A 112345-nucleotide genomic window follows, 5' to 3' on the forward strand; every position below is an offset into this window, starting at 1 on the left:
TCTCAGCGAGCACACGCTCGCTCGGCAGCCGCTCCCCGGTCTCCAGTGATGAGAGATGCTGCACCATGCGACGCAGCAGATCGTCGGAGAACGGAATCTCCCAGCCTCCATCGCGCTGCGGCGCCTCGTCATCCGTCATGCCGACTCCCCCTCGTGATGCCCTGCGTCGCCCGACAACTCATGCCACGGCATAGCCGGTGAAGAGCTCAGCTTCGTTCATCAGGCTACCGAACAGCTCCTCGTCGGTCGGGATGACGGGATCGATGATCGGCCGCGCGACCCACGTCGTGTTGATGTAGTGCTTCCACGTGATGTTCTCGGCGGCGATGTTGCCGCCCCACGTTCCGCACCCGAGGTTGATCGTGAGCGGCATGCCCGACGTCCAGCCACCGGCGTTCGACTTCGTGGTCGCCTGACCGACAGCCACGCGCACGGTGTTCGTCTGCTCCGCGAACTGCATGATGCGCGCCTCATTCGTGGAGTGGATGCCGCACGAGTGCCCCGCTCCGCTGTAGGCGTGGATGCCGTTGACGATGCCCACCGCGTGATCGAAGTCGTCGGCACGGTAGAGCGTGACGACGACCGACAGCTTCTCGCCCGAGAACGGATACTCGCGCCCAAAGCCCGACTCCTCGACGATGAACCAGTCGGCCCCATCGGCGAGCTCGATCCCCGCGGCCGCCGCGATCGTGGCGGCCGGCTTGCAGATGACATCGGCGTTGAGGTGTCCGTCGACGAAGAGGGCGGCCTGCAGCCGCTCCTTCTCCTCCGGCGTGCACACGTGCGCGCCACCTCGCTGGAACGCAGCAACCGCGTCGTCGTAGACCTCGCCGAGGACGACCGCAGCGTTCTCGGTCGAGCATCCGATGGCCTGATCGCTGCGCTGGGAGGAGGCGATCTCTCCGGCGACGTAGTCGAGGTCGGCCGTCTCATCGACGACGACAACGGCGTTGCCGGCCCCGACACCGTACGCGGGTGTGCCCGACGAGTACGCCGCACGCACCATGGGCGCCCCACCGGTCGCGACGACCAGGTCGGCCGCGCGCATGAGCTCATCCGTCTTCGCGATGCTCGGCGCCTCGACGCACAGCAGCAAGTCTTCGGGGGCATCCAGCCGGCGCAGCAGCTCACGCAGCTCGTCGACGATGCGAGCCGTGCTGTGCTTCGCACGCGGATGCGGCGAGAACACCGTCGCATTGCGACCCATGATGGCGTTCATCGCCCCGATGAAGACGACGCCCTCCGGCACGGTCGTCGGCACGAGCGAGGCGACGACGCCGACCGGCTTGCCGATCTTGACGATGTTGCGCTCGGCATCCTCTTCGATCACGCCGACAGTTCGGGCCGTCTGGTAATCGCGCATGAGTACTCGGGCGCGCGTCGACGTCCTCGTCTCCTTGCTCGCTGTGTCGCCCATGCCGGTCTCGGCGAAGACGAGATCGGCCCACGCGGATGCCCGCTGAATTGCCAGCCACCCGATCGCACCCGCGATCCGGCGGACCTGCTCCTGGTCGTAAGTAGCGGCGACGGCCTGCGCCGACTTGGCCCGCTCGATCAGCGAGGGGATCTCCGTGTGCTCTTCGTTCATGGTGTTCACTTCCTGATTCATGAGTGGATGCTGTTTCAGTTCTGCGCGGCGAGAATGCGGCGCGCACGGGCGACGACCGGTGCGTCGACCATCTGCCCATCGACCGCGACCGCACCCTTGCCCTCGCGTGCGGCCCGCACCGCCACCGCGACGACACGGTGGGCCCAGACGATCTCGGCCGGGTCGGGCCGGAACGCTGCCTCGACGACAGGCACCTGGGCGGGATGGATGCACGTCTTCGCCGTCATCCCGCACGAACGAGCGATCGCGATATCCGCGCGCAGCGCGTCGTCGTCACCGATCGTGAGATTCGGGGTGTCGATCGCCATGAGACCGTGCGCGTGAGCGGCGAGCGCGAGCTGGTGCCGCGCGAAACGGATCTCCTCACCCCCGGCCGTGCGCTCCACACCGAGCTCGGCGGTCAGGTCTTCCGCACCGAGCTGCAGGCCTGTCAAGCGACTGCTCGCCCGGCAGAGAGCGGCGATTTCGAGCAGTCCCCTCGCCGTCTCGACGAGGGCGATGACCGGCACGTTCGCGCCTTCTGCGCCGGTGTTGTCCAGGAAACGATCGAGCGCGGCGACCGATTCGGGATCGGCCTTGGGCAGCAGGATTCCGTCCGGCGATGCCGGGAGGACGGCCCTCAGGTCATCGAGGTGCTCGGCGCTGTCTACCGGATTGATGCGCACCCAGCGGATCATCGGCGATTCGCGTCGCAGCTCTTCCGCCACACGGGCACGAGCGGATTCCTTCTCTCCGGCGCTGACCGCATCCTCAAGATCGAAGATGATCACATCGACGTCGAGCGTGCGCGACTTCTCGATCATGCGAGGCGAGCTGCCCGGCACGTACAGCGCGGTCCTCATGCCAGGCTCAGCTGCGGATCGATGATCGCTCGTGCCACCTGCTTGTTCGCGGCACGCTCGAGAGCAAGCTGGGTCTCATCGAGCGTGTAGTGACGGTCGGTGAGCGATTCGAACGGGAACCGGTGCCCCTCGCGGGCGAGCAGGTGCAGCGCCTTGGCGAGGTACCACGGCTGGTAGCGCAGCGTGCCGCGCACCGTGAGGCACTTGCGGGTGATGAGCCCTGGCAGGATGGATGCCGACTGCTCCTCCGCCACACTGACATTGCCGACTTCGACGACCTGCCCACCGGGCCTGACCAGTCGGATCGCCTCGTCGAGCGCGGCGGGAACACCGGCCGCCTCCACGACGACATCCGGTGCGCGACCGGTCAGCTCGACGATCCGCGCATTGCGGGAATCGACAGAGGTGAACTCGGTCATGTCGACGACATGTTCGGCGCCGAAACGCTTCGCATCCTCGAGGCGGGTGCCGACAGCATCCACTACCACGACCTCCGCTCCCATGAGCGAAGCGATCGCCGTCGCGAACAGCCCGACGCCGCCGGCCCCCTGCACGACGACCGTCCGGTCGACGAGCGACCCGCACTGGTCGAGCACGTAGAGCATCTGCGTGAAGCCGCAGTTCGCGCCTGCGGCCACCGCGTCGGGAACGGCATCCGGCACCTTGAAGAAGTACTGCTGCGCCTGCACGACGTAATGCGTCGCGAAGCCGCCGGTGAAGTGCGGAGCGCGATCGGCCGGCGCGCCCTGATAGTCGCTGCCCCGCTCGCAGATGTTGAACAGCCCCTGTCGGCAGTTCGCGCAGTGCAGGCACGTCTGGTAGTACACCGGCACGATCCGGTCGCCCACGGCGATTGGCGCGCCACCGGAGTCTGTCGTGCGACCTTCGCCGATCGATTCGACGACGCCCGTCATCTCGTGGCCCATCACATGGTCACGAAAAAGGTGCTTGCCCTCCCACATGTGCAGGTCGGAGCCGCAGACGTTCGCCTTCGTCACCCGCATCAGCACCTGTCCGGCGCCGGGCTCCGGCAGGTCGTACTCACGGATCTCGGTGGTGCGTATGCCGCTCATCGCGGCAAGACGGCCTTTCGCCATCGTCGTCTCCTTTACTTCCACCAGAGCGTGAGCTCTGGCACGAACGTGATGATCATCAGCACCGCGACGGCGGCGAGAAGGAATGGCCAGATGTGTCGCATGACCTGCGGCAGGTTCGTCTTCGTGACCTTGAGCGCGACGAAGATGTTCGCCGCCAGTGGCGGGGTGATCAGGCCGAGCTCGATGTTGGTGACGAGGATGATACCGAAATGCACGGGGTCGATCCCGAACTCCATCGCGGCGGGGAACAGCAGAGGAGCCATGAGCAGCACCGCCGCGTTCGTCTCCATGAACATGCCCACGACGAACAGCAGCAGGTTCACGCAGAGCAGGAACACCACCGGGTTGTCGGTGAGCGCCACGGTGAACTCCGCGACGTCCTGCGGCACCCGCATCAGCGTCAGCACCTTGTTGAAGATGCTGGTGAAGGCGATCACGACGAGGATCGCGCCGCTGACGATGGCCGCTTGATAGAACGCCTTCGGAATCTGCTTCACCGGAAGCAGCCGTCCGATCACGATCACCAGCAGGGCGTAGAGACCGGCGATCGCCGCCGCCTCTGTGGCCGTCGTTATGCCGGAGTAGATGCATCCGAGGATGATGACCGGCATCACGAGCGCAGGGAGCGAGCGGAGCACTCGCCGGCCGAGACCCTTGAACGCATCCGTCGAGAAGCCGCCACGGACCTCGCTCATCCCGTTCACGCCGGGCGTGAGAACGTGGCGGACGCGGATCGCGTGCACGATCATGAACGCGATCGTCATGAGGATGCCGGGAACCAGAGTCGCGAGGAACAGCTCGGCGACCGAGACTCCGACGGTCGCGCCGTAGACGATGAGCGGAATCGACGGCGGGATGAGCACGCCGAGCAGTCCGCTGCTGGCGACGAGCGCACCGACGTAGCCGCGGTTGTATCCCGCACGCACCATCCGGTCGCCGACGCTGCTGCCGACCGCGGCGACTGTCGCGACGGAGGAACCGGTCATCGCGCCGAGGAAGGCGCTCGACACGATGGTGACGTGTCCGAGCCGGCCTCGTAGCCAGCTGAGGAGACTGTCGGCGAGGTCGACCAGACGGTCGATCAGCTTGCCGCGGTTCATCAGCTCGCCGGCGAGGATGAAGAACGGGATGGCGAGCAGCGGGATGGCGGCGACCGCGAAGTACGGTGCGCCGGCGATCGCGCTCGCGGGGAGTCCTGCCGCTGCCGCACCTGCGCTGCCGGCCAGTGCGAATCCGAAGCCGATCGGCACGCCGACCAACAGCAGGATGAGAAGTGTTCCGATGATGATGAGCAGCTTCATGCGCGGTCGCCTCCTTCGGTGTCTTCGACGGCTTCCGCAGCTGCCTCGGACGGAGCATCCACCGACGAGGGGAACGCGCCGTTCGGGTCGCGCAGGATGCGGATGTCTCGCATCACGTTCATCAGCGTGTGGAACGCGGCGAGAACGAGGCCGACGACCAGCGCCGTCATCGGTATGGCGAGCGGGATGTGCAGCGCGATCGACGATTCGCCCGAGCGCAGTGCCGAGCCGAGCAGCGTGTATGCCTGCACGCCGAACACACCGACGAACAGCAGGATGCCGATGTTTGTGAGCTGCCGGATGACGAACTTCGCACGACGAGGACGCACCAGGTCGGCGACCTCGATCGCGATGTGACCGCCGGTGCGCACCAGCAGTCCGATGCACAGGAAAGCGAGCGTGGCGATCGCAGCGATGCTGACCTCGCCGAGGTCGGGAATCGGGAGATCGAAGTAGCGAACAGGCACCATGACGACGAGGCAGACGAAGGCGATCGCCATGAGCAGCGCCACCAGCACCTTCTGCGTCGCGACGAGCGCGTTCTCGATGGAGGTCACAGGGCTTACTTCATATCTGCGACGGCGTCGACTTCTTCGCGGAGGGCGGCGATGCGGTCGGCGCCGTAGACGTCAGCCATCTCGTCCCACACAGCACGGCCTGCGTCCTGGAACTCCTTCAGCTCAGCGTCGTCGAGTTCGGTGACCTCGACGCCTTCGTCCTGCATGAGCTGCGTGTACTCGTCGGTCGCCTCACGTTCCGCGGCGATCTCCCATTCCTGCGTCTCAGTCGCTGCGTCCTCGATCCAGCCGGCCTCCTCTTCGGAGAGGGTGCCCCAGACCGACTCGCTGGCGGCAATGGTGCCCGACGCGTAGACGTGACGTGTGAGCGTGTAGTGGTCGTTGATCTCGAAGAAGCGGTTGTCGTACGTGATGAGCAGTCCGTTGTCCTGTCCGTCGACCGTCCGCTGCTGGAGCGCCGAGTAGAGCTCGGGGAACGGGATCGTCACCGGCTGCGCGCCGACCTCTTCGAAGAATCCGCTGATCGCGGCCGAACCAGGCACGCGGACCTTCTGGCCGTTCATATCGTCGACGCTCTCGACGGGTCCCTTCGAGGTCGAGAGGCCGCGGAACTCGAGTTCGTACCAGCCGAGGGCACGGATGTCGTGCTTCGCGAGGGTCTCCGTCATCGTCTGGGGGATGATGCCCTCGCCGTAGTAGAGCTCGTCGGCCTGCGCGTAGTTCGTGACGATGTACGGCAGGTAATGGAAGTCGAGCAGCGGGTCCATGCCCGCCATGGAGCCTTGGTTGAGGAAGGCGAAGTCGAGCGCGCCCGACGAGAGGTCCTGGCCTAGCGACTCATCGCTGCCGATCTGTCCGGCGGGGAACACCTGGATCTCGAGCGAGCCATCGGATGCCTTGTCGACGGCTTCTGCGAAGTGCTCTGCCGCTTCGTGCTGGACGCTGCCTTCCGCCGCGACCATGCCTAGACGCAGGGTTCGCTGCTCTGCACCTCCTGCGTCGGCTTCTGAGCATCCGGCGAGCGCGAGCGCTGCAACCGCGAGTGTGATGGTTCCTGCAGCAGTCTTGCGAAGCTTCATGTCGCATACCCTTCTGTGACGTCGTAGTCACTGTGAGTGCTCATCACTGAGCGATTGGTATTACCGATTCACGTAACGGTACTACCACTCATGGGACATGTCCAGCACGGCGCCATTCGGGTTGCCCGATGAGTACGTCGCACGCATCATGGGCGGATCTTCACCCCGCGAGCTCCTCCCGCACCCACGCCCGCAACGTCGTCGGAGTGGTCGTCACCACCGACCTCTCCTGCTCAGGCGTGAAGTCATCGCGCAGTCCGGTCGACATCCCCAGCACGGCATCCGCCATCGCCGTCGGCATCCCCGCGTCGATGTACTGCTGCCGCATCTCCTCATCCGCGACCCGCTCGACGGTCACATCTCGCCCGAGCTCCTGCGTCAGGATCCCGGCGACCTGCGACCAGCTCAGGTCTTCAGGTCCGTGCACAGCCTGCACGCGATGTCCCGTCCATTCACGACTGAGCAGCGTCAGCGCCGCCACCTCAGCGATGTCGCGGGGCGCCACCCAGGCCATCGGGGCATCGATCGGCAGTACCGTCTGCAGTCTGCCGGACGTCAACGACTCGACGTCGAGCAGCAGGTTGGTGAAGAAGTAGCCGCACCGCAGATGGGTGACGTCGGCGTCGAGACCGTCCAGCGCGACCTCGGTCGCCGCGAGTCCGTCGATCTCGCCGGCACCGTGGCGCTTCTCGGCGCCGACGCTGCTCTGGAACACGACGCGACCGATGCCGTTCTCGGCAACCGCACGCACGAGAGCTTCCGTAGCGCGGGCGTAATCCGCGAGCGGATCCTCCGACATGACCGACGGATCGACCCAGTAGATGGCGTTCACGCCGCGAGCAGCCTCCACGACCTCATCGGCATTCTGCGAGTCCGCGCGCGCCACATCGACGTAGGGGATCAGCTCCGGAGATATCTGCTCAGGGTGGCGGGTGAGCAGCAACGGCCGGATGCCTGCGCGCACCAGCATCCGCGTGAGGTGGCGGCCGACATTGCCGTTGGGTGTGGTGACAGCGATTCGCATGGCGAGTCCTTTCGTGTGTGACTGGCCACACTAGAACCAGATGCGGCCGATTTTTGACCGCATCTTCGGGGATCATGGAAGCGTGGACTCGCCATCGAATCGCACCCTGCACCTGCTGTCACTGCTCCAGGCCGGCGGCGACTGGAGCGTTGCTGCGCTCGCTGAGCGACTGGAAGTGAGCCAGCGAACCGTGCGGCGAGACACGCAACGACTGCGGGAACTCGGGTACGACGTGCAGTCCCGACCGGGTCCAGGTGCCGGATATCAACTGCGTCCAGGAACGAAGATCCCCCCGCTGCTCCTCAGCGCTGATGAAGTCGCCACGATCGTCACGAGTCTGCTCGTACTCGAGACGTGGGCCCCCGATGACCCGACGGCGTCCCTCGCCCGCTCGAAGCTCGAGCAGACGCTGCCGCCCGCCCTGCGCCGACGGGCGGCCGCCACCGCGATCTCGACCCAGATCCTGCATGAGCCGCCCGCGCCCGTGGACTGGGCGCTCGTCGGCATCCTGTCCGATGCGGTCGCCCAGGGCGCACGCGTCGGCTTCGACTACACCGATCAGTCCGGGCGCCAGTCCGCGCGCGTGGTGGAGCCGCACCGCCACTTCCTACGCAACCGGCAGTGGTACGTCGTCGGCTTTGACATCGACCGGGGAGATTGGCGCCTGTTCCGACTGGACCGGATGCAGTCGACCAGCATCCTTCCGGGCGCGCACTCGTCCCGGGAGTTCCCGTTCGCATCGATCGAGAGCTGGTTGGCCAGCGACTTCGGCCGGGTCGGCTCACCACGTCCGCCGACATAGGCTGACCGAGATCACCTCGCCCTATCCCGGATGCGCGTCGCTTTCAACCCCGTTCCCACGAATGCATAGAGCGCGCATCGTTGACTGCGACAGATGGAACAGAAGAGAAAGGTGAACCACATGGCTGACTCCACGGACGATCGCACGAAGGTCGCAGAACTTGTCAAGAAGTTCCGATTCGCGATGTTCGTCACTCGCCACACCGACGGCACGCTCGTCGCGCACCCGCTCACGGTGCAGGAGGCGGAGTTCGACGGCGACCTGTGGTTCCTCGTCTCGAAGAACTCGTCGCCGATCAGAGATCTCGCCGCCGACTCGCACGCCAACGTCTCGCTCAGTTCGAACGACGCCTGGGTCTCGCTTTCGGGCACGGCACGACTCGTCGAGGACCGCGAGAAGCTCGACGAGCTGTGGAACCCCATGGTCGAGGCCTGGTTCCCCGATGGTCCGGACGACCCCGCTGTCGGCGTGCTCAAGTTCAGCGCCGACTCGGCCGAGTATTGGGACACCCCGGGCGGAAAGATCGCCACAGCGTTCAGCTTCGTGAAGTCGAAGATCACCGGCGAGCGCTACGACGGCGGCGAATCCGGCAAGGTGGATCTCTGAGCCTGACGCAGACGTAGTCGGGTCACCAGCATCCGGGCTACGAAACCGACCGCGCCGATGACGAGCGCGACCACCGCAGGCTGCCACAGCACGGCGGCAGCCTGCGGGAAGAGTTGCGTCGCAGCCTCGGCCATCACTCCCAGTTCGCCCTGGAACACCCGCGACCCGAGTGCGTACATGATCGCCGTGAACAGCGTCGGCAGTATCCATACGGCGAGCGCCCCGACGACCCACACGACCAGCCGCACCAGCGGACGCACACCGCACCATGCGAGCGCCACGCCCACGATGACCGCGGGCAGCCAGCGCAGCGCCTCAGAGATGAACTGCGGGTAGCCCATGTACGTGGTGAACGCGGTGATCGCGGTGCTGATCCAGTTGGCGAAGGGCACCGCAGCGAGCACGATTCCCAACGCGACCGGCGTGACCGACGTGCGTGACGTGAGCCACAGCCCGAGTTGTGCGAGCAGGATGCCGGCGATCACTCCGCCCAGCATCCCGGCGAAGTACAGCACCTCGCGAGCGCCGGCTGAGCCGTCCCAGATGCCGTGCCCGGCACCGAGGACGGCGAATGCCTGCACTGCGACGACCAGGTGCACGAGCAGCACTCCGAGCGCGGCAGCACCGGCGCGCAGCATCCGATTCCCTCTGACGACGCGCACGACCAGACCCGCGACCACTCCGCCCAGCAGCAGCATGACGAAGATGTTGATTGCGTAGTACTGACTCAGCGGCAGTAGGGCGAACGGCATGTCCTCCGGCATCGTCTGCGCGTGCCACAGGTTCTGCAGCGGCAGGCGGCCGCCGCCCACCCACGACGGGAACAGCATGACGGTGGCGGATGCGGCGCCGATCAGCAGTGACGGCCATGCCGGAGTACGTTCGTTCGTTTTCTCTGCGTGCACCCCTCGAGAGTGGCAGACAGGCGACTGGATGCCGGCGCACGCCGCGCCCTGGAAGGTCGCGATTGGTCGCCCTTGCAGAATCGGAGGCAGCGCCTAGCCGCAGATCGGCATACGCTGTGATCGTCGCAGAACGAAGGAGCCGCCGTGAACTCCCACAACGACCAGTCACACCGGGAGCACATCCCCGGCCCGAGCGAGGCCACCGTGCCGGAGATCGAGCTCGACGAGAACATCGCGCCCCGCCCGGAGGAAGAAGTCGCTGACCTGCTCCGGGCAGAACCCGACGTCGAGGATCACAGCCAGCATCCCGAGTGACCCCGCGCCGGGGCTGGTCTCTCTGTGCTTGTCGCTCATCGCTACGCTGTCCCCCGTGAAGAGTTTCTCGAAACGGGACCTGCGCGAAGCGCTGGAGCTCGTCGAACCAGATCTTGCGAGGCGACTCACCGCCGACGAGATCAGCGAGTTGTACCGCGCGGCACATGCGATGCACGTCGACGGCATCACGGTCAGTCATGAACTCCCGTCTTCGCGCCGTAGCCCCGGCGACCCGAGCGTGTCAGAGCTGCTCACCCCGGACGAGCGATGGCATATCAACACCACCAAGTTGCGAGAGGACGCGCTCTGGCAACTGCTGGTCGGGTTCATCTCCCTGGCGACGGGTCAGGCCTTCCTTTCGGTCGGAGCCGGGATCGCGCAGATCCGCGGCATTGCAGAAACGATCACCCGTTTGGGCCCCGATGAGGGAGACGTCGCCGGGACTCTCGTGCGACTGATGCAGGAGTTTGGCGGCCCAGTGGCGCGCGAGCGTTTGGAAGCGGCGTACCGTCATGATCCCGATCGTGACGGACCCATGATGGATGGTTCGGCACCCATCGACGCTCCTGCGGTCATCAACCGACTGATCGACAAGAAGGTCATCGTCGTCGCGGCTGACGGCAGCCTGACGATCCCGTTCTGACCGTATGCCTCGTAATACGACCGCCCGAGCGTCCCAACGGGACCACACTGGTAACGTTCCCTCGTGGCGCTCCTTACGCTTCACAAGCGAGCGCACACCGAAGGGCAGAGCTATGGCTGAGAAGCCGCACCGTCCGACCGTCAAAGAGGTCGCACAGCGCGCGGGTGTGAGCCCGATGACGGTGTCTCGCACGCTCTCCGGAGGCGTGAACGTCAAGCCCGACGTGCAGCAGCGCGTGATGGATGCCGTCGCCGAACTCGGCTATCACCGCAACGAGAACGCGCGCAGCATCCGGCCGGGACACTCGAGCGGACTCATCGGCGTGGCCATCACGAACATCGCCAACCCGTATTACAGCACCTTCGCGCTCGGCGTCGAGGAGGAGGCCGCCCTCACCGGTAGGCGCATCCTGCTCGGCAACACCTCAGAGGATCCGGCCCGCGAAGCGGAGCTCGTCGGCGACTTCCTCGGACGACGCGTCGACGGTCTCATCGTCGTGCCGGCCAGCTCCACCTCGCTGCACCTCGCGCACTCGCAGAGTCAGGGCGTACCTGTCGTGCTCGCCTCCCGACGCGTCGACGGACTCGACGCCGACAGCGTCGTGCTCGCCGACGATGACGGCGCCTACCGCGGCACCATCGCACTCATCGAAGCCGGCCACACTCGCATCGGATACCTCGGCAACACCCTCTCGATCTTCACCGGTGAGCGTCGGCACGCGGGCTTCATCCGTGCCCTCGAGGATCGCGGCATCACGATCGAACCGCCCCTCATCGCCGCCGGGCAACAAACTGTCGACCAGGCTCGTGACGCCACCCGTGCACTTCTCGGAATGAAGAACCCGCCCACCGCGATCTTCTGCGCCAACAACCGCAACGCGATCGGCGCCGTCAAGGAAATCAGCCAGCAACTGAACGCTGGCCTCAAGACGCCCGACCAGTTTCCTGAACTCATGAGCTTCGACGACTTCGAACTGGCCGAGCTATCGCCAGTGCCGATCAGCGTCATCGATCATGACCCGCGCGAGCTGGGGCGGACGGCTGCGCGGATGTTGTTGGACCGGCTCGAGTCGCCCGATGAATTGGCGCCTCGTGAGATCGAACTGCCGGTGCGCCTGAAGCTGCGGCTGCGCTGAATCGGTCAGGTCATTGTGCACGCCTGTCGGTGTGCCAAAAGGGTTTCCGGCGATACACGTTACGTACAGCCCGTGATTCGTAGGTAATACGCTCGGCCTATGGTCGACACGAAACAGACTAAAACGATAGGCGAGCACCACACGGCAGCTGAACTCGCACGCAGGGGTTGGGCGCCGGCGCTCACGCGCGATGGGTTGGAGCGCACCGATATCCTCGCCGTTCATGCCGATGGTCTCGCCCGACGTATGGTCGAGGTTCAGGTGAAGACCGCCCGGTCAAGCCACGAGGCATCCGTCAACTGGCCGCTCGGATCGAAATCTCAAGCTCGAAGCGCGCACGAACACGAATACTTCGTCATGATCGCTGCGCCCACCGATCTCGCCCTCGCGCTTCGATGCTTCGTCATTCCACGCGCGCACGTCGCCGCGGCCGCCTGGATCGCACACATGGACTGGCTCACTGAGGAGGGCGTTCCAGTCGGTCAGCGCAACGCCCCGGTAGAACGCTCCCGCGTCTACCTCTCAACCTTTGCCAAGTACGAAGCTCGTTGGGACCTGTTGTTCGTCGACGAGTCAGAAGCGCCGGTTCTTCTGCCCCCGAGATATCGAGAACTCGCTTCAAGCCCTCGTGTCGGGCTCCCTCCTGACCACAAGTGGAGACAGTCACTCCCCGAATGGTGACGCAAAGCCGCGAAGACCCGCGAGGTCAGGTCAAGGCACCTGCGGCATCCAGAACTTTCAGCGTCGCTAGGACAGCGTTGTCCCGATACTGCTTCGACCGCGCGACCTTCCGCACGACTTCCACGACCTCGCTAGCACCGACGACAGTGATGGGACCTGCTCCGACCAATTGCTCGGCACACCATGCACGGACTTCACCTTCAGCGCCGCCACCAGCGAACTTTCCGACGTATAGACGGAGTTCAACTTTCTCGATCGCGAAACCGAATCGCTCCGCTGCGCCGGCCACGACGGTGTTCCGAATCTGCGGGTCGTTGAGCAGTGCGTAGAGTGCGTTCATCCTGCGCTCTGAGCCCTCGCCGCGGACGTGGCTAGCGACGACTCCCCTTGAGCCGAAGAACGACTTCACTGTCGCAAGCACGAGCTTGTCTGACCGCGCCGCGACAAGGTCGACTTCGAAACCATGCGTCTGCCATTCTTCGTACGCCTGCTTGCGTGTTTGCCGCTTCACCGGGAACTTAAGAGCGCTCGAAACCACAAGCCCCTCGGACTCCAGCGCCAGCGCTACGAACTGCTCAAATGCCTCCATCCGAGTGAGCATACGCGGCGGTACAAGACGCGCCAATCGACTGTTGACACCTCAGGCCAACGTTGGTAACGTTACCAATCAATCGGCAGACGAGGAGGCCTGATGGAGCTGTGCATTGACTTCGGTGGTACCGAGATCAAGCTCGCCGTCATCGACGAAGGGCGCGCCCTCGGCATCGACAGCCTCCCCGTACGTGGCGATGAGAGCGACCTCACGGCAGCGGCCTCGGCATCCCGTGCACTGATCGCGCAGACCGGCACAGCCCCGACCGCGGTCGGCATCGCCGTTCCGGGTGTCGTGTCGCCGGCATCCGGGCGGATGCTGCACGCCAACGACAAGTACGACTTCCTGCGCGACTTCGACCTCCACTCCTGGGCAAAGGGCGAACTCGGCCTGCCTGCTGTCGTCGAGAACGACGCGCGCGCGGCACTCATCGGCGAGACGTCCACGGGTTTCGCCCGCGGCGAGCGCGACGCCGTGCTCGTCACCCTCGGCACTGGCATCGGCACCGCCGCGATGATCGACGGAGTTCCGCTACGCGGAGTCACCGGGCACGCCGGGATTCTCGGCGGGCACGCCACCGTCGACATCAACGGGCCGACCTGCCCCTGCGGCAATGTCGGGTGCGGGGAAGCGCTGGCGAGTGCGTGGGCCTTGCGCGAGCGAAGCGACGGACTCAGCGTCAAGAAGCTCTTCGAGAGCGACGACAACACCGACGTCCGCGACAGCTTCCTGCACGTGTGGGGCGCGACCGTCGTCACCTTGATCCACATGTACGACCCGTCGGTCGTGATCCTCTCGGGCGGCATCATGCGCGCGGGTGACGCCGTCAGCGCACCCATCGAGAGGTACGTGCGCGAGCACCTCTGGCCGTCCATGACCGCGCCGCGATTCATCGTGCCGCCGGAACCCGAATACTCCGTCGCCCGCGGGCTGAGCACGCTCGCCCGCCAGGCGCATCCACACACCGAGCAAGACCAGGAGAACAAGTGAGCACGCCGATCAGCGACATGCACGAGGGCCACACCGAACGCGGCCGCTACGACACCCAGCCCACCGTGGCGCTGCCCAAGGGCGAGAAGATCCTCCGTGGATCCGCCGCCTGGCATGCCATCGCCGAGACCGCGACAGCCCGGAAGGGCGCGCTCCTCGTCGACACCTACCCCGGCGTCGACGTCCCCGCCCTGACCGCGCAGATCCGCGAGGCTCTCCCCGACTGGAACATCGTCGACGTCGAAGACGCCGCCCGTCCCGTCGCCGAGGTCGAGCAGCTCATCGCCCCGAACCTCACCGACGACCGCGTGTTCGGCATCATGAGCCACTTCACCCTCACCGACTTCTACGACGATGCCGCGCTCTCCGAGATGGCATCCAGCATCACCGAGAAGACCGTCGTGATCGGCTGGGGCGCAGCCCTGCTGGCCGACAAGACCGAGAACACCACGACCGTCCTCGTCGACATGGCCCGCTGGGAGATCCAGCTGCGCCAGCGCGCCGGCGCCACCAACTGGCGTGCGAACAACCCCACCGAAGACAACCTGCGCAAGTACAAGCGCGGCTTCTTCGTCGAGTGGCGCGTCGCCGACCGCCACAAGCGCTCCCTCTTCGACACGATCGACTTCGTCGTCGACGGCAACGCCATCGCCCCGGCCCAGCCGCACCCCGACTCACCGGATGCCGGCATGATCACCGGCGACGCGTTCCGCGCCGCGCTCGAGGATGCGGCATCCCGCCCCTTTCGCGTCGTGCCGTTCTTCGACCCAGGAGTGTGGGGCGGGCAGTGGATGAAGAACCTCATCGGCCTCGACCCCTCGAAGGACAACTACGCCTGGTGCTTCGACTGCGTCCCCGAAGAGAACTCGCTGCTGCTCGAGGGCGACGGCGGCGTCCTCGAGCTCCCCTCGCTCGACCTCGTGTTCGCGCAACCCACAGAACTCCTCGGAGCCAAGACGTTCTCGCGCTTCGGCGCGGAGTTCCCGATCCGCTTCGACTTCCTCGACACCATGGACGGCGGCAACCTCAGCCTGCAGGTGCACCCTCTCACCGACTACATCAAGAACACGTTCGGGATGCCGTACACCCAGGACGAGAGCTACTACTTGCTCGACGTCGGCGACGACGCGGTGGTCTACCTGGGCACGAAGAACGGCATCGACCAGGACGCCATGGTGCGCGACCTCGTCACCGCCCAGAACGGGGACCAACCGTTCCCCGCCGAGAAGTACATCAACTCGTACCCGGCCAAGAAGCACGACCACTTCGCGATCCCCGCCGGCACCATCCACTGCTCCGGCGCCAACTCGATGGTGCTCGAGATCTCGGCCACCCCGTTCATCTTCACGTTCAAGCTGTGGGACTGGGGTCGGGTCGGACTCGACGGCATCCCGCGCCCTGTGCACCTCGATCACGGCGCCCGAAACATCCAATGGGACCGCGACACCGACTGGGTGGACGAGAACCTCCTCGACCAGGTCGACACGATCCGCACCGAAGGCGACGTGGTGGAAGAGCGCACCGGCCTTCACGAGCTCGAGTTCATCGAGACCCGGCGCCACTGGTTCACGCAGGGCGCCGACCACGACACCGATGGGACCGTCAACGTCATCAACCTCGTCGAGGGCGATGAAGCGCGCGTCGTCAGCCCGACCGGATCGTTCGAGCCGTTCGTCATCCACTACGCCGAGACCTTCATCGTCCCGGCGTCCGTCGGCCCCTACCGGATCGAACGGACCGAGCACTCGCAGAGCACTCGGTTCGCCACTTTGAAGGCCTACGTGCGGGGATCCCGCATGAGCGACAACTGAACACACAGCACACACCCGACAGCAGCACCCAAGAACAAAGGAGTTCCAAATGATCTCGCGACGCAAGATCGCCATCGCCATCACCGGCGTGGTCCTCGCCGGAGTGGCCCTCGCAGGCTGCTCCGGCGGTTCCGGCGGAGGAGGCGGTGACGGTGAGACCACCGGCACGCTCAACTTCTACACGGACAAGGCGGCATGGAAGCCCGACTTCGAGTCGCTCAACGAGACGAGCGGCGCCGACGTCGACATCACCCTGAAGACGACGGGCTACTCGGACGCCAACCAGTACGACGCCTTCATCAAGCAGTCGTTCCGCACCAACAAGTCGCCTGGTCTGTTCACCTGGCACACCGGGCAGTCGCTGAAGGAGCTCGTCGACGAAGGCCTGATCGCCGAGACCACCGACATCTGGAAGAAGGCGATCGACGAGGGCTGGGTGAGCGAAGACCTCGCCGAGAGCTACACCTTCGACGACAAGCAGTACTGCGTGCCGATGAACATCGCCTACTGGATCATGTTCTACAACAAGGCCGCATTCGCCGACAACGGCGTCGAGGTTCCCTCCACCTGGGACGAGCTCAACACGGCCGCCGAGACGCTCAAGGCCGCCGGCGTCACGCCGTACTACCAGACCAGCACGCTGTTCACCTTCCAGTGGTTCCAGCACCTCGTCGCCTCGACCGACCCCGAGCTCTACGAGGGCCTGACCACCGGCGAGGTCAAGTACACCGATCCCGAGATCGTCGACGTCATGAACATCTGGCTCGAAGAGCACGAGAACGGCTGGTTCAGCGACGCCGGAAGCACGACCGACCCCGCCGTCGCTCTCAAGCAGGGCGACTTCGCGATGATCAACTTCGGCACCTTCTACGCAGGCAACCTCGACGGTGCCGGCATGAGCGCCGACGACTACGGCATGTTCGCGATCCCGGCGGTTAACCCCGACCTCGAGAAGACCCCTGTCGCCGTCGAATCAGGTCCGATCTGCGTCGCGGAGAGCTCCTCGCAGAAGGATCTCGGCCTCGCCTACTCCGAGTGGTGGATGTCTGACGGCGCGCAGACCGCCTGGAACGCCGCCCACGGTGACGTCGCCTTCAACCCGAAGGCCGAGGTCGCAGACCCCGCCCTCGCCGAGATCGGCACGGCCATCGCCGGCGACGACTACCAGCTGTACGACCGCTTCTTCGAGGCGATGCCGACCGAGATCGTGACCACCGCGATCGAGCAGTTCGGCGCGTTCAACGCCAACCCCGGCGACCCGATGCCGTTCCTGGAGAAGATCCAGGCCACGGCTGACAAGTACTGGGCAGAGCAGGAGTAACGCCCCGCATGGCGCATAAGAAGACGCCGTATCAGTGGTCCGCCCGGGGCTTCATCGCCCCGGGCGTGCTGCTCATCGCGGTACTGCTCTACCTGCCGCTGCTGTGGACCGTGTTCCTCAGCTTCACCGACTACAACGGCCTCGGCAGTCCCGACTGGATCGGCTTCGACAATTACGTCGAGATGTTCACCGACGGCGACTTCGTCACCTCGGTGCTGAACACGCTGCTGTGGGTCGTCGGAACACTGGTCATCCCGGTCGGCATCGGCCTCGCCGTCGCCCTGCTCACCTGGAACCTCGGCGGTGGACTCTGGCTGCGCCTGCCCTTCCTCATCCCGTATGCCCTGTCGGGTATAGGTGTCGGCGTGGTCTGGTCGTTCATCCTCTCGTCCGGCGGTGCGCTGGATCAGGCACTCGCGGTGTTCGGGATCATGGATCCCCCTCGGTGGCTTCTGGATGCTCCGCTCAACACGATCGTCATGATCATCGCCGCCTCGTGGCAGGGAGTGGGCGTGAACGCCCTGCTGTTCACGATCGGCCTGCAGGCCATCCCCAAAGAGCCGCTCGAAGCGGCACGCATCGACGGCGCCAACGGCATCCGCCTGTTCTCCAGCATGCTGTGGCCGATGCTGCGCCCGCTCACCGCTGTCGTCGTCGGGCTCTCCATCGTCGCCAGTCTGAAGACCTTCGACATCGTCTGGGGTATGACGAAAGGCGGTCCAGGCACCGTCTCCGAGACGCTCGCACTGACGATGTACAAAGAGACGTTCGTCAACAGCGACTACGGTCTCGGCTCTGCGATCGCCGTGTTCCTCACGGTCATCACCCTGATCGCCTCCGTGACGTATCTGCGCCAGCAGCTCTCGCCGAAGAAGGAGATGTGACATGAAAGCCCTCCGCTACGGCATCCTCATCGTCCTGGGAATCGTGTGGCTGATGCCCGCGTACCTGCTCGTCGTGAACGCGATGAAGGACCCGACGACCTTCACATCGAAGACGTCATGGATCCCCACCGACTTCCACCTGTTCGAGAACATCGCCGCCGCCTTCGAGCTGTCCGGCCTCGGCGGCAGCGTGCTGAGCACCCTGCTCTACGCGATCATCTCCCCCACGATCGCGGTGCTCGTCGGCGCGGCCGCCGGCTTCGCGATCGTGGCGCTGCGCCTGAAGCACGGCTTCACGTGGTTCGTCGTGATCTTCGGCGGCTCGGTGTTCCCGTTGCAGATGATCCTGCTTCCGCTGTTCGATGCATATTCCCGCACGGGCATGTTCGACACCCGCGTCGGGATGGTCATCATCTACACGGTCATCTCGATCCCGTTCTCGGCGTTCGTGATGCGCAACTTCTTCACCGGCGTCGCGCACTCCACGTTCGAGGCGGCCGTGCTCGACGGGGCGACGACGTGGAAGATCTTCACGCGCATGTACCTGCCGATGGCATCCAGCGCACTGGTGGCGATCTTCATCCTGCAGGCGACGTTCGTCTGGAACGACCTGCTGCTCGGCCTGACGCTCAGCCAGTCCGATGACGTGCGTCCGATCATCACCACGCTGTCGGGAATGCAGAGCACCTACGGTGGCGCGCAGATGTCAACAGTGCTCGCGGCAGCAGTGATCGTGTCGCTGCCCACCGTCGTGCTGTTCCTCTGCACGCAGAAGTTCTTCAGCAAGGGCCTGGCCCTCGGCCAGTACTGAAAGGCATCATGACCAGTTCGATCCCCACCGTCGACGACCTCGCCGCAGACCCGGTCACGCACCACTACGACGACATGATCGCGCCCGCCGGGCTCACGAACATGCTCGGAACCGTGCGCGTCGACCACGACCTCACCGCGATGTCTGCGGTGCAGTTTCCTCCCATCTCACAAGGGCTCACTCAGACCGCCGTGCTGTTCGTCGACGGGCGGCTGTTCGCGTCCTACGGCGTGCCTGTGACCCACGAGTGGCGACCGGATCGGGTCGTGCGGCGCGCGGCCATCGGCGAGCTCACCATCGAGACGACGACGGTGTGCGTGCCTGGCTCCATGGCGGTGGCGATCGACATCGCGGTGTCGTCCTCTGTCGCGCGTTCTGTGGTCATCGGGCTGTCGGCGGCAGCGCGCGTGACGCGGTCTGCTGACGCGTGGTTGGATGCGGAGTCGCCCTCGGAGCCGGATGCCGTCACCGTGGTCGAAGGCACGTTGGAGTTCTCTTCGGCGGATGCCAAGGCGTGGAGTGTGCAGGGGCTGCTCGGTGGCACGGCTGCGCTGAGTGGCGTGGCCGAATCGGAGGAGTTCGACCTCGGCATCGGCGGCAACGGACGCGGCGGCGACCTCACCGTGACGCTCGACGTGCCCGCGGGCGGCACAGCCCGCACCTCTTATGTCCAGGCGGTCGGCACCACGGCATCCGCCGCTCGCTCCGCCTACTCGGCGATCGTGGCCGACGTGCCAGGCGCCGTCGCCTCGGCCGAAGAGTTCTGGAACCGTCAGCTCTCGGCCGCCTTCACCTCTGGCAACGGGGAGTTCTCGGGTGCACTGCCGGTGCTGGAGACGGCATCCGAACCGCTGCGACGCATCTACTGGTGGGCCGCGCTCGGAGTGATCTGGTTCCGCCGCGACTACGAGGGGAACGTGCTCGGCCGCTCGTATGACACTCTGATGCCGAACTACTGGGGCACGACGACATTCATCTGGGATTACAGCCTCAGCTCGATCAGCCACGCACTGCTCGACCCCGACGAGATGCGCAATCAGCTGCGGCACTGGATCTCGCTCGACATCCACTCCCATTTCGGCACCTCCTCCCTCACCGGCGGACCCGTCGGACGCTGGTACTCGGTGAACGACTACGCGATGATCCGGCTCGTGCACGACTACGTGCGGCTGACCGGTGACGTGGAGTTCCTGTCGGAGCGGGTCGGCGACACGACGGTGGGCGAGTCTGTGCAGGAGTGGGCGACCGCGTGGAAAGCGCTGCGCCGCGACACCGACCTCGCCGACTACGGCGAGATCGACAACCTGCTCGAGTGCGTCAGTTCGTACACGCACGAGGTCGCGAGCCTGAACGCCGCGAACGTGTGGAGCATGCGGACGGCTGCCTCGCTCGCTTCCCTGCAGGGCGACGACTCGGCGGCTGCTGAACTGCGCGATGCGGCTTCGGAGTTGCTGCCGTCGGTCGTCGCGCGTTACCTGCCCGGCGAGGGGATCTTCTCGGCCGGCCAACCAGACGGCACCCAGCTCGCGGTGCGGCACTGCTACGACTTCAGTGTCGTCGGCACGACGATCGCGGACGACCTCGCGCCGGAGGTGAGGGCGGAGATGGTGGAGTTCTTCCAGCGCGAGCTGCAGACCGACAACTGGATGCGGGCGCTGTCGCCGTGGGATCCGGATGCGAGCTACAGCGTGCGCCCCGATCACCAGTGGAACGGCGCGTACCCGGCATGGCCGGCGGATGCTGGGCGCGCACTCGCTGCGCTCGGAGCACCGTCCGTGCTGCTGGACTGGCTCACCGGACTCGCGCAGACCGCCAACCAAGGCCCGATGGGGCAGGCGCACTTCGTGGAGGAAGCGGTCCCGGGCATCAACGGCGGCGCCCGCAAGGCCCCGCCGCAGCTGCCGTACATCATCGACTGGGCATGCTCATCGTCCGGAGCGTGGATCGAGCTCGTGATCGAGGCCCTGTTCGGGGTCTCGGTGGCCACGGACGGCACGGTCACGGCGGCCGGATGCGTCGCGGGGATCGATCCGTCGGCGACGTTGCGCGGGCTGCGGGTCGGTGGGAAATCGTACGACGTTCATGCGGACGGTCGCGTGATCGCCTAACCCGCCCCCCTTGGAAGAAGAGTTTCGGGGGTTCACGCCGACCTGAATCCCCGAAACTCTTCTTCCATCGGGAGATGGGCACCGGGATCACCAAGCACGACGACAACGAAAGAACACAAAGGAGTGGTCATGAAGAACAGAAGAATCCTCGCGGCGGGGCTCGCCACGGCATCCGTGCTGACCGGGGCGCTGCTGGCGGCGCCGGCGAGCGCGACGGTGGCGACCAGAACCGCCATCGGCCAGTGCTCGCTCGCGGACAAGACGCTGACGGCGACAGCATCCATCAACGCACCCCTCACCGAGCAGTTCACGACCTATGCCGACACCGGCGGCGAGTGGACCGGCGGCGACAGCACGTACTCCCTGCCGCTGCGCGGTGGGAAGACCGGCTGGTTCTTCTCCGACTCGTTCCTCGGCACGGTGAATGCTGACGGGTCGCGCCCGACCGACTCACCGTTCGTGAACAACTCCGTCGTCGTGCAGACGAGCAAGGGGCTGTCGACGATCACGGGTGGCACACCGGACGCTCCGGCCGGGATCATCCCTCCGGAACCGGACGGGAAGTGGTACTGGATCGGCAACCCCACACCGGGCGAGAAGCACACGGTGCAGGTGCCGCTGCTGCAGTTCGAGAAGACCGGGCCCAACCCCTTCGACTTCCGCTGGACCGCGAATCGTCTCGCGACGCTCGACGACGAAACGCTGCAGCTGCAGTCGATCGTGGATCTGCCGTCTACGACCGGGATCAACTGGGGGTCGTGGACGCTGCAGGAGGGAAAGACGACCTACATCTACGGCATCGCCGACCCGGAGGGCGTGCGCTCGTCGTATGTCGCGCGCACCGTGGGCAAGGATGCGCTGGCGGGCGACTGGACGTTCTGGAACGGCACGGACTGGGTCGCCGACGAGGCAGCCGCTGTGCCGGTCGTGCCCTACGTGGCGAACGAGTTCAGCGTCGCGAAGTACCGTGACGGGTACCTGCTGGTCACGCAGGACACCTCCGAGCTCTTCAGCACCCGCATCGTCGCGCGCACCTCGTGCTCGCCGACGGGACCGTTCTCTGAGCCGGTCGAGTTGTACCGCACGCCAGAGACAGGGCTGCTCGGCAGCTACGAAGACGCCGATGTGTTCACGTACAACGCTCACGAGCATCCGCAGCTTCGTCAGGGCAATAGCCTGCTCGTCACCTACAACGTCAACACGTTCGATAATGTCGGCGATGTGTATGACGACGCCTCGATCTATCGGCCGCGCTTCGTCGACGTCGAGCTGGAGGTGCGATGACGGAGCTTTCTCGACTGACGGCGGCGCTGGCTTCGGATGCCCCGCTGACGTGGGTGATGACGGGTGATTCGATCACGCACGGCCTCATCCACACCCGCGGCGCGCGCAATTACGTCGACCACCTGCACGAGCTGATCCGCGGTGATCTCGGTCGCGTGCAGGATGCCGTGATCAACACCGCGATCAGCGGGTGGCGCATCTCGCTGATCCTCGACGACTTCGAGCGGCGGGTGGCGACGTGGCAGCCCGACATCGTCACACTCATGATCGGGACCAACGACTGTTCGACCGTGTGGGTCGATCCGGTCGTCTCGCCTTCGGAGTTCGGGGACGACATCGCGACGTTCGTGACTCGCGTTCGTGCGCTGGGTGCGACCCCGGTGCTGCAGACGCCGCCGGCGATCGACCTGCTGCACGCGCCGGATCGGGAGCGCATCGGCGAGTTCGCGTCGGCGATCCGCGAGGTGGCTGCGCGCGAGGACGCGATCCTCGCCGATCAGCACGCGCTGTTCACGTCGTTCTCGGCGGGAACAGGACCGGGCAACGAAGGGATGCCGTGGGGCCTGCTCGACGACGCCTTCCACCCGAATGCGGCAGGACATGCCGCGATCGCGCTCGAGCTCGCGCGGGTGGTCGGGGTCGACTCGGCGGATTCTCGGGTGCTGACCGACCTTGCTGCGCGGGTCGCCGTGGCGCGGCATCCGCACTGGGGAACCATCGACTGACGAACACGATCACACGGTGACGAAGCGCAACGTCACTATCTCGAACGGGCTCAACTGCAGCTCGACGGTTCCCTCCTCCGTCCGTACGATCGCATGGCCTTCCGCCGGGCGCTCGATGAGGTCGGTCTGCTCGATGGCCCGCACCGCGAAGCCGACGGTGAGGTCGACACGCGCGCGCACGCCCAGGGGTTCGTAGAGACGGACGATGACATCTCCTGAGCCGTCCTCTGCGGACTTGACCGTCTCGATCAGCGCGCCGTCACCTGCGACGACGAGCGGGGCGACCGCGGCAGCAGCCTCGCGCAGCGGCAGATTCAGCCGATAGCCTGCCTCGATCGCGGCGGAGACACCGCCGGGCACGAACGACGTCCTGAACGAGTGGTGCCCCTGATCCGCCACCGGGTCCGGGAACAGCGGTGCGCGCACGAGAGTCTGTCGCACCAGGGCGAAGGTGCCGCCGCCGGTCCGCTCGTGGCGGGTCACGTCGTGCCCGTAGATCGCGTCGTTCGCGACGCCGAAGCCGAACTCGGCATCGCCCACGTGCACCCATCGCTGCGCAGCCGTCTCGAAGCGCGCGACATCCCAGCTCGTGTTCGTGTGGATCGGGCGCTCGATGTGCCCGAACTGAATCTCGGAGCGCGCAGTCGTCGTATGCACATCGACCGGGACGCCGAGCTTCAGCATCTTCTGCTGCTCGTGCCAGTCGACGTTCGTCTCGAGATCGACCGCGGCGATGCCCGCCGTCACGGTGATGCACTGCTCCACGGTCGATGCGCCGAAGGAGCGCGTCACCCGGACGGTCGCGGATTCGTCTCCGTGTTCGATCTCGAGGCTGTCGGCGGTGACAAGGTCGACGACCGACCGCCGGTACTCGATGTCGACGTCCCATGCATCGAACTTGCGCGGGGTGTCACGGAACACCTGCAGCAGTCCGCCTCGTGCTCCCGGCGCGATCGCCTCCCGCCGGCTTGCCGCGTCCACGAGCGAGACGAGAAGGCCGTCGGCATCCACCACCACGCTGACCAGTCCGTTGGACAGGGTGATGCTCCCGTCGGCCTCCGAGACGTGAACGTCTCCGCCGACGTCTCTGGTTCCGATCGCGAACGGCGGCACGCCGTCAATCGTCACCGGGGCAGAGTTCGCGAAGAGCGGCTCCTGCGCACCCTCGGCCAGGGCGGACAGGGCCTCGCCGATCACGCCCTCGAGAGCCTCCTTGATCTGCGCGTACTCGACCTCCGCCTGGTCGTACACCCAGCCGATCGACGACCCGGGAAGGATGTCGTGAAACTGCTGCAGCAGCACGGTGCGCCAGGCCTTCCGGAGGACCTCCGTCGGATAGGGGGCGCCCAGGCGCACCGAGGCGGTCGTGGCCCAGAGCTCTGCCTCGTGCAGCAGACTTTCGCTGCGGCGATTCCCGCGCTTCGTGCGCGCCTGCGCCGAGTATGTGCCGCGATGGCTCTCGAGGTACAGCTCGCCCACCCAGACCGGTCGGCTCTGCAGCTCGGCCGATGCCTCCTCGAAGAACACCGCCGGTGTCGTGACGCGCACCGTGGGCGATCCTTCGAGGGAACGGGTGCGCTCGACTGCGGCCATCATCTCGCGGGTCGGACCGCCACCGCCGTCGCCGTAGCCGAAGGGCACGAGCGAGGTGTTCGCTCGTCCCTTTCCGGCGAGGTTCCGCTCGGTGTGGGCGAGTTCGGCACCCGAGAGCATGGAGTTGTAGGTGTCGACGGGCGGGAAGTGCGTGAAGATGCGCGTGCCGTCGATGCCCTCCCACTCGAAGGAGTGATGAGGGAACGCGTTCACCTCGTTCCACGACAGCTTCTGCGTGAGGAAGTACCCCGCGCCCGCTGCGGCGGCGATCTGCGGCAGCGCGGCCGTGTAGCCGAACGAGTCAGGCAGCCACACCTCGGTGGTGTCGATGCCGAACTCCTCCAGGAAGAACCGCTTGCCCTCCACGAACTGACGCGCCAGCGCCTCGGCCCCGGGGAGGTTGGTGTCGGATTCGACCCACATCCCGCCGACGGGGACGAAGCGCCCCTCGGCCACCCGGACCTTGATCCGCTCGTACAGCTCGGGGTAGAACTCCTTGACCCATGCGTACTGCTGCGCGGAGGAGCAGGCGAAGATGAAGTCCGGATGCTGGTCCATGAGGTCGAGCACGTTGGAGAACGTCCGCGCGCACTTGCGCACGGTCTCGCGCACCGGCCAGAGCCAGGCGGAGTCGATGTGCGCGTGACCGACCGCGAAGATCCGATGCGCGCTGGCAGCGGCCGGGGAGGACAGCACTGCGGCGAGCGCCGCCCGCCCGTCGGATGCTGTTCCGTGCACGTCGGCCGGGTCGACGGCATCCACGACGGCGTCGAGCGCACCCCACACCGCCGCACGACGGGGTGAGGGATCGGGCAACTGCTCGGCGAGCCCCTCGAGTGTCCAGATGTCCTGCATCAGCTCCCAGACCTCGGGGTCACGGTGCACCAGAGCAACGCGGCGAAGAGTGTAGAGATGCTCTCGAGGCGCCGTCTCCCGTCGGCCGAGCGCCGTCGGCGCGAAGGTCATCTCCCCGATGACGTCGGGGTTGGCAGCTGCTTCGACGAACACTTCGAAGCTCTCGCCCGGAGCCAGACCCAGCCGCACATAGTCGTTGCGCGGCTCGATGCCCTTGAGTATCCGGCCTTCACGGTCGTAGACGAGGGCCTCGACCTGGAATCCCGCCCAATCATGGATGAAGCCGGGATCGATCACCAGTTCGATCCCGTCTGTCCCCACGGACCAGTCTGCCGGGACGGTGCCGGTGACCCGGAACCAGGTCGTTCCCCAAGGACGCCCCCAACTGCGGCCGACCGCGAACGGCTCGAAGCGCTGACGGACGGCCTCGCTGAACGGCACGGGCTCCCCCGGCACGTCCCACGCCTCGACGGTGACATCGGCGGACGCGTGCTCGACCGCAGAGAGAAGTCGCTCCCGCACGAAGCGGTCCAGACGGGTCTTGATGGGATCGGGGGACGAGTTCATCTGTTCTCCTGGTGGTGAAGGGCGTGTCAAGACTTCGCGGCTGCCCGCAGTGAGCACCCTGGACAAGCGGATCTCTCTCGGTCAGAACTGCCCGAGCGAGAGTCCACGGCTGAACGCTCGTTGTGTCGCGAGGAACAGCAGGACGGTCGGGATGGAGACGATCACGCCGCCGGCCAGCAGCACCGGGGCGGTGGATCCGCCGTAGTTCCCGGTCAGCGCGGCCAACGAGGCCATCAGTGGCCGGATGTCCTCCGACTTCGTCAGAGTCAGCCCGAGCAGCAGGTCGTTCCAGACTCCGGTCGCCTGCAGGATGAACAGCGCGACGAGAGCGGGCCGGGCGAGTGGCAGATAGATCCGCCAGAAGATGCGCCAGGAGGACGCGCCGTCGACGACGGCGGCCTCGAAGACCTGATGGGCGATCCCAGTGAAGAAGTTGCGCATCACGAACGCCGCGAACGAGACCGACGTCACGGCGTAGACGAGGATCAGGCCCCATCGCGTGTCGTAGAGGTCCCAATCCGCGTACCAGAGGAACAGCGGCATGAGCAGCATCTGAATGGGGAACACCGTGGAGCAGAAGATGATCACGAACCACACGAACCCGTGCTTGAGTCGCAGCGCCACGATCGCGAAGCCTGCCGCTGCGCCGATCAGCACCGCAAGGGTCGGGGCCACTACGGAGTAGATGATCGTCGAGGTGAAGGCCCCGCTCAGATCGCCGCGGGTCCAGGCGGCGGCGACGTTCTCGAACAGCCCGTCGAACCCGGTCGCCTGCCATGGAGACGTCGCCGCATACTGCGGCTGCGTCTTCGCCGCGTTGACGATGATCAGGTAGACCGGCGCAAGCCAGATCAGTCCGAGGAGGACGAGGAGCGATTTGCGGATCGTGTCGGACATCACATCGCCTTCGCTTCGTGCAGCTGTCGGCGCAGGTAGAGCACCGAGGCCGCCACCGTGACCACCGTGAGGAACAGCGCGATTGCGGCACCGAGGCCGTAGTCCGCGTTGTTGAAGGTCTCCTTGTACATGGTCAGCGCCAGGGTCTCGGACGATCGCCCTGGGCCTCCCTTCGTCATCGCGTAGATGATGTCGAATGTCTTCAGGGAACCGACGATCGACAGTCCGATCACCACTGTCGTGATCGGACGCAGCATCGGCCACGTCATGGTGCGGAACATCGTCCAGCCCGCCGCGCCGTCGACTCGCGCCGCCTCGAGCGGCTCCCGCGGGATCGACTGCAGGCCGATGGTGAAGAGCAGTGCGTTGACGCCGACCCCCTGCCACGCCGCCGCGCCGATCATCACGACCGTGTTCAGCGGCGCATCCAGCAGCCAGCGCGGCGGATCCATGAGACCGAAGAGGGCGAGAACCTCGTCGAGGGCGCCACCGGTCTGAAGGATGAAGTTCCAGATCACTCCGACGGCGACACCGGAGATGGCGTACGGGATGAGGAACGGCAGGCGGTACCAGAACGACCCGCGAAGGCCGAACGTGAGTACTGCGATCAGCAGCCCCAGACCGACAGGGATCAGCAGCGTGCCGACGACCCAGTACAGCGTGTTGAGCAGCGAGTTGAGCAGACCCGGGTCGGCGAACATCGCGCCGAAGTTGCTCAGCCCGGCCCACTCAGGGTCGCCGAAGCCGTCGAACTCCGTGAAAGCCAAGTAGCCGGTCCAGAGGAACGGCGCGTACAGCAGCACCGCGACAGTGATGATCGCGGGCGAGACGAAACCGATCGCGGACCATTGGATGCGGCGACGCGGACGCCGCGGCGGGGCCTGCGTCCTCTCGACGGTTCCGCGCGCCTCTGGCGCGGTGATGGTGTCAGTCATGGCTCAGCTCTCTCGTTGACGACTGTCGGTCGCGGGTGCGACCGACAGTCGTCCGGCACGGGTCGAAGGTCAGTCCTGTTCGGACCAGTACGCCTCGTTCTCCTTCTGCAGCTCTTCCAGCACGGCGTCGGGGTCGCCGTTGTTCGACACGAACTCGCCGAACACTTCAGTCGAGCGGTTGTAGACGGGCAGCGGCACCATCTCCATGAAGCGGGGCTGGATCTGGTATCCGCCGCCGTTCACGGTGTCGACGAGGTTCTGCAGCTCGGGGTCCGCCAGCGGCGCGTTCGGGTTGAACGAGACGTCCCCGCGGGTCTCGGTCCAGACGGTCTGGGCGTCATCGCCCAGCCACCACTTGCTGTATTCCAGGGCGGCCTTCTCGTTGTCCGCGCCCTTGCCGACGCAGAGGGGACCGGTCTCCAGGACCATCTGCGTGTCTTCGACGTCCGCGTTCATGTTCGGGAAGGTGAAGATGCCGTAGTCTTCGCCGGCGACCTGATCGATCGCCGTCAGCTGCCCGGTGAGGAAGGTGCCGAAGTAGGCCATCGCTACCTCTCCGGTGGACAGCAGCGTCTGCGGATCGGTCTGGACACCCGGATCGATGAACCACCCGTCGTCCATCATCTGCTTCCACTGCTCCGTGGACTCGACGATCGATGGATCGAGGAACGAGCCGTCATCGGTGCCGAGGGCCGCGTACGCCTCCGGGTCCTCACCCGCGGCGAGGGCCATGAACCAGACGAACTCGAAGAACACGTTCATCTGGTGAAATGGCGTGACACCCGCAGCCTTGAGAGTGACGGCGGCGTCCATCAGCTCCTCGAACGTGGTGGGCACCTCGATGCCGTGCTCTTCGAAGACGTGCTTGTTGTAGTACATCGCCCAGTAGACGACGTTGAGCGGCACGCAGTACTGCTTGCCATCGAAGGTGTAGTTGTCCTTGAGGCCTTCGGGCACGAGGCCTTCCTTCTCGGCCTCGGTCCAGATGTCGGTCGTCTCAGCGACGAGGTCGCGCTCGACCAGCTCGCCGAGCGATTCCCCCGTGTGCCATGTGAAGAGATCAGGTACGTCCTTGGTCTGGAACGCCTGCTTCACGAAGCTGTCGTACGCTCCCGCATCCGAGCCGGGGGTCTGGATCACCTCCAGCGTCATCTGCTCGTCCTTCTCGGACACCTCGTTCATGGCGTCGAACGTCGGCTCCCACGCAGCCTTGTCCATGAAGAAGTCAAGTGTCACGACGCCGTCGGTGTCGTCGCCGCTGGCTCCGGTGGAGCAGCCGGCGAGTGTCAGCACCGCTGCGGTGCCGAGGGCCAGGCCGCTGAGCAGTCGGGTGCGCTTCATTTCATATCTCCTCGTCGAGTTACTGGTTCAGGCATCCGCAGGCGAAGGGCCTGTGATGGTAAGCGATTGTCAACGTTGACATTCGACATTAGATCACGGCCTGAGCGCGGTCGTCAAGGGCGATTCAGGCAGGGACGAACAGGGGCGTCCCGCCCCAGTGGATGCGCGCCTCGACGTGTGCGCGCAGGGGAGGCAGCTCAGGAGCGGCGAGCCGCCGGAAGAAGAGCTCGGCACCCGCCCTGCCCACCTCCAGTGGTCGGCTGTCGATCGTCGTCACGCCGAATTGATCGGCGAAGTCGAGCGAATCGAAGCTCGCCATCGCGAAGGCGTGCCGGGCGTAGGCGGCGGACTTCAGGATGCCTACGGTGAGACGGTTGTTGTCGGCGAACACCGCTGTGGGGAGGTCTTCTCCCGCGAAGATCGCGTCCACCGCAGCGGTCGCCTCTGCCTCAGCCGTCAAGCCGCGCCGCACAATGGACATGTCGAGGTCGATGCCGCCTTCGCGAAGGGCCGAGAGGTAGCCCTCCCATCGCAGCGGGGCTCCGTACCCGGCATCCGGGTGGCCGAGGAACGCGATCCTGCGGTGCCCCCGGGCGATGAGGCCGGCGATCACCTCGTGCGTGCTGACATCGTTCGCCGTGGTCACCGTATCGGCGGCTGATCCGAGCGGAGTCGAGTCGACGAAGACGAGAACCGAACCGAAGTGGAGCTCATTGGCCAGATAGGCGAAGTCTGTGCCGGTCGGGGCCACGATGAGCCCCGACACCCGCTGGGCGAGCAAGCCCTCGATGGCCGCACGTTCCAGTGATGCGTCGCCGGCGGCCTCGGCCACGATGATGGGGAAGCCGTGCTCTGCGGCGACGGCGTGTATGCCTCGCAGCAGGGGCGGGAAGAACGGGTTCGACAGGTCGGAGAGCATCACGCCGACGGTCGACATCCGCTGCCCTGTGCGTCGGAGACCGGCCGCGATGTCATTGCGCTGGAAGCCGATTCGCATCGCCTCGGCGAGCACCGCCTCCCTGGTCGTCGCGCGAACATTGGGCTCCCCCGACAGTGCGCGCGACACCGTCTTCACGGTGAAGCCGGTCACGTCTGCGATGTCCTGCATCCGTGGTCGTTGCGGCATCCGCCCGCCGTGGGTCTTCTCGGTCATGTCGACTCCCTTCCGCCCTTTGTATCACCGACGGGAGCCAATACTCCACGTCGAGGTACGCGAGCGCGCCGTGCCCCCGAAGCGGGCACGGCGCGCGTGGCGATGGCTCACTCGAGAATGAATCGCGTCTCCTGAGCGTTGCCGGCGCGATCGAGCACGACGAGGACATTCTCTCCCTCGACGGCTCCGAAGCGCCCAGGTTCGATGAAGTTGACATCTGACCAGACGTTGTCGGTGAGGTCCTTCACAACGCCGTTGATCGTGACCTGATCCACGCCCACCGCATCGTGAAGCTTGAAGCTCACCTTCTCGTAGACGCCGTCCTCGCCCTGCGTGAACGACGCCCCCTTCTTCACCGTCGCGGTCGGTGCGGTGGTATCGACCGTCACCGCGACCGTTCGGGTGCGGGAGATGTTGCCGGCAATGTCCTCCGCGTTGTACTTCACGGTGTAGGAACCGTCCGGCAGTGCGACGGTCGCCGAGTGGCTTCCCTCTGTCGCGCCGCCGAGCGGGGTCTGCGTGCTCTTGATCAGCGTCTTCCCCTGGTAGACGTTGGCCACGATCCGCTGCAACCCAGAATCGTCAGTCGCGTCGAGGTCGATCGTGAGTTCGCGCAGCACCGCCCCGTCAACCGGCGCGACGAGTGCGGTCTCCGGACGCGTCGTGTCGGGCACGCTGTCGAAGTGGACGTCAAGGAACCGCGGTCGGTTGACGTTCGCGTCGCGCTGGATGCCCTCGAACCCCTGAGAGGAGTTCACGTTGTAGGAGATCGTGAGCGTGCCCGGCTCGCTCATCGACGGATGGGCGGCGACGTTGTAGGCGTACAGGCCTTGAGGATCATGCGCCTCGGGCGCGACGTAGACGGGCTGGCGCTCCGTGAAGGGCCCCACAGGCGAATCGGCGACCGAGACGTAGATGGTGTCACCCAGCATCGAGTCCGTCGTCGACAGCACCCATTTGTCGCCGATCGGCGTCACCGCGAACGACGCGCCGACCTGTCGTGCGACCCGAGCCGAGCGTGTCGGGTCGGCGTTCCAGCCCTGACCGTCGAAGTACTCCCAGCTCGAGATGTCCGCGAGGTGGCCCACGGGTACCCGCGCGATGTGCGCGATCTTCTCGAGCGGCACGGCCTCCGCACCGTAGATGTAGATGAAGTCCCCGCAGGCGACGAGTTCAACACCCCAGGTGATGTTGTTCGCAGTCGGAACCTCGACCGAGTCCTCCACCGCGAAGTCGCCGTCGAAGGTGGCAAGCGTCGTGCCGACCCATCCGAAGTTCCACGGCGGCGGATCGTCGGTGATGGCCTGCTCGAACTCGATGACGCGCAGCTTGCCGCCGTCGAAGATCCCGTCGCCGTTCCACTGCCACAGCGGCCCGGCCAGCGAGGTCGGATCATCCTGCGTTCCACCGGTGATGGTCGTATCAGGCAGCCCGTCGGCTCCGCCGATCACGGCCGAGTTGTTCACAAGACCGGGAGCCTCACCGAGACTCTCGTCGCCGTTGACGGGTCCGAGCCACGTGTCGTTGAACAGCCATACGACGCCGTGGCCGGGCACTTCAGTCGAGTAGGTACCGTCAGCGGCCGCCCAGCCGCCCTGGTTGTCCCAGCCGCCCCCGCTGTTGCCGAACTGCCGCCAGGCCTCCGTCAGTGCCGTGTTCTCGGTGGCCTCCGAGACGACGATGTCGCTGCCGTCAGGGGTGGCATTGCAGACTCCGACCGGAGGCGGAGTGGTCGGCGGCGCGGCGGATGCGGCCATCGGGGTGAGGCAGGCCACCAGAGTGGCTGATGCCGCGAGCGACGCGGCTGCTGTCGCTCTCTTTCGCAGGGGTGTGAACATCTTCGTCCTATCGCTGAAACCGTCGGATGAGGGCTGCGGATGCGGTCGCATCCAAGACGTCGCCGTGGTCCGGTACGAACTCGACGATGATCGGTTCGACCGTAATTGTCAACGTTGACATCCTGAGCCCATGATGCCAACGGGAGAGGTGGGCGTCAAGAGCGCTTCGCTGTGCTGCCGTGTGGGTTCGGTGCCGCCCTCAAAGCCTGGACAGGGCTTGCCGTCTCCTGGGCACCGACCCCGAACGTCCCACCTCGGTGCGAGAATGCCGACATGAAGCTCTCCGAGCTCGCGGACACCGCTGAGGCGGTCGCGGCAACATCGTCGCGGCTCGCGAAGACCGATGCTCTCGGCCGGCTGCTCGAACGCGCCGAGCCTGACGAGATCCGCCCGCTCATCGGCTTGCTGCTCGCCGCTCCACGTCAGGGGCGCTTGGGCGTCGGATGGCGCGGTATCGCCGCACTCGAGGTCTCGCATGCCGTCGAACCGACGCTCTCGATCGCCGACGTCGACCATGCGCTCGACGAGCTCGCCGGTGCATCGGGGGCCGGTTCGGCGGCCCTGCGCAGCGGACTTCTCACAGACCTCGCCTCCCGTGCCACTGCCCAGGAGTGGGACTTCCTCGTACGGGCGATGCTGGGCGAACTGCGCACCGGCGCGCTCGGCGGAGTGCTGCTCGACGCCATCGCCCGTGCGTCCGGCCGCCCTGTCGCGAGTGTGCGCCGCGCCGCCATGCTCTCCGGAGATCTCGGCGACACCGCACTCCTCGCTTTGACCGGCACCGCCGAGCAGTTGGAGGACGTCGGCCTGCAGGTCGGACGTCCTGTGCTGCCGATGCTCGCCGGCACCGCGGCGACAGCTACGGCCGCACTCGAGCTCACCGGCGAAGCGTCCGTCGAGTACAAGCTCGACGGCGCCCGCATCCAGGTGCACCGTCACGGCGACGACGTCAGTGTCTACACCCGCAGCCTCGCCGACATCACCCACCGCGTCCCCGAACTCGTCGAGATCGTGCGCGGCCTCCCCGCACGCGATCTGATCCTCGACGGCGAGACGCTGTCGCTGGACGAAGACGGTGGGCCGCGACCGTTCCAGGAGACCATGTCGCGCTTCGGCGCCGACGTCTCCCGCGAGCTCGTCCTGCGTCCGTGGTTCTTCGACCTGCTGCACGTCGACGGCCGCGACCTCATCGACGAGCCGCTCGCCGTCCGCCTCGCCGAACTCGAGCGGATCGCGGGCGAGTGGCGCATGCCCGGCATCATCACAGACGACCCGGATGCTGCGGAACGGCTGTCGCGCGAGGCGCTCGCCGCGGGGCATGAGGGCGTCGTCGTCAAGTCGACGGACGCGCCGTATGCCGCGGGCCGACGCGGCAAGTCCTGGGTGAAGGTCAAGCCGGTGCTCACCTACGACCTCGTGGTGCTCGCCGCCGAGTGGGGCTCCGGTCGTCGGCGCGGTCGCCTGTCGAACCTGCATCTCGGCGCCTACGATCCGGACGGGGAGTTCGGCGATCCGGGCGGCTTCGTCATGGTCGGCAAGACCTTCAAGGGCCTCACCGACGAGCTGCTGCAGTGGCAGACCGACACGTTCCCGTCGTATGAGTCGCGCCGAACCGCGAACACGGTGTTCCTGCGTCCGGAGCTCGTCGTCGAGATCGCGATCGACGGCGTGCAGCGCTCACCCCGCTACCCCGGCGGCATCGCCCTGCGCTTCGCCCGCGTCAAGGGGTATCGGCCCGACAAGACCGCGGCGGAGGCGGACAGCATCCAGACCCTCCGGGCGCTGCTGCGGGGGTGACCGCCTGGGAAGAAGAGTTTCGGGGATCATCGCGGGCGAGAACGCCGGAAACTCTTCTTCCGTGCGAGCCGCACTCTGCGAATCGGCCGGCCGCGATCCTGGGGGCCAGCCCCGCGCTAGTCCTGCTTGCTGAAGGCTCCGCGCAGCACCAGGTACACGACCACCGCGACCACGGCGACGACCGCGAGCTTGGCGATGAACCACAGCACGTTGAACAGCACGCTGACGAGGATCCACGCGACGATCACAGCGACGACGACACCGACGATGGTCCACACGCTGTTCTTGTTCATGCTTCCAGCCTAACGGCGCAGCATCCGCGCCTCACCGCGTGCCTCAGGTGCCGAACCGCTCCGCCGACGCGACCTGCTGAGCCACGCGTCGCAGCGCGAGCAGCAGCGGCTCCACGAGCACCGATCCGAGCACGACGTACCTGACGGCCGCCTCAGCGGATTCGGTCGGAACTCCGGCGATCTCGGCATCCGCGACGTCGCGCATGCTCTTCAGATACACCGGCAGCGCGCCTGTCGCGAGCTCGAAGCCCGCACCCTCGAGTCCCTGCAGCGCGCGGGCGACATCGTGCAGCACGGCGTCGTCGCACATCCCCGGCTTCCAGCCGAGCCCCTCGACGACGTGCTGCGCCGCGGTCAGATCGAGCGAATCATCGACAGGCGGAGTGATCGCCGCGTGGGCGGCACCCAGCAGCCGATGCTCATCCGCTGGCGGATCATCCAGCGCGTCGAGCACCCGCCGCGTCTCGGCGATGCTGACGCCGGCCGTGATGAGCGCCCGGATGACGCGCAGCCGCTGCAGGTGCGCCTCGCCATACGCCGCCTGGGTCGGTGCGCTGCGCTCGCCCTCCGGCAGCAGCCCCTCGCGCAGGTAGTACTTGATCGTCGGCACCGGAACATTCGCCTGCGCCGACAACTCAGAAATTCTCATGGTCACCTCTTGACATCGATAGTATCGCTATCCATTATGGATAGTAAAGCTATCTAGTCAGGAGGGTGCCATGTCGAAAGTCGTCAAAGGCCGCATGACCCATCGCCACGAAGGCGAGCTCGTCGCATTCCACATCGGTATGCAGATCAATCGTTGGTGGCGGCCGGATCTCTGGGTTCCGGCATTCATGGCCATGCCTCGGATGCTGCGCGAGCTGTCCACGGACAAAGAATCCGGACTCCTCGGGTATCAGTTGCTGTTCGGCAGCGGCGGCCCGTTCGTCGTGCAGTACTGGTCGTCCGTGGAGAAGCTCTACGCCTACGCATCCGCGCCGGCGCAGGAGCATCGCCCGGCCTGGACCGCGTTCAACAAGGCCGCCCGCAAAGCTCCAGGCGCCGTCGGGGTCTGGCACGAGACGTTCCTCGTCGACCGCGCGGAGAGCATCTACGTGTCGACCAAGCCGATGGGTCTGGCGAAGGCCACGGAGCATGTCGCGGTCGGCGGGCGCCACGAGCGGGCGCAGGCACGATTCGTCGACGGACGGACGGACGCGGGAGCCCGCTCCGAGGGGGCCGCGGCTGGGCGATGAGGGGAGGTCGGGCGCGGGGCCTGCGCTACCGCGGCTCGCCTACCAGCGGCCAGCGGCCGGCCCGCTCGCGGAAGCGGATCGCCGCGAACAGCGGCTCGACGGGGTAGATCTGCGGATGGATGCTGAGCTTCACCCCGGATGACGAGCGCACCTGGAACCTCGGCTGCCCGCTCACCTCCAGCATCCGATAGTCGACGATGTCCACGTACTTGATCACTCGCTCGCGTCCGAGGATCGTACGGAAGTGCACCTCGTCGGCGCGGGCGTCGACGTACCAGTTGTTGTACATCAACAGGAACAGCACTCCGGCGGCGGCGATCGCCAACGAGGCGATGCGCATCGGCAGCAGGTCGGCCGTGTAGCGAGATGCGAAGGCGCTGAGCCCCATGAGGAATCCGACCACGAGCAGCAACCAGCCCACGATCGGGACGAAGATCGGCATGCGCATGCGGCTCGGAGTGCGCTTCGAGCGGTTCGGGCGCTTCACCGCCCACCACACTCCGGCGGCGACGATCACGATCGCCAGCGCGACCAGTGCGTACTTCAGAGCGAATGCGGACACCCCACGACACTACGGCGTCTGCGGGTGCGGCGCGGCGCGCCGTGGCACCTGTGGCGTACGGAACTGTCATCGGTGGCGGCCGGTGCCCGTGGCGTGGAAGGTGTCACCGGATGCTGCATGGAACGACGGAAAGCGACCATTCGCGCCACCCTCCGCGCGGCGCCCCCCCCTGAGAGGTGTCGCTGGATGCCGCGTCGAGGGGCCGGACGCGGCATCGAGCGCCACCTCACGAGCGGAGTGGGCCGAGGCGCTACGCCGCGATCCCTCGCAGCAACAACTCCACGACCGTGTGGACGCGCTCCTCGCTCAGCGGGCGCCCCTGCAGCGCGGAGTACGACGCCGTGGCGACGAATTGATCCGCGATGACTTCGGCGTCAGCATCCGCTCGCACGTCACCGGCCTCCTTCGCGACCGCGATGCGCGCGACCACCCAGTCGACGATCGGACTCGCGAAGCGCTCGTTGAGCGCCGCTCCGAGTTCGGGGTCCGTCGCCGTCACGGCGATCAGTGCACGCGCGAGCGCGACCGACTCCGGCTCACCGAGACCCACCGATGCCGCCGAGAACCAGGCGCGCAGGTCTGCCTCGAGATCGTCCGTCACCGCCATGGGCACGTCGCCGCCAGGGAGCGACCCCTCGAGCAACGCCTCGCCGAGGATCGCCGCCTTCGACGGCCACCACCGGTAGATCGTCTGCTTCGAGACGTCCGCTTCGGCGGCGAGCCCCTCGATCGTCACAGCCGCATAGCCCTCAGCCGAGATGGCGCGACGCATCGCCGCCAGCACGGCCTGGCGTGCTTTCTCGCTGCGGGGTCTCGGCACCCTGTCAGAGTATCCAGGAGTACGATGGATGATAAGTAGACGCACCGTTGCGAAACTCGATTGAAAGGGAGAATCATGGCACTGACCGCACACTCCACCATCGGCGAATGGCTGAACGATCCGATCGGCGGCGAGCTGGTGCGCGGCATGCTCGCCCAGGCCGGCGCCGACGCCGACTCCCTCAAGCCGGTGCTCGGCCTGCCGTTGCAGCAGATGGTCGTCCTGAGCCAGGGCGCGATGGCCCAGTCGGTCGTCGACGACCTCGTCCGCGCTGCCAACAACGGTGAGATCCCGACCGAGGATGCACCCACCGGTTGGGTCGAGACGACCACCCCCGGTCGCTTCACCGGCAAGACGATCATCGTCACCGGCGCAGCATCCGGAATCGGCAAGGCGACGGCATCGCGCATCGCCCGCGAAGGCGGCCGCGTGATCGCCGTCGACATCGCGGCAGACAAGCTCGATGCGCTGAAGACCGATCTCGCGGATGCCGACGTCGTCACCGTCGCCGGCGACCTCACGAAGCAGGAGTCGATCGACGCCGTCGTGGCCGCTGCCGGAGAGAAGATCGACGGCCTCGCGAACGTCGCGGGGATCAACGACGACTTCTCGCCGGCCGGTGAGACTCCGGATGCCGTGTGGGACCGCGTGATCGCGATCAACCTCACCGCACCGTTCAAGCTCATGCGGGCCGTGCTTCCTCTCATGGAGGCTGCGGGTGGAGGTGCGATCCTCAACGTCTCCAGCGAGGCGGGTCTTCGCGGCAACGCATCCGGCAACGCCTACACCGCGAGCAAGCACGGCATCATCGGCGTCACGAAGTCGGCGGCGTTCATGTACGGGCCGAAGGGCATCCGAGTGAACTCGGTCGCTCCGGGCGGCGTGGCCACCGGCATCCCGATGCCTCCGAACATGTCCGAGACCGGGTCGGCGCGCCTCGCTCCGTTCCAGCAGGCTATTCCCACGGTCGCGACGGCCGAGCACCTCGCCGCGTCGATCACGTTCCTGCTCTCGGACGACGCAGTGAACATCAACGGCGCAGTGCTCGCCAGCGATGGCGGGTGGTCAGTGCAGTAACTCCGGCGCGTCGAGTGTGCCGTGCGCGGCTTGGGGAGGGCGCGCACACCCGCGAGGTGTCGCTCGTGGTCGCTTCCGGCGCATGGATGCGGCACACAGCGACACCTCGCGGGCGCAGCGCTCTCGGGGAGTGTCGCTGATGGTCGCATCCGGCGCATGGATGCGGCACACAGTGACACCCTTCGCACCAGCGACAACCTCCGCACGAGCGACGCCCCCGGCAGAGCCGGGACGCGCGCGGCCTCAGACGAGGTCGCGGGGATTCGTCCCGTGGGCCGTACGGTCATCCGTCGGCCCCTCGGAGAACTTCAGGTTGTGGTCGACCTGCCGTGCGACAGCGGCTTCACGCCCTGCGGCGATCGCCTCCTTCTCCTTCTCGAAGCCAGGGCCGAGCGTGCGAGACTCTCCCTCGATGCGGTTGAACCACAGTCCGTCCTGGCGGAATGTCTCGATGTCACCTGCAGCCATGTCGTCTCCGTTCGTCGCGTGTTCCTTATTTCTATGCCTGCGCGGACGTCACGAGAACCCCCTTGCCCGAGGGGCGGATGCTGGCTAGCGCGGGGGCGACCCGGCCCTGGGCGACCGCTGCTGGGCGACAGCGATCGTCGCATCAGCCGCGGCGATGATTCAGGTCGCGGCGATGATTCAGGTCGCGGCGACGACAGCCTGCACTCCGGCCACCACCATCGCCAGCCCGGCATCGAAACCGTCGACGCGATCCGCGACCCGATTGGGTGCGAGGTCGACCGAGGCATCTGCCGCTCCGACGACGGCGGCGTGCATCCGCTGCTGCTCATGGAACGTGTAGCCGATCACGTAGTGCACGAGAGTATCCGCCGCGATGCCCGCCGCGGTCGCATCCAGCCCTGCCGCGAGCGCTGCTGCCTCAAGCCGCTCGCGGCTCGGAAGTTCGAGCAGCCCGAGCGCCAGAGAGCTCGACACGAGCTCGGCCCCGTCTCGGTATGCGAGCAACCGTTCATGCAGAGTCGTCGCGATGGCGGCGAGGTCGGGTGCAGCATCCGAGGTCTCGTCGGCGAGCGCGACGATCCGCTCACTCACGGCCGCGAGCAGGGTCTGCTTGTTCGGGAAATGCCAGTACAGCGCGCTGACCTGCACGTCGAGGAGGTCGGCGATCCGCCGCATCGACAGCCCCGGCAGTCCGTTCTCGGCCAACACTCGCATCGCCGCGTCGACGACGCCTGTTCTGTCGTTGCGGGCGGATGCAGGTACGGCGTTCATCCTGCTACTCTACAGAACACCGTTCAGGTGAACAGTGTTCTAGTGAGCACTGTTCAGGAAGCTTCCAGAGGAGTCAGATGTCAACCGCAACAGCCACACGCCGCACCTTCCCCGTGCTGGCAGACCTCATCGGCGTCAACTCTCGCCAGGGCGCACGCGTGCGCGATGTCGTCCTCACGATCATCGGCACGGCGTTCATCACGGTCGCCGGATACATCACGATCCCGCTTCCGTTCACGCCTGTCCCGATCTCGCTGGCGACCTTCGCCGTGCTCCTGACGGGTGCGACTCTCGGTCCGCTCCGGGGATCGGCGAGTGCGGGCCTCTACCTCGTGCTGGGTCTCGTCGGCGTGCCGCTGTTCGCTCACGGAGCCTCCGGCTGGGCGTTCTCGTCCTTCGGCTACATCGTCGGCTACGTCATCGCGGCGCTCATCGTCGGAGCACTCGCTCGACGCCGCTCCGATCGGTCTGTGTGGTCGACCCTCGGCCTCGCCGCCGTCGGATCTCTCACGATCTACGCCTTCGGCGTCCCGTGGCTCGCCGCCTTCCTTGGCATCGACCTCGCCACAGCCTTCACCCTCGGCGTGCTGCCGTTCCTCATCGGCGACGCCGTGAAGATCGTCGCCATGGCGGGACTGCTCCCAGCGACCTGGCGCATCGTCGACGGCTCGGGCGCGCGCCGCTGATCCAGTATCAGCGCCTGGTGGATGCCGGTTGCGGATCTGCGCAGCATCCATCGATATGGCGCACACCGGCACGAAGCTGCCCGGAGCACCGGGCCCCGGGCAGCTCGCGTCGCCGTCGTCAGCGCACGTCCTCCGGCACGGCCTCGATGTCGTTGCTGCTCGTCTCCGGCCCGAAGGCCAGCGCGACGAGGGTGAGGATCGTGAGCACCAGCAAGTACACGACGATGATCCACCAATGCCCGAACGCCGCCAGCAGCGCGGTCGCGATCAGCGGCAGGAATCCTCCGGCGAGCACGGATCCGATCTCTCGAGCGAAGGCGAATCCCGACAGCCGCGTGCGGGTGTCGAAGAGCTCGGCGAAGTACGCAGCCTGAGGGGCGAGCATCGCCGGATACAGGATCCCGAGCCCGACGACGAAGCCGAGCACCAGAAGCGGAGGCGACTTCGTCTCGACGAGCATGAAGAACGGCACCAGCCAGACGATGGAGGCGATCGCGCCGCCCGCGTACACAGGACGGCGACCGACCTTGTCGCTCAGGGCAGCCCAGAGCGGGATCGCGATGACCTGCACGAATGAGGCGATCACCACGGCCATCAAGGTGACCGATGTCGGCACACCCAGCGAGTTCACCGCGAACCCGACCGCGAAGACCGGGAACAGGTACGCGAACCCGTTCTCCGCGAAACGCGCGCCGACGACGACGAGGAAGTTCCGCGGGTGGCGACGGATCGCTTCGAACACAGGGACCTTCGTCTGCTTGACGACACCTTCAGCCTCAGCCCTGACTGCTTCCTCGTACGCGGGAGTCTCGTCGATCGTCCGACGGATGAAGTACCCGACGACGAGGAGCAGAGCGCCGAGGAGGAACGGCACCCGCCAGCCCCACGCCTGGAACGCCTCCTCCGAGAGGATCGTCGTCATCAGCTGGAACACACCGGTCGACAGGAGTGTGGCCACCGCGAAGCCCATCGGAGCCCACGCGCCGGCGAGTCCTCGACGGCGCTGGTCGCCATGTTCGACAGAGAGCACGACGGCGCCCGCATACTCGCCGCCCGCACCGAACCCCTGCAGCAGCCGCAGCACGATCAGCATGATCGGCGCACCGACGCCGATCGCGGCATAGGTGGGAAGAACGCCGATCAACGTCGTCGCGATGCCCATCAGGACGATGGTGAAGACGAGCATCTTCTTTCGGCCGACCTTGTCACCCATGTTGCCGAGGATGATCCCGCCGAACGGGCGGGCGAGGAAGCCGACCGCATACGTCGCGAACGCGGCCAGGGTGCCCACGACCGGGTCCGCCCCTGGGAAGAACTGCGAGTTCAAGACGAGCGCTGCCGCGGTCCCGTAGATGAGGAAGTCGTACCACTCGAGAGTGGTGCCGACCAGCGCGGCGATGCCGGCCTTTCGTGCCTGTCTGCGCTGTGCCGCCGTTGGCGCAGCGGTGGTGGTTGCGGTCACTGGGTCCATCTCCTTTGGTGGTTGAGGTTGCTGTGGTTCACGAAGCCGGGCGGCGCAGCACGGCGCCCTTCTGAATCGGCCCGACGAGGGCCGCGTACTGTCCGAGCCAGCCGCGTTCGACCTTCGAGTCGCCGGCACGCACGGGAGCCCCGTCTCGCGCCGGATCAGCATCGATGCGCCTGGCGTCGAGGTCGATACGGATGAGATCGCCCGCTTCGATGCCCGCCAGCGGCCCGCCATCCGCCGCTTCCGGCATGACCTGCCCCACGACGAGGCCGTGGTTGAGCCCGGAGAGCTCGCCGTCTGTGACGACCGCGACCTGCCCTCCGAGACCCGCGCCGTTCAACGCCGCGACGAAGCTGGCGGCGAAGACCGTGCCAGGGCCGCCTCGTGGCCCCATGCCGCGCAGCACGATGACGTCGCCGGGGTGGATCTCGCCCGTGCCGAGAGCGTCGATCGCGTCATCCTCCGCCGTGAAGACGACCGCTGGGCCTTCGAACTGACGCCGCGCCGCTCCCACACCGGCGACCTTGACGATCGCGCCATCCGGAGCGACGGAGCCGCGCAGGATGATCAGGCCCGGCTCCTGCTTCACCGGATCGTCGAGCGTGTGAAGCACGTCGCCGTCCGCCTCGCGCGCCCTCTCGGCACGCTCGGCGACTGTCACGCCCTCGACCGTGAGCGCAGCGCTGTGCAGGCGCGGCATCAATGTGCGCAGCACCGTCTGGACCCCTCCGATCTCGTCGAGATCCCACACCTGGTGCGCGCCGTTCGGGCGGATCGCCGCGAGCTGCACGGCATCACGCCCCTTCTCCTCGAACAGCGCGACGACGTCCTGATCGAGATCAGCCTCCGCCGAGATCGCTGTGAGGTGACGGACGCAGTTGACCGACCCACCAAGGGCGAGCGCGACCTCCACCGCGTTCTCGATCGATTCGGCGGTGATGATCTGACGGGCGGTGATGCCCTCCGTGACCATGTCGACGATGCGGTGACCGGCAGCGGTGGCGTTGCCGAGCATCTGCTCGGAGTTCGCACGCGTGGGGGCCGAACCTGCCACCGTCATCCCGAGAGCTTCGGCGATGCAGTGCATCGTGTTCGCGGTGGCGAGTCCTGCGCAGACGCCGGGTCCTTGGATCGCAGAGTCCGCGAGATCGCCGAGCTCCGGCGCGGTCATCTCACCCGCGGCGATCGCGCCGACCGATTCGTAGACCGTGTCGATGTCGACCGAGCAGCCGTTCCATGTGCCGCCGCGCTGGTACCCGCCGATGACGACGATGCTCGGCAGGTCAAGCCGTGCCGCCGCCATCAGATGCGCCGGCGTGGTCTTGTCGCACGAGGAGAGGAAGACGATGCCATCGAGCACAGCGCCTTCGACCGCGGCCTCGACATCGTTCACGATGAGGTCTCTCGTCGGCATGAGGTAGCGGCCCTTCCGGCCCGCGCTGGTAACGAAGTCGCTGGGGGCGGTCGTGCGGATCTCGAACGGCAGTCCGCCCGCCTCGCTGATGGCGTCGGCCACTCTCACCGCCACATCGTCGAGGTGCGCGAAGCACACCGACAGCTTCGATGAGGTGTTCACGATCGCGATCTTGGGCTTCTCCTGATCCGCGAGCGGAATGCCCATCGCACTCCACTGCGCGCGTCGAACGGCCCACCTCGTGGTGCCGGGAGTGAAGTTGCTCCGCAGCGTCTCGGCTGGTCTTGTCTCGCTCATCGTCGAACTTCTTCCTTGTCTGCTGCCAGAGCATCGATGCTGAGCGCACTGCCCTCGGCGATCATTCGGGTGGCGACCTCGCGCCCGTCGAGGTCTCGGTACGCGCGGCCGGTGCTCAGGGAGAGCAGCGTGGCCTGGGCGGCGGCGTGGCCGTATTCGAAGCACTGCGCGGTGACCCGCGCGGATGCGAGTGCCTCGTGCTCTGCGCTGAGGCAGCGACCGGCGACGATGACGTTCTCGCCGGACGATGGCACGAGCGTGCCATAGGGCACGTCGTAGTAGTCGTCGAGGATCCAGTGCAGCTTCGGCCGCTCGCCATCGTGGAGCTCGATCGGCCATGGCGATCTGCAGATCCCATCGACGGCCTTCCGTGCATTGACGACGTCATCGTTCGTGAGCGTCGCGATGCCCTCGATGGTCCTCGTCTGCCGGATGCCGACCTCGACGCCGGTGTCGACGACGAAGACGTCGCGGCACCCGGGGATGTTCTGCCGCAGGAAGGCCTCGTACGCACGCACCTGCTCTCGCCCTCGCACCTCGGCGGTCGTGAAATCGGCCGGGTCGATGACATTGAGCACGCGCCCGCCCTCGCCGATCAGGCGCGTGGCGTTCACGAGCAGCTCATTGGGGCGTCCGGTGTCGAACATCCAGATCTTGTCGCGCGGGAGCTCCATTCCTTCGGCTCGGGCCTCCCTGATCCGGTCGGTGACCCAGGCGGGACTGATCGTGTCTTCTCCCCACGCATCCCAGAACGCGGGAAGGTCCACGTTGCCGAGGCGGAAGAACATGGTGGGATTCTGGATGCGGCCGTTCGCACCGAACCGGTACGCACCGCCTCCGCGGGCCACGACAGCAGCGTCGCCGGAGGCGTCGATGATGCGAGCGGCGCGCACGACACCCAGCCCTGCGTTGGACGCGACGACCACGCCCTGATACTCGTCGGCATCCTTGATGACCCCGACCACGTCGGTGTGGAACAGGATCTCGACGCCGGCGCCGGTGAGCAATGCGTCCGCTGTCTCGCGCCACTTCAGTGGGTCGTGCGCGCTGGTGTACGTCTTGCCGTACTTCTGGGGAGCCGTCAGCCCACCTCGATGGCGGAGCTCGCCGGCGAAGCGTTCGGTGAACCCGTAGACGACCTGATCCGGCGCTGCGCCGGAGTCGGACGCGCGATACATGCCGCAGATGGTCCCCGACATCCCGGCCACTGCCGCTCCGCCGGCGAAGCCGTACTTCTCGAGGATCAGCACTCGCGCTCCGGCCTCGCCGGCGACGGTGGCCGCGGCGACTCCGGCTGCACCGGCTCCGACGACGAGCACGTCCACGGCGGCGATCTCCGGCAGGCGGTCCGCGTCGATGACAGGTGTGGTGAGGCTCCAATGCCCAACTGAGATATCAGTCATGTATTAAACGTACATCGGTTGTTGGACTACTGTCTATAAGGGAGGCGAAAATGGCTGGCAACATGACCGATGACGCGTTCGAGAAGATCGAGCGGATGATAGTCCTGCAGGAGATCGCACCCGGGAGTCTCATCTCCGAGAAGCAGCTCACTGAGGCGACCGGCATCGGACGGACGCCAGTGCGTGAGGCTCTGCAGCGCCTCGCTCGTGATCGCATGGTGGAGATCCACCCGCAACGGGGCGTTCTCGTTCCGCCGAGCAGCATCGAAGCACAGTTGAAACTGCTCGAACTGCGTCGGAATCTCGAGCCTTTCGCCGTGCGACTGGCTGCGGAGCGCGCCTCGGCACAGCAGAGGGATCGAGCCACTGCCCTCATGACGCGCGCACGGTCGCTCGACATCCCCCTCGAGGACTTCCCCCTTTTCCTTCGTGACGCGCACGACCTCATCGTCGCCGCGGCGCACAACGAGTTCCTGTCCGTGGCGATGGCTCCACTGCAGGGGCTGTCCAGGCGGTTCTGGTTCTCGCACCTGTCGCAGCCGGCGGCGGACATCGCCGAGGCAGCGACCCTGCACGCCGCGGTGCTGGAGGCTGTCGCCGGTGGCGACGTGGATGCCGCGGCAGAAGCGTCGCTCGCGCTCAACGACTATCTCGTCCGATTCGCGTACGCGACTCTTCCGCAGCAGGGCGGCGCCACCAGCTCGGCCGGATAGCCGAGGCGGTGGCCGCCCCGCCGATCACCGTCATGACCGCCGGTAGACTTGACCACGCCCCGCCGGCCCTGATCTTGGAGTGCGCGTGACCACCCCCACCCCCGAAGCATCCACTCGTCAGCACGTCCCCGACTCCGTGAGCAACGCCGCGGCGACGCCGGAGAAGGAACAGCCCTACGCGGCGCTGGGACTCAAGCCCGACGAGTACGCCCGCATCCGCGAGATCCTCGGCCGCCGCCCCACGAGCGGCGAGCTGGCGATGTACTCCGTCATGTGGTCGGAGCACTGCTCCTACAAGTCGTCGAAGAACTACCTGCGCCGCTTCGGCCAGAAGGTCTCCGATGAGATGAAGGAACGCCTCATGGTCGGCATGGGCCAGAACGCCGGCGTCATCGACGTCGGCGAGGGCTGGGCAGTCACCTTCAAGGCCGAGTCGCACAACCACCCCTCCTTCATCGAACCGTTCCAGGGCGCGGCGACCGGCGTCGGCGGCATCGTCCGCGACATCATCTCGATGGGCGCCCGCCCCGTCGCCGTGATGGATGCGCTGCGCTTCGGTGCGATCGATCACCCCGATACCGCCCGCGTCGTGCACGGCGTCACCGCCGGCATCAGCTTCTACGGCAACTGCCTCGGCCTGCCGAACATCGGTGGCGAGACGGTCTTCGACTCCGTCTACCAGGCCAACCCGCTCGTCAACGCGCTCGCGGTCGGCGTGCTCCGCCATGAGGACCTCAAGCTCGCCAACGCCGAGGGCGTCGGCAACAAGGTCGTCCTCTTCGGCGCCCGCACCGGCGGCGACGGGATCGGCGGCGCCAGCATCCTGGCATCCGATTCCTTCGACGACGGCGGCCCGACCAAGCGCCCCGCGGTGCAGGTCGGCGACCCCTTCGCCGAGAAGGTGCTCATCGAGTGCTGCCTCGAGCTCTACAAGGGCGAACTCGTCGAGGCGATCCAGGACCTCGGAGCCGCCGGAATCTCCTGCGCGACATCCGAGCTCGCGGCCAACGGCAACAGCGGCATGAAGGTCTCGCTCGACAACGTGCTGCTGCGCGACCCCACGCTGACCGCTGAGGAGATCCTCATGTCGGAGTCGCAGGAGCGCATGATGGCCATCGTCGCTCCCGAGAAGCTCGACGCCTTCATGGAGGTCGTGAACAAGTGGGAGGTCGAGACGTCCGTCCTCGGCGAGGTCACCGGCGACGGCCGCCTCGTCATCGACTGGCAGGGCGAGCGCATCGTCGACGTCGACCCGTCGACGGTCGCGGTCGACGGCCCCGTCTACGACCGCCCCGTCGCCTACCCGACGTGGATCGACGCGTTGCAGGCGGATGCTGCTGAGCTGCTGCCCCGCACGGATGACGCCGAGGTGCTGCGCCAGCAGTTCCTCGCACTCGTCGCCTCTCCGAACCTCGCCGACACCAGCTGGATCACCAACCAGTACGACTACTACGTGCTCGGCAACACCGCGCTGGCCTTCCCCGACGACGCCGGCATGATCCGCGTCGACGAGGAGTCCGGCCTCGGCTTCGCGATCTCCACCGACGCGAACGGCCGCTACTGCCAGCTCGACCCGTATGCGGGTGCACAGCTGGCGCTGGCCGAGGCGTACCGCAACGTCGCCGTGACCGGCGCCACCCCGACGGCGATCACCGACTGCCTCAACTTCGGCTCCCCCGAGAACCCCGAGGTCATGTGGCAGTTCGGTCAGACGGTCGACGGCCTGGCCGACGGATGCTACGAGCTCGGCACCCCGGTCACCGGCGGCAACGTCTCGTTCTACAACCAGACCGGTGACACTCCGATCCACCCCACCCCTCTGGTGGGCGTGCTCGGCATCATCGACGACGTCTCGCGCCGCATCCCCTCGGCGTGGCAGGACGAGGGTCAGAACATCTACCTGCTCGGCACCACCTCGACCGAGCTGTCCGGCTCTGCATGGGCCGAGACGGTGCACAGCCACCTCGGCGGACTGCCGCCCAAGGTCGATCTCGCCGGCGAGAAGCGCCTCGCCGGACTCATCGGCGCCGCCCGAGACGAGTGGCTGATCTCTTCCGCTCACGACGTGTCGGAGGGCGGGCTCGCTCAGGCTCTCGCCGAGGGCGTCATGCGATTCGGTGTCGGTGCCCGCGTATGGCTGACCGAACTCATGGATCGCGATGGGGTGGATGCCGCATCCGCTCTGTTCTCCGAGTCGACGGGCCGCGTCATCGTGACCGTTCCTCGCGAGGACGACGTGAAGTTCCAGGGCCTGTGCGAAGGACGCGGCTACCCGGTGCTGCGCATCGGCGTGACCGACACGGTCTCCGACCTCGAGGTCACCGGACTCTTCACGGTCTCGGCATCCGAACTGCGCGAGCGTTCGCAGGCGACTCTTCCCGCAGCCTTCGGCCCGACCGTCTCGGAGCCTGTGTGAGCGACATCGAGCGGCACGGTCAGGGCAGCCCTGTCCCCGCACCCGGCGAGGAGGATTACGGTCGGCTCGGCGCGCGTCGCACCCGACGGATGCGCATCGTCGCCTGGGTGACGATCGCGGCCCTCATCCTCATCGGCGGCGGCTCGACCGTGCTGTCGCTGCTGTTCGGCTGAGTCATTCCGCGCACTGCGGACTCCTCCTCCACCGCATCGGCCGTTCATCGAAGCATCCACCTTTCGTGCTCTCGCGCTCCGCGATGTCGGAGCATCTGCGAAGACTGAGCGGCATCGCAGACGAAGGAGACACGATGAGCGAATCCAAGCTGGACTTGATCGCGAAGCTGCTGGCGAAGGCCGAGAGCACGACACCTGAAGAAGCCGAGGCGCTCACCGAGCACGCCGAACGCCTGATGGTGAAATACGGCATCGAGCAGGCGCGACTCGATGCGCGACGAGCGCAGCTGGGCCAAGAGCGCGAAGAGATCGTGCAGGAGCAGATGGTCTTCACCGGCTCGTACGCGCGAGACATCCGTGAGCTGGGCGGCAACGTCGCGTTCGCGCTCGGTTCGATCAGACCGATGCAGTCGGAGCGGCCCGGTGGCCGATTCATCCTCTACTTCGTCGGCTTCACGTCCGACGTGCAGCAGGCGAAGATCCTCACGGCCAGCCTCGAAGTGCAGGCGATGGTGGCGATGCGGGCCTGGTGGGCGAGCCGTCGGGAGATGTACCGGTGGCACTCCGAAGCAGAGAAGCGTCGCGCACGCAGCGGATTCATCCGCGGGTTCGGGATCGGCGCCGCGCAACGCCTGCGAGAGAGTCGTGCCGTGATCATCGAAGAATCCGGGTCGGGTACCGCGCTCGTGCTTGCGGATCGCCGAAATCAAGTGGACGCCGTGGTCGCCGCGATCCCGCATCGACGGGGACGAGCGCGCCAGGGCGCCGATCGTTCGGCCTTCACGCACGGGCATCGATCGGGTCTCGAGGCGAACACCGGCGGGAGCGCGGTCACGGCGGGTCGGGGCGTATCGGGCTGAGCGCCACGAGATTCATGCCGCAGCATCCATCTCCCAGTGACGCGGGTCGCCCCAGCCGAGCTCCCCGGGCTTCGCTTGATCGGTTTTGCTGGATTCAGGAACAATCGGATACGGGACGGCTCTGTTCCCTGTGGGGCCGGACGCGTACCCTCGGGCGTGGAACGGAGGAACAATGACCATCCAGCCTGTGGACGTCGCCCGCGACGAGGACATCGAGGGATACCTGCTCGGCTCGTCGGTGAGCATCATGCGCGAGTACATCACGAGTGCCGGCAGAGGACCGCGCCTGCACCGCCATCCCTATGCCGAGACGTTCGTGATCCACCGCGGCCGCGCGCTGTTCACGGTCGGAGACGAGCAGGTCATCGGCGCGGGAGGGCAGATCCTCGTCGTTCCCGCGCTCGTCGACCACAGATTCGAAGTGCTGGACGGCGGCACGTACGAGGCCACGCACGTGCACGCGAATGATCGTTTCGTCACGGAGTGGCTCGAGTAGTCGACGGCCCCGCACACCTGTCAGTCGGCACTAGCCTGAGACCGTGACCGACACCGAACTGCGCCCCCTGCTGGAGGTGCTGCGTCGCGAGGCGCACAGCAGGGTCGAGTCGCTCACGGCGATGCTCACGGAGCTGACGCACGATCGCAGCAGCCAGAGCGACGATGACGAGCACGACCCGGAGGGTGTGCCGCTGTCGGCCGAGTGGTCGCGATTGAACGGGCTGCTCGACGGCGCCCGCGACGAACTGCAGCAGATCGATGATGCGCTGGTCAGAATGGATGCCGGCGATTACGGCGTCTGCGCGAACTGCGGTCGCAGCATCCCGATCGCGCGACTCCGGGTCAGACCGTTCGCCACGCTCTGCGTGCCCTGCGCCGAGAAGCTGGGTCGCTGACCTGCGGAGCGCGTTGTCAACCCTCTGGCGACCACGCATCGACCGCGGGACTCTGGGCGAACCACCTACGAACAGGAGCACCCCATGAGCGACCCGAACACCGGCGGACCCCGCACCGACGATCCCACCGAGACCGGCCTCGACAAAGGCACCGGCGACCCGAATGACGACCGCGCGTATCTCAACGACCTCCCGCCTGCTCAGGTCGTCGAGGAAGACGTTGAGGATTCAGACGAAACGGATGCCGACGCCTGAGCGCTCTGCACGGCCACGGGTCTCGTGGCCGTGCACCACTGAGGCTCAGCTTGCGGCGTGCGCGGCGAACCCGTTCAGCACGGCGATGACCTGCGCCTGATCTCCGCGCGCTTCGCCGTAACGCAGGAACTTCACCCGTTCGACCTGCACCTCAGTGACATCGGGCTGCGTCTGCAGAATGACCATCGTCTCGTCGATGTAGTCACCCAGAGGCATGGCGGATGGCTCATCCTGATGTCCGGGCATGAGTTCGGTCTGCACCGACGGCGGCACGAGCTCGACCACGCGCACGGTCGAGTCTGCCAGCTGCAGCCGCAGCGTCTCGCTGAGCTGGTGGATGGCGGCCTTCGTCGCGTTGTAGGTGGGCGTGAAGCGCAGCGGCGCGAACGCCAACCCGGACGAGACGGTCATGATCGTGGCGTCCGGCTGCGCGAGCAGATGTTCGATGAACGCCGAGATCAGCCGGATCGGTCCGAGAAGGTTCGTCGTCACTGTGGCCTCGGCGTCCTCGAGGAAGGTGCCGGGTGAGGTCCAGTCCTCCACGCGCATGATGCCCGCCATCGGGACGAGCACGTTGAGATCGGGATGCCGCGAGATGACCTCGCTCGCGGCATCGGCGATCGACGCGGCATCCGTCGTGTCGATCCGAACCGTGTCGATACCCGGATGCTCCGCCGCGATCTCATCGAGCAGTTCAGTGCGGCGGCCACCGATGATGACCTGGTTGCCGGCGTCGTGAAGGCGCAGCGCGAGGGCGAGACCGATACCGCTGGTCGCGCCGGGGACGAAGATGGTGTTTCCGTTGATTCGCATGATTCGAGTGTCGATCGGGTACACGGCTCGCGGCAGAGAGCGGTTGTCGGGGGACCGGCGATCCCTGGATACCGCGGCGTCACGCGCGCATGATGGAGACATGGATCGTGAAGCCCTCGCCGAGTTCCTTCGCCGTCGCCGTGAGCAGCTGCAGCCCGGCGACGTCGGACTGTCGACCGGTGTGCGGCGACGTGCGCCGGGGCTGCGCCGCGAAGAGGTCGCGCAGCTCGCGTTGATGTCCACTGACTACTACACGCGACTCGAGCAGCAGCGCGGGCCCCAGCCGAGCACGCAGATCCTCAGCTCGCTCGCTCGTGCCCTTCGCCTCACCGCCGACGAGCGCGACTATCTGTACCGCGCCGCAGGCCAAGCGGTGCCCGATCGGATCACGCCCTCTGATCACGTCGCTCCGGCACTGCAGCGCGTGTTCGATCGGCTGCACGACACCCCGGCCCTGATCATCTCCAGTCTGGGCGAGACGCTTGTGCAGAACGCCCTGGCCTCAGCGCTGCTCGGTGACAACGTGGGCGCGGCGGGATTCGAGCGCTACGAGCCGTATCGCTGGTTCGTGCAGCCGGAGCAGGCGCGATCGCACTATCCCGAGGACGACCACGCGCGCAACAGCCGCGCGCAGGTCGCCGGGCTCCGTGCGGCATACGGTGCGATGGGACCGGGATCGCAGGCAGGGATGCTCGTGGCCGAGCTGACCCGTCGCAGCGAGGAGTTCCGTGAGCTGTGGGACAGACAGGAGGTCGCTCAGCGATTCGCGGATCACAAGACGCTGCTCCACCCCGAAGTCGGCGCGATCGAAGTGGACTGCCAGGTGCTCTTCACCGAGGACCGCGGCCAGGCGCTGCTCGTGCTGACCGCCGCGCCGCGGAGCGACGATGAGGAGAAGATCCGTCTGCTCGGAGTGCTCGGAGCACAGCGGTTCGGCGCAGACGAGCGGTCGCGGAGAAGCTGAGCCTCTCGCCGCCCGGTGGCGAGTCGACGATGGGAGCTTTTCGCACCCGAGTCCGGCTCGGAACGTGCGAAAAGCTCCCATCGAGGCCCGCAGGGGGCGGGGCGGGGCGGGACTCAGCCGGCGTCGGCCTTGCGGGCACCCGCTTCCAGGACGTCGCCTGCGGGGCGTTCCTTGTGCCCGCCGAACTGCAGCCGCATCGCCGAGAGCACCTGGTTGGCGAACTGGTCCTCGTCGCGCGAGGAGAAGCGCTCGAAGAGCGATGCCGCGAGCACCGGTACTGGAACACCCACGTCGACAGCGGCCTTGACGGTCCAACGGCCCTCGCCGGAGTCAGAGACACGTCCAGCCAGTCCGTCGAGCTTGGGGTTCTCGTGCAACGCGGCGGCGGTGAGATCGAGCAGCCACGACGAGATCACCGATCCGCGTCGCCACAGCTCGGTCACCTTGTCGGTGTCGATCGGGAACTGGTAGAACTCCGGTTCCTCCAGCGGGGCGATCTCGGCAGAGTGCTCGGCCTCGCGCACACCGGCATCCGCATTCTCGAGTAGGTTCAACCCCTCGGCGATCGACGCCATGATGCCGTACTCGATGCCGTTGTGCACCATCTTCACGAAGTGCCCGGCGCCGGAGGGTCCGCAGTGCAGGTAGCCCTGCTCCTCGGGGGCAAGCTCTCCTTCGCGTCCTGGAGTGCGATCGATCTCGCCGACCCCCGGCGCGATCGTGCGCAGCACGGGCTCGATGTGCGCGAACGCCCTGTCGCTGCCGCCCACCATGAGGCAGTAGCCGCGCTCCAGGCCGAACACACCGCCGCTCGTGCCGATGTCGACGTACTCGATGCCGCGCTCGCGCAGTGACGCGGCCCGGCGGACGTCGTCGCGGTAGTTCGAGTTCCCACCGTCGATCAGGATGTCTCCCTGATCCAGGACCGCGGCCACCTCTTGAGCGACCGCCCCGGTGAGCGACGCGGGAACCATCATCCACACGACGCGCGTCGGTTCGAGCTTCGTGGCGAGATCGGCGACCGATTCGGCACCGGTCGCCCCCTCCGCGACGAGTGCGGCGACGGCATCCGCGTTCACGTCGTAGACGACGCAGTCGTGCCCGTCGCGCATCAATCGTCGGACGATGTTCGCGCCCATCCTGCCGAGTCCGACCATGGCCAGCTGCATATCCGCTCCTGCCGTTCAGTTCGGCCCGCCGTGAGCCGAGTCGTGGTCATCCTGACACGGCGGACGGCGCGATGCCAGCACCCGCCACCGCATCAGTGCCCCGCGTGACCTCCGGTCGCGGCGTCATCCGAACCGTCGTCGTGCCCCGAACGCTCAGGCGCCTTCACCCTGCCCTCATCCCCCGGCTCGATCACGACGAACTGCCCCATCATCCCCTCGTCCTCATGCAGCAGCATGTGGCAGTGATACATGTACGGCATGGTCGGATCGGCGTAGTCCTCGAAGCGCACCAGCAGCCGGTACGTCACGTTCGGGTCGAGATAGATCGTGTCCTTGGGCCCGGCCAGCTCGGGCGGCGGTGCCTGCCCGTTGATGCTCAGAACCCGGAACTGCACATCGTGGATATGGAAGCTGTGCGGGATCGGCTGCGTGCTGCGCACCTCCCACACCTCCGTGTCGCCGACATGCACGACCTCGTCGATGCGGTTCATGTCCATCTGCTCCCCGTTGATCTCACGGGTGTTCAGCACGAAGTCCCGAGTGACGGATGCTTCGTCCTCATGCAACTCGTCGGCGACAGCATCCTGCGCCTCCGGCCACGACGGCTCGGGCGACGGAGCCAATGAATCGGCCGCGCGGAACTCCAGCACATCGAATTCGTCGTTCCCACCCGACGTCGCGGGCACGACGATGCCGCCGAGGTGGGTCTTCGACGACTGCAGTCGCACTGTCTCGCCAGGCTCGAACTCGACGACGGCCTCGGCGCGCTCGCCCGGTGCAAGGCGCACCTGTTCCATCTCGACCGGAGCATCCAGGAGACCGCCGTCGGTCGCGACAAGAGTCATCGGACGATCCGGGATCTCGAAAGTGTACGTGCGGGCCGTCGATCCGTTCAGCAGCCGCAGGCGCACCCGATCGGTCGTCACCTCCTGGTACGCGCCGACCGTGCCGTTGACCAGGACGGTGTCTCCCAGCATCCCCGGCTCTGAGCCGTCGTCGTTCAGCACGAGCCGGCCCGCGCTGTCGAACTCCTTGTCCTGCACGATGAGCGGCAGATCGTCCACGCCGTACTCGCTCGGCAGGTCGGCGGCGAGGCTCGCGTCGTCGTCGAGGATGAACATCCCGGCCAGACCGAGATAGACATGCTTCTCCGTCTCTCCGTGCGGATGCGGGTGGTACCAGAGCGTCGACGCGGGCTGATCGATCATCCAGGTCGGCTGCCACGTCTCACCCTGCTCGATCATCTGGTGCGGGCCGCCGTCCATCGCGGCCGGCAGATGCATCCCGTGCCAGTGCACGCTGGTCGCCTCGGGCAGTTGGTTGTCGATCTCGACGGCGACCTGCTCGCCCCGTTCGGCGCGAAGGGTCGGGCCGAGGAAGGCGCCGTTGAAGCCCCACGTCTCCGCATCCCCGATGCCGGGGAAGCTCGTGGTGCCCTGCTCCGCCGTGAGCTGGAACGTGCGCACGCCATCCTCGACGGTGGAATCGGCGATCGGCGGGATCGCGAGTTCGTTGACGAAATCGTGCTCGGCGACCGTGGTGGTGGAGAACGTGTCGCATGCGGTGAGGAGGGCTGCGGATGCCGCGACTGCGGCGAGCGCGGCGGCGATGCGCACCGACCGGGAACGTCGTGGTTCACAACTCCGGAGAATCTTCTCCGATCCCCGCAATCGGGGGACCGCGATCGTGCTTCTCACCCGATTCTCCGGAGTTGTGCGGGCTCGTGCCGGTTCACTCATGCTCGGGGCGTCCGCATCTTCTGGATCGCAAGGGCGAGAAGCCCCGCGATCGCACCCCAGAACGTGTCGATGGCGAGGGCGGCGAACACGGTCCAGATCGGCCCGTCGACGCCGCCGAAGATCGCCGCGACGACCATAGAGATCGCACCGTGAGCGAGCCCGGTGAGCGTCAGCACGAGCACCGGGCGCGGCACCCGGCCGAAGCCGACGACGCCGATCCAGGTCACGGCGACGATCGCGATGATCGTCAGCGCACGGGGTGCACCCTGGCCGATGCCGATCAGGTTCGTGAGCGGCCACAGCAACGAGAGCGAGGCGAGGCCGATGATGAGCAGCCAGGGCAGTGCGGGGCGGGCGGTGGTGGAGGGTGTTGTCTCAGTCATGCGTCCAGCCTCGCCAGCAGCGACTGAAGGCACATCGGCGCTGGGGCGTCTCTTCGCGCCAACAGCAGGCGACCTCTCGTGACGTCGATGTCGCTGGGAATCGACATCGCTCGTCGCTACGAGGGGATCGCGCGCGCCACCTCGCCCTCCTACGCTGGAGGCATGCGCAGCGAGGTGAACCCACGACTCGCCGACGCGGGGCTCGCGATCGCCGTGACGCTGGTGCTCGCGGTCGTCATCGCCGCTGATCCGGTCGGTCGCACCTCGTTCGGCGGATACGCATTCGCGTTCGGATTCGGTCTGATCCTGCTCGTCCGGCGGCTGCTGCCACGAACCACGCTGGTCGTGACGCTGCTTGCGATCTTCGCGTACTACACGCTGGATCTGCCGCCCGTCGGCATGGTGCTTCCCGCGATCGGCGCCCTCTTCTCCGCGGCCGAGCAGCATCGCACGTACTGGGCCGTCGGCTCGGCTGCAGTGCTGCTCGCGGTCGCAACCTACTTCCGCCTCGACGGCTCGGAGCCGGAGGCCACGCTCAACGGCTACACGTTCGTCACCGAGTTGGCACTGGCCGCTGCGGCCATCGCGCTCGGCGCTGCAGTGCGTCTCGCCCGTGAGGCTCGGGAGCGCACCGCGCAGATCGCCGCGCTCACCGCCGCAGAGGAAGCCCACGCCGCGGATGCCAGGATGCAGTCCGAGCGAATGCAGATCGCCCGCGACCTGCACGACACCATCGGTCACACGCTCTCGGTCGCGTCGCTGCATGCCGGCGTCGCCGCCGAGGCTCCGGATGCTGCGGCCGCACGCCCCGCACTCGATCAGGTTCGCGCGGCGACGTCGGATGCGCTGCGCGAGCTGCGGCGCACCGTGAAGGTGCTGCGCTCGGACGACGCCTCCGGTCCCGAGGCCGTGCTCGGGCTCACGGCGCTCGAACCGCTCTTCGCCGCCGCGAAGGCGGCCGGACTCCGCGTCGAGACCGAGGTGTCGGTCGCATCCGATGCGCTGTCGCGATCGGTGGATGCCGCGGCGTACCGGATCATTCAGGAGTCGCTGACGAACGTGCTCCGGCACTCGGGCGCCTCGACGGTTCGCGTGACCGCGCGCGAGGTGGACGGGGTGCTGACGCTGCGCATCGTGGACGATGGCCGCGGCCGGCGGTCATCCGCCGCGCGTGAGGTGTCGCAAGATGTCGCCTCAGCGCCCTCCGAAGCGACCACCAGTGACACCTCCGTCCACGCGGCTGCGCGTGAGGTGGCGCGCGATGCCGCCTCAGCACCGGTGATGCGGCATTCCGCGACACCTCATGCCGCGAGGGGCACGGGTGCCGGCATCCGGGGCATGCGGGAGAGGGCGGAGCTGCTCGGCGGCACGCTCACCGCCCACCCCGCTCCGGGCGGATTCATCGTCGAGGCCGAGATCCCGGCGCGGGCTGAAGGAGAAGCGTGAGCGAACCGATTCGTGTGGTGATCGTCGATGATCAGGAGCTCGTGCGCGCCGGCCTGCGCTCGCTCGCCGAGCGCGACGGCGACATCTCCGTCGTCGACGAGGCGCCCGATGGCCGCGCGGGCCTGTCCCGCGTGCGCGAGCTGCGCCCCGACGTGGTTCTGATGGACATCCGGATGCCGGTGATGGACGGCCTCGAGGCGACGAGGGCGATCGTCGCGGATGCTGCGCTCGACGGCATCCGCGTCCTGATCCTGACCACGTTCGACGAGGACGAGAACGTCCACGAGGCGATCCGCTCCGGAGCATCGGGGTATCTGCTGAAGGACGTGTCGCCGGAGGATCTGCGTGCCGCGATCCGCACGGTCGCCGCCGGCGATTCGCTGCTGTCTCCGTCGGTGACGGCGACAGTGATGCGGGCCGCCGCGTCGCACACCGTCACCGATCGAACCCCGCTCGACGGGCTCAGCGAAAGAGAGATCGAGGTGCTGACGCTCGTGGGCCGAGGGCACACGAACGACGAGATCGCCACCGACCTCTTCCTCAGCCCCGCCACCGCGCGCACCTATGTCAGTCGACTGCTCGGCAGGCTTGCCGCCCGCGACCGTGCGGCGCTCGTCGTGCTCGCCTACGAGACGGGGCTGGTTGCGCCCGGACGCTGACGCTCGCTCGCAGTAGGCTGAACGCATCATGCAAGAGTTCTGGCAGTGGGCGGGCAGCTTCTGGTGGCTCATCTTCCCCATCATGGGAATGGCCGGCGGGGCGGCGAAGGCGTGGGAGCAGGGCGCGAAGCGCCGGCACGAGCGACGCCTCGAGACGCTGCGACTGAAGGGCGAGCTGAAGGCCGCCGAACTCGCTGCGCGCGGCCAGGTCGCACCTTCCAAGAAGCCGCGGGAGATCGCATCCGACGCGCAGGTCTCGTCGAACCAGTTGCTGGAGCGGCTCCTCGCCGAGCACGACGAGATCACCGCCCGGTGGCTCGACTACGAACTCGACGTCGCGAAGCTCATCGCCTTCCCCGCCATGAGCGACGGTCGCCAGCCGCTGACTGCCGCGTTCCTGCGGGCGAAGAAGACGGCGGATGCTCTGCGTCCGGCATCCGCTGACGCCAAGGTCAGCGAGCAGCGCGTCTCGGAGTATCTGGATGCCGTCGGCAACTACGCCGTCGCGTTCGAGATCGCCGAGAAGGACGCCAGGCGCCTGCGCGATTCGACCTTCAGCGAGGCGGAGCGCAAACGCCTCGACCGGGCTCAGAAGCTATTGAAGGTCGCGATCGACGAGTCGGCCACACAGGCCGAGCGCAACGTCGCCTACAAGCGCGTGCGCGAAGAGCTCGAGGGGCTGATCCTGCTCTCCGACGACGCCGTGACGGTGCTCGAGAAGCAGGTGGCACGCGAGATCACAGCGGGTCCGGCTCCGACGGCGACCACCGAACGCGCACCGGATGCCGAGCCTGCACCCGAACCGGTCCGCGCGCCGGAGCCTGAGCGTGCCCGGTTGAACCGGGAAGACGAACGGGCATAGGGCACCCCCTCCTCACCGCAGCTCCGCGGCCCCCACGATCTCACGCCGCCGATCACGCACCCACACCGCACCGTCCTGCCGCCGCTCCTCACGCGTCGCGAAGCGGTACCAGTACGACACCGCCCGCACCCATCGCGGCGGTCTGCCCTCGAACGGATCGACGCGCAGCAGCGCGAGCGTCGGCGCGTCCGCCTGCAGCAGCCGCGCGAGGAGCATCGTGAACCAGTCATCCAGCGAGCGCCCGAGCGGCAGGAACCACATCAGCCAGTCGAGGCGAAGATGGTACGGCGCGAACTGCCGCGGCACGCGGCGCACATCGCCTGGTTTGCCCTTGAACTCGTACTCGCGCCAGGTCGCGGCATCCGGATCCTCATCCAGCGTTCCTTCGATGACGATCTCCATCCGCTCCTTCGTCACCGTCCCGAAGGCGCCGTAGGCGTTCGCCAGCTGCCAGCGGTTGAAGCTCGCATTCATCAGCTGGCGGTGGGCGAAGAGGTTGCGCAGGGCGGGCCAGCTGACGACGAGGTAAATGATGCCGATGGCTGAGGTGATGACGATCCAGTAGAGCGGGAGGGTACCGAGCCCTTCGACAGGCTCAGGGATCGAGCCGGTCGGCACGCCGATCGCAGAAAATGCCAGCACGATCGTCGCCCAGTTCAGCCAGGCGAAGTTTCCCGTGATGACGAGCCAGATCTGCGTCACGATGATGATCGTGCCGGCGACAGCGCCGATCATCAGCGGCGCAGATCCAGGGATCCAGAGCGCAAGCAGCGGAGCGAACAGGAAGAACGGTACGACCAGCTGAGCGAAGTGGTTGCCCAGCACCTCACCCTTGTGGAACCAGCGAGGCAGCAGGTGCGCCTGACGACTGAGAGGCCCCGGCATCGGTTGCGTCTCGTGGTGGTACGTGAGCGCGGTGAGGTCGCGCCACTCCCGTCCGCCGCGGATCTTGATCATGCCCGCACCGAACTCCAGCCGGAACACGAGCCACCACATCAGCACGATCACGACGGTCGGCGGCGGCTGATCGCGTGATCCGAGGAACGCGGCGAGGAACCCTGCCTCGAGCAGCAGCATCTCCCACCCGAAGCCGTAGAACGTCTGCCCGATGCTGGAGATCGACATGTATCCGATCCAGAGCGCCAGGAAGCACGCCATCGGCACCCACGGCGGTGCCAGTTGGGGGATGCCGACGATGAGCAGCGCTGCGATGACGATGCCCGCCCAGCACAGCATCGCGAGACGTCGGTCGGTGTAGCGGATACGGCGAAAGAGCGTCGGGTGCAGCATCCGCCCGCGCGCCTTCGACGTGGCGGCCCAATCCAGCAGCGCCGGCGCCGGCAACAACCCGTGCTCGCCCAGAAGCGGCCGGAACTGGTTCAGCGACGAGACGAAGGCGACGAGATACAGCGCCGCGATGCCCCGCTGGAGCACTTCGCGTGCGAATCCGAAGTCGACAGCCGCGAAACCGTCCATATCGTCAGGCTACGCGCGATCGGTCTCTCCGACCATGGCGTGGGAGTGCTTCGGCGGCGGGGCATGATTCCGGCCCAAGCGCGGTTGCACTCACCATGCGCATCGATCTGACAGGCAAGACCGCACTCGTCACGGGTTCCACTCAAGGCGTCGGGCGGGCTATCGCCGCGACCCTGGCCGATGCGGGGGCGCGCGTCGCCATCAACGGCCGCCGAGCCGACACCGTCGCCTCCACGATCGCTGAGCTGCAGGCAGAGTCGGCAGAGCGTGAGTTCATCGCGGCGCCCGGCGATGTCACGGATCAACCAGGAGCGGATGCCGTGCCCGCCGCCACCGGCGACATCGACGTTCTCGTCAACAACCTCGGCATCTTCGGTGCGACGGATGCACTGGAGATCACCGATGAGGAATGGCGCCGATACTTCGACGTCAACGTGCTCGCCGCGGTGCGCCTGATCCGGGCGACGCTGCCTGGAATGAAGGCACGCGGATGGGGCCGCATCCTCAACATCGCCAGCGACTCGGCCGTCGTCATCCCCGCCGAGATGATCCACTACGGCATGTCGAAGACCGCGCTGCTCGCCGTCTCTCGAGGATTCGCGAAGGATGCCGCAGGCACCGGCGTCACGGTCAATTCCGTGCTCGCCGGACCGACGCACACCGGCGGAGTGGAGACCTTCGTCTACGAGCTGGTCGATTCCGCGCTCCCGTGGGACGAAGCGCAGCGCGAGTTCATGCGCCTGCACCGGCCGCAATCGCTGCTGCAGCGTCTGATCGAACCGGAGGAGATCGCCAACATGGTCGCGTATCTCTCCTCCCCGCTGGCATCGGCGACGACAGGCGCCGCAGTGCGGGTCGACGGCGGCTACATCGACTCGATCGTTCCGTAGAGCGGGCAGCCATCCTGTCCCGATCTGCGGACACGGTCTCGATCTGCGGACGGATTCGGCGAAAGCATCCGCAGATCGGGACAACCTCCGCAGATCGGGACAAGCACGCGCAAGAACAAGAAGAGGGCGCCGCGGCCGAAGCCGCGACGCCCTCCTTCGCTCAATGAGCGAGAAGTGATTACTCCTTGACGACCCAGTCGAACTGGTCGCCGTTCTCCTCGAGCCACTTGTCGACGGCGTCTGCCTCCTGGCCCTCGCCGAACTCGTTGACGACGAGGTCCTCGAGCGAACCGTACTGGTCGTCGTCGAGCTTGATCTTCTCGACGAGCTCAGCGGCCTCGGGGAACTCCTCGGCGAAGCCCTTGTGCGCCATGAAGTTCAGCGTCTCCGCCTCACCCATCGCGCCCAGCGGGTCTTCGAGTTCCTTGACGTCGTACTTGCTGTTCGCCCAGAACGGCTTCCACAGCGTGACGACGAGGTCTTCCTTCTTGTCGATCGCCTCGCCGAGCACGGTGAGCATTCCCGAAGTCGACGAGGTCTCGAGGGTGTACTCACCGTCGAGGCCGTACTCGGGCATCATCGAGTCCTGAGTCACGCCGGTGAGGCCTGCACCAGGCTCGATGCCGATGATCTTGCCGTCGAAGCGCGCGGCCTGACCCTTGAGCTCCTCGATCGATGTGATGTCCATGTAGCTGGGCACCGCGATCGTGAGCTTGGCGTTGTCGTAGTACGCGCCGAGGTCCTCGAGGTCGTCGCCGTACGTCTTCATGTACTCCGCGTGCGTGACCTCTGGCCAAGCCGACGGGAACAGATCGACATCGCCCTGCGCGAGGCCGGTGTAGAGCGGACCAGCCTCGGTCAGCGTCTCGAGCTCGACCGTGTAGCCGAGCTTCTCGAGCTGGTCCTGGACCAGGTACGCCATGCTCAGGCCGTCGGTCCACGAAGGGATGAAGCCGAGGGTGATGGTGCCCTTGTCTCCGCCTTCGCTGTCACCGCCGCCGTTTCCGCCTGCGGTGTCGTTGCCCGTCGCGCAACCGGCGAGGGCGAGGGATGCCACGGCCCCCAGGGCCACGGCGGCTGTGATGTGCCGGAACTTCTTCATGGTGCTTTCCTTCCGTATGTTCTGCTGCGTTTCGTATGGGTGAGGGATGGTCTATGCGGCTCCGCCGCCGATGGGTGCGCGGTGCGGTGACGCCACTGCACGCTCGGCCTCTGCCGCGGCATCCGCCTTGCCTGCCTGCTGCGAAGCACGACGGCGATTCACCATGCCCAGCAGCGACGAGGGGAACTCGCCGGGAGTGCCGAGTGCGGCGGTGACGCGGTCGAGGAAGACGGCGAGCAGCACGACGGCGAGCCCCGCCTCCGCGCCCTTACCGATGTTCACGGTCGCGATCGCCTCGACGACGAGCTTTCCGAGGCCGTCAGCCCCGGCCATGCCGGCGATCACGGCCATCGACAGCGAGAGCATGATGACCTGGTTGACACCGGCCATGATGGTCGGCATCGCGAGCGGGAGCTGGATGCCGCGCAGGATCTGGCCCGGTGTCGCACCGAAGGCGTGTCCGGCCTCGACGGTCTCGGAATCCACGCCTCGGATGCCGAGCTCCGTCATGCGCACGCCAGGAGGCAGCGCGAAGATCACGGTCGCGACGAGCCCGGGCACGACGCCGATGCTGAAGAACACGATGGCGGGGATCAGGTAGACCATCGCGGGCATCGTCTGCATGAAGTCGAGAATCGGCTTCAGCACAGCACGCACTGTGGCGTTGCCCGCCGACCAGATGCCCAGAGGAATGGCGATGACCACCGCGACCAGCGCGGCGACGATCACCAGCGAGAGCGTCTGCATCGCCCCGACCCACAGCCCCATGCTGAGGATCAGTACGAACGAGACCGCCGTGCCGAGCGCCATCCAGAGCGAGCGCACCGCCCACGCGATGAGCGCGGCGATGATGATCAACGCGACGATCGGTGTGCCGAGGAGCACATCGGTCAACCCGTTGACGAGGAACTTGACGATGAACGAGATGAAGTCGAGCAGGCCCTCGAGGTTGTCCTTGACCCACGCGACGGCGCCGGCGACCCACTCGCCGATCGGAATGCGGAACCCATCCATCAGCGCACCTCCTCTTCCGTCACGGCTTCCGGCGCGACCGCATCGGCCGCCTCTCCGAGCACCGCGGTCGATGCGGGGGCGACGGCATCCGCTGCCTCACCCAGCACCGCGGCGATCTCGGCGTGCGAGACCGGCGGAAGCGGCAGGGTGATCTCCTCGGTCGAGTTCGGGCCAGGGCCGAGAGCTGCGAGCAACGTGACGCGCGGGATGACGCCGGTCAGGCGCCCTTCGGCGTCGACGACCGCGAGCGGCAGCTGTGACTCGACGGCGGGGACGAACAGGTTCATCAGAACCTCGTCCTCAGCGACGCTCTGCGGCACAGGCTTCAGGATCGACTTCAGCGACGTCTCCCCCTTGCGCACGAGCTTGACGGCGTCGCGGTCGGTGACCATGCCGAGCAGCTTGCGGTCACGGCCGGTGACGTACGCGGCCGACATGTAGGCGTCGCGCATCTGACGCAGCGCGGTGCGGGGTCCGGCGTTCTCTGCGACCACGGGACGCGGACGCTCCATGACGTTGGATGCCGTGAGCACACGCGCGCGGTCGACGTCCTGCACGAACTGCTCGACGTAGTCATTGGCCGGGTCGGTGAGGATATCTTCTGGGGTGCCGATCTGCACGATGCGGCCGTCGCGCATGACCGCGATCCGATCGCCGAGGAACATCGCTTCGTTGAGGTCGTGCGTGATGAAGACGATGGTCTTCTGCAGTTTCTCCTGCAGCTCGACCAGTTGCTCCTGCATTTCACGGCGAATGAGCGGGTCGAGGGCGCTGAACGCCTCGTCCATCAGGAGGATCTCGGTGTCTGCAGCGAGCGCACGCGCGATTCCGACGCGCTGCTGCATTCCACCGGACAGCTGCGAGGGAAGCTTGTCGCCCCAGCCGTCGAGGCCGACCATTTCGATAACCTCGTTGGCCTTAGCGAGGCGCTCGGCCTTCGGCACGCCCTTCAGCTCAAGCGGGTAGGCGACATTGTCGGCCACGGTACGGTGCGGCAGCAGCGCGAAGTGCTGGAACACCATCGATACGTTCTCACGTCGGATCTCGCGCAGGCGCGACGCCGGTACACCGGCGATCTCGTCGCCGTTGATCACGACGGAGCCGTCGGTGATGTCGTGCAGTCCGTTGAGCATGCGGATGATGGTCGACTTGCCCGATCCGGACAGCCCCATGATGACGAAGATCTCACCACGGTTGACGGTGAAGCTGGCGTCGATGACGGCGGCGGTTCCGGCGTCCTGAATTTCGGTGCGGGATTCGCCCGCCTTCAGGCGGCGGACGGCCTGGTTCGGATTCCTTCCGAACACTTTGAAGAGATGGCGCGCTTCGAGAGCGGTTTCGGTCACGTTTCCCCCGATGGCTTCCGATTCTTCGGGTCTCGGTAGCCGACTTCGGTTACGCCCGGGTGATGATCACGAGGCCGCTTCGAAAGTCTTGCGCTGGCGGCTCAGGCAACGGATTTCGGATCCGCGCAAAGAACATCGACCGTACGCCCACGCCTCTTCGCAGCACAGCTCATCGAATGAAGGACGTGACCGCGGACTGGTCTATAAGCCGAAAGGCCTACATTTGAACGTAACAAAAGGGCCGGTCAGGGGCAAATCTCGCCCAGTCGGACCGCCCTGGTTTTTGTCGCCTGAACGGGGATTCTGTCGAATGTCGACAATCTGCGTGTGGGCGTGTCAGCGGCGGATGCTGCGGGTCACGGTGAACTTCGACGTGCGATGCACCTGCTCGGTCTGGCCGATGAGGCGGGTCAGTTCCGGACGGTACAGGAGGCTGGAGTTGAACACCGTCAGCAGTTCGCCGCCGGGGCGGAGGAGGCGGGCGGATGCCTCGAACAGACGCGTCGCGGCTCCGGTGTGGACACTCGAGCCGAGGTGGAAAGGCGGATTCAGCAGGATCAGATCGGCGCTGCCGCCCGGAAGGTCGGATCCGGCATCGTCATGCGTCACCGTCACGCGGTCGGCGACCCCGTTCGCGATCATCGTCTCGCGCGCAGACGCGACCGCCGCCGCCGAACGATCGGTCGCCGTGACTCGGGCGGCGGGGTGATGCAGTGCGTAGTACGCGGCGAGCGCTCCTGTACCGCAGCCGAGGTCGACGACCGACTGCTGTCCGTCCGGCACAACTCCGGACGATTTCTGCAGTTCGGCATGTTCTTGGCGCGTCGCTGCCCGAGGGGCGCCGGTTCTCCGGAGTTGTGCGACGGATTCGCGTTCGCGGGTCAGCACCTCGAGCAGCACGCGCGTGCCGATGTCGATCCGGTTCGCGGCGAACGCGCCACCGTGGGCGATGAGGGTGAGCCCGAACTCCGGATGCTCCGCCTGCTGCGGGTAGGGCGGCTCCGCCGGCACCGGCCGCGGATCGGACGCCACGATCAGTCGCGACTTCCGCTCGGCGCGCTGCGGCTGCACGCTCGCGAAGCTGCGCGACAGCACCTCGTTCTGCGTCAGGCTCATGTGCTTCACACGACCCCCGGCCACGAGCACCACGTCGGGCGCGGCCCAGCGGGCCACAGCATCCGCGATCTCCTCCAGCTCGGCGAGCGCCTTCGGCAACTGCAGCAGCACGAGCCGCGCGTCCGTCAGCAGCGACGCGTCGAGTTCGTGCGACGCGAACCCGCTGAGGCCGAGTGAGGCCGCGTTGCGCGCCAGCGCCCGGCGGCCGGTCGCAAGGTCCTGGTGCACGCGGATGCCGTCGTGCCCGGCATCCGTCAGCGCGAGCGTGATCGCGCCGTACTCGTCGCCGATCACGCTGACCTCGGAGCCGGCCAGCGCGTGCTCCGCGATCAGAACGAGAGCCTGGTCGACCAGCAGACCATCCGTCGCGTCGTGTGCGAAGAGGTTGTCGGCCTCGACATCGGGGAACCGGCGCAGGCTGCCGTAGGGGAAATCGGGCACGTCCCCAACTTACGCGCCCCGATACACCTCGCGGACCTGGCCCTCGTGGCCTCGCGCCGGCATGCTCGCGTCGCATTCGCGGATGTCAACCCACCCTCGGTTTCCGGCCGCACCGAGGTACGGTCGCGGAATGAAGCAGCTGAAATACTCCGAGAAGGCGGTTCTGGTCGGTGACGACGCAGCGGATGCGTTGATCCATTACGCCCGCGTGATCAGCGATCACGGAGGTGCTGACACAGTCACGTTGCGGGTGATCAACCCCAACGGCAACACGGTGGAAGCGACGTTCCTGCTCACCGCAAGCACCGTGATGATGGTCGAATCGACCAGTTCCGACCTTGAACCGCCCCTCAACAGTGAGGCTGTCCAGGATCTGCGACGTCGGATAGACGTGATCGTGCGGCCTGCACAGCTCGAGCCTGAGTCTTCGTGGGCTGAAGACTCCTTGAAAGACTCCGACATCATGTGACGGCGCCCGACGGAGGGATTCAGCGCGTCGCCTGGACCGTTTCAGGGCGCAACAGCGGAAGGAATGAGACCGCGAACCCTGCGAGCACGGCGCCGAGCCCACCGACGGCCATGTCGGCAATCGTGTCGCCATAGGCGACGAAGATGTCTTCGCTGATGAAAGCGTGACCGAACCACTCGACCATCTCCCAGAGGGCGCTCATCGCGAGTCCCAGCATCGTCGTGAGCAGCACTGCACCGAGAACCGCGTTCTCCCCCGGAGCCGGGACGAATCGTAATCGGCTGAACAAGAGATAGCAGACGGCTGCGATCGCGGCCGTGCACACGAAGTGTACGGCGAGATCCCACCAGCCGATGCGGGTGTACAGGTCGAAGACATTGCTCCATGCGGCGATGAGCAGCGTGAGGCAGAACGCGACGTCCACTCCTGCCCGCACACCGATGAAGCGTGGGATCAGCAGCCCGGGCAGGGTGAAGGCGAGCACACCGGCATCCGTCAGCTCGAACCAGATGGCTGCGATCACGACGCTGAGAACTCCGAACACCCGAACCGCGTCCGCGATGATCTCGCCCGCCGTCTGCGGCCTCCGAAGAAAGTTCTCGATCATCATCGGCCAGAGTACTCAGGCGACACGATCTCCGCCTGCACCGGCAGATGATCGGATCCCCATCCGCCGGCATGGCGGCGCGCGTTCACTGCTGCTCGGGTCACCTGCAGCCTGGGCGAGACTGCGATCCAGTCGATACGGCGACCGTTCCTGCGAGGGCGACGGTAGTTCGGCCGCGTTGCCCACGGCACAGTCAGATGCACGCGCGCACGTGACCAGGCGTCTGCGAGCAGGCCATCACGGAACAGCTCGATGACCGCGGCACCGCTCTCGTCGTCATTCAGGTCGCCCATCACGACCGCCGGCAGTGCGCAGGCGGCCACCGACCGCCGAACCGCTTCTGCGGAGCGAAGTCGAGAACGCCGCGAGAGATGGTCGAAATGCGTGTTGATGACGAAGAGGCGTCGACCTGTCGCATGATCGCGGAAGGTCGCGGCGAGCATGATCCGCGGCAGGACGTTGCCCCAGGACCGGGATCCGGGAACGTCAGGTCGATCAGACAACGCGATCTGCTGCGCGTTCATCAGCTCGAGTCGGCTCGAGTCGTAGAAGATCGGGCAGCCCTCGCCACCCCCATCGCCCGCGCGTCCACGGCCGACGAATCGATAAGAGCCGCCGAGCGCATCCCGGATGAATCGTGCTTGCTGCGGCAGCGCCTCTTGAACTCCGAGCACTGTCGGTTGCTCTGCTGCGAGCAGCGCCGCGAGGCGCGGCGCGCGGCGCTGCCACCGGCCGGCTTCTCGAATCCCGAGCGGCATCGCGCGACGCACGTTCCACGTCATGACGTGCAGCGCGGGCGCGGACACCGCTCCGATGAGCGCCTTCGGGGCCCGGGGGTCGTCGCTCACGACGGCCTCACGCGCCAGCGTCGGTCAGACACCCGACGCCACGCCACGCGGCACCATCGATGCGGCGGAAAATCGCGCGGCCAGTGCCGGAATACCGTGCGGAAGCCGCGGGACACCCGGATGCCGAATGAACTCGCGCTGCGGAACGGCCGCATCGAGATGCCCATCGCCTCGCCTCGCAGATAGCCGATGCGGCGCCGGTCTCCGATGTGAAACGCGATGTCCAGGTCGTCATGAAGCTCCGGGTCATCGCGGTGGACCAAGCGCCCGACACCGCGCCACGTGCTGGCGCGCATCGCGAAGTTCGACCCGAACACCGGCAGGTGGCCGAGCGTCGGCACCGTCACGAGGACGTACCCGAGCAGGTAGGCGCTCGCCAGCGGAGTGCGCAGCGCCAGCGGTCCGTCGATGAAGCGCGCTGCACCGGTGACGGCGGCGATATCCGGACGCCGCCCGAATGCGGACACGACACTGTCGATCCACGAGATCGGAGCGACGCAATCCGCGTCGAGTCGCAGGATGATGTCCCCCGTCGCGGCATCGTAGCCGCGGGCGCTGGCAGCGGGGATTCCCGGTTCGGGACACCACACCACGGTCGCGCCGAAGGCGGAGGCGACCTCGGCCGATGCATCCGATGACCCGTTGTCGACGACGATGATCTCATCGGGAAGTCGCGATTGCTTCGCCAGCCGGTTCAGACACCGTTCCAGGTGGGCCGCATCGTTCTTGACCGGGATCACCACCGAGATCCGTTGCGGGGCAGCATCCACCCCCGAGGCGGGCTCCTTCACGAGTCGATCGGCGTGCATGCCCCTATTCAGCCTGACGATTCCGTTTGCGCCCAGGGGATTGACGAACACGTCATCGGACGCATCACCTGAATCTCGCTGTTGACACGCACTAGGTTCTATGGTTACTTAGTCGAGTAACTAACCAACTGACCATCTGGAGGCACCAGTGATCGAAGAAGGCAAGGCGCTCTTCCTTCAGATCGCCGAACGAATCGAGGACTCGATCCTCGACGGCTCCCTCGAGGAGGAGTCCAAGGCTCCTTCCACGAACGAGCTGTCCGCCTTCTACCGGATCAACCCCGCCACCGCCGCGAAAGGAGTCGCCATGCTCACGGACAAGGGTGTGCTGTACAAGCGCCGCGGAATCGGCATGTTCGTCGCCGACGGGGCACGTGAACTGCTGCTCGGCGAGCGGCGTTCCGCGTTCGCCGACCGCTACATCGACCCCATGCTCGCCGAGGCGTACACGCTGGGCCTCAGCGCCGACGACCTCGCCACGCTGCTGCGCGAACGCGCCGCAGCATCCATTCAGAAAGGGAAGGCCGAATGACCGCCGTCATCGAGGTGCAGAACCTCACCAAGCGATACAAGGAGAAGCGCGCACTCGACAACGTGTCGCTTTCGCTGGAGGGCGGTGCGATCTACGGCCTGCTCGGGCGCAACGGTGCAGGCAAGACCACGCTCATGTCGATCCTCACCGCTCAGAACTTCGCCTCGTCAGGTGAGGTGAAGGTGTTCGGTGAGCACCCGTACGAGAACGCGCACGTGCTCTCCAGGGTCTGCTTCGTCCGCGAGAGCCAGAAGTACCCGGATGACGCGACCGCTCGCCACGCGTTCAAGGCGGCCTCGCTGTTCTTCGCGAACTGGGACCAGGACTTCGCGGACCAGCTGATCAAGGACTTCCAGCTTCCGATGAAGCAGACGATCAGGAAGCTCTCCCGCGGACAGCTCTCCGCCGTCGGCGTGATCATCGGCCTTGCTTCACGCGCCGAGATCACCTTCTTCGACGAGCCGTACCTCGGCCTCGACGCCGTCGCGAGGCAGGTCTTCTACGACCGGCTCGTGGAGGACTACGCCGAGCATCCGCGCACCATCATCCTGTCCTCCCACCTCATCGACGAGGTCTCCCACCTCATCGAGCGCGTCATCGTGATCGATGACGGCAAGATCCTTCTGGACGAGGAGACGGATGCCGTGCGCGACCGCGCCGTCACCGTCATAGGGGATGCGACCAAGGTAGACGCCTGGGTCGGGGACCGAGAAGTTCTGCACCGCGAAGCGCTGGGGCGCGTGGCATCCGTCACCGTGTTCGGCTCTCTCACCGAGGCGGAGCGCTCCGAGATCACGGCGGACGGGCTCGATGTCGCCCCGGTCTCACTCCAGCAATTGATCGTCCGCCTCACTCAGAAGGCGTCGAACACCAAGAACAAGGAGGTCATCTGATGCTTCGCGTATTGAAGGTCGTGCGCCTGCAACTCGTCAACAAGCAGACCTACCTGTGGGTGCCGCTCATCGTCCTCGGCGGTTCCCTTCTGGTCTCGATCCTCATCTACGCGATGATCCCGATCGACCAGCCGAAGTACGGCGGCGGCAGCCAGGCACCGCTGTGGGCGTTCCTGTTCGTCGGGATCCAGGCCCTCACCATGGTGTTCCCGTTCTCGCAGGCGATGAGTGTCACCCGTCGGGACTTCTATCTCGGAACGTTGATCACCGCGATGATGACGAGCGTCATCCTCGGCGTTGTGTTCATCCTCGGCGGCCTGTTCGAGCTGTGGACGAACGGCTGGGGCATCAACGGCTACTTCTTCCACCTGCCATGGGTGTGGGAATCCGGGCCGATCGGCGCAGGGTTCATCTACGCCGTGCTCACCCTGCTCATCTTCATCATCGGATTCACCTCGGCCACGATCTACAAGAGCTGGGGCCCGCTTGTCCTGCTGATCGCCAGCTTCGCGCTCGTGCTCATCCTGCTCGGCCTCGTCTTCCTCGTCACTCGGCTGGAGCTGTGGGGTCAGGTCTGGATGGGCATCCTCGACCTCGGAGCACTGGGCCTCGCCCTCTGGGGCCTCGTCGCGATCGTGGTGATGGCCGGCATCTCGTTCCTCGCCTTCCGTCGCACGATCCCGTAACCCGCACCTCGAAGCGCCCGCGGTCCTCTGGGATCGCGGGCGCTTCGGCGTACGGTACAGGGCCGCTCAGATCGTGTCGTCGGCCGCGATGATGTCGAGGCTCCAGATGCGCGTGTCCGGATCGTCGGGATCGTGGGCGTCGCCCACCTCTTTGATGACCTCATGGATCCGCCGCTCGACCTCGGTGAACTCCGCCTCGGTCAGTCGCAGGTTGGCCTGCGAGAAGGTCCCGTGCACGACAGGGTCGCGACCGGACACGTACTCCGGCGCCCACGCCATGACTCTCCGCATCATCTCGACATGGTCGTCGGCGAGTGCGTTCATCAGCACACCACCCAGCGCTTCATCGGCGATCGGATGCTCCGGGGATCCGACGTTCCACGATCCCTCGGTCGCCTTCCACACCCGATCGCGCTTGTCACGGGCGAACTCCGGCGCCTCTTCGATGAGACCGGCGTCCGCGAGCACGCGCAGATGGAAGCTGACGGAGTTGGCGGCGACCCCGAGGTCGGCGGCGACATCTGCGGCACGAGCGTGACCACGACCGGCGACAGACTTGGCGATCCGGCGCCGCAGCGGATGAGCGTATGCCTTCAGCATCGCCGTCGTCGCCTGCTTCGCGTCGGGGTGCGTTGTCGTGGCATCCGACTGCGCATCCACTGGAGTTCTCTCGTCCGCCATGTCCAGATTCTATCCACAACAGAAATTGCGCAATTAGAGTTGCGCAACTTTTCTTGCGGATCTATTCTCGAACACATGAGCACAGCCATCGCGCACCGCCTGGTGCACAACGTCCGCTACATCACCTGGCTGGTCAGCGACACCGCCAAGGGGCTGGCCTCCGCGCTCTTCGGCTTCGCGATCCCACTGATCGCGCTGTTCGTCACGAACGACCCGGCGCAGGCCGGCATCATCAGCGCGGTCGGCATGACGATCCGCACGATCACCACGGTGTTCGGCGGTGTGCTCGCCGATCGGCACAACCGCATAGTCATGATGATCATCGGCTCCGCCGCCGGCGTCGTACTCGCATCGCTCTTCACCGCGCTCGCCCTGATCGATGCGCTCACCTTCGTGACGCTGCTGCTGATCGATGTGGCACTCGCCGCCCGCGCCGGCCTGTTCGACATCGCAGGAGAGAGCGCGTTGAAGGAGGTCGTGCCGGACGATGCCATGGGCAGGGCTCAGGCGGCGAACCAGGGGCGCGACGCCGTGCTGCAACTCGCCGGAGGGCCGCTCGGCGGCGTATTGCTCGCGGCGGGGGCATGGCTGATCGGCGCCGCGATGGCGGTATGCCACGTGGTCGCGATGGCGACAGCCTGGATGCTGCGGCGCTCGGCCCCTGACACGGCAGAGCCCACCACTGGGGATAACCCAGACGACGTGGCGCGTCTTCAGCGTGTCGCGCCACGACACGCCGGCGCCACGCCAGCTGGTCTGGTTTTTCCGGACGAGAACTTGGATGCCGCGGCATCCGCCCCTGCGGAACCAGGTCCGGCACAGGAGGTCGGCCTCGCAGCCGCCGCCGTGACGATCGGGCGGCCGAATGCGCTCAGGGAGATCGCGGAAGGATTCCGCTGGCTGTTCTCCCGTGCAGATCTGCGCGGCGTGCTGTTCGTGGCGACCATCGTCAATCTCGGGTTCAGCACGGCCATGACGACCGTCATCTACGCGCTGCAGCAGCAGGGGTACTCCACGATCACGATCGGGTTGCTCGCAACCGGCGCCGGCGTCGCGATGCTGGTCGGCGCGTTGATCGCGCCGTTCCTCGTGTCGCGCATCCGGGCAAGCGTCGTCATCATCGGCGGGCTCGCCGTCGCAACGCTCGGGGTGTTCGGCATGGTTCCGGCGCACGAGCCGTTGGCGCTGATCGCCGTGCTCAGCGTGACGGTCTTCTTCATCCCTGCCGTGAACGCCGCACTGATGGGCTACTTCATGGTCGCGACACCGACCGGCCTGCTCGGACGGGCGAACAGCGCATCCGCGGTCCTCGGCATGGGGGCGATGCCGTTCGCCCCGCTGATCGCCGGGTTCGGCCTCTCCGTGATCGGACGGGAGAACACCCTCTTCATCGCATTCGCGCTCTGCGCGATCTCGGTGCTGCTCGCCGTGGCGAATCGCGGTCTGCGTGCTCTGCCCGCTGAAGCGGGATGGTCCGCGCACGCACGCCAGTTCGAGTGATCCCGGTCCCGAGCGGCCGACATGTCCGGCCTCAGGCGGGGCGAGTCAGAGCGCGCCGGCGAGCGCGACGACACCGGCGATCACCGAGACCAGCGCGATCACGAGAGCGAGGGCGATCAGTACGGCATGCACCTTGAGGAATGTCGTGGCCTTGCCTTCGGCATCCCGCGCCCTTGGGTCGCTCGCGACCCGCGTGTAGAACCGCGGCCACACGATCTCGTTGAAGGCGGCGTTGACGAACAGGAGCACGGCGAGAACGATCACGTCTCCACGGTATTGCCCCCGGCATGCCGCGTCGTCCGTGCCTCTTCGCTCGGACATGTATCAGAGACCCCTTGCCCTGCTCCTGGTACATGTGAGCACAATGATCTCCATGACCGACGCCTCTCCCGTGGGCGCCGTCAGCGACGGTTCGGCGCGCTGGGAACGCGCCGCTGACCTGTTCGCCGATTGGCGATCCGGAAACCGACACGCCATGGACGATCTGGTACGACTGATGACCCCCGTCCTGTGGCACGTCGTGCGCGCCTACGGCCTGGAGCGTTCGCTCGCCGAAGACGTCGTGCAGTCCACCTGGCTCGCACTCGTGCGCGGACACGAGAAGATCATCGACGAACGCGCGATCTCCGGCTGGCTCACCGTCACCGCCCGCCGTGAGGCGTGGCGGGTCGGCAAGAGCCACCGGCGAGCGGATGCCACGGCGGACGAGCTCCTCGAACCGATGCTGCCGCCGCAGGAATCGACCGAGGCCGAGGTGACGGCATCCGACGAGTCACGACGCATGTGGAGCGCCGTCGGCACCCTCACGACCCGTTGCCAACGACTGCTTCGCATCATCGCCTTCGACGATCGACCCGACTACGCGAGCATCGCCGCCGAGCTCGACATGCCGATCGGCAGCATCGGGCCGACGCGCAAGCGGTGTCTGGCGAAGCTGCGCACCGAACTCGTGCGCAGCGGCTTCTCCTCCACGGAAGGAGCACCCGATGACGGATTCGGATGACGCGCTGTTCGCGCGTCTGCGCATCGCGCAGGAAGAGATCGATCCGATGCCCGCCGACCTGGCTGACCGCATGATCGCCGCGATCGCGATCGCAGACGTCTCCGGCGAGTACGCGCTTCTGACGCTGATCGAGAACGCCGAGGTCGCGGTACGCGGGGACAGCGAGACGACCACCCTGCAGTTCAGCGACGGCACCGCGAGCATCCTGCTGCACATCAGCCACACCGCGAGCGGTCGACGACGCGTGGACTGCTGGGTGGATGCCGGTGCCGTCGAGGTGCGACTCACCCAGGGCGGGCGCTCATGGATGACAGTGCCCGACGGGCAGGGGCGGTGCGCGTTCGACGAGATCCCGCCGGGGCTCAGCCGGGTGCTGCTCGTCACGAACGCAGATGCGAAGGATCTGCTCACCCCTCAGTTCGAGGTGTGAGTCGCCGGCGGTGACGCCACCAGAGAGGGACGGCAATGGAGCATCCGAATGGCTGGAGCTGGCAGGACCGCGCTGAGGGCTCGATCCCTCGTGGGTCGGCGCTCGATCCGAGCGTGGACCCGGTCGCCGGCATCCGCGCGTTTCCCACCGCATATCTCCCGGATCGGTTGCTGATATCCGAGCGTCCGGACGATGAGAACGGCGCGTACGACCGCGACCTGAAGACACTGATGGAGGCAGCTGGCGCCTTCGGGTGGCGGCTGGAGGTGGAGTCGGACGACGTGGTGCGGGCGGGGCGACGGGTGGACACTCTCCCCGGCGTCCCCGGCCTTCATCGCGCACTGCTCACCACGCCGGATGCGCCTGGCGAGGGCGAATCGCCTGTCGCTCCGGATGCGTGGCGCGTGCTTCAGCGAGCACGCAGGATCGCGGGCGGGCCGATGCCGCGTGCAGGCCTCGAGCATGTGCTGGCGATCGACCCTGTCGGGCTGAATCCGTTCACGCGCACGAACCCGTTCACCCGCACGAACCCCTTCACCCGCTCGAATCCGGTGCGCGGTGCCGGGGCGGTGGGCAGCGACGACTACATGGAGCCGGGGCGGGGTGGCCGCCAGCCGATCGCCTGGATCGGCCCGGCGCCGGTGCGCGGGGCCGATCCCCGGAAGGGAAGGCGCGCGGTCGTCGCCGTACTCGACACCGGATGCGGCGTGCACGAGTGGCTGCCCGATTCGATCGTGACCCGCGATGCCGAGATCGACGGAGTGCCGATCGGCCTCACCGGCGATGACGACCCGGAACGCTACCCCGATCTGTACGGGCAGCTCGACGGCGAGATCGACGCGGTGGCCGGGCACGGCACGTTCATCGCGGGGCTGGTGAGACAGACCGCTCCGGATGCGGACATCCTCTCCATCCGGGTCGCCGGTTCGCTCGGAGTGGTGGATGAGACGACGTTCCTGCGAGCCCTCGCCGCCGTGGTCGAACTGCAGCGGCGGTTCATCTCCGGGGAGGAGGGCGGTCGCCCGGTCGACGTGCTGAATCTGTCACTCGGGTACTACCACGAGACCCCCGTCGACGGGCAGTTCTCGCTGGTGCTGTACGAGCTGCTGCGCACTGCGCGCGAGCTCGGCACGGTGGTGGTGTGCTCGGCCGGCAACGACGCGATCGACCGCCCTTCCTTCCCCGCGTCGCTGTGGGCGTGGCCTGCTGCGGACAACGGTCTGCCGGCGGACAAGGCAGTGCCGCTCGTGTCGGTCGGAGCGCTGAACCCGTCGCGGCGCTCGGTGGCGCTGTTCTCGAACGTCGGACCGTGGGTGCGCACGTTCGCCCCTGGTGCGGCGGTGGTCTCGACGAGTCCGGGTTTCATCGGCGGGACGCAGGCGGTCACCAGGGCGGACATCGGCGACCTGCCGCGACAGACGATCGACCCCGACGACTACCGCGGCGGCTTCGTCGCCTGGAGCGGGACGTCGTTCGCGGCGCCGTATGTGGCGGGGAAGATCGCGGCCGGACTCGGCGAAGTTCCGCGCGACGGGTGCGCACCGACCGCTGCGGCGAAGGAGACCCTGGATGCCGTGCTGAAGGAGCTGCCTCCCCTCGCGCCGTTGGGGTGAAGGCGCGTGCCGCCGAGCTGATCGCGCTGCTTTCGGCGGCGGCGGCACAGACGCCAGGGGCCGAGCCTTCCGCGCACGCTCCGGACACGGCATCCTGAGAGCATGGGGACTTCTGCGCGTGAGCTGTACGAGCGAGGACGCGACGCCTCCAACACGCAGCGCTACGCAGCGGCGCGACGCCTCCTCGAGCGGGCGGCCGAGCGGGCGACGGATGCCGGAGTGGACCTGCAGTCCCGGATCGCGGGCACCATGGCCTATGTGCTCGCGCAAACCGGCGAACCGGCGCGCGCGGAGGCGTTGTGCCGCGACGCACTCGACCGAGAGGGCGCGAGCGCCGAGACCCAGGCGATCATCGCCGGACAGCTCGGCGTCCTGTTCACACGCTCCGGGCGCCTGGACGACGCCGAGAAGATGCTCACACGCGCGATCGACGGGCTGGATTCGATCGCGCGCGCCAACTGCCTGCTGAATCGCTCCGTCGTGCACATGCACCGGCGGGCGTTCAGCGCCTGCAGCGCCGACCTCGAGCAGGCGATCGTCCTGTACGAGGCCGAAGGCGATGTGGGCGCAGCCGCGGAGGCACGCCACAACCTCGGTTACACCGCCCTGTTGCGCGGCGACCTCATCGAGGCGCTCGAGCTCATGGCGCAGTCGCGTCCGGTGATCGCCGCGTCGTCACGCGAAGGAGCGGCGATGAGCGACCTCGATCGGGCCGAGGTGCTGCGCGACGCCGGGCTGGTGGATGAAGCCGAGCATCTGCTCGCGAGCGTCGCGGCCACTTTCGGCGCCTCTCGGATGCGCCAGGCGCAGGCCGAGTCGGAGTACCACCTCGCCCGCTCGCTGCTGCGCCACGACCCTCTACGAGCACAGCGGGTCGCCAAGGCGGCGGCCCGACGCTTCCGTACGCTCGGCGCCGACAGCTGGGCCGCACGCAGTGACGCCATCCGCCTCGACGCGCAGCTCGCCGCTGCGCTCGCCGGCGACAGCGCCCGCACCACCGCTGCGCCCTCCGCCGCCGAGTTCCAGGCGACGGCCGAGGCGCTCAAGGCGTGCGGATTCCCCGCAGAGGCGACGGCGGTGCGACTCAGCGCGATCCTCGCCGCAGGCGAACGCGGTGTGGATGAGCGCATGCCCCGTGTTGCGCGCGATTCCCCGACGCCGCTTCGACTGCGCGCCTCCGAAGTGCGCGCCGCACGCGCGCGCGCGAAAGGGCGGTCCGCCGAAGCCCGCCGCCACGCCGCCCACGGACTCGACCTCCTCTCCGACTGGCAGCGGTCGTTCGGCGCACTCGACCTGCAGGCGTCCCTCGCCATGCACGGCACCGGCCTGATCTTCCGCGGACTCTCCGCCGCCGCCGACAGCCGCGATCCGCGCATCCTGTTCGACTGGTCCGAGCGCGCCCGCCACCTCAGTCAGCAGGTCGCTCCCGTCCGTCCCCCGAGGGACCCGCAGCTCGCAGATGACCTGGCGGAGTTGCGGATGCTGCGCACTGATCTCTCCGGGAGCGAATGGACGACCGACACGAACGTGCGCACGCTCCGAGATCGCGTACGCGATCGTCAATGGACCGCCACCGGCGCCGGCGACACCCGCCCGCGGATCACGCTCGACGAACTGCGCACGACACTCGACGAGCAGACCGCCGTGCTCTCCTACGTCTTCAGCAGCGACGCGCTGCTGTGCGTGGTCACCACAGCAGACGACAGTCGCATCGTCAACCTCGACCGCGCCGCGGTACGACGCGCCTCAGACGGTCTGCGCGCCGACCTGGATGTGTCTGCATCGATTCCCCGCGGGCCGATGGCCGCGGTGGTCGCGCGCGCGCTCGATGATCGGCTGCTGCGCCTCGACGATGCCCTGCTCGCGCCTGTACGGGCAGCGATCGGCACCCGCCGACTCGTGCTGACGGTGCCGGGGTTCCTCGGCGGCATTCCTTGGGGGATGCTGCCGACCATGCTCTCGCGCCCGTTCACTCTCGCCACCTCGATGTCGAGATGGGTTCAGGAGCGGCCGGCGTCGCGTCCACTGCGGTCGGTCGGGTTCGCCAGCGGCCCGCGTGTGCCGCGAGCAGTCGAAGAGGTGCAGGCTGCAGCATCCGTATGGCGCGACCCGACCGTACTGACGGGCGACGATGCGCGAGTGGATGCCGTCACCGATCTCGCCGGCCGGGTCGACCTGCTGCACATCGCCGCGCACGGACATCACGCCGTCGACAACCCGCTGTTCGCCGGGTTCGAGCTCGCAGACGGCACGCTCTTCGGCTACGACATCGATCTCATCCCGCGCGTGCCGGACACCGTCGTGCTCTCGGCCTGCGAGCTGGGGCACTCATCGGTGCGCTGGGGAGAGGAGGCGCTCGGGATGACGCGGGTGTGGTTGCACGCCGGCACACGGAGTGTGATCGCGGCCCCGGCAGTCGTCTCCGACGATGTCGCGAGCACGCTCCTCGCCGCGGTGCACCAGTGCCTCAGCCGAGGGGAGAGCCCTGCCGTCTCGCTGGCCGCGGCATCTGCCGCAACGGGTCACCGTACGCCGTTCCAGTGCCACGGCAGCGGATTCTGAAAGAATCTCCGATCCGATGTATCAGAACGGGAGATGCTCACTCCTGATCTGAGGAAGGTGTCAGGCGAAGGGCTCCGGGAGGGTCAAGGAGCGCGAGGGAGGCGCCAGTCGACTGGGGATACGCGTGGGGACGTATACGACAGACACCGACTACTTGGAGGGTGTGTGCGGTTCACTCGCACGCACCCTCCTTCGTCGGTCTCGATCTCAGGCCAGCATCCCGCGCCAGACGACGTCCATCGCCGCGTCGATGGGAGGTTCTTGCACGCACAGCGCCGCACCCGGGTGCGAAAAGCTCCCATCGACGCCGAGTGGTGGGCGGGACGCGGGCTCAGACGGCCAGGATGACCTCGTAGCCGGCGCTGATGAGCGCGTCGGTGTCGGCTGCGGCGTCCGTGATCACCGTCGGGAAGAGCTCCGGACCGCCGACATACGCGAACGACGCCTGGCCGATCTTGCTCGAGTCGGCCACCACGACGGCTCGGCCTGCGCGCGACGCCATCATTCGGTTCACGGCGGCCTCGCGCTCATCGTGCGTGCTCGCGCCGTCTTCGGCTGACAGTGCATTCACGCCGATGAAGGCGATGTCGAGTCGGATGCCGCTGAGAAGCTGCTCCACGAACGGTCCGACGAGCTCGTAGCTGCGGGAGTGGATCACGCCCCCGGTCACAACGACCTTGATGTCCGGCCTGGTCGCGAGCTGGGCGGCGATGTTCACCGCGTTGGTGACCACCGTGAACTCGCCGAGATCGGCACGGGCTGCGAGGGCCGCCGCGATTGCCGTCGTCGTCGTGCCGCCGGAGAGCCCGACCACGGCGCCGGTCGCGACGAGCGCGGATGCCGCGCGGGCGATGGCGTCCTTCTCCTGGGTGTGCTGGTGGCTCTTGTAGCGAACGGGCAGCTCATAGGCGACCGACTGCGCCACAGCGCCGCCATGCGTGCGGGTCAGCAGTCGCTGCTCGGCGAGGCTGTCGAGGTCGCGCCTCGCTGTCGCCGCAGATGCATCGAGCCGCTCGACGAGCTCGTCGACCGTGACCTCGCCCTGCGCTGCGAGCAGGTCGAGGATCGCAGTCAGCCGCGACGCGCGCTTCATCAGGCGCCTCGCGAATCCGAAGCCATGTCCGAAGCAGTGTCAGAGGCCGGCGACTCCGGGCCCTGCAGCGCGAACAGTCGCAGCATCCGTGCCGCCTCGTCGACGATCGCGGCGCGACCAGGCGCGATGTACTTGCGCGAGTCGACCAGGCGCTCGTCGGCGTCGAGCGTCTGGCGCACCGCCCGCGTGAAGAAGCCGTTCAGATGCGTGGACACATTGATCTTCGTCATGCCGGCGCGCACGGCATCCACGATCACGGCATCCGCGACGCCGGACGATCCGTGCAGCACGAGGGGGACACCGAGTGCGGCCCGCAGCCTGCCGATGAGTTCGATGTCGAGTGACGCGCTGCGGTCGGTCATCGCGTGCGAGGATCCGACGGCGACGGCCAGCGCGTCCACGCCCGTCTCCGCGACGAACGCACGTGCCTCGTCAGGATCGGTTCGCACGCCCGGCGCGTGTGCGCCGTCCTTGCCGCCGACCTCGCCGAGCTCGCCTTCGACGTAGACGCCCGCCACGTGCGCGCGTGTCGCGACCTCACGCGTCAGCGCGACGTTCTCGTCGTAGGGCAGCGCGCCGCCGTCGAACATCACCGACCCGAACCCGAGGTCGATCGCCTCGTCCACCAGGTCAGGATTCTCGGCGTGATCGAGGTGCACGGCGACCGGGGTCTCCGCACGACGGGCGACGGCGAGCGTGGCGAGGGCGATCGGCTCAAGGGCTCCGTGATATTTCGCGCAGTTCTGCGAGATCTGCAGGATGACCGGAAGATGAGCCTGAGCGGATGCTGCGACCAGCGCCTCGGCGGTCTCGAGATGGATGACGTTGAATGCGCCGATGCCCCGGTTATGGGCGGCAGCGTCGCGGACGAGGTCGGCGGCGGAGACGAGGGTCATTCGGCGGCTTTCTCAGAGGAGTTCATGGGGGGTTCGTCCTGGGTGATCGTGTCGACGATCAGTGCGGCTTCGAGCTGCGGATGCTGCGGTGAGATCTCTCCGGCCAGAGGCATCAGCACGGCCGCTGCCGACCAGGCGGTCGCGCGGCGCAGGATCGCCTCCGGATCGGTGTTGCCCTCGGCCATCAGTGTCGCCGCGGCAGCGACAGCGGCATCTCCCGCCCCTGTCGGGTTCCCGGCGAGCGGTTCGGGCAGCCGGGCGCGCAGCACACGGTCGATCGTGACCGCGTACATTCCATCGACGCCGAGCGACAGCAGAACGAGTCCTGCACCGCGGCGCAGCAGCTCACGCGCCCCTGCGATCGGATCGGAGAGGCCGGTGGCCTCGAGGAGCTCGGCCCTGTTCGGCTTGAGCACGGATGCACCGGCATCCGCCGCGGTGAGCAGGACAGGGCCGGACGTGTCGACGATGACGGGCCGCCCTGCGCCTGCCGCGATGAGATCCGGGAGCAGATCGTCGGGTGCACCGGGTGGCACGCTGCCGGAGATCACCAGCACGGACGCCGCGGCTGCCTCCTCCCGCACGAGGGCGCTGAACGCCGCCCACTCCTCGGCGCTCGGATTCACGCCGCGCTCATTGACGATCGTGGTGTCGCCGAGTGCACGGTCGACCCACGCGACGCTGCGGCGGGTGGGGGCTGATACCGGAACGAGCACATGAGGCACGCCGCTGTCCGCCAGCTCGTCACGCATCTCGACACCGGTCGCGCCGCCGCAGGTCGTCACCGCACGAACCGGAAAGCCTTGCGCGTGAGCGACCCTGGCGACGTTGAGTCCCTTGCCACCGGCACGCACGGCGCCGGTGTCAGCGCGGTGCGTACCGCCGATCTCGATGCGGTCGATCTCCCACGTCAGATCGAGCGCCGGGTTCGCGGTGACCGTGACGATCACGTCAACTCCCTCGCGCGCAGGGCTGCGCCGATGAGTCCGGCGTTGCCCTGGAGCTCGGCAGGCAGCAGTTCCGGCATCCGGTGGAAGCTGAGCCGCGCAGCCAGGCGCGTGCGCAGTTCGTCGAACAGCGCACCGCCCGCGCGGGACAGGCCGCCGCCGATCACGATCGCCTCCGGCGCGAACATCGCCGTCAGCTGTGCGAGTGAGAGGGTGAGCGCGTCGAGCGCGTCGTCCCAGATGCGAGCCGCAACGGCGTCGCCGACTGCCGCACGAGCGATCACATCCCTGGCTCCGTCGGGGGTGGTGCCGGTCTCGGCTGCATAGCGACGGGCGATGGCCCCCGCCGAGGCGATGGCTTCGAGGCAGCCGCGGGCCCCGCACGCGCACTCCGGCCCGTCGGCGATCGGAGAGTGCCCGATCTCCCCGGCGTAGCCACCGGCGGTGTACGGCATTCCGCCGATGAGAATGGCTCCGGCGATGCCGGTGCCGATGATCAGCACCACGACGTCGTCATAGGCGCGTGAACCCCCGAGCCGGTGCTCTGCCCAGCTCGCCGAGCGCACATCGTGGTCGAACGCGATGGGCAACTGCAGCCGCTCCGCCGCGAGGGCGCGCAGCGGCGCATCGCGCCAGCCCAGATTGCTCGCGAAGACGCCGACACCGGCATCCGCATCGACGATGCCCGGCACGACGAAGCCGAGTGCGGCCGGTGCGACATCCGGATGCTGCGCCCGCAGGTCGTCCGAAAGCCGGGCGAGCTCCTCGATCAGTGCGGCGGCCGGGTCATCCCCCAGAGCCGGCGTCGGCGTACGGCGCAGCCCGAGTGCAGTGCCGTCCGCGTCGAAGATCGCGGACTTGATGTCGGTGCCTCCGACGTCGAAGGCGAGTACGGGAGCACCCTCGCCAAGGCTGCGTGATTCGGTGGCGGCTGCGGACATCACACGTCCAGGATGACCGAACGCGTGAGGTTTCGGGGGAGGTCGGGGTCGAGCCCCTTGGCCACGGCGCGGTCGAGGGCGACGCGATGCAGGCGAACGAGGTCGGCGAGCGGGTCGACGTCGTGCTGCACGAAACGCCCGCCCGTGGCCTCCACCTGACCGCCGAGTCCTTCGGGGGCGACGCCGAACTGCCAGGTGATCCGGTTCGGAGCGGCGATCGCGATCGGGCCATGGCGGTAGTCCATCGACGGGTACGACTCGGTCCACGACTGCGACGACTCGCGCATCTTCAGTGCGGCCTCATGCGCGAGACCGATCGTCCAGTTGCGGCCGAGGAACGTGTACTGCTCCGCTTCGGCGAGCGTCGCATCGTCTGCGGTCGCCAGCACAGCTTCGGCGTCTGCGATCGAACGGGCGACGTCGTCGTGGAGCCCGAGCGAGGCGCGGAACAGGGTGAGTGCGGTGGTGGCGAAGCGCGTCTGCACGACCGACTGCTCATCGGCGAACGGCATCAGCACGGCCTCATCGACGAGGTCGACCAGCGGCGAGGACGGGTCGCCGCTGACGCCGATGACCGGGATCCTGCCCTTGACCTGCTCGGTGAGCTCCAGCACCTCACTCGTGGTCCCGGAGCGCGTCAACGCCACGACGGCGTCGTAGTCACGATCGAGGAACGCTTCGGATGCCGCGTACGCATCCGTCACGCCGAGACCGGCGGTCTCGCGCAGCGCGGCATACGACTGCGCGATGAACCATGAAGTGCCGCAGCCGACGACGGCGATGCGAGCACCAGCGGCGGGGAGCACCTTCTGCTCGTCGCGCATATCCGCAGCACGCGCCCAGACCTGGGGCTGGGAGAGGAGTTCCTCACGCATGAACGCGCCGGGAGCCGAGTCGACCATCTGTATGGGCCTTTCGCTGGATGCTTGAGTGTGATCTTTTTATGACTATATCGATCATAGAACATCTCCGAGTGGTGGTGACCGCATGCGACTCAACGGAAGCGCGCGACAGTCTTCCTGAGCATGGCGAGCGTCTCTGATGACACCGCCGCACCCCCGGCGCGGAGCGCGAGCAGGCCGGCGCCGACTGCCCCGTCGACGACCGGAAGCAGGTCGAGGGCGGCGGCGGTGCCGAGGCGCTGCACGAAGGCATCCCGCACCGGACCGGAGCGAGAGAGCACACTGCCTCCGACGACGAGTGGCCCGGGTCCGGTCAGCACTGCGACGAGCGAATCGGCGAGGTGCTCGCCCGCGCGCCGCAGGATTCTCTCGGCCACGGGATCATCGATCATGAACGCGAGCGGTGCGAGAGCGGCGAGCTCTATCGGCCGCGCCGCGTACAGCGACTCCACCAGCCGTTCGAGCGTGCGCGGGCGCCCCTCCCTCCGCGTCGCGTCCGCAGCGATGCCGAGATGTTCCAGCACTGCATCCGTCAGAGCGGTCGCAGGGCCGGCATGATCCAGGTCCCGGACGACCGCCCTCGCCACGCGGTGCCCGATCCAGAAGCCACTGCCGCGATCACCGAGCAACCAGCCCAGCCCGTCTGCGGTCGCCTCGATCGCGCCGTCGGAGATGCGGACGGCCGATGCACCGGTGCCGGCCACGATCGCGTACCCGAAGGGCTCGACCGAGCCGCTGGAGTACGTGGCCATCAAGTCGGATTCGAACGTGAGCCGGCCGGAGAACCCCTCGGCCTCCAGCCGATCGAGCAGCCATCCGCCCGCACCATCCTCGGCACGCTGCCCGGCCATCGCAGCTGTGACCACTTCGACCTCGGACAACGTACGGGCCGATGGCGCGAGCGCGAGGGCCACCGCATCCAGCACGCCGTCGGCGGCGCGGTCGGGGCCGACAGCGATGGGATTGCCGCGTCCGCCGACGCCGTACCCGACGCACTCTCCTTGAGCCGTGGTCAGCACGGCCCTGGTCGACGTGCCTCCGGCATCCACACCCAGCATCAGCATGTCGTGACCCATTTGTTACGCGTCCTAACTTGACGTGCCCCGGCCGTGAGAATAGTTTTCATCGCAACGGAAACTTTCCTGCGGTGAGTTCTGGAGGCAATGGTGCCACGCAGTATGAACACCGGCAATGGCGCGATCGTCGGCCGCATAGCCGAGCGTCGCCATGCCATGCCGGCTGCGCTGTCGAAGATCGCCGATCTCGTGATCTCGCACCCGACCACGCCGGCAGAGCTGACGATCACAGAACTCGCTGAGCGGGCGGGCAGCTCGCCTGCGAGCGTCACCCGCTTCTGCCGTTCGCTCGGCTTCGCGGGCTATACGCAGTTCCGCGTCGCGATCGCGACCGAACTCGGACATGCCTCCGCAGAGCACGCCTGGATCACGGACATCGGCGCCGAGTTCGAGCCGACGGATTCGCCGGAGAAGATCCTGCGCACGCTGCTCAATGTGCACGTGAGCGGACTCGAGACCACGCGGGAGGGCATCGACCTGGATGCTGTCGGCCTTGCCGCGCGGGCGATCACCGCAAGTCGCCACGTCGACATCTACGGCCTCGGCGGCAGCGCAGGAATCGCCCAGGAGTTCCAGCGCAGGATGCACCGCATCGGCATCAACTCGCACGCCTGGTCGGATGTGCACGACGGCCTCGCCAGCGCCGTCCTGCAGGACGAGAGCTCCGTCGCGATCGGCGTCTCCAGTACGGGGCAGACCAACGAGACCGTGCAGATGCTCGCGCAGGCCGGCGCCGCCGGCGCGCTCACCGTCGCGATCACCCACGACGACGAGAGCTGGATCGCAGACGTCGCCGATGTGTCGATAACCACCGCGGCACCCGTCGGCTACCTGCGCCCGGACGACATGTCGGTGAAGCACTCGCAGCTCTTCGTGATCGATCTGCTCTACCTGCTCATCGCACAGCAGATGTTCGATCCCGCCACGAGGCGGCTCGCCGCAACCGCGACAGCCGTGTCGGCGCACCGCCGACCACGAACGCTGAACTCGCGTTCGGCCCAGGCTCATTCGGAAGCCCAGGCTCATTCAGAAGTTCAGGAGGCAGCCAGTTGACCGCGACACCGTCCGACCTGTTCCGTGAGGCGAACGAGCGCCTCACCCGCCTCACCGCGGATGCCGAAGCCGGCGCCCTCGACCCGGCGATCGACCTCCTGGTCGCGGCTCTCGACGCCGGCGGAGTGATCCACGCCTTCGGCACCGGCCATTCCGAGGCTTTCGCGATGGAGATCTCCGGCCGGGCGGGCGGGTTGATCCCGACCAACAAGTTCGCCCTGCGCGACCTCGTGATGCACGGGGATCGTCAGGTCGACGTGCTGACCAGTGCGCTCGAGCGCGAGCCCTGGCTGGTCGACGAGCTGATGGCGACTGTTCCGGTCGGCGAGGGCGACGTCTTCATGATCGCCTCGAACTCCGGTGTCAACGGCTCGATCGTCGGCGCAGCGATGTGGGCGAAGGAGCGCGGTCACAGTGTGATCGCCGTGACGAGCATGGAGCACACCATGCGCGTCGAGCCGAAGCATCCGTCGGGCAAGCGTCTCGCCGACATCGCCGACATCGTGATCGACAATCTCGCGCCGTACGGCGACACGACACTCGAGATCCCCGGCGGCATCGGCGCCGGGGCGATCTCGTCGATCACCGCAGCGTACATCGCCCAGCTGCTCACGCTCGGGGTGGCACGCACCATCGCCGAACGCGGCGACACTCCCCCGATGTACATCTCCGCGAACATTCCCGGCGGCGATGAGCACAACTCCGTCCTCGAGGACCGCTATCGCGGCCGCATCCGTCGGGGAGCCTGATCGGCGCCTCGTCCAACTGAACCCGAACACCACAACGAAAGGTACGAAGATGGAACTCACACAAACCTCCATCAGCCGCCGCAACCTGTTGCGCGGCGCGGCAGCGACGGCGCTGCTGCTGCCATTTGGCATGTCTCTCGCATCCTGCGCAGCACCGGGCGGCGGAGGAGGCGGCGGCGGCACCAAGGGTGAAGTCACCGCTGACAACCCGTTCGGCGTCGCGGCCAACACCGAGGTCGACGCCGTCATCTTCGACGGCGGCTACGGTGTCGACTACGTCGAGAACGCCGCCAAGATCATGGCGGGCAACAAGGGCCTGGACGGCGTCACCGCCAAGGTCTCCGCCTCCACCAAGATCGCTCAGGAGCTGCAGCCCCGGTTCGTCGGAGGCAACCCGCCGGACCTCGTCGACAACTCCGGCGCGAACTCGATCGGCTGGAACACCATCCTCGATCAGCTCGAAGACCTCAGCGATGTGCTCGAGTCGGAGAACCTCGAAGGCAAGAAGATCGCCGACACGCTGTTCGACGGCGTGAAGGCGCCGGGCACCTTCGGCGACAAGTTCGCGGCGCTCAACTACGTGTTCACCACGTACGGCCTGTGGTACTCGGGCAGCCTGTTCGAAGAGAACGGCTGGGAGCCGCCGACCACCTGGCAGGATCTGAAGGCTCTCGGTGAGGCCGCGAAGGCACAGGGCAAGTACCTGTTCCTCTGGGGCAAGGAAGCGGCGACCTACTACCAGACGTTCGTCGTCGACTCCGCCGTCATCCAGTCAGGTGACGAGGTGCGCCTGCCGCTGGAGAACCTCGAAGAGGGCTGCTGGTCGCATCCGACACTGCAGTCCATCCTCACCATCCTGCACGAGCTCATCCAGGCCGGCTATGTGAAGCCGGGCGGCGGTGGAACGCAGTTCACGCAGGCCCAGTCGCAGTGGAGCCTCGACCAGGAGGCACTGCTGTACCCCTCGGGCTCGTGGATCGAGAACGAGATGAAGAAGACGACCGCGGAGAACTTCCAGATGAAGGGCGTGCGCGAGATGCCGCTCGACGACAACGCCACCACCCCGGCCGGCTACATGCGGGCCGAGGCCGGCGAGCCGTTCATCGTGCCCTCCAAGGCGAAGAACCCTGCCGGCGGCAAGGAGCTGCTGCGCACGATGCTCTCGAAGGAGGCGGCGTCGGCGTTCTCGAAGGAGAAGCTCGCTCCGACCGTCGTCAAGGACATCGTGCCCGAGGACGGATTCGGCTCGACGGCGCTCGTGTCGCAGGTGGAGATGATCGCGGCCGCCGGAACGGGCATGTTCACGATCAAGTCGTTCAACCTCTACGGCATGAACTCCGACCAGTTGCCGATCTGGAACTCGTTCCTCGACGGCAAGATGTCGGTCGCGGACATCACGAAGCAGCTGCAGGACCTCACCGACAAGATCCGCAACGACAGTTCCATCGAGAAGATCGAGATCAAATGAGCCTCAGTGCTCCCGGTCTCGACGTGGCGCTGGACACCAGCGCCGTCGTCACCGCCCGCACGGGACGCCGCAAGGCGCCCCGTGCGGGCCTTCGGCGCAGGATGTCGTTCGACTACGCGTCATTCCTGTTGGTGTTCCTCGGGCTCCCGGTCGCGATCTTCCTGATCTTCGTCATCTCGCCGTTCATCCAGGCCGTGTACTACGCGATGACGAACTGGACCGGCTTCTCGCCGAACATGGACTTCGTCGGCGTCGACAACTTCGTGAGGCTGTTCCAGGACCCGACCTTCCTGCAGGCGATGGGCAACAACATCCTGCTGGCGATCGTCGTCCCGCTGATCACCATCGTGATCGCCCTGATCTTCGCGAGCATGATCACGGTCGGCGGGCCCAGCCATGGTCAGGTGCGAGGGCTGAAGGGCTCGAGCTTCTACCGCGTGGTGTCGTTCTTCCCGTACGTCATCCCCGCGATCGTGATCGCGATCCTGTGGAACATGATCTACACGCCCAGCGGACTGTTGAACGGTCTTCTCGGCGTGTTCGGCATCGACACGAACGACTTCGCATGGCTCGGCGACGCGCGCACAGCGATGGGCGCGACGATCTTCGTGATCGTCTGGAGCATGGTCGGCTTTTACATGGTGCTGTTCATCGCCGCCATCAAGGGGATCCCAGGGGAGACCCTCGAAGCCGCGCGCATCGACGGAGCCGGCCGGTTCCGCACGGTCACGTCGATCGTCCTCCCCCAGATCCGCGACAACGTGCAGACGGCGTACATCTACCTCGGGATCCTGGCATTGGACGCCTTCGTGTACATGGCCGGCCTCAACTCCACCGGGGGCCCCGGCAACAGCACACTGGTGATGAGCCAGTACCTGTTCCGCACCGCCTTCGAGAAGGGGCAGTTCGGCATGGCGAGCGCGATGGGCGTCGTCCTCGCGGTGATCACTCTGTTGTTCGCCGCCATCGTGATCGGCATCTTCCGCCTCATCGGCGGCAAGGATGAAGGAGGACGCTCATGAGCGTGGACACGCGGGCCGCAGTCACGATCGATCCGAAGTCGGGCACTCGCCCGACTGCCACGAAGTCCACCACGAGCGACAAGGCTGTCGGCGGCGCATCCCACGTCGTCCTGGTCATCTGGTCACTCGTCGTGATCATGCCGATGCTGTGGACCCTCATCGGCTCCTTCAAGACCACGAAGGAGATCTTCGCATCGCCGTTCGGACTGCCGGCGGACTGGAACTTCGACAACTACATCAACGCCTGGGTGGGGAACAACTTCGGCGGCATGTTCATCAACACGGTCATCGTCGTGGGCGTCTCGCTCGTGCTGGTGATGGTGCTGGGGGCGATGTGCGCGTATGTGCTGGCACGCTTCTCGGTGCCGGGCAGCCGTGTGATCTACTACCTGATGCTCGCGGGCCTCACCTTCCCGGTGTTCCTCGCGATCGTCCCGCTGTTCTTCATCCTGCAGGGCATGGGACTGCTGAACACGCTGCCCGGCCTGATCATCACGTACGTCGCGTTCGCGCTGCCGTTCACGGTGTTCTTCCTGTTCTCGTTCTTCAAGTCGCTGCCGTACGAGATCCAGGAGGCCGCGTACGTCGACGGTGCGAGCGAGTGGCGAACGTTCTTCCAGGTGATGCTGCCCATGGCGAAGCCGGGAATGGCTGCCGTGGCGATCATGAACTTCCTCGGACTGTGGAACCAGTTCCTGCTGCCGATCTCGTTGAACACCGACAAGAGCAAGTACGTCCTCTCCCAGGGCATGGCGTCCTACGCCTCATCGGCGGGATACGCGCTCGACTTCGGTGAGATGTTCGCCGCCGTGATCATCACGATCGTCCCGGTGCTGATCGTGTACATCTTCTTCCAGCGACAGCTGCAGGGATCGGTGTCGCAGGGAACCTCGAAGTAGGGTCCGCGCCCTCCGGGTCGGCGCCGTTCCCACGGGGGCGGCGCCGACCGCGTGCTGGCCGTGGAGGGACTCGTGACCGGTCGCGTGATCACCGTCTGACCGGAACGGTCTCGCGCGCATCGAGCGACCGCGCGATCGCATCCATCACGCACTGCGCCTGATAGCCGTCGTCGATGCTCGGCAATGCATCCCCATGTTCACCGCGGGAGATGCGGACGAAGTCTCTGATCTGCGCACCAGCGCCGTCGAGAAATGACGTCACCGGAACGGGCCGGCGTCGGATTCCGGATGCCGTGCCGATCACGACATCCGCCTCGTTGGAGTCGACCCTGATCCATCCTTCGGCAGCGAGGACCTCGATCGTGATCCCGCCGGCCACACCGACATCCGGTGCGACGCGACTGATCGTCAACGACACCGTCGCGCCCGACTCGGCACTCAAGTACACATCCGCGTCGTCGTGATTGGTCACCTGGCGGCGTCCGCCCGAACCGGGGTCCGCTCGCTCGGAGATCGTCGTCCGCGCGAATGCGGTCACGTGCGTCACGTCACCGACCATCCAGCGCACGAGGTCGATGGCGTGCGGACCGAGGTCTGAGACGACGTCGAGCGGCTCGTCGGCGGCGTCGAAGTGCCAGTCCCACGCCCGCGCCGGCGTCGCGGCGGAGGACTGGACGTAGCGGATGCGTACGTGCTGCACCGCGCCGACGACGCCTTCGCCGATCACGCCGCGGAGTGCGCGGAACAGCGGCTGCCATCGCAGTGTGAACCCGGTGAGCGCCGGTCGGTCCACGAGCAGATCGCGGATGCGGCGCGCACTCTCCAGTTCCAACGCGAGGGGCTTCTCGCAGAGCACGGCTGCTCTGACGCCGGACACGGCACGCACAGCAGCCTCGTGGTGACGTGGAGGAGTCGCGATGATCACGCCGTCGAGATCCTCAGCCGTCAGCATCCGCTCGATCGAGTCGTAGGAACGCGGTATGCCGTGCGCGTCGGCGAAGTCGGCCGCCCGAGTGGAGTCGCGACCGCACACGGCGACGATGTCGACGTCGCTCAGTTGCCGCGCACCCGGGATGAGGTAGTTGGACGGCCACATCCCATGACCGATGATCCCGAGCCGGAAACGTGCGTCCCTGTCGTCGATCGCCGGCTGAGTCATCTGGTCAGCGTCCTTCTTTGGCCTCGGTGTGGTGGCGGATGACTTCCGCGACCACGAAGTTGAACCACTTCTCGGCGAACTCGGGGTCGAGGTGCGCCTCCTCGGCGAGCGCGCGCAGACGCGCGACCTGCTGTTCTTCGCGCTTCGGGTCGGAGGCGGGCATCTCGTGCTCCGCCTTGAGGATGCCGACCTGCTGAGTGGCGCGGAACCGCTCGGCCAGCATGTAGATGAGAGCGGCGTCGATGTTGTCGATGCTGCCGCGCAGCCGCAGCAGCTCGGCGCGGGCGTCTTCGGCGTCGGTCATGTGTCTCCTCCTGGTCGCAGGTACGACGATATCGCGACGGGGTCAGGGAGCGGCTCCCGTCGGGCCGGTTCGCACACCTTAGAGTGGGCGCATGAGCACCGACGAGCCCTCGGCAACCGATGACACGACCGCTGCCGAAGCGCCGGCGACTCGGCGGTCGGAGGTCACGACGAAGGTGAAGCCGAAGAAGCAGAAGGCCGTCAAGGCGGAGGCGCCGGCGGAACCCGAGATCACGCCGAAGCCCGTCGTCGAGCCGGTGCCATCGAATCGCTCGTTTTGGACGCGCATCGAGCGTCCGTTCGTCTTCGGTTTCCTCGTCACCCTCGGCGGGCTCGCCGCGATCCTGCTCGGGCTCGCGCTGTCGAACCTGTCGACGGTCATCATCTACATCGCACTCGCGTTGTTCGCCGCCCTCGGCCTCGACCCTGCTGTCCGTTTCCTCGAGCGTCGCGGACTGAGTCGCGGATGGGGCGTCGTGATCGTGCTCTTCGCACTCATCATCGCGCTGGGTCTGATCATCTGGGCCATCGTCCCGGTCGTCGTGGCGCAGATCACGTCGTTCGTGAAGGACGTCCCCGGCATGATCGGGGACTTCCAGAGCAGCGACCTCTACGCGACCCTGGAAGATCAGTTCGGCGACCAGTTCGAGTCGCTGGTGGGCGACGTGCAGGGCTTCCTCACCGACCCGGGCAACATCGCCGCGATCGGTGGCGGCGCCCTTCAGGTCGGCGCATCCATCGCCAACGGCGTCTCCGGTGCGGTCATCGTGCTGGTGCTCATCATCTACTTCGTCGCGACCCTCCCAGGCATCAAGACCGCGATGCTCCGTCTCGTGCCGGCGCGTGACCGCGCGAACGCCGACATCATCAGCACCCAGATCACCGACTCCGTCGGCGGCTATGTCATGGGCATGGTGACTCTGGCATTCATCAACGCGATGGTCGTTCTACTCCTCTACACGGTGCTCGGCTTGCCGTTCCCGCTGCTGCTCGCGGTCGTCGCCTTCCTCATCACGCTGATCCCTCTCGTCGGCTCGCTGCTCTTCTGGGTGATCGGCACGGGGATCGCGCTCTTCGGCGACAACATCGCCTTCGCGCTCGTGTTCGCCGTGATCTACCTCATCTACATGCAGGTGGAGTCGTACTTCCTGACGCCGCGCGTGATGAACAGGGCGATCTCGATCCCCGGCTCACTGGTCGTCATCGGCGCCCTCGTCGGTGGCACCCTGCTCGGACTGCTCGGGGCGCTCGTGGCGGTGCCGGTCACGGCATCCATCCTGATCATCATCAAGAAGATCTGGATACCGCGTCAGGACTCCAGGGTCTAGACGTCCTCGATCGACTGATCGACGATTCCGACGAACCGGCTGCCGACGCCATCGAACTCACCGCGATGGTGACCTGGCGCGGGCTTCGGAAGTTCGGTGAGCGGATGGTGGCTGCAGCTCAGATAGGTGAACTCCGGCCACCACTTCTTGGGCCTGGCCGTCTCGGTGTATCCGCACACGTCGCAGGTCAGGGTGGCCCAGACCGGGCGCGCGCCCTTCTTGCGGTTCGCCCGCGACTGGACGAGCCATGCCGGCGGATCCTGCTCGAGCGCCGCGAACTCGGCCTCGCTCACGCCGTCTCCGAGCCCGTGACGGTCGACCATCTCGAGAGGGATGTCGAGCCGTTGAGCGAGATCGCGCTTCGAGATCATGCGGATGAGTCCATTGCCATGGGCTCCATTGTCTCAGTCCCGCGCCTCGCACGCGGAAAGGGCCTCCCGGCTCGCACCGGAAGGCCCTTTTGATCCTGCGTTCACAGCGCCTGCGTGATCAGAGCAGGTCGTTGTCCGTCAGCCACTGCGTCGCGATGTCCTCCGGCGACATCTCGTCCACCGTGCTCTGCACGCCGAGCGCGACCAGGTCATCGGCGCCGAGCGCGGCGCTGACCGCGTTGATGACGTCGGCGGCCTCATCGGTCAGGTCGCTCGAGGCGATCGGCACCACGTTCGATGCCAGGATGAGGTTCTCCGGGTCTTCGAGCGCGACGATCTCCTCGGTCTCGAAAGCAGGGTCGGCGGTGTAGATGTCGGCGATCTGGATCTCGCCGGCCAGCAACGCCTCCAGCGTGGTGTCGCCGGTGGCGGAGAAGGCCAGATCGACGCCGTAGACCTCCTTGGCCCCTGCCGGTCCGTACGGACGCTGCTCGAACTCCGGTGCGCCGCCGATCGTGGGCTTCTCGCTGACGTTCGCGAGGTCGGCGATCGTGGTGAGGCTGTTCGCGTCGGCGAACTCCTTGGTGACCGTGTAGGTGTCCTGGTCGCTGGCCTCGGAGTAGTCGAGCGCCGTCAGCCCCTCGGGCAGTGCGTCCTGGAGCGCCGCGTAGACGTCCTCAGGGCTGGTCACGTCGGCCGAGTCATCGTAGAACTCCAGCAGGTTGCCGGTGTACTCGGGGAAGAGGTCGATCGCGCCGGATTCCAACTCCGGGATGTACGCGTCGCGCTGGCCGATGTTGAACTGCCGGTCGACCTCGAAGTCAGCGCTCTCGAGCGCCTGGGCGTAGATCTCCGCGATGATCTCGTTGGAGTAGTAGGCCTGCGATCCGATGACGATGGTGTCGGAGCCGGCGCTCTCGCCGCCGTCTTCGGTGGGGGTGTCCAGCGGGTTGCTGCTGGCGCAGCCGGCGAGCACGAGCGAGGCTGCGAGCCCGATGCCGCCGATGAGGGCGAGGCGTGACTTTCGTGCGGTGAACATGATGTTCCTCTCTTGGTGGGGAGTGCTGGTCAAGTGGTTCAGGCTGTGGCGGACGCTGCGCGGCGGGCAGCGCGCGGCGTCTGGGAACGGGGCGTGGCTGCGCGGATGCCGGCGGGAACAGCAGCCCGCTGGGCGAGCGCGAGCAGCATGTCGGCGAGCAGTGCGAGCACCGCGACGAGGATGGCACCGCCGAGCACCTGATCGAACCGGCGCAGGGGAATGCCCTGGATGATCGGCCAGCCGAGTCCGCCGAGGTTGACGTACGCGGCGATGGTGACCGTCGCGATCACCTGCAGGGTCGCGGCGCGCAGACCACCGACGAGCAGAGGCAGCCCCAGCGGGACTTCGACCTTCCAGAAGATCTGCCACTCGGTCATCCCTGTGGCGCGGGCGGCGTCGATCACGCGACGGTCGACGGCCTCGAGGCCGGTGTACGCGCCGGCGAGCAGAGACGGGATCGCCAGCAGCACGAACGTGATCGTCGCTGCCTCCGGCACACGCAGCACGCCGAGCAGCAGCACGAGCAGCACCATGAGACCGAACGACGGCACCGCGCGGGCCGCGCCGGAGATCGCGACGGCCACCTCGCGCCCACGGCCCGTGTGACCGATGAGCCAGCCGGCCGGGACGGCGATGACCGCCGCGATCAGCACGGAGACGACCGTGTAGAACAGATGCTGACCGAGCAGGATGGGAAGCGCGTACTGCCCCTCCAGCCGCTCGGGGGAGAACAGCCAGGCGAACGCGTCGGCGAAGAGATTCATGCGGCGGCCCTGACGACGCGTGCGGGGCGGCGGGCGGCACTGGGCGTCTTCACCGCGCGAGTCCATGGCATGAGGGCGCGCCCGGCGAGAAGAAGGATCAGGTCGATGATGAGGGCGATCACCACGACGGCGATGACACCGGCGAAGACCTCGGCGATGATGCGTCGCTGCAAGCCGTTCGTGAACAGGTAGCCGAGGTTCTCCACTCCGACGAGGATTCCCACAGTGGCCAGCGAGATCGTGCTCACGGCCGTCACCCGGAGACCTGCGAGGATCACGGGCGCCGCGAGAGGGAAGTCCACCGTCCAGAATCTGCGGAGTCCGCCGTAGCCGACCGCTGTCGCGGATTGCCGGACCGCCGGATCCACCGAATCGAGACCGTCGGCGACGGCGCGGACGAGGATCGCGATCGCATAGATCGTGAGTCCGATCATCAGGTTCGCCGGGCTGCGCGTCGACAGGCCGAGCACCGCGGGAAGCAGGATCAGCAGGGCGAGCGACGGGATCGTGTAGAGCAGACCGGTGAGGATGATCACCGGACCCCTCACCAATCGGTACCGCCATGCCACCCACCCGAGCGGAAGAGACAGGAAGAAGCCGAGCACGATCGGTATCGCGCTCTGCCAGAGATGCGCGAGCGTCAGTTCGAGGATGAGGCCGATGTTGTCGGCGATCCAGTTCACGAGGTGCCGGCCCCCTCGGCGCGTGCATCGGACGTCGCGCTCGACGGAGCCCCGTCGTCGATGAGCGCACCCTGCGTGCGGCCCTCTGAATCGACGACGACCCGGCCGCGCGGGGTCTGCTTGATGCGGAGGGCTCTCCTGCCGCGCTCTGCGCCGATGAACGCCGCGACGAAGTCATCGGCGGGGTTCTCGATGATCTCACTCGGGCTGCCGACCTGCACGATGCGGGCGCCCTTGTCGAGGATCACCACCTGGTCGCCGAGAAGGAACGCCTCATCGATGTCATGCGTGACGAAGACGACGGTCTTGTCGAGCTCGACCTGCAGGCGGATGAGCTCCTGCTGCAGATCGGCCCGCACGATCGGATCGACGGCACCGAACGGCTCGTCCATGAGCAGGATGTTCGGGTCGGCCGCGAGGCCGCGTGCCACTCCGACTCTCTGCTGCTGACCACCGGAGAGCTGGCTCGGATACCGATCCGCGAGCGCACGGTCGAGTCCGACGGTGTCGAGAAGCGTACGGGCGCGCTCGTGCGCTTCCTTCTTCGAGGTGCCCGTCAGACGCAGCACCGTCGAGACGTTGTCGATCACCGTGAAGTGCGGCATGAGGCCGGAGTTCTGCATGACGTAGCCGATGCTGCGCCGCAACGTCACCGGGTTCTTGTCGAGCACGCTCTCGCCGTCGATCTCGACGTCGCCGCTGCTCGGTTCGACCATGCGGTTGATCATGCGCAGCAGCGTCGTCTTGCCGCATCCGGATGATCCGACGAACACCGTCGTCTTTCGCGACGGCAGCACGAGACTGAAGTCCTCGACGGCGAGTGCGCCGCCGGGGAATCGCTTCGAGACAGAACGGAACTCGATCATGCGTGCCCTGCTTCCGTTGCCCGGACTATGATCCGACCTCTGTGTCGCGCCCGATCTCGATGCGCCCGGAGAGGCGCGTGCCGAGACGCTCGGTGATCACGGTTCCTGCGAGTACAGCCTTCATGGTCATGTCTCCTCAGATTCGGTTTCGAGCGTATGGGAAGGCTCGGACATATTGCGCACATTCTTCGGCTGTTCGGAGCGGAGGGCCGGATGGATGGAATGCTGCCGGGATGGACCTCAGGCGGAATCGCGTCCGTACTGCTCGAGCAGCCGCAGCCAGACCTCGCTGACCGTCGGGTAGGCGGGAACCGCGTGCCACAGCCGCGAGATCGGCACTTCGCCGACGATCGCGACGGTCGCCGCCTGCAGCAGATCAGCGACATCCGGACCTGCGAACGTGACGCCGAGGATGACGTCACGATCGACGTCGACGACCATGCGCGCCTGCCCGCTGTAACCGTCCTCGCGGAGGCTGGATCCGGCGATGGCTCCGAGATCCTGATCGATCACACGGGTCTGATATCCGGCATCCTTCGCGGCCTGCTCGGTGAGCCCGACCGACGCGATCTCCGGCTCTCCGAACACGACCTGCGGCACCGCGGCGTGGTCTGCCGTGGCGACATGGCGCCCCCACGCGGCATCGTCGACGTCGTCGCCGTTCGCGCGCGCGGCGATCACGTCGCCTGCGGCCCTGGCCTGGTACTTGCCCTGGTGAGTGAGCAGCACCCGACCGCTGATGTCGCCGACGGCATACAGCCAGTCGCTGCCGGGGACGCGGAGCGTGTCATCCGTCTCGATGTACTTCCCCGGCTCGAGATCGACGGCCTCGAGCCCGATGTCGCGGCTGCGCGGGGTGCGTCCTGTCGCGGCGAGCACTTCCTCGGCGACGATGTCCGTGCCGTCGTCGAGCGTCACCGTCACCCCGGACGCGTCGCGCGTGACGCGAGTGGTGCCGGTGTTCGTGCGGATGTCGACGCCGAGCTCTCGGAGCCCCTTCTCGACGAGCTCGCCGGCGAAGGGTTCCATGTTGCCGAGCAGGCCGCTGCGCGCGATCAGGGTGACTTCGGCGCCGAGGCCCGCATAGGCGGTGGCCATCTCGACAGCGACGACACCGCCGCCGATGATGGCGAGGGATGCCGGGATCTCCTGCGCGCTCGTCGCCTCGCGGCTCGTCCAGGGCGCAGCATCCGCGAGTCCGTCCACCGGGGCGATCGCAGCATCCGTTCCGGTGCTGATCGCCACAGCGTGACGGGCCTTCAACACCTTCGTGGTGCCGTCGTCGGACGTCACGGTGACTTCACGCGGGCCGGTGATGCGGCCGTGCCCGCGGGCCAGGGCGATGCCGGCCGACTGCAACCAGCCGACTTGACCGTCATCCGACCAGTCGCTGGTGAACGAGTTGCGGCGGGCGAGAACGGCTCGAACGTCGAGGGCTCCGGTGACGGCTTCGGCGGCGCCGGCCACGTGTTGTGCCGCGCGCAGCGCCTGCGCTGACCGCAGCAGTGCCTTGGATGGCATGCACGCCCAGTACGAGCATTCGCCGCCCACGAGTTCGCTCTCGACGATGATCGCGGTGAGTCCACCCTGCACCGCCCGATCCGCGACGTTCTCGCCGACGGGGCCGCCGCCGAGGACTATCAGGTCGTATTCATCCGTTGGCATGTCGTCGCCTTCCGTCGGAACCGGTACGGCACCAGTCTCTCGGAAGTTCAACGCGATGTCATCGGGGTTGTTCCCGCCCGGGGTACACCTGTAGGGAGAAAGTACGGATGCAGGTTCGAACACCGGCGTTTCGCCCTGCATCTGCGCATCGACCCTGCAGGTGTGCGCTCCGCGGCCACGTCACGGAACCAGTACGACCTCGCCTCGCTGGCCGCCGAACTCGCGTCGGACGACCGCCCTCATGCTGCGGTCTCCTCGTGTGCCCGCACATCGACGACCCTCGAGGCGAGGATCGTGGCGACCACGGCGATCACCACGGTCAGCGCGAACACGGCGATGAACGGATCCGTGGTGGTCGCCAGCGCGGCGAACAGCGTTCCGGTGATGGCGAGCACCATCGCGCTGCCGAATGAATCGGCGACCGTCATGGCGGCGCTGTTGAATCCCTGATTCGCCGGCGTCGAGAGCGACAGTGTCAGCACGCTGCTTCTGGGGCTCATGAGGCCCATCCCCGCTCCTGCGACGATCCACGCCGCAGCGATGACGAGCGCATTCCAGCCGAAAGCCGCGATGGTCAGCACGAGTGCGATGCCGATCAGCACCAGCGCTGTTCCGATCCGCAGCGCGATCACGTTCGACAGCCGCGCGCCCATCCGACCCTGCACCGTCGACGCTGTCGACCATGCCAGCGCGCCACCCGTCAATGCGAGCCCGGCGAGGGTCGGCGTGAGCAGGTAGCGGTCGGTCAGTAAGTACGGCACGTACACGTTCGCGCTGAAGAAGGCGCCGGACATGAGCCCGCGCACAAGGATCACCGATGGAAGGCCGCGGCGTGCCATCAGTGTTCCCCGAGGCACCAGCGGCCGCACCGCGATCAGCGCGATCACGACCGCGGCCACCGCTAGCACCGGACCGATACCGGGAATGTCGCCGACGAGATTGAGCGCGAGGACGGCGAGCGCTGCAAGAACCGACCAACCGAGCCGTCCGAGAGCCCACGGCGCCGATGCGTCGCCGCCACCTGACAGGCCTCGAAGCGCCGGAACCACCATGAGCAGAGCGGCGAGAGCGAGCACGACGACACCCAGGAACACCCAGTGCCAGCTCCACAGATCCGTCACGACGGCGGCTATCGTCGGTCCGATCAGCGACGGCACGACCCACGCCGCGGCGAACGCGGCGAAGATCGCCGGATGCTTGTCCTGTGGATACACCCGGGCCACGACGACGTACAGAGCGACCATCATCGCCCCGCTGCCCAGCCCCTGCACGAAGCGCCCTGCGACGAGGATCTCCATGCTCGGCGCGAGCCCGGCGATGAGCAGGCCGGCGACGAACGCGACGACAGACGTGTACAGAGGAGCCGTCGGTCCGCGGCGGTCTGCCCAGTTCCCCGCGGCGACCATGCCGATGACTCCGGTGGCCAATGGACCGGCGAAGGCGAGCGCGTACAGCCGCTCGCCGCCGAGGTCATCGCTCACCACCGGCATCACCGTCGTGACCGCCAACGACTCGAACGCCCCGAGGAACACGAGTGCGCACGCACCGATCGTGATCCAGAGGAACGTGCCGCTCATGATGCCCGGTGCGGTGGACGGGGCGGTCCGCACCTCTCCTGTTTCCGTTGTCATTCCCCTGACGTTAGAACCTCAACTATGGTTTAGGTCAAGCGGACGGTGTCACGAGGAGATGAACATGCCGCAATCGGATGGCGACAAGTACCGCAAACTCACGATCGGCGAGCTCTCCGGACGCAGCGGAGGCTGAAGACGGGGGAGCCCACGGCCGAGTGAGCGGGTTCGCGGCGGATCAGGCCAGCAGGATGCTGGTCGGCGTGGGCACCGATGCCCGATGACGGATGCTGCGGGGCGCGCCCGTGCGGTCGTCGAGGTCGAGCACGCTGATCTCGTTCGAGCGCTGCCCGGCGACGAGCAGTGCGCCGTCATGGACGAGGTGGTGACGCGGCCAGTCCACCCCGGACTCGGCGAGCGCGAGAGGCTCGACGCTCTCACCGGCGCCCCGCACCCGAAGGGCGGCGATCGTGTTGCTGCCCCGCAGCGCCGTGTACAGGGTCGCACCGTCACGGGACCGGGCGAGCTCGGCAGGGAAGTCGGTGCCGACCTCGGCCGCGGGCGTGGCCAAGGTCGCGGCAGCGAGCGCCCATCGGCCGTCCGGCTGCACGGCGAGGGTGAAGATCTCGCAGGAGTACTCGGTCACCACGTGCAGGTGTCCGCTCGGGTGCACGACCATGTGCCGCGGCCCTGTGCCGTGCGGCAGCACGATCTCATGGTCCAGCGTCAGGCCACCGGCCAAGGGGCGCCAGATGCGCACGAGATCGAAACCGAGGTCGGTCGTCGCGATGCGGCCGTCCGGCAGGAACGCCGCGGCGTGCGCGTGCGACGAGCGGGCGGGATGTTCCTCCGCTTCGACAGCCGGGTCCGGCTCTGGCGCAGGTGCTGTGTTGAACCCGAGCACGTCGTCGAAGAGCAGCAGGCCAGACCGAGGCGGCTCCACGACTTCGGCGGCTGGCTGCTCGAACGTCATGGATCCGCTGCGCACCATCGCCGCCGCGATCTCCTGCGCCGAAGGTTGTGCAGGGTCGTCCTCCACAGCATCCCGCGCGGCATCCGGGTCATAAGGATCGCGCGCACGGGCCGCGATCGTCGGCTTCATGAGCGAACCGTCTGCGGCGAGGCCGACGCGCACGACGCGGCCGTCGCCATAGCAGCTGGCGATCAGGTACGAACCGCTCGCAGCGACGGCGAGATGGCATACGGAGTCGCCGACAGCGATCGAACGCCCCAGAGCCGCGAGGGTCGACTGACCGGTGCGGACGAACGCCTGCACTGCACCGTCACCCTCGAGCGCTGCGTAGACGACATCGAGCGACGGATGCCGCGCGAGCCAGGACGGCGACGCGGTCTGCGTGACAGCGCCGCGGTAGGCGAGCGTGTCCGGCTCACGTCCCTCATCACCTTCGAACAGGCCGATACCGGTGGCATCCCCGTCCATATCGGCGCCGTATCCGCCGACCCAGAACTGCGTCATGCGCGTCTCCTCATGTGTGGCATCCCGAGTCTTGCAGCCTGGATCCTCGGTCTCGCAACCCGCGAGGTGTCATTCGTTGCCGCATCCGCCCGGATTTAGCGGCAATCTGCGACACCTCAACCGCGCAGTCGTTCCGAGAGGTGTCGCACTTTGCCGCATCCGCACGGGTTTAGCGACCATCCGCGACACCTCATGGCCCCGCCCCGCCCGGGCGAACCCGACCCCGGAGCGCACTGGCCGGCCGCCGGGCGCGTCTCAGTCGAGCAGGTCGTGGCGCACGATCACCTGATCGCGAGCCGGCCCGACACCGATCACCGAGATACGGGTCTTGCTCATGTTCTCGAGCGCGAGCACGTACTCCTGCGCGGTCTGGGGCAGGTCCTCGAAGCTGCGCGCCGTGGAGATGTCCTCGCTCCAGCCGGTGAAGTACTCGTAGATCGGCTTCGCATGGTGGAAGTCGGTCTGGTTCACCGGCACGTCGTCGAACCGTTCGCCGTCGACGTCGTAGGCGACGCAGACCGGGATCTGCTCGAGGCCCGTGAGGATGTCGAGCTTGGTGAGCACGAGGTCCGTGATGCCGTTGATGCGGGTCGCGTACCGCGTGATCGGCGCGTCGTACCAGCCGACCCGGCGCGGACGTCCGGTGGTGGTGCCGAACTCGAAGCCGGCCGAGCGCAGCCAGTCGCCGTGCTCATCGAACAGCTCGGTCGGGAACGGACCGGAGCCGACGCGCGTCGTGTAGGCCTTCACGATGCCGACGATGCGGTCGAGCCGGCCCGGTCCGATGCCGGAACCGGATGCTGCGCCCGCCGCGGTCGCTGTCGAAGAGGTCACGAACGGGTATGTGCCGTGGTCGATGTCGAGCATCGTGGCCTGGCCGCCCTCGAACACCACGACCTCGCCGTTCTCCAGCGCTTCGTCGATGAGGTGTCCGGTGTCTGCGACCATCGGGCGCAGCCGCTCGGCGTAGGAGAGCAGATCCTCGACGATCTCGTCGACCGTCACCGCGCGACGGTTGAAGACCTTCACCAGCAGGTGGTTCTTCTGATCGAGCGCCCCCTCGACCTTCTGACGCAGGATGTTCTCGTCGAAGAGGTCTTGCACACGGATGCCGACGCGGTTGATCTTGTCGGCGTACGCCGGGCCGATGCCGCGACCTGTGGTTCCGATGTTGCGCTTTCCGAGGAAGCGTTCGGTGACCTTGTCGAGCGTGCGGTGGAACTGCGTGATGAGGTGCGCGTTCGCGCTCACCTTGAGCTTGGAGACATCGATGCCGCGCGCCGAGAGCGCAGTGAGCTCATCGAAGAGCACTTCGGGGTCGATGACGACGCCGTTGCCGATCACCGGCGTGACGCCGGGCGAGAGGATGCCGGAGGGCAGAAGGTGCAGGGCGTACTTCTCATTGCCGACCACGACGGTGTGTCCGGCGTTGTTGCCGCCGTTGAACTTCACCACCCAGTCGGTGCGGTCGCCGAGCAGGTCTGTCGCCTTGCCCTTGCCTTCGTCGCCCCACTGGACTCCGACGATCACGATTCCTGGCATGGGTAACCCCCTGGGTCTTCTGCCTCGTAGCTGCGCCCGAACGGGCCTCTTCATCCTACCGAAGGGGTGTGCGGATGCCGTCGGCCCCCGCCCCGCGGCGAACGACGGCGACAAGGCTGGCGGAAAAAGCACGGCAGTTGACTCTCCGCCTGATCGACGGTGTGGGCGGCCACTGCGAGGATCGGAGCATGCCAGAAGCACCGATCCGCCCTACGCCGCACGTGACGAACACCACTGCGCCGAATTCGCGCGGGTCGCTCACCCTGATCGCTGCTGTTGTCACCGTCGTGCTGTGGGCCTCGGCTTTCATCGGCATCCGCGGCGCCGGTCCCCACTTCGACCCGGGCTCCCTGGCACTGCTGCGGATGGCCGTCGGCACCGTCGCCCTGGCGATCATCGCGCTCAGGCACGGCATCCGACTCCCCGAGCGCCGACACTGGCTGCTGGTGATCGTGTGGGGCGTCGGCTGGTTCTGCATCTACAACCTGGCGCTGAACAGCGCCGAGCTCACGCTCGACGCCGGCACTGCGGCGATGGTCGTGAATCTCGCTCCGCTCATGGTGGTCGTCTTCAGCGGCCTGTTCCTCCGCGAAGGCTTCCCCAAGCCGCTGCTGATCGGGGCGCCGATCGCCTTCCTCGGCGTGGTGCTGATCGGAATGAACTCGACGACGAGCGCTGGGCTCGACATCACCGGTCTGCTGCTCGCCCTGCTCGCTGCCGTGATGTACGCGGGCTGCACGCTGGTGCAGAAGCACCTGCTCACCTCCGGAGTCGACGCGACGACGCTGACCTGGCTCGGAGCGATCGCAGGCACCGTCGCGCTGCTGCCGTGGGCGGGTCGCCTGGTCGCCGACCTGCAGACCGCCCCCTTGGATGCGACCCTGTGGGTCGTGTACCTGGGCATCTTCCCGACTGCGATCGCCTTCACCACCTGGGCGTACGTGCTGCAGCGCAGCACCGCGGGTCAGACGTCGGCGACGACATATGTCGTACCGGCGATCGCGATCCTGATGTCGTGGATGATCCTCGGCGAGGTGCCGACGCTGATGATGTTCATCGGCGGAGCGCTCTGCCTGCTCGGCGTTCTCGTCACGCGGATGCGGCGACGCCGCACGACGTGAGCGTGGCGGTCGTCACCTAGCACGAGCGCAGTATCTGCACGCGCCGGGCTCGTCACGCGCCCTGACGCGGTCGCTACAGTGAGCGCGGAGGAAACATGACTATCTGGTGGCCGTACGCACGTCTTGCCGCAGCGCTGCTCGGGTTCGCGGCGATCGCCGCCCAATTGACGCGCACGATTCAGAACGCCATCGAGGCCGAGACCGCATGGGGCGGCCATCTGCCGACGGTGTCCGCGAACTTCCTCAGTTTCTTCACCATCGAGTCGAACCTGCTCGCTGCCATCGTCTTGGCGATCGGTGCGATCCTGGCGTGGACGACCAGGCGCAGAACAGAACGCGAACCGGGCTGGTTCGCCGTGCTCCTCGTCTGTGTGAGCACGTACATGATCGTCACCGGCATCGTCTACAACCTGCTGCTTCGAAACGTCGAGCTTCCACAGGGCGTCACCGTCGTCTGGGCGAACGAGGTGCTGCACGTCGTCATCCCGCTGTTCCTGCTGGCCGATGTGCTGTTCGCCCCTGGTCGGCGGGCGCTGCCGTGGAGCACGGTCCTGGTCGCCGCGATCTACCCGATCGTGTGGGCCGTCTACACCTTGATCCGCGCGAACATGATCATCGCGCCGGCGACAGGCGAGTCCTGGTGGTACCCGTATCCCTTCCTCGACCCTCACAAGGTTCCAGGGGAGTACCTCGGCGTCACCGGCTACATCGTCGGCATCGCCGCAGCGATCATCGGCGTCGCCGCATTCGTCGTATGGGTCGGCCGCCGTCGCGGCATCGGCTCCGCAGTCCCCGACATCCAGGCCAGGGGCGACTCGATCTGATCGCCCGCCCCGCAAGCCCGAGCGGTTTCCGAACCCGAGCAGTTCCAGGGCCGCGCCACCGCAGCGAATGGGGAATTCTCCCCACCTGATCGTGATGTCCGGGTCAGATGCTGCGATTACGCTGGCCTTCGGGGGAGATCGGAGCACCGTCTCTCCCGCGCATGCGAGGAGACAGTGATGACCGAGTCGAACACCGCTTCCGGGGCAGCCTCCCCGCCACCGCCACCACGACCCCCAGCGCCTGCCGCCGCCCCCGCGCCGGCGGCGAGTGCGTGGAACGACAGCGACGCGACTCCGAGCGATGCGGAGATGACGCGCGCCGCGAACGTGCTGAAGGTCGTCTCCGACGCGTACTCCGCGAAGATGGTCGGCCAGGAACGGCTGCGCACGAGCCTGCTGGTCTCGCTCATCGCGGGCGGCCACATCCTGCTCGAATCTGTTCCGGGTCTCGCGAAGACGACGGCAGCCAGCACGCTGGCCGACACCGTGAAGGCCAGCTTCAAGCGCATCCAGTGCACACCAGACCTGCTGCCCAGCGACATCACCGGCAACCAGATCTACGACGCCGCCACTGGATCGTTCCGCACGGTTCTGGGCCCGGTGCACGCGAACTTCGTGCTGCTCGACGAGATCAACCGCTCCAGCGCGAAGACGCAGTCCGCGATGCTCGAGGCGATGCAGGAGCACCAGACCACGATCGGCGGCGAGGTGCACCACCTGCCGAAGCCGTTCCTCGTGATCGCGACGCAGAACCCGATCGAGCAGGAAGGCACCTACGAGCTGCCGGAGGCGCAGATGGACCGCTTCCTGCTCAAGGAGATCGTCGAATACCCGAGCCCCGCCGACGAGTTCGAGATCCTCCGGCGCATCGACTCGGGCGTGCTCGACCCCGATCGCCACGTCGCCAGCGCCGTCACCCTTGACGACGTGCAGTTGCTGCAGGATGTCGCGAGCCGCATCTACGTCGACGCCGCGATCCGCAACTACATCGTCTCGATCGCCTACGTGACGCGTAACCCCGGCCCCTACATCGGCGAGGACCGTGCGCGCTACATCAAGTACGGAGCGAGCCCCCGCGCCAGCATCGCCTTCCTGCAGGCATCCCGCGCACTGGCATTGCTCAACGGCCGCTCGCATGTGCTCCCCGAAGACATCCGCACGCTGCGTCACGTCATCCTCCGTCACCGCGTGCTGCTCACGTTCGAGGCAGATGCTGAGGGCATCCGCAGCGAGGAGATCATCGACCAGATCTTCGCAGCAGTGCCGACGCCGTAGTCGCCCTTCGACAAGCTCAGGGAGCGACAGCCCAGCACATGACAAGCCTGATCACGCAGGTGAAGAGCAAGCTCTTCATCCACTCCTCGCAGAAGTCGATGCACGCGCTCGACGGCGCCTACGCGTCTCTGCTGCACGGGCGCAGCCTCGACTTCGAGGACCTGCGCAAGTACGAGTACGGCGATCAGGTGCGCGACATCGACTGGCGGGCCACCGCACGCCTCGGCACTCCCCTGGTGAAGCGGCATCGGGCGAACCGCATGCACACCGTGCTGTTCGTCGTCGACACCGGCAAGTCGATGACGGCGCTCGCACACGACGAGAAGCCCAAGAAGGACCTCGCCATCCTCACCACCGGGGCTCTCGGCATCCTTGCCCTTCGCCATGGAGATGACTTCAGCGTCGTCTACGGCGACGCCGAGCGCGTGCGTCGACGAGCGCCGGGGCGAAGCGAGGGTGCGCTCGAACACGCCCTCCGCACGATCGATCAGGCGATCACCGACACCGAAGCACCGAGTGACCGCGACGCGCTCCTCGCCTATGTCGCCCGTACGATCGCGCGCCGCTGCATCGTCGTGATCATCACCGATGATGCACCGGTCACCGACGACGCGGAACGGATGCTGCGCCGACTGCGCGTGCAGCATGACGTGCTGTGGGTCACACTCCGTGACGCAGACCCGGTGCTCGATCATGTCTCGCACTCGGTGCGCGCCGACGTCAACACGCGCTGGGCCGTCCCCGACTTCGTGCACGGCGATCGTGAGGTGCTCGGCGAGCTCATCGCCCAGACACAGGCCGATGCCGCACGGCTGAACGGCCTGCTCGATCGCCTCGAGATCAGTCACACCGCCCTCGACACACAGGATGACGCGGTGGCGCAGTTGCTGCGCATGCTGAACCGGAGGGCCAATGTCCGGAACTGACGAGCTCTACCCACCAGCGCAGTACGGCTGGGGATGGATGCTGCTGGCTCTCGGCATCATCGCCGCGCTCATCCTGGCTGCCTGGCTGCTGATCTTCCTCACGAAGCCCCGGCGCGCCGTCGCGCTGCAGGGGGACGCGCAGACACCCATGCCGCTGACCGCTGACGTGCTCACGCTGCTGCGGCAGGAGTACCACGAGCGCATCGGGCAGATCGAGGCGGACTACCGGTCCGGATCGCTCACGGCGCGGCACGCGAACCTCGAGCTCAGCCGGGTCGTGCGCACCTTCGTCAACGAGTACAGCGGCCTGGAGGCGCCTGTGCTCGCCCTCGACGACCTCGTGCGGCTCGGCGTGCCTCCCACGCTGATCGACGCGCTGCAGCGGCACTACTACCCCAGCATCTTCCGCAAGGGGCCGGCGGTCGACCCGATCGCCGGCGCCGAGGCCGCCCACAAGGTGGTGGGCTCATGGCACTAGAGAACGGGTGGGTCGTCCTCATCGCGGTGGCCGTCATCGTGATCGCGATCGGCGTCGGGCTCCTCATCGGGCTTCGGCGCAATGCTCGCCACCGCGAACAGCAGAGCGCCCCGATCGCGAGGGCGGAACGGCTTCGCGCGCTGCCCTCGTTCCAGCACGCCGTCAGACGCCGCACCGTCGCCCTCGCCGGAGTGCTCGCGCTCGGCGTGCTCGCGAGCGTGACCGCGGGAATCGTGGCCGCGCGGCCCATGTCGTCCGAGACGATCCAACCCGTCAACACCAGCCGAGACATCATGCTGTGCCTCGACGTCTCAGGGTCGATGAGCGACGTCGACGTCGAGGTGCTCAGCGTGTTCGAGGAGCTGCTCGACGGCTTCGAGGGCGAGCGCATCGGCCTGACGATCTTCAACAGCTCCCCGGTGCAGATCTTCCCGCTCACGGACGACTACGACTTCATCCGCACGCATCTGCAGAGCATCCGCGAAAGCTTCGACTACATGGAGGAGATCCCCGAGCACTGGGTCGGCACGCTCAACGGACCAGGCGCCTCGCTGATCGGCGACGGGCTCGCCTCGTGCGCCATGCGCTTCGATCACCTCGATGACGAGCGCTCGCGCTCGATCATCCTCGCCACCGACAACGAGGTGAACGGCGACTCGATCGTCACCCTCGAGGAGGCATCGAACTACGCCGCCTCCGCCGGAGTGCGCGTCTTCGCGCTCAACCCCGTTCAGGGTGTGGACACCGACATCAGCCAGGAGCTCGTCGCGGCCGCCGAGACGACCGGCGGAAAGGCCTACGGGCTGCGCGACACCACGACCGTCTCCGACATCATCGAAGACGTCCAGGAGCAGGAGGCGACCGAACTGCGCGGTCAGGCGCAGGTCGTGTGGACCGATAACCCGAACCTGTGGATCGCACTACTGCTGGTCGCGAGCCTCGGCTTCCTCGTGCTGCTGTGGAGGGTCAGGCTGTGATCTTCCAACCCGTCCTCAACGTCTTCCTGCTCGTGCTGCTGTTCGCGCCGGTCGCGTTCCTCGTCGTGTGGATGCTGGTGAAGTCGGTGCGCCCCGCCCCTTCGACGGGCTCGGGGGGCGGCTCTGCCGGGCCGATCATGTGGGGGCTTCGGCTGCTGATGCTGCTGGCCTGCTTAATGATGCTGCTGCGCCCCGGCATCCCCGGGGGCGCGACCGAGACCCTCGCGACCGACACCGACATCCTGATCGTCGTCGACACCACCGCGAGCATCGTGGCGGAGGACTGGGACGGCGACGGGCAGCGACTCGACGGCGTCCGCGCCGACGTGCAGGCGATCGTGGACGAGTATCCGGGCGCGCGCTTCGCGCTGATCAGCTTCGACGCCGCCGCCGAGCTGCGGCTGCCGCTGACCACGGATGCCGCCGCGCTGGTCTCGTCGCTGGAGGTCCTGCGTCCGGAAGTGACGGCCCAGTCGCGGGGCAGCTCGATCGGCATCGCGAGCGCGATGGTCGAGGAGACCCTCCAAGCCGCTGCGGAGTCTGCCCCCGACCGCTCGAGGATGGTGTTCTACCTGGGCGACGGCGAGCAGACCGTCAGCACCGAGCCAGAATCGTTCGCCGCCAGCGCGGAGTACACCGACGGCGGTGCGGTGCTCGGCTATGGCACCAGCGAGGGCGGCCCGATGAAGGTCACCTCAGGGAGCTTCGCCTCGTCCGGTGGGGATGGCGAGTACATCGAGTATCAGGGCGAGCAGGCGATGTCGGTCATCGACGAGGCCCACCTGCAGACCATCGCCGATGACCTCGGTGTGGAGTACCGACTGCGCTCGGCCGACACCGACATCGAACTGCCCGAGGCACCGACCACGACGACGACCTACTCCGAATCCGGATCGGTCGGCAACGTGATCGAGCTGTACTGGATCTTCGCCCTCGTGATCGTGCTGCTCCTCGGCGTCGAGATCGCACGCGCCACGATCCTGATAGCGCAGATGCGCGGACTCGCCACCCGGGGAGGTGACGCATGACGGATGCTGTGACCGCTGACCGTTCGAGCACCGGCCCCACGCAAGGGAACGTGGAGGGCGCGCCGGATGCCGCTGCCGCGCTGCTCGCGGCCAATCGCCGACGCCGTCTGATCCGCCGTTGGGTCGCGATCGGCACCCTGCCGCTCACGCTCGTGGCTCTGCTGTTCGTCGGGAAGCTGCTGAGCATGTACGCGTTCGCCCATCAGTCGATCACGACCTATGTCGTCGGAGACTACTCAGGGTCGACGACTGCAGCCGAGGGCCAGGAGTTCCTGAACTGGTTCGAGCCCTATAAGGCTCCGTACAACGTCGGCACCGCCCTTGCCGGCTCCGAGGATCTCGACGGCGCGCGCGTCAAGCTCGAAGACGCCCTCGCACTGGCCAGCGGACTCGAGGTATGTGCTGTGCGCGTGAACCTCGCCATCGTCATCGAGCGCCAGGGTGATGCCGCGGTCGACAAGGGTGACGGCCAGGGAGGGGCGCAGCTGTACGGCGAGGCGCTGCAGATCACGGCCGAGACACCGGAGGAGTGCAACAGCGAAGAGGCCGATTCGCAGTCACCCGACCCGGATCGCAGCATGGGTGAGACCCTCGATGAGCTCGGCGATCGGCTGCAGGAGAAGCAGCAGCAGGCCCAGGAGCAGCAGCCGAAGCCCGACGACGGCGAGGGCGAAGAGCAGGAGCAGCCGCAGCAGCCCGACCAGAACAAACTCGACGAGCTGCAGGACAAGCTCGATCAGGGTGCCGAGGAGCGCGAGCAGAACCAGGGCGACGAAGAAAGCCCCGGCGGCGGGACGGACAAGCCATGGTAGAGCCCGAGAAGCAGCGCGCACGCTACATCGCCGGCACTGAGGGAGCCCCTCCGGTACCGCCGCCCGGTGGATACCACGGTGCCAAGCGAGTGCTGCAGACGCCGACGGCGCCGAACCCGGGTGATCTGGCGCAGGGCGCTCCGGTTCCGCCGCTCGTCAGTGCGCAGGCATCCCAGGAGAAGCAGCCGGCGGGCGTCATCGGCTGGGTCGCTCTGACCGCGGCGATCCTTTTCGCGGTCGTGCTGCTCGGCACTCTGCTCGCCGGCGGCACCGACATGCTGTACGGCGTGACGATGCTGACTCTGCAGCTCGTGGTGCTCGCCGTCGTGATCGCGGCGCTGTTCTCCCGACGAGGTCGGATGCTCGCGGCATCCGCCCTCGTCATCACCCTGATGCTCAACGTCGCCACCGTCGGCGCGATGAGCGCTCTGCAGACGTCGGCGTCGGGCAACTACCAGGGCCAGAAGACCGAGGAGCAGAAGCACGAGGAGGCCTATCCCGGCATCAAGGACCTCACGTCCAGCACGATCCTCGCCCAACCCTCGTTGGAGGAGGTGCGCGCGCAGAGCGAGGAGATGCTCGCCGAGATCCGCCGCCGGCTCACCGATCAGTACGGCTACACGTGGACGGAGGCCGGTACGCAGAACCTCCGGCCGGAGCGCAACGGCTACGGCGGAGAGTCGATGCTCGTGCAGTACACCTCGGTGCCCTGGATGACGAACGAGCCGATCCAGGACTACGACCGCAAGGTCGCCGTGATGGGCGTCATCGAAGAGGTGATGATCGAGTACGGCATGTACAGCCTCTACTCGTTCAACGATCCGTCCTCGGGCATGGATGACTCGATCCTCGAGCGGTTCTACGGCAGCAGCGACCCTCGCACGCAGAACACCTGGGAGTACTACTCGGACAACTATCCGGATCCGCTGCGTTTCTACGCCGTGCTCTACGACCTCTCCAACGACAGCACCGGCGAGTTCGCCGGCGAGCGCGAGGCGCAGAGCGCACGCACGGGCGAGCCGCTGGAGGGGTTGCAGATCTACTTCCTCGCACCCGAACTGCTCAGCGAGGACGACAGAGAAGAGTTCGAGACGCGGATGCAGGAGTACCCCGGTTCCTGAACCGCCTCACACTCCGAGCGAGAGCCCCGCGGCGAGCGCGAAGCCGAGCACCGTGGCAAGGCCCGTAGACTCCTTCGCCTTGGACTGCGCATCGGGCACCATCGAGTCGACGAGCATGACGAGCAGGGCACCGGCGGCGAAGCCGCTGGCTCCGGCACGGAACTCGGAGCTCACAGCATCCGCGAGTGCGAAGCCCGCGATCGTCGCGATCGCGCAGACGACAGCGACACCAGCCCACAGCGACAGCACACGAGACCGCTTCATCCCGCCCTCCAGCAGGTCTGCGGCTGACCCGATCGACTCCGGCAGGTTGGAGACGACGATGGCGATGACGAGGGCGACGCTCACTCCTTCACCCGAGGCCAGCCCTATGCCGAGCACGAGCTGTTCCGGGATGCCGTCGAGCAGTGCCCCCACAGCGAGCGGTCCGCCCGCCGACCCCTGAGAAGCGGAGGCGCGGCGTTCGACGATCCGGTCGGCGACGTAGTACGTGAGCGCGCCCGCGGCGACGCCGACGACCAGTGGGACGGGGCCACCGAGCTGCAGCCCCTCCTCCCAGAGTTCGAACGCTATCGATGCCATCAGGGCACCGGCACCGAACCCGAGCACGATCCCGAGCCACTTCGGCGGCCATGTGCGCAGCAGCGCGAGTAGCGCGCCGACGAACAGCGGTGCGGCCGCGACCGCACCCCACAGCACCGCTTGCATCATGCCCACACCATAGCCCCGGCATCCGGCCCTCCCACGTCATGGGAAAACGGAGACCGACCGGAGTGTCACCGGCGTGGCGGCATCCGACACTCCGTCGACACGCCATTTCGTCCAGGATTCCCACCCGCCTGCTCGGAAACGGGGGCCGACAGGCGACACGCCGCGCGCCGATAGAATGGACTCCATGTCCAAGGTCCTCCAGTCCCTGCCCGTCGGCGAGCGCGTCGGCATCGCCTTCTCCGGAGGACTCGACACCTCCGTCGCCGTCGCATGGATGCGCGACAAGGGTGCGATCCCCTGCACCTACACCGGGGACCTGGGTCAGCCCGATGAAGACGACATCGAGTCCATCCCCGGCCGCGCGCTCGAGTACGGCGCGGAGATCGCCCGCATCGTCGACGCGAAGACCGCTCTGGTCGAGGAGGGCTTCGTCGCCCTGCAGTGCGGCGCGTTCCACATCCGCTCCGGCGGCAAGACGTACTTCAACACGACGCCCCTGGGCCGTGCCGTCACGGGCACCATGCTCGTACGCGCCATGAAGGAGGACGGCGTCGACATCTGGGGCGACGGTTCCACCTACAAGGGCAACGACATCGAGCGGTTCTACCGCTACGGTCTCCTCGCCAACCCGCGCCTGCGCATCTACAAGCCGTGGCTCGACGCCGACTTCGTCACCGAGCTCGGCGGACGCCAGGAGATGAGCGAGTGGCTCGTCGAGCACGGCTTCCCCTACCGCGACGCAGCCGAGAAGGCGTACTCCACCGACGCCAACATCTGGGGTGCCACTCACGAGGCGAAGACGCTCGAGCACCTCAACGTCTCGCTGGAGACCGTCGACCCGATCATGGGCGTGAAGTTCTGGGATCCCTCGGTCGCGATCGAGACCGAAGACGTCACCGTGACGTTCGAGGCCGGCCGCCCCGTCGCGATCAACGGCGTCGAGTACAGCGACCCTGTGGCGCTCGTGAACGAGGCGAACACGATCGGCGGACGCCACGGCCTCGGCATGAGCGATCATATCGAGAACCGCATCATCGAGGCGAAGTCGCGCGGCATCTATGAGGCCCCGGCCATGGCGCTGCTCTTCATCGCCTACGAGCGCCTCGTCAACGGCATCCTGAACGAGGACACCCTCGCGACCTACCACGAGCAGGGCCGCCGCCTCGGTCGCCTCATGTACGAGGGACGCTGGCTCGAGCCGCAGTCGCTCATGCTGCGCGAGTCGATCCAGCGCTGGGTGGGGCTCACGATCTCCGGCACTGTCACGATCCGCCTGCGCCGCGGCGACGACTGGACCATCCTCGACACCGTCAGCCCGAACCTCTCGTACGGCCCGGAG

At 67.0% G+C, this 112345-nt stretch carries 112 protein-coding genes (2 of these 112 cut by a window edge); 55 read left to right on the forward strand and 57 right to left on the reverse strand.

All coding sequences use genetic code 11. The annotated features are described in order from the left end of the window. From ACP7AR_RS12360 to ACP7AR_RS12395, 8 genes are all read right to left on the reverse strand, one after another. On the reverse strand, positions 1-139 hold the 5' end (the start) of the coding sequence (locus ACP7AR_RS12360; protein WP_426186095.1) for a FadR/GntR family transcriptional regulator. It extends 572 nt beyond the left edge of the window; the window shows 139 of its 711 coding nt (coding positions 1-139); its start codon is at positions 137-139; its stop codon lies off the left edge, out of view. Positions 140-178: 39 nt separating this feature from the next. Next, entirely contained in the window at positions 179-1609 is a 1431-nt protein-coding gene (locus tag ACP7AR_RS12365) for an aldehyde dehydrogenase family protein (RefSeq protein ID WP_426186096.1), read from the reverse strand. A gap of 14 nt (positions 1610-1623) precedes the next feature. Further along, positions 1624-2451 carry an HpcH/HpaI aldolase/citrate lyase family protein gene (locus tag ACP7AR_RS12370; protein ID WP_426186098.1) on the reverse strand — a complete coding sequence of 276 codons (828 nt, stop codon included), beginning with the start codon at positions 2449-2451 and terminating at the stop codon, positions 1624-1626. Beyond that, complete coding sequence (locus ACP7AR_RS12375; protein WP_426186100.1) at positions 2448-3548, reverse strand: zinc-binding dehydrogenase; 1101 nt, start codon at positions 3546-3548, stop codon at positions 2448-2450. Before ACP7AR_RS12375 ends, ACP7AR_RS12370 begins: the two co-directional genes overlap by 4 nt. A gap of 11 nt (positions 3549-3559) precedes the next feature. After that, positions 3560-4849, reverse strand: coding sequence for a TRAP transporter large permease (locus tag ACP7AR_RS12380; protein WP_426186102.1), 1290 nt, complete (start codon positions 4847-4849; stop codon positions 3560-3562). Next, positions 4846-5406: a TRAP transporter small permease gene (locus tag ACP7AR_RS12385; RefSeq protein ID WP_426186104.1), complete on the reverse strand. Its 561-nt coding sequence runs from the start codon at positions 5404-5406 to the stop codon at positions 4846-4848. The genes ACP7AR_RS12380 and ACP7AR_RS12385 overlap by 4 nt, the downstream gene beginning before the upstream one ends. A gap of 5 nt (positions 5407-5411) precedes the next feature. Continuing rightward, the gene (locus ACP7AR_RS12390) at positions 5412-6446 is read right to left on the reverse strand and encodes a TRAP transporter substrate-binding protein (RefSeq protein ID WP_426186106.1); all 1035 of its coding nucleotides are present in this window, start codon (positions 6444-6446) and stop codon (positions 5412-5414) included. A 160-nt stretch (positions 6447-6606) separates the two neighbouring features. Further along, positions 6607-7470 (reverse strand): NAD(P)H-binding protein, encoded by an 864-nt coding sequence (locus ACP7AR_RS12395; RefSeq protein ID WP_426186108.1) that lies wholly within the window; start codon positions 7468-7470, stop codon positions 6607-6609. Between the two features lie 82 nt (positions 7471-7552). On the opposite strand from ACP7AR_RS12395, the gene ACP7AR_RS12400 reads away from it, so the two are divergent. Together ACP7AR_RS12400 and ACP7AR_RS12405 are read left to right on the forward strand one after the other, a co-directional pair. Then, positions 7553-8272, forward strand: a complete 720-nt coding sequence (locus ACP7AR_RS12400) for a helix-turn-helix transcriptional regulator (RefSeq protein WP_426186110.1) — start codon at positions 7553-7555, stop codon at positions 8270-8272. Positions 8273-8392: 120 nt separating this feature from the next. Then, the gene (locus ACP7AR_RS12405; protein WP_426186112.1) at positions 8393-8878 is read left to right on the forward strand and encodes a pyridoxamine 5'-phosphate oxidase family protein; all 486 of its coding nucleotides are present in this window, start codon (positions 8393-8395) and stop codon (positions 8876-8878) included. Here the strand turns inward: ACP7AR_RS12405 and ACP7AR_RS12410 are convergent. Continuing rightward, positions 8842-9783, reverse strand: a complete 942-nt coding sequence (locus ACP7AR_RS12410) for a hypothetical protein (RefSeq protein ID WP_426186114.1) — start codon at positions 9781-9783, stop codon at positions 8842-8844. The genes ACP7AR_RS12405 and ACP7AR_RS12410 overlap by 37 nt on opposite strands. Positions 9784-9927: 144 nt before the next feature. On the opposite strand from ACP7AR_RS12410, the gene ACP7AR_RS12415 reads away from it, so the two are divergent. From ACP7AR_RS12415 to ACP7AR_RS12430, 4 genes are all read left to right on the forward strand, one after another. Further along, positions 9928-10098, forward strand: a complete 171-nt coding sequence (locus ACP7AR_RS12415) for a hypothetical protein (protein ID WP_426186116.1) — start codon at positions 9928-9930, stop codon at positions 10096-10098. A 55-nt stretch (positions 10099-10153) separates the two neighbouring features. Then, positions 10154-10741, forward strand: a complete 588-nt coding sequence (locus tag ACP7AR_RS12420; RefSeq protein WP_426186118.1) for a hypothetical protein — start codon at positions 10154-10156, stop codon at positions 10739-10741. Positions 10742-10853: 112 nt separating this feature from the next. Continuing rightward, on the forward strand, positions 10854-11876 hold the full coding sequence (locus ACP7AR_RS12425) for a LacI family DNA-binding transcriptional regulator (RefSeq protein WP_426186120.1): 1023 nt from the start codon (positions 10854-10856) through the stop codon (positions 11874-11876). A gap of 99 nt (positions 11877-11975) precedes the next feature. Further along, positions 11976-12557 carry a hypothetical protein gene (locus ACP7AR_RS12430; protein ID WP_426186122.1) on the forward strand — a complete coding sequence of 194 codons (582 nt, stop codon included), beginning with the start codon at positions 11976-11978 and terminating at the stop codon, positions 12555-12557. A gap of 25 nt (positions 12558-12582) precedes the next feature. Here the strand turns inward: ACP7AR_RS12430 and ACP7AR_RS12435 are convergent, their stop codons facing one another. After that, positions 12583-13158: a hypothetical protein gene (locus tag ACP7AR_RS12435; RefSeq protein ID WP_426186124.1), complete on the reverse strand. Its 576-nt coding sequence runs from the start codon at positions 13156-13158 to the stop codon at positions 12583-12585. A gap of 90 nt (positions 13159-13248) precedes the next feature. On the opposite strand from ACP7AR_RS12435, the gene ACP7AR_RS12440 reads away from it, so the two are divergent. From ACP7AR_RS12440 to ACP7AR_RS12475, 8 genes are all read left to right on the forward strand, one after another. Next, complete coding sequence (locus ACP7AR_RS12440; protein WP_426186126.1) at positions 13249-14139, forward strand: ROK family protein; 891 nt, start codon at positions 13249-13251, stop codon at positions 14137-14139. Beyond that, on the forward strand, positions 14136-15950 hold the full coding sequence (locus tag ACP7AR_RS12445) for a class I mannose-6-phosphate isomerase (protein ID WP_426186128.1): 1815 nt from the start codon (positions 14136-14138) through the stop codon (positions 15948-15950). The genes ACP7AR_RS12440 and ACP7AR_RS12445 overlap by 4 nt, the downstream gene beginning before the upstream one ends. Before the next feature lie 49 nt (positions 15951-15999). Beyond that, complete coding sequence (locus tag ACP7AR_RS12450; RefSeq protein ID WP_426186130.1) at positions 16000-17271, forward strand: ABC transporter substrate-binding protein; 1272 nt, start codon at positions 16000-16002, stop codon at positions 17269-17271. An 8-nt stretch (positions 17272-17279) separates the two neighbouring features. Further along, positions 17280-18155 carry a carbohydrate ABC transporter permease gene (locus ACP7AR_RS12455; protein ID WP_426186132.1) on the forward strand — a complete coding sequence of 292 codons (876 nt, stop codon included), beginning with the start codon at positions 17280-17282 and terminating at the stop codon, positions 18153-18155. 1 nt (position 18156) lies between these two features. Next, positions 18157-18966 carry a carbohydrate ABC transporter permease gene (locus ACP7AR_RS12460; protein WP_426186134.1) on the forward strand — a complete coding sequence of 270 codons (810 nt, stop codon included), beginning with the start codon at positions 18157-18159 and terminating at the stop codon, positions 18964-18966. Between the two features lie 8 nt (positions 18967-18974). After that, positions 18975-21074 (forward strand): hypothetical protein, encoded by a 2100-nt coding sequence (locus tag ACP7AR_RS12465; RefSeq protein WP_426186136.1) that lies wholly within the window; start codon positions 18975-18977, stop codon positions 21072-21074. A gap of 129 nt (positions 21075-21203) precedes the next feature. Then, entirely contained in the window at positions 21204-22358 is a 1155-nt protein-coding gene (locus tag ACP7AR_RS12470; RefSeq protein ID WP_426186138.1) for a DUF4185 domain-containing protein, read from the forward strand. After that, complete coding sequence (locus ACP7AR_RS12475; protein ID WP_426186140.1) at positions 22355-23083, forward strand: SGNH/GDSL hydrolase family protein; 729 nt, start codon at positions 22355-22357, stop codon at positions 23081-23083. Before ACP7AR_RS12470 ends, ACP7AR_RS12475 begins: the two co-directional genes overlap by 4 nt. Before the next feature lie 9 nt (positions 23084-23092). Here ACP7AR_RS12475 and ACP7AR_RS12480 read toward each other — a convergent pair whose 3' ends face one another. The 6 genes from ACP7AR_RS12480 to ACP7AR_RS12505 form a co-directional block, all read right to left on the reverse strand. Beyond that, a complete protein-coding gene (locus ACP7AR_RS12480; protein ID WP_426186142.1) occupies positions 23093-26098 on the reverse strand; it encodes an alpha-mannosidase in 3006 nt (1001 codons plus the stop codon). 81 nt (positions 26099-26179) lie between these two features. Then, positions 26180-26995, reverse strand: a complete 816-nt coding sequence (locus ACP7AR_RS12485; protein WP_426186144.1) for a carbohydrate ABC transporter permease — start codon at positions 26993-26995, stop codon at positions 26180-26182. Beyond that, positions 26995-27930 (reverse strand): carbohydrate ABC transporter permease, encoded by a 936-nt coding sequence (locus tag ACP7AR_RS12490; protein ID WP_426186146.1) that lies wholly within the window; start codon positions 27928-27930, stop codon positions 26995-26997. The genes ACP7AR_RS12485 and ACP7AR_RS12490 overlap by 1 nt, the downstream gene beginning before the upstream one ends. Before the next feature lie 69 nt (positions 27931-27999). After that, on the reverse strand, positions 28000-29271 hold the full coding sequence (locus ACP7AR_RS12495) for an ABC transporter substrate-binding protein (protein WP_426186148.1): 1272 nt from the start codon (positions 29269-29271) through the stop codon (positions 28000-28002). Between the two features lie 124 nt (positions 29272-29395). After that, entirely contained in the window at positions 29396-30424 is a 1029-nt protein-coding gene (locus ACP7AR_RS12500) for a LacI family DNA-binding transcriptional regulator (protein ID WP_426186150.1), read from the reverse strand. A gap of 107 nt (positions 30425-30531) precedes the next feature. Continuing rightward, entirely contained in the window at positions 30532-32262 is a 1731-nt protein-coding gene (locus ACP7AR_RS12505) for a DUF4185 domain-containing protein (RefSeq protein WP_426186152.1), read from the reverse strand. A 273-nt stretch (positions 32263-32535) separates the two neighbouring features. Between ACP7AR_RS12505 and ACP7AR_RS12510 the strand changes: the two genes are divergently transcribed. Beyond that, positions 32536-34059, forward strand: a complete 1524-nt coding sequence (locus ACP7AR_RS12510) for an ATP-dependent DNA ligase (protein ID WP_426186154.1) — start codon at positions 32536-32538, stop codon at positions 34057-34059. Between the two features lie 116 nt (positions 34060-34175). Here ACP7AR_RS12510 and ACP7AR_RS12515 read toward each other — a convergent pair whose 3' ends face one another. After that, positions 34176-34352, reverse strand: a complete 177-nt coding sequence (locus tag ACP7AR_RS12515) for a hypothetical protein (protein ID WP_426186156.1) — start codon at positions 34350-34352, stop codon at positions 34176-34178. Positions 34353-34395: 43 nt separating this feature from the next. Then, positions 34396-35001: a MerR family transcriptional regulator gene (locus ACP7AR_RS12520; RefSeq protein WP_426186158.1), complete on the reverse strand. Its 606-nt coding sequence runs from the start codon at positions 34999-35001 to the stop codon at positions 34396-34398. A gap of 70 nt (positions 35002-35071) precedes the next feature. Between ACP7AR_RS12520 and ACP7AR_RS12525 the strand changes: the two genes are divergently transcribed. Next, positions 35072-35590 carry a DUF4188 domain-containing protein gene (locus ACP7AR_RS12525; RefSeq protein WP_426186160.1) on the forward strand — a complete coding sequence of 173 codons (519 nt, stop codon included), beginning with the start codon at positions 35072-35074 and terminating at the stop codon, positions 35588-35590. A 25-nt stretch (positions 35591-35615) separates the two neighbouring features. Here ACP7AR_RS12525 and ACP7AR_RS12530 read toward each other — a convergent pair whose 3' ends face one another. Together ACP7AR_RS12530 and ACP7AR_RS12535 are read right to left on the reverse strand one after the other, a co-directional pair. Then, positions 35616-36152, reverse strand: a complete 537-nt coding sequence (locus ACP7AR_RS12530; RefSeq protein ID WP_426186162.1) for a hypothetical protein — start codon at positions 36150-36152, stop codon at positions 35616-35618. Between the two features lie 250 nt (positions 36153-36402). Continuing rightward, positions 36403-36972 carry a TetR/AcrR family transcriptional regulator gene (locus ACP7AR_RS12535; protein WP_426186164.1) on the reverse strand — a complete coding sequence of 190 codons (570 nt, stop codon included), beginning with the start codon at positions 36970-36972 and terminating at the stop codon, positions 36403-36405. 75 nt (positions 36973-37047) lie between these two features. On the opposite strand from ACP7AR_RS12535, the gene ACP7AR_RS12540 reads away from it, so the two are divergent. Next, positions 37048-38049 (forward strand): SDR family NAD(P)-dependent oxidoreductase, encoded by a 1002-nt coding sequence (locus tag ACP7AR_RS12540; protein WP_426186166.1) that lies wholly within the window; start codon positions 37048-37050, stop codon positions 38047-38049. Positions 38050-38292: 243 nt separating this feature from the next. On the opposite strand, the gene ACP7AR_RS12545 is transcribed toward ACP7AR_RS12540, so the two are convergent. Both ACP7AR_RS12545 and ACP7AR_RS12550 read right to left on the reverse strand, forming a co-directional pair. Next, positions 38293-38517 (reverse strand): hypothetical protein, encoded by a 225-nt coding sequence (locus ACP7AR_RS12545; protein ID WP_426186168.1) that lies wholly within the window; start codon positions 38515-38517, stop codon positions 38293-38295. Positions 38518-38694: 177 nt separating this feature from the next. Continuing rightward, a complete protein-coding gene (locus tag ACP7AR_RS12550) occupies positions 38695-39288 on the reverse strand; it encodes a TetR family transcriptional regulator (protein WP_426186170.1) in 594 nt (197 codons plus the stop codon). Between the two features lie 77 nt (positions 39289-39365). Between ACP7AR_RS12550 and ACP7AR_RS12555 the strand changes: the two genes are divergently transcribed. Beyond that, the gene (locus tag ACP7AR_RS12555; RefSeq protein WP_426186172.1) at positions 39366-39974 is read left to right on the forward strand and encodes a biotin transporter BioY; all 609 of its coding nucleotides are present in this window, start codon (positions 39366-39368) and stop codon (positions 39972-39974) included. Positions 39975-40092: 118 nt separating this feature from the next. Here ACP7AR_RS12555 and ACP7AR_RS12560 read toward each other — a convergent pair whose 3' ends face one another. The 3 genes from ACP7AR_RS12560 to ACP7AR_RS12570 are packed head-to-tail and all read right to left on the reverse strand — an operon-like array spanning position 40093 to position 44556. Further along, positions 40093-41436 (reverse strand): MFS transporter, encoded by a 1344-nt coding sequence (locus tag ACP7AR_RS12560; protein WP_426186174.1) that lies wholly within the window; start codon positions 41434-41436, stop codon positions 40093-40095. A 37-nt stretch (positions 41437-41473) separates the two neighbouring features. Then, the gene (locus ACP7AR_RS12565; protein WP_426186176.1) at positions 41474-43153 is read right to left on the reverse strand and encodes a dihydroxy-acid dehydratase; all 1680 of its coding nucleotides are present in this window, start codon (positions 43151-43153) and stop codon (positions 41474-41476) included. Next, a complete protein-coding gene (locus ACP7AR_RS12570; protein WP_426186178.1) occupies positions 43150-44556 on the reverse strand; it encodes an FAD-dependent oxidoreductase in 1407 nt (468 codons plus the stop codon). Before ACP7AR_RS12570 ends, ACP7AR_RS12565 begins: the two co-directional genes overlap by 4 nt. A 50-nt stretch (positions 44557-44606) precedes the next feature. Between ACP7AR_RS12570 and ACP7AR_RS12575 the strand changes: the two genes are divergently transcribed. The 7 genes from ACP7AR_RS12575 (at position 44607) to ACP7AR_RS12605 (ending at position 49866) form a co-directional block, all read left to right on the forward strand. Then, complete coding sequence (locus ACP7AR_RS12575) at positions 44607-45269, forward strand: GntR family transcriptional regulator (protein WP_426186180.1); 663 nt, start codon at positions 44607-44609, stop codon at positions 45267-45269. Positions 45270-45354: 85 nt separating this feature from the next. Then, on the forward strand, positions 45355-47685 hold the full coding sequence (gene purL / locus ACP7AR_RS12580; RefSeq protein WP_426186182.1) for a phosphoribosylformylglycinamidine synthase subunit PurL: 2331 nt from the start codon (positions 45355-45357) through the stop codon (positions 47683-47685). Then, positions 47682-47858 carry a hypothetical protein gene (locus ACP7AR_RS12585; RefSeq protein WP_426186184.1) on the forward strand — a complete coding sequence of 59 codons (177 nt, stop codon included), beginning with the start codon at positions 47682-47684 and terminating at the stop codon, positions 47856-47858. Before purL ends, ACP7AR_RS12585 begins: the two co-directional genes overlap by 4 nt. 134 nt (positions 47859-47992) lie before the next feature. Beyond that, positions 47993-48718 carry a DUF2786 domain-containing protein gene (locus ACP7AR_RS12590; protein ID WP_426186186.1) on the forward strand — a complete coding sequence of 242 codons (726 nt, stop codon included), beginning with the start codon at positions 47993-47995 and terminating at the stop codon, positions 48716-48718. 172 nt (positions 48719-48890) lie between these two features. After that, complete coding sequence (locus ACP7AR_RS12595) at positions 48891-49214, forward strand: cupin domain-containing protein (RefSeq protein ID WP_426186188.1); 324 nt, start codon at positions 48891-48893, stop codon at positions 49212-49214. A 43-nt stretch (positions 49215-49257) separates the two neighbouring features. Beyond that, on the forward strand, positions 49258-49611 hold the full coding sequence (locus ACP7AR_RS12600; RefSeq protein ID WP_426186190.1) for a TraR/DksA family transcriptional regulator: 354 nt from the start codon (positions 49258-49260) through the stop codon (positions 49609-49611). A gap of 84 nt (positions 49612-49695) precedes the next feature. After that, entirely contained in the window at positions 49696-49866 is a 171-nt protein-coding gene (locus ACP7AR_RS12605) for a hypothetical protein (RefSeq protein WP_426186192.1), read from the forward strand. A 45-nt stretch (positions 49867-49911) separates the two neighbouring features. Here ACP7AR_RS12605 and ACP7AR_RS12610 read toward each other — a convergent pair whose 3' ends face one another. Continuing rightward, positions 49912-50679 carry an SDR family oxidoreductase gene (locus ACP7AR_RS12610; protein WP_426186194.1) on the reverse strand — a complete coding sequence of 256 codons (768 nt, stop codon included), beginning with the start codon at positions 50677-50679 and terminating at the stop codon, positions 49912-49914. Between the two features lie 100 nt (positions 50680-50779). On the opposite strand from ACP7AR_RS12610, the gene ACP7AR_RS12615 reads away from it, so the two are divergent. Continuing rightward, positions 50780-51643: a helix-turn-helix transcriptional regulator gene (locus ACP7AR_RS12615; protein ID WP_426186196.1), complete on the forward strand. Its 864-nt coding sequence runs from the start codon at positions 50780-50782 to the stop codon at positions 51641-51643. A gap of 113 nt (positions 51644-51756) precedes the next feature. Here ACP7AR_RS12615 and gnd read toward each other — a convergent pair whose 3' ends face one another. From gnd to ACP7AR_RS12630, 3 genes are all read right to left on the reverse strand, one after another. After that, entirely contained in the window at positions 51757-52812 is a 1056-nt protein-coding gene (gnd, locus tag ACP7AR_RS12620; protein WP_426186198.1) for a phosphogluconate dehydrogenase (NAD(+)-dependent, decarboxylating), read from the reverse strand. Positions 52813-52904: 92 nt separating this feature from the next. Beyond that, the gene (locus tag ACP7AR_RS12625) at positions 52905-54428 is read right to left on the reverse strand and encodes a multicopper oxidase family protein (protein ID WP_426186200.1); all 1524 of its coding nucleotides are present in this window, start codon (positions 54426-54428) and stop codon (positions 52905-52907) included. A gap of 119 nt (positions 54429-54547) precedes the next feature. Continuing rightward, positions 54548-54934: a hypothetical protein gene (locus ACP7AR_RS12630; protein WP_426186202.1), complete on the reverse strand. Its 387-nt coding sequence runs from the start codon at positions 54932-54934 to the stop codon at positions 54548-54550. Between the two features lie 87 nt (positions 54935-55021). Here ACP7AR_RS12630 and ACP7AR_RS12635 point away from each other — a divergent pair, with 87 nt between their 5' ends. From ACP7AR_RS12635 to ACP7AR_RS12645, 3 genes are read left to right on the forward strand one after another with little or no spacing between them, the layout of a single operon-like run. Next, entirely contained in the window at positions 55022-56380 is a 1359-nt protein-coding gene (locus ACP7AR_RS12635; RefSeq protein ID WP_426187743.1) for a sensor histidine kinase, read from the forward strand. Further along, entirely contained in the window at positions 56377-57039 is a 663-nt protein-coding gene (locus ACP7AR_RS12640) for a response regulator (RefSeq protein WP_426186205.1), read from the forward strand. Before ACP7AR_RS12635 ends, ACP7AR_RS12640 begins: the two co-directional genes overlap by 4 nt. A gap of 28 nt (positions 57040-57067) precedes the next feature. Further along, positions 57068-57901: a hypothetical protein gene (locus ACP7AR_RS12645; protein WP_426186208.1), complete on the forward strand. Its 834-nt coding sequence runs from the start codon at positions 57068-57070 to the stop codon at positions 57899-57901. Positions 57902-57913: 12 nt separating this feature from the next. Here ACP7AR_RS12645 and ACP7AR_RS12650 read toward each other — a convergent pair whose 3' ends face one another. Beyond that, on the reverse strand, positions 57914-59377 hold the full coding sequence (locus ACP7AR_RS12650; RefSeq protein WP_426186211.1) for a lipase maturation factor family protein: 1464 nt from the start codon (positions 59375-59377) through the stop codon (positions 57914-57916). Positions 59378-59472: 95 nt separating this feature from the next. Here ACP7AR_RS12650 and ACP7AR_RS12655 point away from each other — a divergent pair, with 95 nt between their 5' ends. Next, positions 59473-60267 (forward strand): SDR family NAD(P)-dependent oxidoreductase, encoded by a 795-nt coding sequence (locus ACP7AR_RS12655; protein WP_426186214.1) that lies wholly within the window; start codon positions 59473-59475, stop codon positions 60265-60267. Positions 60268-60445: 178 nt separating this feature from the next. Here the strand turns inward: ACP7AR_RS12655 and ACP7AR_RS12660 are convergent, their stop codons facing one another. From ACP7AR_RS12660 to ACP7AR_RS12675, 4 genes are all read right to left on the reverse strand, one after another. After that, positions 60446-61369: a glycine betaine ABC transporter substrate-binding protein gene (locus ACP7AR_RS12660; RefSeq protein WP_426186217.1), complete on the reverse strand. Its 924-nt coding sequence runs from the start codon at positions 61367-61369 to the stop codon at positions 60446-60448. A 51-nt stretch (positions 61370-61420) separates the two neighbouring features. Beyond that, positions 61421-62383: an ABC transporter permease gene (locus ACP7AR_RS12665; RefSeq protein ID WP_426186220.1), complete on the reverse strand. Its 963-nt coding sequence runs from the start codon at positions 62381-62383 to the stop codon at positions 61421-61423. Continuing rightward, positions 62383-63729 carry a quaternary amine ABC transporter ATP-binding protein gene (locus ACP7AR_RS12670; RefSeq protein ID WP_426186223.1) on the reverse strand — a complete coding sequence of 449 codons (1347 nt, stop codon included), beginning with the start codon at positions 63727-63729 and terminating at the stop codon, positions 62383-62385. The genes ACP7AR_RS12665 and ACP7AR_RS12670 overlap by 1 nt, the downstream gene beginning before the upstream one ends. Positions 63730-64065: 336 nt before the next feature. Further along, entirely contained in the window at positions 64066-65286 is a 1221-nt protein-coding gene (locus ACP7AR_RS12675; protein ID WP_426186226.1) for a class I SAM-dependent methyltransferase, read from the reverse strand. A 130-nt stretch (positions 65287-65416) separates the two neighbouring features. Here ACP7AR_RS12675 and ACP7AR_RS12680 point away from each other — a divergent pair, with 130 nt between their 5' ends. Next, the gene (locus ACP7AR_RS12680; RefSeq protein WP_426186229.1) at positions 65417-65755 is read left to right on the forward strand and encodes a hypothetical protein; all 339 of its coding nucleotides are present in this window, start codon (positions 65417-65419) and stop codon (positions 65753-65755) included. 19 nt (positions 65756-65774) lie between these two features. Here the strand turns inward: ACP7AR_RS12680 and ACP7AR_RS12685 are convergent, their stop codons facing one another. The 3 genes from ACP7AR_RS12685 to ACP7AR_RS12695 are packed head-to-tail and all read right to left on the reverse strand — an operon-like array spanning position 65775 to position 68019. Continuing rightward, positions 65775-66365, reverse strand: a complete 591-nt coding sequence (locus ACP7AR_RS12685) for a hypothetical protein (protein ID WP_426186232.1) — start codon at positions 66363-66365, stop codon at positions 65775-65777. Further along, a complete protein-coding gene (locus ACP7AR_RS12690) occupies positions 66362-67210 on the reverse strand; it encodes an endonuclease/exonuclease/phosphatase family protein (protein WP_426186235.1) in 849 nt (282 codons plus the stop codon). The genes ACP7AR_RS12685 and ACP7AR_RS12690 overlap by 4 nt, the downstream gene beginning before the upstream one ends. Next, on the reverse strand, positions 67207-68019 hold the full coding sequence (locus ACP7AR_RS12695; RefSeq protein WP_426186238.1) for a glycosyltransferase family A protein: 813 nt from the start codon (positions 68017-68019) through the stop codon (positions 67207-67209). Before ACP7AR_RS12695 ends, ACP7AR_RS12690 begins: the two co-directional genes overlap by 4 nt. A 148-nt stretch (positions 68020-68167) precedes the next feature. Here ACP7AR_RS12695 and ACP7AR_RS12700 point away from each other — a divergent pair, with 148 nt between their 5' ends. Genes ACP7AR_RS12700 through ACP7AR_RS12710 form a run of 3 tightly spaced genes read left to right on the forward strand, consistent with a single transcriptional unit; the run spans position 68168 to position 70130 of the window. After that, complete coding sequence (locus tag ACP7AR_RS12700) at positions 68168-68551, forward strand: GntR family transcriptional regulator (protein ID WP_426186241.1); 384 nt, start codon at positions 68168-68170, stop codon at positions 68549-68551. Continuing rightward, positions 68548-69444 carry an ABC transporter ATP-binding protein gene (locus ACP7AR_RS12705; RefSeq protein WP_426186244.1) on the forward strand — a complete coding sequence of 299 codons (897 nt, stop codon included), beginning with the start codon at positions 68548-68550 and terminating at the stop codon, positions 69442-69444. The genes ACP7AR_RS12700 and ACP7AR_RS12705 overlap by 4 nt, the downstream gene beginning before the upstream one ends. Then, positions 69444-70130: a hypothetical protein gene (locus ACP7AR_RS12710; RefSeq protein ID WP_426186247.1), complete on the forward strand. Its 687-nt coding sequence runs from the start codon at positions 69444-69446 to the stop codon at positions 70128-70130. Before ACP7AR_RS12705 ends, ACP7AR_RS12710 begins: the two co-directional genes overlap by 1 nt. Positions 70131-70196: 66 nt before the next feature. Here the strand turns inward: ACP7AR_RS12710 and ACP7AR_RS12715 are convergent, their stop codons facing one another. Beyond that, the gene (locus ACP7AR_RS12715; RefSeq protein WP_426186250.1) at positions 70197-70811 is read right to left on the reverse strand and encodes an ArsR/SmtB family transcription factor; all 615 of its coding nucleotides are present in this window, start codon (positions 70809-70811) and stop codon (positions 70197-70199) included. A 75-nt stretch (positions 70812-70886) separates the two neighbouring features. Here ACP7AR_RS12715 and ACP7AR_RS12720 point away from each other — a divergent pair, with 75 nt between their 5' ends. After that, entirely contained in the window at positions 70887-72311 is a 1425-nt protein-coding gene (locus tag ACP7AR_RS12720) for an MFS transporter (protein ID WP_426186253.1), read from the forward strand. A gap of 45 nt (positions 72312-72356) precedes the next feature. Here ACP7AR_RS12720 and ACP7AR_RS12725 read toward each other — a convergent pair whose 3' ends face one another. Beyond that, positions 72357-72575, reverse strand: a complete 219-nt coding sequence (locus ACP7AR_RS12725; RefSeq protein WP_426186256.1) for an SCO4848 family membrane protein — start codon at positions 72573-72575, stop codon at positions 72357-72359. 109 nt (positions 72576-72684) lie between these two features. Here ACP7AR_RS12725 and ACP7AR_RS12730 point away from each other — a divergent pair, with 109 nt between their 5' ends. The 4 genes from ACP7AR_RS12730 to ACP7AR_RS12745 all read left to right on the forward strand — a co-directional run bounded on the left by ACP7AR_RS12730 (position 72685) and on the right by ACP7AR_RS12745 (position 77919). Then, entirely contained in the window at positions 72685-73314 is a 630-nt protein-coding gene (locus ACP7AR_RS12730; RefSeq protein WP_426186259.1) for an RNA polymerase sigma factor, read from the forward strand. After that, positions 73298-73744, forward strand: coding sequence for a hypothetical protein (locus tag ACP7AR_RS12735; RefSeq protein ID WP_426186261.1), 447 nt, complete (start codon positions 73298-73300; stop codon positions 73742-73744). Before ACP7AR_RS12730 ends, ACP7AR_RS12735 begins: the two co-directional genes overlap by 17 nt. A 35-nt stretch (positions 73745-73779) precedes the next feature. Continuing rightward, a complete protein-coding gene (locus ACP7AR_RS12740; protein WP_426186264.1) occupies positions 73780-75357 on the forward strand; it encodes a S8 family peptidase in 1578 nt (525 codons plus the stop codon). A 102-nt stretch (positions 75358-75459) separates the two neighbouring features. Beyond that, complete coding sequence (locus ACP7AR_RS12745; protein WP_426186267.1) at positions 75460-77919, forward strand: CHAT domain-containing protein; 2460 nt, start codon at positions 75460-75462, stop codon at positions 77917-77919. 331 nt (positions 77920-78250) lie between these two features. On the opposite strand, the gene ACP7AR_RS12750 is transcribed toward ACP7AR_RS12745, so the two are convergent. The 6 genes from ACP7AR_RS12750 to ACP7AR_RS12775 form a co-directional block, all read right to left on the reverse strand. After that, positions 78251-79012, reverse strand: coding sequence for a DeoR/GlpR family DNA-binding transcription regulator (locus ACP7AR_RS12750; protein ID WP_426186270.1), 762 nt, complete (start codon positions 79010-79012; stop codon positions 78251-78253). After that, a complete protein-coding gene (locus ACP7AR_RS12755) occupies positions 79012-79908 on the reverse strand; it encodes a class II fructose-bisphosphate aldolase (RefSeq protein WP_426186273.1) in 897 nt (298 codons plus the stop codon). The genes ACP7AR_RS12750 and ACP7AR_RS12755 overlap by 1 nt, the downstream gene beginning before the upstream one ends. Continuing rightward, the gene (locus ACP7AR_RS12760; protein WP_426186276.1) at positions 79905-80858 is read right to left on the reverse strand and encodes a 1-phosphofructokinase family hexose kinase; all 954 of its coding nucleotides are present in this window, start codon (positions 80856-80858) and stop codon (positions 79905-79907) included. Before ACP7AR_RS12760 ends, ACP7AR_RS12755 begins: the two co-directional genes overlap by 4 nt. Continuing rightward, positions 80855-81796: an ROK family protein gene (locus ACP7AR_RS12765; protein ID WP_426187745.1), complete on the reverse strand. Its 942-nt coding sequence runs from the start codon at positions 81794-81796 to the stop codon at positions 80855-80857. Before ACP7AR_RS12765 ends, ACP7AR_RS12760 begins: the two co-directional genes overlap by 4 nt. After that, on the reverse strand, positions 81796-82698 hold the full coding sequence (locus ACP7AR_RS12770; protein ID WP_426186279.1) for an SIS domain-containing protein: 903 nt from the start codon (positions 82696-82698) through the stop codon (positions 81796-81798). The genes ACP7AR_RS12765 and ACP7AR_RS12770 overlap by 1 nt, the downstream gene beginning before the upstream one ends. A gap of 92 nt (positions 82699-82790) precedes the next feature. Continuing rightward, positions 82791-83774 carry an N-acetylglucosamine kinase gene (locus tag ACP7AR_RS12775; RefSeq protein WP_426186282.1) on the reverse strand — a complete coding sequence of 328 codons (984 nt, stop codon included), beginning with the start codon at positions 83772-83774 and terminating at the stop codon, positions 82791-82793. Positions 83775-83876: 102 nt separating this feature from the next. On the opposite strand from ACP7AR_RS12775, the gene ACP7AR_RS12780 reads away from it, so the two are divergent. Genes ACP7AR_RS12780 through ACP7AR_RS12800 form a run of 5 tightly spaced genes read left to right on the forward strand, consistent with a single transcriptional unit; the run spans position 83877 to position 88965 of the window. Further along, positions 83877-84827, forward strand: coding sequence for a MurR/RpiR family transcriptional regulator (locus ACP7AR_RS12780; protein ID WP_426186285.1), 951 nt, complete (start codon positions 83877-83879; stop codon positions 84825-84827). After that, positions 84824-85576 (forward strand): sugar isomerase domain-containing protein, encoded by a 753-nt coding sequence (locus ACP7AR_RS12785; protein WP_426186287.1) that lies wholly within the window; start codon positions 84824-84826, stop codon positions 85574-85576. Before ACP7AR_RS12780 ends, ACP7AR_RS12785 begins: the two co-directional genes overlap by 4 nt. A gap of 49 nt (positions 85577-85625) precedes the next feature. Continuing rightward, complete coding sequence (gene ngcE, locus ACP7AR_RS12790; RefSeq protein WP_426186290.1) at positions 85626-87044, forward strand: N-acetylglucosamine/diacetylchitobiose ABC transporter substrate-binding protein; 1419 nt, start codon at positions 85626-85628, stop codon at positions 87042-87044. Next, on the forward strand, positions 87041-88066 hold the full coding sequence (locus ACP7AR_RS12795; RefSeq protein ID WP_426186293.1) for a carbohydrate ABC transporter permease: 1026 nt from the start codon (positions 87041-87043) through the stop codon (positions 88064-88066). Before ngcE ends, ACP7AR_RS12795 begins: the two co-directional genes overlap by 4 nt. Then, on the forward strand, positions 88063-88965 hold the full coding sequence (locus ACP7AR_RS12800) for a carbohydrate ABC transporter permease (protein ID WP_426186296.1): 903 nt from the start codon (positions 88063-88065) through the stop codon (positions 88963-88965). The genes ACP7AR_RS12795 and ACP7AR_RS12800 overlap by 4 nt, the downstream gene beginning before the upstream one ends. 88 nt (positions 88966-89053) lie before the next feature. On the opposite strand, the gene ACP7AR_RS12805 is transcribed toward ACP7AR_RS12800, so the two are convergent. Both ACP7AR_RS12805 and ACP7AR_RS12810 read right to left on the reverse strand, forming a co-directional pair. After that, the gene (locus ACP7AR_RS12805; protein WP_426186299.1) at positions 89054-90124 is read right to left on the reverse strand and encodes a Gfo/Idh/MocA family protein; all 1071 of its coding nucleotides are present in this window, start codon (positions 90122-90124) and stop codon (positions 89054-89056) included. Between the two features lie 4 nt (positions 90125-90128). Next, the gene (locus tag ACP7AR_RS12810) at positions 90129-90428 is read right to left on the reverse strand and encodes a chorismate mutase (RefSeq protein ID WP_426186302.1); all 300 of its coding nucleotides are present in this window, start codon (positions 90426-90428) and stop codon (positions 90129-90131) included. 91 nt (positions 90429-90519) lie between these two features. On the opposite strand from ACP7AR_RS12810, the gene ACP7AR_RS12815 reads away from it, so the two are divergent. Beyond that, a complete protein-coding gene (locus ACP7AR_RS12815) occupies positions 90520-91755 on the forward strand; it encodes an AI-2E family transporter (protein WP_426186305.1) in 1236 nt (411 codons plus the stop codon). Here the strand turns inward: ACP7AR_RS12815 and ACP7AR_RS12820 are convergent. The 9 genes from ACP7AR_RS12820 to ACP7AR_RS12860 all read right to left on the reverse strand — a co-directional run bounded on the left by ACP7AR_RS12820 (position 91752) and on the right by ACP7AR_RS12860 (position 101733). After that, entirely contained in the window at positions 91752-92126 is a 375-nt protein-coding gene (locus tag ACP7AR_RS12820) for a hypothetical protein (protein WP_426186308.1), read from the reverse strand. The genes ACP7AR_RS12815 and ACP7AR_RS12820 overlap by 4 nt on opposite strands. 118 nt (positions 92127-92244) lie before the next feature. Further along, the gene (locus ACP7AR_RS12825) at positions 92245-93165 is read right to left on the reverse strand and encodes an ABC transporter substrate-binding protein (protein ID WP_426186311.1); all 921 of its coding nucleotides are present in this window, start codon (positions 93163-93165) and stop codon (positions 92245-92247) included. A gap of 38 nt (positions 93166-93203) precedes the next feature. Further along, positions 93204-93929, reverse strand: a complete 726-nt coding sequence (locus ACP7AR_RS12830) for an ABC transporter permease (RefSeq protein WP_426186314.1) — start codon at positions 93927-93929, stop codon at positions 93204-93206. Next, positions 93926-94612 carry an ABC transporter permease gene (locus ACP7AR_RS12835; RefSeq protein WP_426186317.1) on the reverse strand — a complete coding sequence of 229 codons (687 nt, stop codon included), beginning with the start codon at positions 94610-94612 and terminating at the stop codon, positions 93926-93928. The genes ACP7AR_RS12830 and ACP7AR_RS12835 overlap by 4 nt, the downstream gene beginning before the upstream one ends. Then, positions 94609-95478: an ABC transporter ATP-binding protein gene (locus ACP7AR_RS12840; RefSeq protein ID WP_426186320.1), complete on the reverse strand. Its 870-nt coding sequence runs from the start codon at positions 95476-95478 to the stop codon at positions 94609-94611. The genes ACP7AR_RS12835 and ACP7AR_RS12840 overlap by 4 nt, the downstream gene beginning before the upstream one ends. A gap of 240 nt (positions 95479-95718) precedes the next feature. Next, positions 95719-97143 (reverse strand): dihydrolipoyl dehydrogenase family protein, encoded by a 1425-nt coding sequence (locus ACP7AR_RS12845; protein WP_426186323.1) that lies wholly within the window; start codon positions 97141-97143, stop codon positions 95719-95721. A 239-nt stretch (positions 97144-97382) separates the two neighbouring features. Continuing rightward, complete coding sequence (locus tag ACP7AR_RS12850; protein WP_426186326.1) at positions 97383-98774, reverse strand: MFS transporter; 1392 nt, start codon at positions 98772-98774, stop codon at positions 97383-97385. Between the two features lie 178 nt (positions 98775-98952). Then, positions 98953-100191, reverse strand: coding sequence for a lactonase family protein (locus tag ACP7AR_RS12855; protein WP_426186329.1), 1239 nt, complete (start codon positions 100189-100191; stop codon positions 98953-98955). 255 nt (positions 100192-100446) lie between these two features. Beyond that, a complete protein-coding gene (locus ACP7AR_RS12860; RefSeq protein ID WP_426186332.1) occupies positions 100447-101733 on the reverse strand; it encodes an adenylosuccinate synthase in 1287 nt (428 codons plus the stop codon). Positions 101734-101921: 188 nt separating this feature from the next. Here ACP7AR_RS12860 and ACP7AR_RS12865 point away from each other — a divergent pair, with 188 nt between their 5' ends. The 9 genes from ACP7AR_RS12865 to ACP7AR_RS12905 all read left to right on the forward strand — a co-directional run bounded on the left by ACP7AR_RS12865 (position 101922) and on the right by ACP7AR_RS12905 (position 110295). Continuing rightward, complete coding sequence (locus tag ACP7AR_RS12865; protein WP_426186335.1) at positions 101922-102854, forward strand: DMT family transporter; 933 nt, start codon at positions 101922-101924, stop codon at positions 102852-102854. Between the two features lie 95 nt (positions 102855-102949). Then, entirely contained in the window at positions 102950-103678 is a 729-nt protein-coding gene (locus ACP7AR_RS12870; RefSeq protein WP_426186338.1) for a Pr6Pr family membrane protein, read from the forward strand. 177 nt (positions 103679-103855) lie between these two features. After that, complete coding sequence (locus ACP7AR_RS12875) at positions 103856-104953, forward strand: AAA family ATPase (protein ID WP_426186340.1); 1098 nt, start codon at positions 103856-103858, stop codon at positions 104951-104953. 38 nt (positions 104954-104991) lie between these two features. Then, positions 104992-105879: a DUF58 domain-containing protein gene (locus tag ACP7AR_RS12880; protein WP_426186343.1), complete on the forward strand. Its 888-nt coding sequence runs from the start codon at positions 104992-104994 to the stop codon at positions 105877-105879. After that, positions 105866-106357 (forward strand): hypothetical protein, encoded by a 492-nt coding sequence (locus ACP7AR_RS12885; protein ID WP_426186346.1) that lies wholly within the window; start codon positions 105866-105868, stop codon positions 106355-106357. Before ACP7AR_RS12880 ends, ACP7AR_RS12885 begins: the two co-directional genes overlap by 14 nt. Beyond that, a complete protein-coding gene (locus tag ACP7AR_RS12890; protein WP_426186349.1) occupies positions 106348-107334 on the forward strand; it encodes a VWA domain-containing protein in 987 nt (328 codons plus the stop codon). The genes ACP7AR_RS12885 and ACP7AR_RS12890 overlap by 10 nt, the downstream gene beginning before the upstream one ends. Next, on the forward strand, positions 107331-108362 hold the full coding sequence (locus tag ACP7AR_RS12895; protein ID WP_426186352.1) for a vWA domain-containing protein: 1032 nt from the start codon (positions 107331-107333) through the stop codon (positions 108360-108362). Before ACP7AR_RS12890 ends, ACP7AR_RS12895 begins: the two co-directional genes overlap by 4 nt. Further along, positions 108359-109174, forward strand: coding sequence for a hypothetical protein (locus ACP7AR_RS12900; protein ID WP_426186355.1), 816 nt, complete (start codon positions 108359-108361; stop codon positions 109172-109174). The genes ACP7AR_RS12895 and ACP7AR_RS12900 overlap by 4 nt, the downstream gene beginning before the upstream one ends. Continuing rightward, complete coding sequence (locus ACP7AR_RS12905) at positions 109168-110295, forward strand: hypothetical protein (RefSeq protein WP_426186358.1); 1128 nt, start codon at positions 109168-109170, stop codon at positions 110293-110295. The genes ACP7AR_RS12900 and ACP7AR_RS12905 overlap by 7 nt, the downstream gene beginning before the upstream one ends. A 6-nt stretch (positions 110296-110301) precedes the next feature. Here ACP7AR_RS12905 and ACP7AR_RS12910 read toward each other — a convergent pair whose 3' ends face one another. After that, positions 110302-111006: a ZIP family metal transporter gene (locus ACP7AR_RS12910; RefSeq protein ID WP_426186361.1), complete on the reverse strand. Its 705-nt coding sequence runs from the start codon at positions 111004-111006 to the stop codon at positions 110302-110304. 184 nt (positions 111007-111190) lie between these two features. On the opposite strand from ACP7AR_RS12910, the gene argG reads away from it, so the two are divergent. Beyond that, positions 111191-112345, forward strand: the 5' portion of a protein-coding gene (argG, locus tag ACP7AR_RS12915; protein WP_426186364.1) for an argininosuccinate synthase. It continues 276 nt past the right edge of the window; 1155 of the gene's 1431 nt are visible here — the first part of the coding sequence; the start codon lies at positions 111191-111193; the stop codon falls past the right edge of the window.

Source organism: Microbacterium sp. TWP3-1-2b2, assembly GCF_049896145.1.
Lineage (GTDB): Bacteria > Actinomycetota > Actinomycetes > Actinomycetales > Microbacteriaceae > Microbacterium.

Excerpts from the sequence above, each read along its gene's own strand:
- ACP7AR_RS12365 (WP_426186096.1), bottom strand. The coding sequence starts at position 1,609 with ATGAATCAGGAAGTGAACACCATGAACGAAGAGCACACGGAGATCCCC.
- ACP7AR_RS12370 (WP_426186098.1), bottom strand. The coding sequence starts at position 2,451 with ATGAGGACCGCGCTGTACGTGCCGGGCAGCTCGCCTCGCATGATCGAG.
- ACP7AR_RS12375 (WP_426186100.1), bottom strand. The coding sequence starts at position 3,548 with ATGGCGAAAGGCCGTCTTGCCGCGATGAGCGGCATACGCACCACCGAG.
- ACP7AR_RS12380 (WP_426186102.1), bottom strand. The coding sequence starts at position 4,849 with ATGAAGCTGCTCATCATCATCGGAACACTTCTCATCCTGCTGTTGGTC.
- ACP7AR_RS12390 (WP_426186106.1), bottom strand. The coding sequence starts at position 6,446 with ATGAAGCTTCGCAAGACTGCTGCAGGAACCATCACACTCGCGGTTGCA.
- ACP7AR_RS12395 (WP_426186108.1), bottom strand. The coding sequence starts at position 7,470 with ATGCGAATCGCTGTCACCACACCCAACGGCAATGTCGGCCGCCACCTC.
- ACP7AR_RS12405 (WP_426186112.1), top strand. The coding sequence starts at position 8,393 with ATGGCTGACTCCACGGACGATCGCACGAAGGTCGCAGAACTTGTCAAG.
- ACP7AR_RS12425 (WP_426186120.1), top strand. The coding sequence starts at position 10,854 with ATGGCTGAGAAGCCGCACCGTCCGACCGTCAAAGAGGTCGCACAGCGC.
- ACP7AR_RS12430 (WP_426186122.1), top strand. The coding sequence starts at position 11,976 with ATGGTCGACACGAAACAGACTAAAACGATAGGCGAGCACCACACGGCA.
- ACP7AR_RS12435 (WP_426186124.1), bottom strand. The coding sequence starts at position 13,158 with ATGCTCACTCGGATGGAGGCATTTGAGCAGTTCGTAGCGCTGGCGCTG.
- ACP7AR_RS12440 (WP_426186126.1), top strand. The coding sequence starts at position 13,249 with ATGGAGCTGTGCATTGACTTCGGTGGTACCGAGATCAAGCTCGCCGTC.
- ACP7AR_RS12450 (WP_426186130.1), top strand. The coding sequence starts at position 16,000 with ATGATCTCGCGACGCAAGATCGCCATCGCCATCACCGGCGTGGTCCTC.
- ACP7AR_RS12455 (WP_426186132.1), top strand. The coding sequence starts at position 17,280 with ATGGCGCATAAGAAGACGCCGTATCAGTGGTCCGCCCGGGGCTTCATC.
- ACP7AR_RS12460 (WP_426186134.1), top strand. The coding sequence starts at position 18,157 with ATGAAAGCCCTCCGCTACGGCATCCTCATCGTCCTGGGAATCGTGTGG.
- ACP7AR_RS12465 (WP_426186136.1), top strand. The coding sequence starts at position 18,975 with ATGACCAGTTCGATCCCCACCGTCGACGACCTCGCCGCAGACCCGGTC.
- ACP7AR_RS12470 (WP_426186138.1), top strand. The coding sequence starts at position 21,204 with ATGAAGAACAGAAGAATCCTCGCGGCGGGGCTCGCCACGGCATCCGTG.
- ACP7AR_RS12475 (WP_426186140.1), top strand. The coding sequence starts at position 22,355 with ATGACGGAGCTTTCTCGACTGACGGCGGCGCTGGCTTCGGATGCCCCG.
- ACP7AR_RS12480 (WP_426186142.1), bottom strand. The coding sequence starts at position 26,098 with ATGAACTCGTCCCCCGATCCCATCAAGACCCGTCTGGACCGCTTCGTG.
- ACP7AR_RS12485 (WP_426186144.1), bottom strand. The coding sequence starts at position 26,995 with ATGTCCGACACGATCCGCAAATCGCTCCTCGTCCTCCTCGGACTGATC.
- ACP7AR_RS12490 (WP_426186146.1), bottom strand. The coding sequence starts at position 27,930 with ATGACTGACACCATCACCGCGCCAGAGGCGCGCGGAACCGTCGAGAGG.
- ACP7AR_RS12495 (WP_426186148.1), bottom strand. The coding sequence starts at position 29,271 with ATGAAGCGCACCCGACTGCTCAGCGGCCTGGCCCTCGGCACCGCAGCG.
- ACP7AR_RS12500 (WP_426186150.1), bottom strand. The coding sequence starts at position 30,424 with ATGACCGAGAAGACCCACGGCGGGCGGATGCCGCAACGACCACGGATG.
- ACP7AR_RS12505 (WP_426186152.1), bottom strand. The coding sequence starts at position 32,262 with ATGTTCACACCCCTGCGAAAGAGAGCGACAGCAGCCGCGTCGCTCGCG.
- ACP7AR_RS12510 (WP_426186154.1), top strand. The coding sequence starts at position 32,536 with ATGAAGCTCTCCGAGCTCGCGGACACCGCTGAGGCGGTCGCGGCAACA.
- ACP7AR_RS12515 (WP_426186156.1), bottom strand. The coding sequence starts at position 34,352 with ATGAACAAGAACAGCGTGTGGACCATCGTCGGTGTCGTCGTCGCTGTG.
- ACP7AR_RS12520 (WP_426186158.1), bottom strand. The coding sequence starts at position 35,001 with ATGAGAATTTCTGAGTTGTCGGCGCAGGCGAATGTTCCGGTGCCGACG.
- ACP7AR_RS12525 (WP_426186160.1), top strand. The coding sequence starts at position 35,072 with ATGTCGAAAGTCGTCAAAGGCCGCATGACCCATCGCCACGAAGGCGAG.
- ACP7AR_RS12540 (WP_426186166.1), top strand. The coding sequence starts at position 37,048 with ATGGCACTGACCGCACACTCCACCATCGGCGAATGGCTGAACGATCCG.
- ACP7AR_RS12545 (WP_426186168.1), bottom strand. The coding sequence starts at position 38,517 with ATGGCTGCAGGTGACATCGAGACATTCCGCCAGGACGGACTGTGGTTC.
- ACP7AR_RS12550 (WP_426186170.1), bottom strand. The coding sequence starts at position 39,288 with ATGAACGCCGTACCTGCATCCGCCCGCAACGACAGAACAGGCGTCGTC.
- ACP7AR_RS12555 (WP_426186172.1), top strand. The coding sequence starts at position 39,366 with ATGTCAACCGCAACAGCCACACGCCGCACCTTCCCCGTGCTGGCAGAC.
- ACP7AR_RS12565 (WP_426186176.1), bottom strand. The coding sequence starts at position 43,153 with ATGAGCGAGACAAGACCAGCCGAGACGCTGCGGAGCAACTTCACTCCC.
- ACP7AR_RS12570 (WP_426186178.1), bottom strand. The coding sequence starts at position 44,556 with ATGACTGATATCTCAGTTGGGCATTGGAGCCTCACCACACCTGTCATC.
- ACP7AR_RS12575 (WP_426186180.1), top strand. The coding sequence starts at position 44,607 with ATGGCTGGCAACATGACCGATGACGCGTTCGAGAAGATCGAGCGGATG.
- ACP7AR_RS12590 (WP_426186186.1), top strand. The coding sequence starts at position 47,993 with ATGAGCGAATCCAAGCTGGACTTGATCGCGAAGCTGCTGGCGAAGGCC.
- ACP7AR_RS12595 (WP_426186188.1), top strand. The coding sequence starts at position 48,891 with ATGACCATCCAGCCTGTGGACGTCGCCCGCGACGAGGACATCGAGGGA.
- ACP7AR_RS12605 (WP_426186192.1), top strand. The coding sequence starts at position 49,696 with ATGAGCGACCCGAACACCGGCGGACCCCGCACCGACGATCCCACCGAG.
- ACP7AR_RS12610 (WP_426186194.1), bottom strand. The coding sequence starts at position 50,679 with ATGCGAATCAACGGAAACACCATCTTCGTCCCCGGCGCGACCAGCGGT.
- ACP7AR_RS12615 (WP_426186196.1), top strand. The coding sequence starts at position 50,780 with ATGGATCGTGAAGCCCTCGCCGAGTTCCTTCGCCGTCGCCGTGAGCAG.
- gnd (WP_426186198.1), bottom strand. The coding sequence starts at position 52,812 with ATGCAGCTGGCCATGGTCGGACTCGGCAGGATGGGCGCGAACATCGTC.
- ACP7AR_RS12630 (WP_426186202.1), bottom strand. The coding sequence starts at position 54,934 with ATGACTGAGACAACACCCTCCACCACCGCCCGCCCCGCACTGCCCTGG.
- ACP7AR_RS12635 (WP_426187743.1), top strand. The coding sequence starts at position 55,022 with ATGTCGCTGGGAATCGACATCGCTCGTCGCTACGAGGGGATCGCGCGC.
- ACP7AR_RS12645 (WP_426186208.1), top strand. The coding sequence starts at position 57,068 with ATGCAAGAGTTCTGGCAGTGGGCGGGCAGCTTCTGGTGGCTCATCTTC.
- ACP7AR_RS12650 (WP_426186211.1), bottom strand. The coding sequence starts at position 59,377 with ATGGACGGTTTCGCGGCTGTCGACTTCGGATTCGCACGCGAAGTGCTC.
- ACP7AR_RS12655 (WP_426186214.1), top strand. The coding sequence starts at position 59,473 with ATGCGCATCGATCTGACAGGCAAGACCGCACTCGTCACGGGTTCCACT.
- ACP7AR_RS12660 (WP_426186217.1), bottom strand. The coding sequence starts at position 61,369 with ATGAAGAAGTTCCGGCACATCACAGCCGCCGTGGCCCTGGGGGCCGTG.
- ACP7AR_RS12665 (WP_426186220.1), bottom strand. The coding sequence starts at position 62,383 with ATGGATGGGTTCCGCATTCCGATCGGCGAGTGGGTCGCCGGCGCCGTC.
- ACP7AR_RS12680 (WP_426186229.1), top strand. The coding sequence starts at position 65,417 with ATGAAGCAGCTGAAATACTCCGAGAAGGCGGTTCTGGTCGGTGACGAC.
- ACP7AR_RS12685 (WP_426186232.1), bottom strand. The coding sequence starts at position 66,365 with ATGATGATCGAGAACTTTCTTCGGAGGCCGCAGACGGCGGGCGAGATC.
- ACP7AR_RS12695 (WP_426186238.1), bottom strand. The coding sequence starts at position 68,019 with ATGCACGCCGATCGACTCGTGAAGGAGCCCGCCTCGGGGGTGGATGCT.
- ACP7AR_RS12705 (WP_426186244.1), top strand. The coding sequence starts at position 68,548 with ATGACCGCCGTCATCGAGGTGCAGAACCTCACCAAGCGATACAAGGAG.
- ACP7AR_RS12710 (WP_426186247.1), top strand. The coding sequence starts at position 69,444 with ATGCTTCGCGTATTGAAGGTCGTGCGCCTGCAACTCGTCAACAAGCAG.
- ACP7AR_RS12715 (WP_426186250.1), bottom strand. The coding sequence starts at position 70,811 with ATGGCGGACGAGAGAACTCCAGTGGATGCGCAGTCGGATGCCACGACA.
- ACP7AR_RS12720 (WP_426186253.1), top strand. The coding sequence starts at position 70,887 with ATGAGCACAGCCATCGCGCACCGCCTGGTGCACAACGTCCGCTACATC.
- ACP7AR_RS12730 (WP_426186259.1), top strand. The coding sequence starts at position 72,685 with ATGACCGACGCCTCTCCCGTGGGCGCCGTCAGCGACGGTTCGGCGCGC.
- ACP7AR_RS12735 (WP_426186261.1), top strand. The coding sequence starts at position 73,298 with ATGACGGATTCGGATGACGCGCTGTTCGCGCGTCTGCGCATCGCGCAG.
- ACP7AR_RS12740 (WP_426186264.1), top strand. The coding sequence starts at position 73,780 with ATGGAGCATCCGAATGGCTGGAGCTGGCAGGACCGCGCTGAGGGCTCG.
- ACP7AR_RS12745 (WP_426186267.1), top strand. The coding sequence starts at position 75,460 with ATGGGGACTTCTGCGCGTGAGCTGTACGAGCGAGGACGCGACGCCTCC.
- ACP7AR_RS12750 (WP_426186270.1), bottom strand. The coding sequence starts at position 79,012 with ATGAAGCGCGCGTCGCGGCTGACTGCGATCCTCGACCTGCTCGCAGCG.
- ACP7AR_RS12755 (WP_426186273.1), bottom strand. The coding sequence starts at position 79,908 with ATGACCCTCGTCTCCGCCGCCGACCTCGTCCGCGACGCTGCCGCCCAT.
- ACP7AR_RS12765 (WP_426187745.1), bottom strand. The coding sequence starts at position 81,796 with ATGTCCGCAGCCGCCACCGAATCACGCAGCCTTGGCGAGGGTGCTCCC.
- ACP7AR_RS12770 (WP_426186279.1), bottom strand. The coding sequence starts at position 82,698 with ATGGTCGACTCGGCTCCCGGCGCGTTCATGCGTGAGGAACTCCTCTCC.
- ACP7AR_RS12775 (WP_426186282.1), bottom strand. The coding sequence starts at position 83,774 with ATGGGTCACGACATGCTGATGCTGGGTGTGGATGCCGGAGGCACGTCG.
- ACP7AR_RS12780 (WP_426186285.1), top strand. The coding sequence starts at position 83,877 with ATGAACACCGGCAATGGCGCGATCGTCGGCCGCATAGCCGAGCGTCGC.
- ngcE (WP_426186290.1), top strand. The coding sequence starts at position 85,626 with ATGGAACTCACACAAACCTCCATCAGCCGCCGCAACCTGTTGCGCGGC.
- ACP7AR_RS12795 (WP_426186293.1), top strand. The coding sequence starts at position 87,041 with ATGAGCCTCAGTGCTCCCGGTCTCGACGTGGCGCTGGACACCAGCGCC.
- ACP7AR_RS12800 (WP_426186296.1), top strand. The coding sequence starts at position 88,063 with ATGAGCGTGGACACGCGGGCCGCAGTCACGATCGATCCGAAGTCGGGC.
- ACP7AR_RS12805 (WP_426186299.1), bottom strand. The coding sequence starts at position 90,124 with ATGACTCAGCCGGCGATCGACGACAGGGACGCACGTTTCCGGCTCGGG.
- ACP7AR_RS12810 (WP_426186302.1), bottom strand. The coding sequence starts at position 90,428 with ATGACCGACGCCGAAGACGCCCGCGCCGAGCTGCTGCGGCTGCGCGGC.
- ACP7AR_RS12815 (WP_426186305.1), top strand. The coding sequence starts at position 90,520 with ATGAGCACCGACGAGCCCTCGGCAACCGATGACACGACCGCTGCCGAA.
- ACP7AR_RS12820 (WP_426186308.1), bottom strand. The coding sequence starts at position 92,126 with ATGATCTCGAAGCGCGATCTCGCTCAACGGCTCGACATCCCTCTCGAG.
- ACP7AR_RS12825 (WP_426186311.1), bottom strand. The coding sequence starts at position 93,165 with ATGTTCACCGCACGAAAGTCACGCCTCGCCCTCATCGGCGGCATCGGG.
- ACP7AR_RS12830 (WP_426186314.1), bottom strand. The coding sequence starts at position 93,929 with ATGAATCTCTTCGCCGACGCGTTCGCCTGGCTGTTCTCCCCCGAGCGG.
- ACP7AR_RS12840 (WP_426186320.1), bottom strand. The coding sequence starts at position 95,478 with ATGATCGAGTTCCGTTCTGTCTCGAAGCGATTCCCCGGCGGCGCACTC.
- ACP7AR_RS12845 (WP_426186323.1), bottom strand. The coding sequence starts at position 97,143 with ATGCCAACGGATGAATACGACCTGATAGTCCTCGGCGGCGGCCCCGTC.
- ACP7AR_RS12850 (WP_426186326.1), bottom strand. The coding sequence starts at position 98,774 with ATGACAACGGAAACAGGAGAGGTGCGGACCGCCCCGTCCACCGCACCG.
- ACP7AR_RS12855 (WP_426186329.1), bottom strand. The coding sequence starts at position 100,191 with ATGACGCAGTTCTGGGTCGGCGGATACGGCGCCGATATGGACGGGGAT.
- ACP7AR_RS12860 (WP_426186332.1), bottom strand. The coding sequence starts at position 101,733 with ATGCCAGGAATCGTGATCGTCGGAGTCCAGTGGGGCGACGAAGGCAAG.
- ACP7AR_RS12865 (WP_426186335.1), top strand. The coding sequence starts at position 101,922 with ATGCCAGAAGCACCGATCCGCCCTACGCCGCACGTGACGAACACCACT.
- ACP7AR_RS12870 (WP_426186338.1), top strand. The coding sequence starts at position 102,950 with ATGACTATCTGGTGGCCGTACGCACGTCTTGCCGCAGCGCTGCTCGGG.
- ACP7AR_RS12875 (WP_426186340.1), top strand. The coding sequence starts at position 103,856 with ATGACCGAGTCGAACACCGCTTCCGGGGCAGCCTCCCCGCCACCGCCA.
- ACP7AR_RS12880 (WP_426186343.1), top strand. The coding sequence starts at position 104,992 with ATGACAAGCCTGATCACGCAGGTGAAGAGCAAGCTCTTCATCCACTCC.
- ACP7AR_RS12885 (WP_426186346.1), top strand. The coding sequence starts at position 105,866 with ATGTCCGGAACTGACGAGCTCTACCCACCAGCGCAGTACGGCTGGGGA.
- ACP7AR_RS12890 (WP_426186349.1), top strand. The coding sequence starts at position 106,348 with ATGGCACTAGAGAACGGGTGGGTCGTCCTCATCGCGGTGGCCGTCATC.
- ACP7AR_RS12900 (WP_426186355.1), top strand. The coding sequence starts at position 108,359 with ATGACGGATGCTGTGACCGCTGACCGTTCGAGCACCGGCCCCACGCAA.
- ACP7AR_RS12905 (WP_426186358.1), top strand. The coding sequence starts at position 109,168 with ATGGTAGAGCCCGAGAAGCAGCGCGCACGCTACATCGCCGGCACTGAG.
- ACP7AR_RS12910 (WP_426186361.1), bottom strand. The coding sequence starts at position 111,006 with ATGATGCAAGCGGTGCTGTGGGGTGCGGTCGCGGCCGCACCGCTGTTC.